The sequence below is a fragment of the Paraburkholderia terricola genome, assembly GCF_003330825.1.
In the GTDB taxonomy this organism is placed as follows: Bacteria; Pseudomonadota; Gammaproteobacteria; order Burkholderiales; family Burkholderiaceae; genus Paraburkholderia; species Paraburkholderia terricola.
Genome location: NZ_CP024942.1, coordinates 2755967 through 2871309 on the forward strand (window position 1 = coordinate 2755967; position 115343 = coordinate 2871309).

The window sequence follows — 115343 nt, forward strand, 5'->3', positions numbered from 1 at the left end:
ATTCAGTCGCTGACCGTGCTCGGCGTGTGTTCGGTGCGGCTCTTCGTGATCCTGTATCTGTTCCCGCCGACCGCTGACGGCATCCTGCAAGGGGTGGTGCGCAACGGCATCGTCATGCTGTTCAGTTCGTTCATCGCGTATGGACAGCCGGCGTCGCTGTTCACGTCGCTCTCCGGCACGACGCTGGTGGTGATCGGTCTGCGCGAGGCGGGCATCGGCTTGCTGCTCGGTTTCGCGGCCTCGACCGTGTTCTGGGTCGCGGAGAGCGCGGGAACCTACGTCGACGACCTGACCGGCTACAACAACGTGCAGATCACGAACCCGATGCGCGAGGAGCAGTCGACGCCGACCGGCACGCTGCTCGCCCAGGTGGCGAGCGTCGCGTTCTGGACCTTCGGCGGCATGACCTTTCTGCTCGGCGCGCTGTACGAGTCGTATCACTGGTGGCCGTTGACGGCGAGCACGCCGGTGCCGGCCAACGTGCTGGAAAGCTTCGCCTTGCAGCAGACCGACTCGTTGATGCAGACCACCGCGAAGCTCGCGGCGCCGATGATGCTGATGCTGCTGCTGGTCGATTTCGCGTTCGGTTTCGCGGCGAAGTCCGCGCAAAAGCTCGATCTGATGACGCTGAGCCAGCCGGTGAAGGGCGCGCTGACGGTGCTGATGCTCGCGCTGTTCGTCGGCATTTTCGTCGATCAGGTGCGCGATCAGCTCGTGCTGTCGAACCTCGGCGACCAGTTGCGCACGATCGCCGGCGTCACGAAGAAGTAGCCTGCCGCCGCTGCCGTCGCCGCGGGTGCGCCGGCCAGGCCGGTAAAAAGCCGCGTCCGTTGAAAACAGCCGGCCCGAAACCTCAACACTTCTCAAATGACGGCCAACCGTCAGATTTGTTGAGAATGTGCGGCATGCGCCTGGATACATTTGGCATCGCCGGCACCGGTTGCATGGCGTTCGGCGCGCGCCGCGCCGTCTGTGAAACGCGGCGCCGGGCCCGCACCGCTCCGTATCGTTTCGCGGCCTCCCGAGCCGCGGCTAACCCTTGACCAACGTGAAACCCATGAAGAAGAAACGGCTCATGCGCGCTGTCCGGCTGGCGGCGTCTCTCGCGATCGCATTGCCCGCTTTGTTGGGCGTGCGCGCCGAAGCGGCGGCGATTCACTGGCGCAGTTCCGTCGTTCATGTCTCGGCCGAAGGGCAGGACGTGAAGGACGTGCTGCGCGACTTCACGGCGGGGCAGGGCGTGCCGGCGACCATTTCCGGCGACGTGCACGGCACCGTGAGCGGCCGCTTCGACATGCCGCCGCAACGCTTTCTCGATACGCTTGCGTCGACCTTCGGCTTCGTGTGGTTCTACGACGGCAGCGTGCTGTCGATCAGCGATGTCAACACCGTGACGCGGCGCGTGATCAAGCTCGATCACGCGAGCGCGGCGGATCTGCGCTCGGCGCTCAGCCAGTTGCGCGTCGAGAATCCGCGCTTTCCGGTGACCTGGGACGAGAGCCAGGGCACCGCGCTCGTCAGCGGACCGCAGCCGTATGTGCAACTGGTCGCGGAAATCGCGCGCCGTCTCGACGAGAACGCGGCGCAGCGCTCGGGCTCGTCGATTCGCGTGTTCCAGTTGCGCCACGCGTGGGCCGCCGATCACAACGTGGAGATCGACGGCAAGACCGTCACGGTCTCGGGCGTGGCGAACGTGCTGTCGAGCATGTATCACCCGCGCAGCCAGTCGCGCGACAACGCGTCCGGCTACGACGCGGCGACCAGCCGGATCGCGAAGGAGCCGACGATGCGCCGCCTGCAGCCGATGCGCGACGTCACCGGCAGCATGGACGGCGGCGGCTTCCAGAACAGCGGCGTGAATCCGCCGTTGCCCGCGGGCATGACGGCGAGCGGCGGCGTCACGCCGGGCATCGGCGGGCTGTTGAACGGCATGGCGGCGGGCGGCGCGTCGGGCATGCAGAACGTCGGCAACTCAGCCGGCAATTCGGGCGGCAATGACGACTCCGCCGACACGACCGTTTCCGGCAGCCAGTCGCTGCCGGTGATCGAAGCCGATCCGCGCACGAACTCCGTGCTGATCCGCGACCTGCCGCAGCGGCTGCCGCAGTACCAGACCCTGATCGACCAGCTCGACGTCAGGCCGCGTCTGATCGAGATCGAAGCACACATCATCGAAATCGACGACAACGCGCTCAAGCAGATCGGCGTCGACTGGCGCGCGCACAACAGCCACGTCGATTTTCAGACCGGCAACGGCACGACGCAGCAGAACGGCTACAACGGCAACATCGATCCGATCTTCGGCACGCAGACGCTCGCCGACGGCACGACCGTAATCAGCACCACGCCGGTCGGCGGCTCGCTGACGGCGGTGCTCGGCAGCGCGGGCCGCTATCTGCTCGCGCGCGTGAACGCGTTGCAGCAGAGCAACCTCGCGAAGATCGACGCGAGCCCGAAGGTCGCGACGCTCAACAACGTCGAAGCGGTGATGGACCAGAAAACGCGCTTCTTCGTGCGCGTGTCGGGCTACACGTCGGCGGATCTGTATAGCGTGTCGACCGGCGTATCGCTGCGCGTGCTGCCGCTCGTCGTCGAGGACAACGGCAAGACGAGCATCAAGCTGAACGTGCACATCGAGGACGGCTCGGTGACCTCGCAGCAGGTCGACAACATTCCGGTGATCACGACGAGCACGATCAACACCGAGTCGTTCGTGGGCCAGGGCGAGAGCCTGCTGATCGCGGGCTACCGGGTCGATACGGCGACCAACGGCGAAACCGGCGTACCGGGTCTGTCGAAGATTCCGCTGCTCGGCGCGTTGTTCCGTTATCGCGCCGACGAGCGCAGCCACATGGAACGCCTGTTCCTGCTGTCGCCGCGCATCATCGAGTTTTGAGCGGTGTGGTGGCGTGGCGGTGTGCAAGCGCGGCGCGGTTTTTTCGTGTCGCGCTTGCATGTCGCCTGGTTGCGCGTGTGCCGCGGCGGTGTGCCGGGGCGCAGGTCGGATTGCAAGCCGCGCGATCGCAGGCTCAAGTCGCCGGTGTCGCGCGGCTGTATGCCGGGGCGCGGGCCGGACTTTTCATGCTCGATCGCAAGCTCAGGTGCCGCCACGCGTGCGCATGCCGGGGAACGCGTCCCACAGCGTGTAGGGCACCTTCGTGACCACGCTCGACGAGGCAGAGAAGACGCCCGCCGAATCGCTCCACGACGGCGCATTGCGTGCGACGACGCTGTCCGCGGCATGCACCTCCGCGCGCGGTGGCGGCGCATCGGCGGCGCGGGTGGTGCAGGGCATCGATTCGAGGCAGGCTAGCGCCGCCTCCGCGCGTTCGGCTGTCGCCATCCGTTCGAATGCGGGGCCTGCGTGAGCGGCTGTCGTCATCGGTTCGAATGGGGGGCCCGCGTGAGCGGCTGTCGCCATCGGTTCGAATGCGGTGTCCGCGTGAGCAACTTCAGTTTCAGTTTCGGTTTCGGCTTCAGTTTCTTCCAGCGGCGCATCCGTCATCTCGGCGATCTCGATCCGGTATCCGTGCGCATACAGCGTGCGCAAATGCACGCCCCACGGACCATTGAGTTCGAGCTTCTTGCGCAGCTTGTAGATGTGCTGCTCCAGCGTGCGTCCAATGATGTCCTCCGAACTGCTCCAGACCGCGCCGGCGATCTGGCGGCGGCTCACATACTCGCCGGGATGCGAGAACAGCAACCATGCGATCGCGAATTCGCGCGACGTGAGCCGCACCGCCTTGCCGTTCACGTGCACCGTGCACGTGCGGCGATCGAGCCGGTAGAGGCCGCATTCCAGCCGGTCGCCGCTGTCCGCGGCCTGTAGCTGCACGCGCAGCAGCGCCAGATGCACGCGCAGCGTCAACTCGCGCGAATCGACCGGCGACAGGACGACGTCGTCGGCGCCGGCGTCGAACAAACGCGCGATGCCGGCACGGTCGTGGCCGCCGCCGACCACGATCAAGGGCGCACGGCGATCCGAGTAGCACGCGCGTCGCGCGAGCACCGGCCGCAGCGGACTGATACCGGTATCCGCGTCGATCAGGATCGCGCTGTATTCGTCGCGATAGATGGCGCGTGCGAAGGCGACGTCGTCGGCGAAACGGTGACAGACGGCGCCATCGGCTTCAAAACAGCGGCAGATCAACCCGAACAGTGTTGCGCTTCTGGTCATCACTGCAAGTTTCATTTTTCCTCCGTGCGATACGATGCGCCCGGGCGACTCGTGAGCGGCGGGCGGACGTTCTTCATGGAACCGGTCTTCGACGCGATGCGCACCGCTCGTTATGCGTTACGCAATGCGAGTGATTCGACAGTAGAGGGAGCCGCGCATCAAGGATGTAACGTATTGTTTCTCTTGAGCGGCCCCATTTGCCGGCGGCAAAGATCAATCACGAAAAGGCGATTTTGCGTTCGCCTGTTTTTCGTAGTTCGGCACTCGCCAGGGGCGGATATTTTCGAGTGTCAGTAAAGCCGATCGCCTGCCAGGGATGCGAACCTTACAAACAAGAAGGTTGGTCATTGCCGGGAAAGGCCGTGTTTACAAGGCATCGGCGCCCAACCTTACAGTCGTGTAATTTAAACGTAAGTTTTAAGCCGCATTTCCGGGCACCCGTTCGCGTCTATTTTTCATGGCCCGTTGCCGATCGGCGAAAGCCTGTCGCAATTCAGTATCGCGCCTTGCGTTTTATCCGTCGTCGTCCAATGCGAAGCAATAGACAATTCGGCGCTATTTGCCGATGTGAGTATTGTTGAGCGTATTGCCGGGCGGATTTCCTTAGTATCGGCACGGAATGCGGCTGCGTACCGAATGGACAACCGCGCGCGCATTCGCGTGGAGATTCCCGATGCCGTATCTGCTCAATGCCTGGTATGTCGCCGCGCTGTCCAGCGAGGTCACGACGCAAGCGCCGTTCGCGCGCACACTGCTGGACCAGCCGGTCGTGTTATATCGCGACGCCAGCGGCGAGGCCGTCGCGCTCGACGATCGCTGCCCGCATCGTTTCGCGCCGCTCTCGCGCGGGCAAATCGTCGATGGCGCGCTGGCTTGCCCGTATCACGGTCTGCGTTTCGGATCGAACGGTCATTGCGTGTTCAATCCGCACGGCGACGGCCGCGTACCCGCGCATGCGCGCACGCGGTGCTATCCGACCCGCGAGCGTTACGGCGCGGTGTGGTTCTGGCCGGGCGATCCCGAGCGCGCGCAAACAGCGCCGTTGCCGGCCTTCGACTTTCTCGACCCGCTGCGCAACTTCACCAGCGAAAACTATCTGCCTACGCGGGCGAACTACCAGTTGAGCGCCGACAACCTGCTCGATCTCAGTCACTTCCAGTACTTGCATGCCGGTACGCTCGGCAGCGACGAAATGGCTCGCAGCACGGTGCGCGCGGCGGTCGACGGCGAGACGGTATCGGTGCATCGCGAGGCCACGGACGAGCACTTGCAGCCGATGCTGATGCGCGCTTTCAATCTGGCGCATGGCACGCGCGCGGACCGTCAGCTCGATGTGCGATGGATGCCGCCGGGTCTCCTGAGCATCGCCGTCGCGGTGTGCGAGAGCGGTGTGCCGGAACTGACGCGCGTGAGCCTCTCCGCACACTGGCTGACGCCCGAGTCCGTCGCGAGCACCCATTATTTTTTCGCGTTCGGACTGCCTCGCGACATGGGCGAGCAAGGCGCGGAACTCGTGCGGCAGGCGGCGCGCAATCTGATCGCGCCGTTTCGCGACGAGGACTTGCCGATGCTCGAGGCACAGCAGCGGACGATCGGCGAGCGCGACTTCTGGTCGCTGCGTCCGGCGATGCTGCCGATCGACGCCGGCGCGGTGCACGCGCGCCGCATCATGCAACGCTTGATCGCGGAGGAACAGCGGCAGGCGGAAGAAGAACGCGGGTCGCCGCAGCGAAAGGCGGCGCACGCGGCGTGCGAATGACGCCGAGGCGTTGCGGGTCACGGAAAAAGAAGCCGCGATAGCTACGTCGTTCGAACCGTGGGCTTCGACGGGCCTCGGCGTGCTTCGACGTGTGATGCGCCGCGGTTGCGCACTACTCCACGGCGGACGCGGCGTTCAGCGGTGGCGCGGCAGCGGCGTCGGCGGGCGACGGCGCCACCGCTGACGGATCTGCTGCCCGATAGAAAAGATAGGTCGCCGAATACGGCACGAAAAGCGACAGGCCTTCCTGGCCGCACACGGGGTCCGGCGGCAGACCGCCCGAGGTCAACACGCGCTGGATCGAGGTCGTTCGCGCAAAGCGTCCCTCGCCAGTGCGTTCGCCGGTATTGAAGCGCGTCGCGAGACGTTGCCACGGCAGCGCGCCGGGCGTGACGGGCTCATCGCCGACGAGGCGGCCGATCACGTAGCTGCCGTCGTACGCGTTGAACATCCGGTTCGGCATGACCGTGCCGACGCTGTTGCGGGCCTGATCGACGAGCGTCGCTTCCGCGCCGGTGGGCGTCCATGAGAGCGTCGGGCCGCTTCTGCGGCAACTGTAGGTTTCATCGCCGACCGCGCTCAGCACATCCTGTAGCACTTCCTCGCGCTCGACGCGCAACGAGACGGGCAGCGTGTCGTTCGCGGGCGGCACGAGTTGCTGTTGTTGCGTCACTTTGAGCTGCATCGGCCCCGGTGTCGGAGCGGCGCATGCGGCCACGAGTCCCGCGAGCGCGAGAACGGCGAAAATGGCGCGGCCGGAGACGGCGCGAGCGGCGCCTGGCGGACGCGCGACAACACGAACGGTGACGAGTGAACGGTTCAGCACGGCGGTCTCAAGGCAATGCAATGGCGCGAGTAGACACGAAACTTGCGTGTGCGAGGGCGCGCGATGCGAACCCGCGGATGATTCCGCGCAACGGCCTGAGATCCGGCATGCCATGCGGCATGAAATTCGCCATGAGATTCGGCACGCGATTCGCGCCTGGCTTCGGCGGTTCGTCGTGCTCGCGTCGGATCGGTGCCGGGGTTGGCCCTGGATTCGCCTTGGCGTCACATCGGCCGCTTCGCTTTATCGCGCATTCGTGCGCATCGCTCACGGCTCCCCGCAAGGCTTGCTTCTACATTCGAGCTTGCATCCAGAAGACCATGCCGCATCGGGCGAGCGGTCTTCGGTGCGATTCGCGCGAGTGGCTTCGCCATGCCAAAGGAGTCGTGATGTCCTATACCGCATTTCCGGCGCTGTCTTTTCCGACGCAGGGTCTGTTGGGTACGTCCTATCCTTCGGGTTCGTTCGGAAAGCCCTTGAACCTGCGCGACGCGTTCTCGAATCTGCCGGCGGGAAACTGGAACGCGGCGGGCAATAGCGGGGGCATGGGCGATCCGCAAATGGAGCAACTGTTCCTGCAATTTCTGCTCGCGCTGACGAGTGCGTCGTCGCCAACGGATTCGTACAGCCCGCCGCAAATGCCCAGCGGCGGCGGTATCACGCAAGCCAGCTACCGCGGATCGAATGGTTCCAGCGGCTCGGAGGGCGCGGTCCAGCGCGGCGATGCGAACGTCGCGCCCGCGGGCAACGGCAACGCGGCGGGTGTGGCGCAGACCCAGTTGCACAAGTCGGCGGCGAGCATCATGCAGAACCAGGGCGTGCCGATGGAGAAGGGCGTCGACACGACGGTGTGCTGCGCGAACTTCGTGTCGGCCTGTCTGGTGAAAGCCGGCGATATACCGCAATCGCAGCACACCAACCTCGTGTCGACCCTCGACAGCGAACTCAAGCGCGATGGCTGGCACAACGTGAGCCGCAGCGAAGCGAAGCCCGGCGATGTCTGCATCGTCGGCGCGGACGAACACGTCGAGATCGTCGCGAGCAACGACCACGGCAAGATCACGCTGATTGGCTCGAACAACACGCAGGGCGGCAGCGGCCCGCAAGTGGTGTCCTACGACACCTACACCGGCAATACCGGCAACGTGAAATTCCTCTCCGATTGAGCGACGCCGATGCAACGCGGTGTTGATCGGTGTTTGTGTTGCTTGTATTAACCGCCGGCGCGCTCCAGCACCAGCCGGTCATAGCCATGAAACGAGCCGTGCTGCTGCCGTACCTGCGGACCAGGCGCGAGCCGCAGATCGGGCATGTGAGCTAGCAGCGAGCGCAGCAGCGATTCGAGCTGCATGCGCGCGAGCGCGAGTCCCATGCAGCTATGCGGACCCGCGCCGAATGTCAGCGAACGCCCGGCTTCGCGCTCGAAGCGGATCTCGTCGGGCGCATCGAACGCGGCCGGATCACGGTTCGCCGCGCCGAGCAGCGGCACCACCAGTTCGCCTCGCCGAATCCGCTGGCCGTCGATCTCGACGTCTTCCCACGCATAGCGGAACACCGCCTGCACGGCTGCGTCGTGGCGATACAGTTCGCGCACCGCTTGCGGCACGAGCGCCGGATCGGCTCGCAGCGCTTGCCATGCCCGCGGCGCGCGCAGCAGGGCGGCGAGACCGTTGCCGATCGACAGCAACGTCGTGCCGTAACCGGCAATGAAGAGAAACAGGATGTTGACGAGCATCTCGCGGCGCCCGATTCCGCCTTCCCGTTCGAGATGCAGAAAACGCGACGCCGCATGATCCGGCATCGCGTCGGGATCGATGTCGGCGATGAACGACTCGACTTGCGCGAGAAAGGCTTCGGTCTGCGTGATCGCGCTCATGCGTTCGGCGGGCGCGAGCGGCGCGCCGCTGATCAGTTGCCACGCGCCGGTCGACGCTTCGAGGTAGCGCGCGCCGTGCGCGTCCGGAAAGCCTAGCAACCGGCAGATCGTGCGCACCGGCAGCACGCTCGCGATGTCGGCCACGAGATCGAAGCGCGGCGTGTCGCGCAGGCGCTCGACGAGCCGCGCGATTTCGTCGTCGATGAACGCTTGCAGCGCCGCCAGCGCCTTGCGCGAAAAGAGCGGCGCGAGGAACCGCCGCAAGCGGTCGTGTTCCGCGCCGTTCTGGAACACGATCATGTCGGTGTAGCCGAGCGCGTCGTCGAATGGCGTGGCCGAAGGCGGCATGCGCGCGGAGAAGCGCGCGTCCTCGAGAATGCGCGTGACGAGCGCGTGCGACGAAGCGAGCCATACGCCGCTCGCGTCGCGGCACAGCGGCCGGTTCGCGCGCAGCCAGGCATAGACCGGGTACGGATCGGCGGAGCCCGTGCCGATGATCGAGGGCAGGGCGCTGTAAAAGTCCGGGTCGGCAAGCGTGACGGTCATGGCCGGCTTCGGCTGAGGGGAAGGCGCGGGCGTGCCCGCGAGACGGCGCCGATGGTGCGCAACTCGCGTGCGACTGGCACGCCAGTCATGCGCAACCGGTGTGCAGCCAGCGTGTCGATCATGCGCAGTTCGTGCGCAGCCGGCGCGCGATCATCCGCGACCCGCGCGCCGATCAGGCGCAACTCGCGCGCGCGAATGCCGCGGAAATCGGCGCGAACCCCATGCGAACCCCACACGAATCGGCGCGCGTCAGATCGTGATCGTGCCGGGCTGTTGCATGAGCGGCTGCACCTGCGGAGTCGTCGTCGTGTTGCCGCTGAGGTTCAGGTCGCCGGCGCCGATGTTGACATCCTCGGCCGAGAACTTGACGTTGCCGTTGGACTGCTCGTCGGGCTTCACGAAGTCGCCGCGAATCAACATACCGAAATCGAGGTGGTTGTTGGTCGCCAGCGTCTGGACCTCCTTCTCGCCATCGGGCGTGAAGCTGACGCTGCCGTCGGCGCCGATCGAACCCACCGACTTGCCCTTCTTGTCGTACAGGTTGCCCGATGGGTCCGCGAGCAGATCGACTTCGCCGCCGGAGCGCGACGTGAGCTTGACGGAGCGCAGCGGCGGGTTGCCGCTCGTCGACTGGCCGGGGTAGCCCGGCACCTGGCCGGTGCCGGGGAATTGACCCGAGCCCGGAAACTGGCCCGACGAGCCGGGCGTCTGGCTGAATGCGCCGAGGTCGTTGAGAAGCTGCTGGATGTCAGCGTTGATCCGGCTCGGATCCGCGCCGCCGTACGACTGGGTGTTGGGCGAGTATTCGAGCGTCTGCGCCTGGAACGACGGCTGGACTGTGTTGAAGGTCATGGTTCCTCTCACAAGGTTGATCATGCGGGTAATCGAAAACTGATGAGGCGGCAGAACGCGCCGACTTCAACAGACACAGGCTAGGGGAAGCGGATGCGCCCGCGTCGGCGAATGCGAAGCGGCGTGTGAGCGCACGAAACGTTGGCGACTTCGCGGCGCGTCGCCGCGCGCGGCGCTTCGAGGTGGCCAATGCGCTTCGCGATCTTGTGCCGCGCTTCGTGTGCTCGCGGTCATGGCGAAGGGTACGCATCGACAATGCTGCCTGTTTCCCGATGCCTTTTCGTTTGCGCAGGTACATGCAATGAAAAACGATCAATGCAGTTTGTCGGTGCTGGGTGTGCTGCTGTCGGTGTTTTCGGTCGGCTTGCGGCTCGGCGCGCATGCCGAACTCGAAGAGCTGCTGCTCGTGCTGCGGCTGCTGCATCCCAATCCGTCCGTCGTCGATATCTGCGAAGTGCGTCTGCTCGTCAACTCGCAGCGCTGGATGGATGCGTTGCGCCTGTTGCGGCAACTCGACGAGCAGGGGCAGGGTTCGCCCGTCGTCATCGCGCTGCAGGGCTGGTGTCTTTACATGCTGGGCGATCGCGACTGGCGCCGCTGCGTGGGCGCCATCCTGCACAGCGGCGACCCCACCGCGCTCGCGATCGCCGCGAAGTTCATGGGCGTCGAGGGCGACGCGGTGCCCGCGCGCATCGCGGAGGCGCTCGGCAACGAGTACAGCTGAGACGCGTGAGCATTCCCGCGCGACACGCGGCATCCATCACTCTCGAAAGGACTTCCTGTTGGACGACAAAATCAGCAGCGGCGGCGCGGGCGAACCGCGGCCGTGGCCGGAGCACGACCCTGGAGCGCGGCCTGCGAGGCCGCCGCCCGCATCGAGGCGCCCGCCCGGGTCGCCGCAGCTGGACGGTCTGCCGCCATCGCGCGCCAGTGCGGCGGAGTCGCGACCGATGGCGGAGCCGGGCAGCGAGATCGTGTTGCGCGACGCCGGGGTATCTCACGCGCACGACGATCACGCGATCCGCAATGCGCAGACCGAAGGGCGCATCCGGCGTGCGAAGGACATGCTGCGGATTCTCGTCGACGAAAGCAGCAACGACAAGCCGGTAACCGGGCCCGGCGACGAATGGCTCGTCGATCTGCTTGCGCGGATGAAGACCGGCAATTTCATCACGCAGAACGCACACGAATACGTGCATCGCGCGTGCGTCGGCGCGGGGCGAACCGACCGCATCCATACCGGCTGGAGCGAACTGTCGGGCGATACGGCCGCGGCGGCGCTCGACGTCAAGCGCCGCTTCGCTGACAGGCAGGTCGTGGTGAGCGGCTTTCGCGGGCGCAAGCCGGATGATCCGCGGCGCCTCGATCAATTCGACGCCGCCGATGCGATCGTGCTGACACGCGGCGATTTTCATGCGCCGTACCAGTTCATCGAGGCGATCGACTATCTGCGTTCCGCGCGCGCGGCGGCGAGTGCGGTCGGACAGCCGCGCGAACGGGCGCTGGTGGTTGCCGACTTCGGTTTCTACCGGCCGTTGCTGCGGGGCATGTTCGGCGCCGCGCCGCGCGGTGTCGACGAAAAGGATCACTACCGGAAGGCGCTCGACAGTACCTTGCGGCAAGGGCAGCGGCCGGGCGTGCCGCACGCCGCGACGACCGTGCAGATCGTCGACTCGCTCGACGACGTCGCCCGCACCGGCGCACTGACCCGCCGTGGCCCGACGGCCTTGGGCGCAACACCGGCGACACCGGCGTTACCGGCGTTACCTGCATCCGACACCGCCACGCGCAATGTGGCGCAACTCTTCGTCGGCACCACCAAGCAGCTGAAGATCGAGCATTGGCGCTCCGGTTTCGGCAGCGCCACGCTCAGGATCAGTTCGCTGATCGAGCTGATCGACGATCTTGGAGAACCCGAGGAGCGTCACGGCAGCTACGTCGCGAACGTGCGCGGCTTGCGGCCCGACGCCGGCGTGGAAAATTCCGGCAAGGCGGAATCGTTCGTGCGGGTGATCCGGCGCGTGCTCGACGGCGAGCATCCGACGATCTCGCGCGAAGCGTTGCTGCAGCGGCTGGCATCGTTCGGCGTCGATGCGGAGCGCGGCGACCGGCTGCACTTCATCGCCGACGATCGCGGACTCGAATTTCCCGACTGGCCGCTGCTGGAGCCGTATTTCCCGGCGCACATCAAGGAGGAGGCGCTCGCGGAAGTTGAGCGCCGGGTCGGCGGACAGGACCCGGCGATTCAGGCCGTGCCCGGCGTCGAGACCACCTGGTGGATCAATACGGCGGGCGGCACCACGCAGCTTCTCGAACACTTCATGCAAGCCTACGAGCGGCGCGCGGCCGCCACCGGCGAGCGGCTCGAACCGAGCGTGGTGAGCGTGTGCGTCGCGAGCCTCGTCGACATGGATCTTTCGACGGGCGCGGCAGACGTGCGCAATTTTTCCGGCGCCACCACCTTCGAGTTCCGCCGTCCGCCGGCGGGCGCCGTCAATGCCGCCGACAGCGAGGCGTGGTTCGTGCCCGCCGCGGCCATCAACCCGGAGTCGCGCTCCGTGCAGGAACTGATGGACCGGTCACACGAAGGCGCCTACACCGCGTCGCTGCCGTGGGTGAAAGCGATCGACGCCATGCGCGCGGACGGCGTCACGTTCGAGAACACGGCGCGCAGATCGCGCGTGCCGGATTATCGCGTGTCCTTGATCGGTCAGCCGGGCAGCACGCGTGGCGCCGCATGGCAGGAGCGTATCCGCGCGCTCGCGCCGGCGAACGCAACGCGGCCCGATCCGGCAGGCGAGCATGCGCAGCCTGTTGTCATCGGCCAGGCATCGGCTGCGCGAGCGTTCGATCCGTATGCGATCGGCCAGCGCGTGCAGCACGCCGATGCCGTGGTGTTCGATGCCGTGCCCGGCACGCTCGGCGCGCAGGCTACCGTCCTTTACGAATACTTTTCGGCGCTCGTGCTGACGAGCCTGCATCCCGACTACAAGAACGTGCGTGTGCTCGTCAATGAAGGCGATCCGCATCTCGCCATCCTGCAGGAACTCGTCAGGACCCAGCATCACTACGGGTTGAGCGAAAACCCGCTGACGCTGTCGCGGCGTTACGACGAGGAAAGCCAGGCGACCGCCGAACTCGAACGGCACTGGGCGCAGTATGAGCGGATCGAGGTCCCGCAAGACGGCGCGGCGGCCCCGCCCAACCAGTTCGACGTGCGCCGCGAACTGGATGCGGGCCGCGCGGCGCGGCGTCCCGCGGTGGTGGTGCTGGCGTCGGGCAAGGCGGTCGAGCCTTCGCTCGTGGCCGAGACGACATCGGTGGCGCGATGGATCGCCGGACGCGGCGACGATGCGATCTATGGCGGCGGCGCCAAAGGTCTGATGGGCGAGTTCTATCAACACTATCAGCGCCATGCCGCGTCGAGCCGCACCGGCGGCAAGGTGGCCGGCATCAGCACGACGATGGTCATCGGCAAGGAAACGACGACCAGCGAACTGCCCGCCGCGCTCGACGTCGGCCACGTCAGCCCGGACATCATCACGCGGATGCATCAACTGTTCGAGGCGGACATGGCGGTCTTTCTCGCGGGCGGCGTCGGCACGGCCGAGGAAATCGGCTTCGCGCTCGCCTTGAAGGCGGCCGGCGTGCAGCCGATGCGCGACAAACCGATGATCCTGGTCAACTCGCTGATGCCGGACGGCAAGCGGCTCTGCGACGGTTATCTGGAATACTTCGGCGCCGGCGATCCGGCGCTCGACCGCCAACGCCGCATCGAAGCAGGCGCGAGCAGGCTCAAGGCGCTGAACGTGCACGTGGTGCAGGCGGGCCGCGACGACTTCGATCGGACGTTCGGCGATGAATTCATGCGTATACGGAAGCTGTATGGGATCGGCTCGACGCCGCGGGCATAGTGCCGCCCGCGCGCCGGGCGTTCACCGCTCCGTTGCGTTGCCCGCGACGCCCGGCGCGTCGGCCGCGTCATCGGGGCGATACGTCGGCGGCGCACTGCCCGCTTGGATCATCCCTTCATGCACGGCCTTCAGTTCCGCGGCGCGGCCCGCATCGCCCGCCTCGTTGCAGCACGCGATCAGAGCGATGATCGCCCGCTCGCGAAACGCGCTGTCCGCACAGGCGTTGGCCAGTTGATAGACCTCGTTCCACGCGGCGATCACCTGGTCGGCGGGCGTCTCCACGAGCGGCAGCGCCTCTGCGATGACCGCATGCAGACGCATCTCGTCGCGCCGGCGCGGCGTCGCGCTCGCCGTCAACTGGGCAAGCACGGCGCGCGCGCGCCGCAGATGTTCGTGCACGAGCGAGAGCAGGCGCCACAGCGGCGCGGAGCATTCGAGCAGCGTGACCGCGAGTTCGAAACGCCCGGCCTTCACCGCCCACGCGAGCGCGGCGCGCAGATCGTCGAGATCGCTGAGATCGAGCACGTCGATCACCTTGTGCTCGCCGCGCTTGCGGTGCGCCGCGATGCGTATCGGCAAGCCGCCCGCATGAGCGAGCGCCGCGCGATCGAATTCGCCGCTGTCGGTGAGCATGTCGCGCGCGAGTTCGCGGATCGGCCGGCGCATCTGCAGCATCCATTGCCCGTCGCTGTCGATCTCCTCGATCAGGCCGGCTTCGACAAACTCGTCGAGACGGCGGTCGGCAAGCGCCTCGCCGCGCACGCCGCCGCCTTCGCTGGCGGACATCGGCAGCTCGCAGGCCGTCAGCAGGCCGATTGCCGCGCAACGCGGAAACTCGCCCGCGAACAGGCTGAGCAGCAGGAAGTGCTTGCGCGCGAAAGGATCGAGCCGCGCGATATGCAGATCGAGCGCCACCGGCACCGGCGCCGAGAGGGACCGCGGCACGCCCGGCGCGTCGATGCGCGCGTCGATCAAGCCGGCAAGGCGGCGTGCGTAGCCGGTCATCGCGGTATCGAGCGTCTCGCCCGCGTTCATGCTGTCGTCGATCGACGCGGCGGCGAGTTCGAGCGCGAGCGGCACGCCGTCCAACTGCTGCGCGATGCGCACGGCGGCATCGATCACGTCCTGGCTGATCTCGCCGGCATCGAGTGCGGCGAGAAGGGCCGCGCTTCCGGTCCAACGCGCAAGCGCGCGCGGCTTTTCGCGCAGCCGCGCGCGCCGCGCGAACAGCGTGCCGAGCCGTGCGAACAGCAGCCGCAGCGCGTCGTGCTCCGCGGCGAGCGCGGTGCTGACCTGCGTGTCGTCAGGCGTGCGCAACGGGTAGAGCGTCACCACTTCTTCGCCGTCGAGACCGAGCGGCGCGGCGGCGGTGACGATCGCGCGCACCTCGGGCGCCTCCGCGAGCAAGGCGGCGATCATGCGGGCAGCGGGCTCGCCGCCCGTCGCGCCGCAATCGACGACGAACAGCACGCGCCGCGTGCGCACGCCATCCAGCAGACGCTCGAAGGAAGCGCGCGCGAGCGGCGGCGCAAGGTTCAGCGCGAGCGCGAAGGCGTCCGCGAAACCCTCACGCGGCGTTTGCGCCGCGAGCGACACCGGCACCACGCCGTCGGGGAATTGCGCGGCAAGCCGGCGAGCGGCCTCGTGCGCAATGCGCGACTTGCCGGTTCCAGTCGCGCCGACCAGAGTGATGACGCGCGCGATCGAAGCGAGGCCGAGCACCTCCGACAACTCCGCATGGCGGCCGATAAACGGCGTGAGATGCAGCGGCGTGCGCAAGCGCATCGTGCGCGGCGACGTCTGCGCGGTGCGCGGTGGAATGTGAATGGGCGGTTCGGTCGGCGGCTGCAACGCCGGGCCGGTGGCCTCCGATGGCCGGGGCGCGCTGCCCGTGTGGACTTCGGCGGCGAAACGATAGCCGAAGCCCGGCACGGTGACGATCAGGTCGCGATCGTCGCCGAGCGCGCGTCGCAGCGTGGAAATCTGCGCCTGAACCGTGTTCGCGTCGACCGCCAGATCGGGCCAGCCCCGGCGGCACAGTTCGGCTCGCGCCACCGGCCGGCCGCCGGCCTCCACGAGCGCCAGCAGCAATTCGAGCGCGCGCGCGCCGAGTTCGACCGGCGAGTCGTCGGCGACGAGACGCGGCGGATTCTGCGTGAGCGTGTAGCGACTGAACGCAATGACCATTTCACCCGGTCGTGGTGACGACATCCTGAATCTCCAGCGAATCCGGCGAGCCGATTTTCCCGGCATGCCGGCATGCAGCGGTTGCGCGCGGTGGGGTGCCGCGGTTGGGTGTGCCTGGGTGTGCCTGGGTGCCAAGCGAAAGGTTACACGGAACAGGCCCGCTCCGCGCAGGGTCGCCGCATGCGTCGCGGAGGGGCCATTCGGTTCGACATGCCCCGGAAATCTCAACAGTTCTCAAATCCGCCGAAAAGCTCAGATTTATTGAAGATGTTCTTTCGCATACGCGGATAGATTGAGCGGTGCGAACGATGGCGACATTCCCAACCATCGTGTTCGCCAAGAGCGTGCGTGCCGGCGGCGGTGACAGCCGTGCGCGTGTCAACGAGGAGTAGCGCAATGTTCCTGACGCTTTATTTTCCACTCGCGGCGTCGTTGTCCGTGCAAGATTTACCGGACGGTTTCATCAACAAGGTTCGTGAAGGCAATGTCCAGGCGGCGGGCGCGCAGGCGGCCCGCTGGTCGGATCTCGCGCGCAACGGCGCGGGCGCCGCCACGGGCTCGCCCGGACTGCTTCAGCTTCATGCCGACATGCAGATGACCCTCGGCATTTGTGACGAAGCCGAAGAACAGTATCGGCGCGCGCAGAAGGCGATCCGCTCGCCGCGCCAGGCAATCCGCGCGGCGTCGTGCCGCAATGCCGGCTGGCAGGCGCTGTTTCGCCATCGGCTTGCCACGGCGTTGTCATGCTTTGCACGCTTGATCGACGAGCCCGACGTCGAGGTGTCGCGGCAACTCGAAGCCCGCCTGGCGATTACCGGCACGTTGCACGAACTCGGCCGCTCGCGCGACGCCACCGATGCGCTCGACGAACTCGCCGCCGCGGCATCCGAACACGGCTCGGATAGCTGGCGCGACATCGTCGCCACCTTGCGCTTCGACGTCGCCGTGCAGCGCGAACTGCGCGGCGCGGCGCAACTGAACGATCACGTGTACTGGCAATCGGGGCTCGGCGGGCAGGGGCTGCGCAGTGTCGGCGCGGTCGGCACGGTCGGCACGGTCGGCACGGCAAGCGACGAAGCCGATCTGCACGAAGTGGGCGTATTGAGCGTTCGCACCCCGCTGCTCTGCGAGCGGATCGGTTATCTGCGCCAGTTGCGCGCGCTCGCGAGCGGCGAGCGCGGCGCGATGGACCGCATCACCGCGCATCTGAACTGGGCGCAGCAGCATGGCCTCGGCGATTATTTGCGCACGACGCGGCTCGAAGTCGTGCTCGCCGCGCTAGCGTGCGACGCGCCGCAGCTCGCGGAGTCGCTGCTCGAGCCGCTGCATCGCACCGACCATGCGGCATCGACCGGGCACCGTCAACTCGAGTATCTGTATTGCGTCGCCAAGACGCACCAGGCGCTCGGCCGGAGCCGCGAAGGGATGGTCTTCTTCGGACGCTACGCGCTGATCGCCACCCAGTGTCTGCGCGACGACTCGCAGGTGCTGACCTCGTACAGCGCGCGTGCCGCGCGCCAGGCGCCGCAACTCGACGACGTCGCGGCGCGCTTGCCCGCACGTTATCGGCGCGCGTATCGCTATTTGCAGGAAAATCTCGACCGGCGCGACCTGTCGGTGCGCGAGGTGGCGGCCGAGGTCGGCGTGACCGAACGTGCGTTGCAAAGCGCGTTCAAGCATTCACTCGGACTGTCGCCCTCGGAGCTGATCCGTCGGCTGCGCATGGAGCGGATTCGCGCCGATCTGCTGGACGACTCGTTCTCCGGAGACCGCACCGTGTTGCTGACGGCGAACAAGTGGGGCGTGCAAAACCGCTCGACGCTGGTGAGCGGATATCGCAAGCAGTTTCACGAGGTGCCTTCGGAGACGCTGGAGCGATAGCGTGCCGGCGCGGGCGGACGCCGCATCCGGTTGCGATGCCAGTGTCCGCTTCTGTGGCGCGCATGGGCGGTTCGGAGCGCGATGCGCGCCGGTGCTAGACGCGCGGCAGATTTTTTTCGGCGAACTCGCGCAAGTCCTCGATATCGGCGGGGCTTTCGATCCCGAAGGCCCGCGCGGCCTCTTCCAGTGAATGACCCTGGCGCATCATGAAGTACGCGTCGGCAAGTTGCCTCGGCGTCGCCGGTGCAGGTTCGCGGCCGTGCTGCGCCTCGTGCAGACGCTGCTTCTGGATCTGCGCGGTGAACCGATCGTGATAAAGATCCGCGGCCTGCCGGTACGGGTCCACGCTTGAAGCCTCCTCCGGGGATGCTTGCGATTCACGCGCCGCCTGCCGTCCTTGGGGCAGGCCGGCAAGCGGGCCCGATACCTGCCGCGCGTGCGGATCGATCCTCCTCAAGGGCTGCGTTCTTTCATCGGAGCCTTCGAAATCAGGCTGAGCCGGCGCTTCTCCGCCGCCGACCGGCGGCAACTTGTCTGAACTCATCGAGGCAATCCCCGGCTGGTTGTATCAACCCGGCATGGCGGGACACACGCGCGTCCGCTGTCCGCCATCACGCGGACAGCACGTACTGAAGATCCGCGAGGCGGCTCGACATCTGCGGATCGCCGGGACGTTCGAACGTATTGCAGAACACGACGGTCGCGTCCTGCGCGGTCTGCGTCTGCTTGACCGCGTCGATCGCGCCCGATTGCGAGGTTTCGAGTTCATGCTTGAGGAAACCGTAGTTCGCCTGTTCGCTGGATGGGTCCAGCTTATGTTGCGAGCAGTAGTCGAGGTAATCCTGCTTGCGCGAGCCGGTCCATTGCGCGACGCCATAGCCGGATTGCAGGTTGGAATTGGGTGCGCCGACCGCGCCGCCCTGATTGATGCCGGTGTTCATGCCGCCGCTTTCGTGCCACAGGTTGGCGACGATTCCCGCCGCCTGATTTCTCGTCAGGCCGAAGTCCCGTTGCAGGTTCGTCATGAAATGCTCCGCCGTCTCTTTGCCCTCAGCCGTGCTCGCGGGCGTCCCCTGGCCCGAGCCGTCGCCGGCCGGAACCGCGCCCGAGTACGAGGCGGGCGAGGCCGACGAGGTGGACGCGTAGCTCGCCCGCGCGGGCGCCGCGGAAAAGGAGGGCATCGACGGCATCTGGAATGACGGGCCGTTACTGTTGTCGAACAGCCCCGAAAGGATCTGCTGGATCTGCAGAAGGATGCTCTGATCGTTCTCGCTGCTCGCGCCGGGACCGCCGGCTCCAAGCTGATGCAGAAGTTCGTCTACGCGCTGTAACTGGGCGGATTCGATCATGGTTGTCTCGCGCGGGTAGGTCCGTGGAAATTCGTTTGCACGCAGAGCGGCCAGTCTGACGTTCGATATGCGCAACACACGCCGCCACGCCCATTCTCACAGCCGCGTTGCGCTTGGCCTCGGCGTTTCGGAAGTTGAAGCCGGCGGCGCGAAACGACGCGCGGAGGCGCATCTCCGATGACGCTTCGCCGTCTTCGAGCGCGCCTCGCGCTGTCAGCGCGTTGCCGGAAAGTTCGATGCGGCGGGCGCGCTCCGCCCGAGCGGTTGCGCCGACAGAACCGTGCTTTCCTCCAGGATTTGCCACTGATAGCCCCACGGCAGAGGCCCCGAGGTCTTTTGCGAATGCTCCCTCTGCTGCGCCAGCACTTCGGGCGCCTCCCAGTTTCCTTCGTCCATCAGGAGCTGGCCGATGTTGTCGCCGATTTCGCCCACTTCCTGCTCGTCACCGGTGCTCGCGACGATATGGGCCGCGAGCGTTTGAAGTTCTTCGAGCCGCTTCGTGGCCTGCGGTTTCATGTACTGCCGCACGACCATTTCCTGCTGTCCACGCGCCGCACGCGCCGACGCGAGCATGTCGGGCGGTGTTTCCGCCAAACCGGCGGGCGGCGCCGGCGTCGATGCGCCGTCGCGGTTCGCCAGCCACTCGCGGCAGGTCTCGACGTCCGTGGTCCATTGCCGTGTCGGCGTGGAGCCGCTGACGTCCGGCGCGGGAATATGGATGCTGCCGTTCTTCAGCATGATCACGTTCGTCGTGCGTTTGCTGTTGAGGGCCGTGAACATTGCTCCGTGCCCGCCCGCCAGATTCACGCCCGCGACCGTCGGCAAGACGACCGACGGCGGCGGATAAGCCAGTCCGGCCGGCACCTTGGTGACATGCTCGTATGCGCCGTCGACCAGTGTCGTGCCGGCCGAATTGACGTGAACCTCGCCGCCGTGCATGACCGAGCGATGTCGCTGCACGGCGCCCGCGAGCCACGGACCGAACTGGATCGAGGCCAACGGCAACGTTAGTTGCGGCAGGTGAAGGAAGGGCATGGTGGCGCCGGCGAGCGCCGTGTGCTGCTTGACGTCGGTCGGCGCACTGGTGTGACCTTCGTCGTATCGAACCGAGACGGAAGGGTGCTTCGCAGCCGCCGTCACCCATCGATTCCAGAGTCCTTGCGTCGCGCCGGTGCGGGTATCCGACAATCCGTCGAAGAGCCCGGCGGCGATTTCCTTGCATTTGTCGAGTCCATCGGGCGCCTTGACCTCGATGCGGATGACCGGCCCTCTGAAGGTTTGATTGACTTCATGCGTGCCCCATTCGCGGATCAGCCATGCAAAGGCGATCGGAATGTTCGACATCAGGACCACGCCGCGCTGGCGAATGCGCGTGTCGCGTTCGAACGTGCCGGCGTGGATTTCGAGGCAAGCGCCGTCGGGCCCCTCGCTGCCGTTCATCGCGATGCGTCCGCCCCGGCCCCTGGTATGGGCGCGCGTCGGCAAGGCCATGACGGCGGGGATCGCATGGCTGATCACGCCCGTCAGCGCGAGTGCCCCGCTGAACCAGAGCGTGGTGTTGAAGCCTTTGACTCTTGACGATCTGACATCGATGCTCGCTCCTTCTTCCACGATGGTCACGAGTTCCTTGAGTCCCGCGATGCGAGGCGCGACGCCGTGGTCGATGTCGCTCAGCAGGTTCAGGCGATTTTCCAGTGCGGAGCCTTCGAAGCCGGGCTGCGCATCCGTTGCCCATTCCCGCAGCATGGCGAGGTCGAGTTGCTGCAATCGCGCCGAGAAGTCGGCCCAGGTGGCATCCTTCGCCAGTTCCTTTTCCTTCACGCCGAGCAGGCGCGCCGTTTGTTCCCTGATCTTGCGCCGCGCGAGCGTGCCGATCGGCATCTCGTCGCGCCATCCCTTGCGGGCAATGCGATCGCCCATCACCATCAGCGTGGCCAGGCGGGCTGCATCTTGCACCCGCGTTTCAGGCTGTTCGGCAAGCGCGGCGCTGCCGACCGGCGCATTGGCGGGCGTGCCGCCATGCGGCTCCGTCACGAGCGGTTCGAGGTCGGCGCAGACGTTGCCGACGATGTTCAAGACGAGCAGTTTGAGGATCTGCGGCTCGTCGAGCGCGGACAGATCGTCCGACGAGCGCATGCGTTTCAGGAACGACCCGCGATGGCCGCTCGCGCCCACGATCCGGTTAAAGCGCGTGGACGTTTCCGTGACATGGTCGGGGTCGATCGTGCCGCCTCGCAGGAACACGATCGCCTCGCACTGGCTCAGTGTCGGGTCCGGCGAGACGGCGCCGAGCAGCGCGTCCGCCGCGATCCGGTGATATCTGAACACGTTCGCCGGAATGCCCGTGAGTGCGGCTTGTTGCTCCGGCGCGCTTGCCTGGCCGGCGATGTGGCGGGCAAGTCCGATGGATTCGTCGAGCGTGGCGGGCCTCGGCAGGCCCAGTCCGTCGACGTAATTCCTGAGCAGATGGTCGCTCGCCCGGAATGCGAGACGTGCGTCCGCGCGCGCCGTTTCAGTTTCGAGTCGGGCGAGGCGGCCGGCGGGACTCATCGCCGCCAACATGTCCGGCTTTTCGAGCAGCAGTTGCCAGCCCTGGTCGGACTGGCTGAGCGCGCACTGGGTCGCCAGCATGTCGGCGCCCAATTGCCCGCCGGTGGGCGCCGTGTCGCCTCTCCACGCGTTGACGACCGCCAGCGCGCGGGACGCATCGCCGCCGGTCGCTTGCCTGAGCACATAGGCGAGGGTCATCGCATTGCCGTAGCGCGACGCGCTGCCGCCCTTGAATTGCATCAGGCGCTGCGCTAACAGCGTCGTCTCGTTCGATTCCGCTTCCGACGTGTTGGGGAACAGCGAAACGATCTTCTTGCGTGCGCGCTGCGCGTCGTGGAGCGCGCCGCCTTCCGCAAAGTCGCCATCGGCGCACGGATCGCCACCGAACTCCGCCTCGACGAGCGGTGCGATGGTGCTGCGAAAATTCGTCCGGTTCGTCCGATCGGCGTGCCTGGTGCTTGCCGCGGTGTGTCGGCTCTCACTGCGAAGGAACTCGAGCGCGCTCGATGTCTCGGCTCGCGCGAGCGGCCTGCCCACGGGAGCATGCGTGGGTTCGTGCCCCGTGCCACCGGCGCTCTGCGCGTCGAATGGTTGCGGGTGCCCGAGCAGGCGGCCGATCAGTCGCATAGTGTCCTCCCCTGGTTGCTGTTCGCGCTCCCGCGCGGCGCGCGGACTCGGCCAGCGTGACCGAAGGTAGCCGGTTGCGAGAAACGCGGAAGGCCGGTCGCGAAGCGTCGTGCGAGCAGGCGAACGGACGCGGGGAGGGGGGCCGCGACAGGGGCAGCGGCGGTGTTTCGCTCGCGAAGAAGCCGGTCCTCGCGGGAAAGCAAGCGTTGCAGCACTCATTGCTCGCCTACCGTGTTCGGTTCGGGTATCAGTTCTTCTATGAACCGGCATGCAAACGGATCCGCCACTTCCGCCGACGCCATGTCCTTGTAACAGTGCATGGTTGCGCTCAAGGACGCGGTCACGAGCGGGTCTTGCGAAACCAGCCACCGGTTGTTCCCGGGTGCGGGCGACGTGCGCTGCTTATAGACGCCGGGATTGGCATCAGGTCGCCTTTCCTCGTAGCGCGGATTGAGTTGAAATGGGGGCGTTTGTTCCGAACGGTAGACTCTCACCGCCTGGATCTGGCTTCCCTCTATCTTGTTGACTGCCACCCACTCGGACTGCTTCCGTGCATCGGGAATGCCGGCCTCGTAACCTATCGCCGCCAACGATCGTTCCATGTTGTAAAAGTTTTCTGTTGGACGGATCTTGTAGACGTAAATCGGAGGCCCATGCCGAGTGATCAATCGGCGCGCATAATTGCCGGCGTACTCCGGGTCCGAACTCGTCGAAATGAAATTACTATTGGCATCTCTCTGTGTGCAACTTGTTCCTCTCGCGTGATCTCGAAGGTTGTCGTTCTGGCCGAAAGCGGTAAAGCCATTCTTGAAAATAGCATCCGGTTCACGTGTGTCGACCCTGAACATCCAGTTGGGGCCTGCATTGACAACGGTCAATGTGGTTTTCTCCATTTCAATATCCTCGTAAAGTTGAGATGCCGTGCGTCACTCAAGCGCTCACGCGGCTCATGACGTCGCGCCAGAAAGCCTCCCGACGACGCTGCAAACCACGCGACACGTTGCGCGGAAGGAAGGCCGCACCGAGATTGGGCTGGTCGATTGCGCCGATATAAAAGATCTCCCGAAGTATTACCGGAACGAACTCGGTGTCAACGCTGAAGCCGAAGATAATGCACCCGAGATCGAAGTCGTAAAACCTGCTCCTCGTCCACATGTTCAGGGTGCTCAGCATGCGTCCCGGCACGCTGACCTCTTTCACTCCTGTACTGCTTCTATACCAAAGCTGTAGCTCGCTGCCGTCATCGAGTACGAGTGAAACGCCGCTCGGAATACTGTCACCTGTCACGCGGGCCTTTGCGACATTGAATCTTTTACTGTCAGCGGGGGGCGGAATCGTTATCGTCTTCTTCTCAACGCCGCCCTTTTCATACGAAATGATTCCATAGCGATCAATGCGGCGCCCGTCCGCCCGTCGCTCAGGTCCTTTCCCGGTTGGATACTGAACGTCGACGACGCGTGGGGTGAAATTGAAATACTCTATATAGATGCTTGAGAACGACTTGAGAGGGCGCGAGTATTGCGGGGCAACGCCATTGCTCGAAAGAGACGCGCACACCGGGTCCCAGTCGTCGGCCGTGCCGTAGGCCGCACTGTATACGTCCTTGAATGGGATATCCGGCACTTTGTGCGGGTACCCGACAGGGTCGAGATAGGTCAGGAGAGTGCGGAAGTCGTCCACGAGCAATGTCTCTTTCAGATGGAACGGCTGATAATGATCATGGAGGGCCGTTTGATGACCGCCCGGCCCCGGGGGCGCAGTCTTGTCGTAGCGGGATTTTTCATCAGCGCTCACTTGGTCCAGGTACTTCGTGTACGAGGCGAGACGGTCGCCGGATTGCCTGACGATGTCGTCATAGGTGGCACGTGACCACCCCCAGTTCTTTCCGTTCAACACGCAGTCGCGCAGAAGCATCATATGCATCGTTGAGAACATCCCGAATAGAGGAGCCAGCACCCATTCGTAATCGGGGTTCCGGAATTCCGCCGCCGCGGCGACAAACTCCGTATTGCTTGCCAGGAACTGGCTCCGGATCGCCTCGTTGTCTCGCGTTGCAATTGCCCGCAAATAGAGCTTCGTCACTCCGCCCAATCCGTTGAGCCTCGCCCTCAGCAAGCTGAATACCGCATCGTCGATCTTCCGGTCCACCAGTTCCTCTACCTGTTTGCGTACCTGCGGCCAGACGTCCTCCTTGTCGGACGGCCAGAGCAATTTAACAGCGGCTGAGACAAGCCAGCCGACCTCCGGAATCTGGGCGAGTCCGACGGTTAAAACCGTTTTGAACATCTGGAGCGGGTCGTAGTACGGCGCGGCCACATCGCTCCTGGACGGGTTAGCCGAAGCGGCCAGAACGAATGATGGGGCGCCGAGCGCGATACCAGCGGCCGGGATAGCACGGATCATGGTGCGCCGTGTAGTCATCTTTGCTTCTCCTTTAAAAAAGCCATCACGATCGACTCGCTCTCCACTTTCACCGGCGGACAAGCTGCGCGATGCAATCGCTTCATATCGCTCTGGGAGCAAGGTCGCCTTAGTTCATCCGCGCGATGCGGCACAGTGAAACTCGTGCGTAAAAGGTGCAAGTCAAGGTGCAAGTCGTGTTGAGATTCAGATTAGCAGCGCAACTTGCGATGCGGTCCCGACGCTGTGCGTAATCCGTCCGTTTGGGTAGTGGTCTGCGTCAAAAGACGTACAGGTGTCCCGCGCGCGTTGTCCTCGGTGAACATAGTCCAGTCAGTCACCACTTGTTCACGTTCTTGCACACCATAAAAAGATCTTTCTCCGTGCAGGAGATGTGGGTGCATTCATTTCCGCGCCTTATTCAAGGGAACCTGCTCAATGTAATTGAGACGCGATTCGAGCGCAATGCGCTTCCTCTCGCATATCGCCGCGTGCTTATAGAACAGTCGATTTCTGTACGCACGGGCTTTAATTTCGGCAGTTCCATATTCAAATGTTCAGGTTCCCGGATAGCTATTCGGCTGCACGGTGTACCATTTTTCTTTGCCCAAATGTCATGGCTGTATTCCGTGACCGGGGCACATAAGATTCGCGAATTTGATGAGTTTGGAATGAAGAAGAAACGGGAGGAGTTCAGGGCGCGCCTGCGTCGGGTGCGCAACGAATTGCATGATTCGCAGAAGGCATTCGCGATCAAGGGCGGCGTGACAGAAAAGACTCAGTCGAACTATGAGAAGGGTGCTCGCGAGCCCGGTCTGCTCTACCTGTTGAAGCTTGCCGCGGCAGGCGTGAACGTAGGGTACCTGCTGACGGGGCAAGAATTCGAACAACAACTTGCCCCGGCGGAGCAGGAACTGCTGCGCGAACTGAGGAAAATAAATCCTCAAGATCGGGACGAATTCATCATCGCGCTTTGCGTGCTTGTGAAGAAATTGCCTCGCTCGACGTAGCACGAACCGTGGTGCCGGTCGTCGTGCCGGTTGTCGTGCTGTTTCACCGCCGATTGCCGCACTGCCTTACAGTAACCTGCGCAAGACATGTCCGAGATTGACCGCACTAGCAGGCTGCTGAAATACAGTCCGACAGAAGCAGCCTTTCTGCACTTACGCGGCTCTCGCCACAAGGTTTATCGCATTGTGCAATTTCAACGTGAATTCCACGCTTGTTCGGCAGTTTGAGGCCAATTTCTGGCTTCATTGCCGCGTTTTTCGCTGCTACAGACGGACTTGTGTCAGTGAGCGCATGCGCACGAGGTTGTAGGCAGCCATGTTCAACACGAACATCTGGTCCACTTTCTTCAACCCGCGCACCACCACCTGGCGCATGCGCCCCACGGTCTTGGCCCACCCGAAGCCTTGTTCGATCAACTTGCGCTTTTGCTGCGAAATGGCGTAGCCCACGCTCGAGGCAATGGTATCGGGCACGGATGAACGCCGCCCCGAGGTGTTTTGCGCAACGTGCGGTGTGACCTTCATCTGCTGGCACGCCTCGATGAATTCCTGTGCGTCGTAACCCTTGTCTGCGCCCAGCGTGATTTCTGCGCTCGCATCTTCTGCCGCTTGCCGCGCGTCGTTGATCATGACCTTGGCCGCTTCGCGCTCGGCGTGCCCGTCAGCGCGCGTCACGCACGCGTTGACCACCAGACCATGTCGATTGTCGGTCAGCGTGTGGCCCATGTAACGCAATTCGCTGGCCGTATTGCCTTTGCGATAGAGCCGTGCATCGGGATCGGTCCGGGACTCATGCGTCTCGTTGCTGCGCTTCTCGCCTTTAAAGTCGCCTGCGTTGCCGCCGTCGCTGTCCTGATCGTCACTGTCCTTGGGCACGAAGCTCTTGTGCCCCGCCCACGCCTGGATCAGCGTGCCGTCCACGCTGAAGTGCTCTCCCGAGAGCAGGCACTTCTTCTCAGCGATCGCCACCACTTCGTTGAAGAATTCGATCACCGCATCATGCTTGATCAGGCGTTCGCGGTTCTTCGTGAAGACCGTCGGTACCCAAACCTCGTCATCCATCGCCAGGCCGATGAACCAGCGAAACAGCAGGTTGTATTGCACCTGATCCATCAATTGGCGCTCCGAGCGGATGCTGTAGAGCACCTGGATCAGCATGGCTCGCAGCAACTTCTCCGGCGCGATGCTCGGCCGCCCACCCTTGAGGTCGGCCTCGTACATCCCGGCAAACAACCGATCCATCTTCACCAGTGCTTCGTTCGCCATCACCCGGATCGAACGCAACGGATGCGACTTCGGAACGAAGTCGTCCAGCTTGCGCATGGAAAACAAACTCTCGGTGAATGTGTCGGCGCCGCGCATGATCTCCAAGGGGCAAGTGGGGGTCTTCCATCAACGCTTCAGGGGCCTTCAGCGATGACATTACCGCCGATACTTCAGCAGCCTGCTAAGCCGGGAAACAGTAAATGATCGCTCATCCGCTTCTCGGTGTTTCTTCATGGCCTGCGGCAGGCATCGACAAAACTGTGCAACGGCACCCCGCCGGTTAGGGGCCACCAAGGTGAGTGACACGAGCGATCGTATCGTGTGACCTGCTCGCCGCTAACGCACGAGGTAAAGATTGAGCGAAAGCTGTTCATATGTGCCAGTGTGGCGCCCGAAGATCGACCATAAGCCGGGACTGTTTCGGCAATGCCTTCAATGCAACCGGCAGCCCGGACATAGCGTGAGGGGTTAATCCGCATAAATGCCGGATGAATATTCCCGGCTGGAGCAGGTAACTAGCCGGCGCTGGGGAATGGGCAACCGCGGCGTATCGATCACATCGAAATATAAAGCGCCACCTTTTTTGGAAAGCCATTATTCTTTTGCTGTATCGATCGTTGCCATTCGCTCGGGCACGGTTCTGTAATTCCCAATGTCAGTGCGTCAGTCCGAAAACGTCCGTTTGCGAATGTCCGGCATAAAACAGGTTCACTCAGGGGGGCGCTGTAATGAATCGTTTAAAACGACGCAAACAAGAACTCACACAGTATTTTGTGGACCCCGATATCGGGCGGCACCGAATCAGGCAATTCACGTCGTATTCGGTGATGGGCGCGATGCTGGCGGGTTTGGCTTTATCCGCCAATGAAGTTCGTGCGCAAAGCAGCGTGCAGCTTTATGGCATCGTGGACGACGCGCTCACCTATACGACCAACGTTCGGGGCGGCCACGCGTGGGCGCAGTTCAGCGGCGTCGGTCGCAATGACCGCTGGGGTTTTCGCGGCACGGAGGACCTCGGCGGCGGATACCGGGCGATATTCCGGCTCGAAAACGGTTTCGGCATCAACAACGGCACGCTGGGTCAAGGCGGACTGGAATTCGGCCGGCAAGCGTTCGTCGGTCTCGCCAGCGACCGGCTGGGCACGATTTCGCTGGGCCGTCAGTACGATTTCATGACGACGAACCTGTCGTCGTTCTCCGCCGGCTCGACGATTCCCAGCGTTTTTGCGTTCCATCTCGGCGATTACGACAGGCTGGGCGGCGAGCGCATCAACAATTCGGTCAAGTACGTGACGCCGACGTTCGCCGGCCTGCAATTCGGCGCGCTGTATGCGTTCGGCGGCCAGGCGGGGGACTTCGCGCGCAACAGCGCGATGGGTTTCGGCGCCGGTTACACGCAAGGCCCGCTGCGCCTCGCGGCCGCCTACACCGCCATTCGCAATTACCAGGCCGTCTTTGGCATCGGCACGCCGGTACTCGGCACGCCCTTATCCGGCTCGGGGGCATTGGGCACCCTGGCAAGGCCGGTGGTTTTCGACAAACTCGTCGTGGCGGGCGCGGCGGCGGGCTATCAGCTCGGCCCCGTGCTGATGCAAGGCGTGTTCACGCTGGTGGACTTCCAGAACAACGGTCGATCCAGCGTCCTGCGCACCGCGGAAGGCAACACCCAGTACAAGGTCAGCCCCGCCTTTTTCGTGGCCGCCAGTTATGCGTATTCGAAGCTCGATAACGACCATTGGAATCAGATCGGGCTCGGCGCGGATTATTTCCTGTCCACTCGCACCGACGTGTATCTCAACGCCGTCTATTTGCGTGCCAGTTCCGGTGTGACGGCCGAAATGTTTTTGCTGTCTCCTTCGAGCAGCAATACCCAGATGATCGTATCGCTCGGCCTGCGACATTCGTTTTAGCGCGATATCGGAATGTATTACCGCTGCATGATCGGGGCGATGCCGAAATGGATGAGGTATTTTTCGCGTGATATATGAATAAGGGTTCGTGATAACTAGCCAAAAAACGGCTTTCGTCTAAGCTACTTAGACTTGAACCGGAATGACTCAAGCGAGCTTTCCAATCTATTCGGTCGAATTTACCAATATGGCCGAATTAGACCAGCATTGCTTTAATCCGCAATAACGGGCGCACTTGCGCTATTCAATGCCAACTGCACGATTGGCGTGCGTTAATTGACCGGGCGGTAATGAATCAATAGCGGCGAGCCTGTCGGACGGGTTCGTGTCGTGTGTGCGGGGTTACTCCGGGGGCGGATGTGCGCGAGACGTGGGGGCGATTGCTACGCCCGGCTCATCGTGGTTACGCAATCGGCCTGGCCGTCGCCATGCTGCTGCTCGGGCTCGCGGTAACGGCCGTGGTGCATACGGTCAGCGCGGACCTGATCCAGAGCGAGGCGAGACTTCGTTTCGACAACGACACCCGCGATGTCGAACAGCGAATCGACACGCGTATCCGGCTGTATTCCGACGTACTGGTGACGATGCAAGCGCTGTTCAGCGCGGGCGACGATGTATCGCGCAGCGAGTTTCGCGACTTCGTGAACGGCCTGAACCTGCCGGAGCGTTACCCCGGTTTTCAGACGCTGAACTATGCGCCGTATATCCGCGGCGCGGACGTGGAGCAGTTCATCGCCACGCAGCGCAGCGACCCGGTTCTGCAAAAAGCCGGCGTCGACTTCGCGATTCGACCGCCGGGCGCGCGTCCCGCTTATTTCGTGCTGTCCTATGTCGAACCGCTGGAACCGAATGTGCCGTCGCTCGGCATCGATCTCGGTGTGCCGTCCCGGCGACTGGCTGCGCTCGAACGATCGCGCGACACAGGGCAACCGGTCAGCAGCGGGCGCCTGATTCTCGCCGAGGGCAACAATCCGCATATCGGCATCGCATTGCGCCTGCCGGTCTACCGCAAGGGCATGCCGCACGATGCCGTGGATGCGCGGCGTCGCGCGTATATCGGCTCGGTCGGCGCGGGCATCCGTGTCAAGGACCTGATGGCGGGTCTGCTCAGCGAGGAAACACTGCGCGTGATCCGCTTTCGCATCTACGACGCCGGCGCGTTCGATACGCCGGCGGTGCCGCCGTCGCCCTCCACGATGCTGTTCGACAGCGTCGCGGGCATCGGCGACATGGCGCGCGACGCGGTCAGGCGTAACCCGACATCCGGTGCGGGCGTGTCCGCGGCGCACCCGTCGTTGTCGTCCGGCGATGAATTCGGCACGTCGGCGCACGACGCGCGGCACTTCACGAGAAGTCTCGTGCAACCGTTCGGCGGCCGGCGCTGGCTGATCGAGTTCGCCGCCGATCCGGCAACGCTGAGCGGCTCGCAACGCCGTCTGCCGATGTTCGCGACGGTCGCCGGCGTGGTCATCAGTGTGTTGCTGGGCGGCCTGGGGTATGCGCTGTCGAGTTCGCGCGTGCGCGCCGTCAAATTGGCCGAACGGATCACGCATACGCTGCGGGACAGCGAAATCGCGCGTGCCGAGGCGCAGCGCATTGCGCACCTGGGTGACTGGCGCATCAGTCCCGATGGTGAGACGGTCCGCCTGTCGAACGAGATGGCCCGCCTCATCGGCGCGCGCAGCGGCACGCTGCCGCTGGCGGCGCTGATGAACGTGATCGAACGGGAGGATCGCGCGGCGTTGGTGGCGCACGGCAAGAGAACGCTTCGCGCGGGCACGCCGTTCCAGTTCGAATGCCGTTACCGGTCCGCGCGCGGTCGAAGAGGCTGGCTGCATCTGATCGGCCACGCATATGGACCGCCGGAGCAGCGAGCGCTGCGCGGCACCGCGCTGGAAATCACGCAGCGCAAGTCGGCGGAGCGCGCGCAGCAGCAGGAACATGCGATCACGCTGCAACTCGCGACCGCGACGAGCGAGTTCGATGTTTTCCGGCAACTGGTGGACGTGCTGGCGGACGGCATGGGTTGGGACGCGGGCGCGTTCTGGCCCACGGAACCCGGTCAGCGGCAATCGCTTTACGCCATTTACCGCGCGCGGATACCCGAACTCGAGCCCTGGTTGCAGTCGCGCTCGAACAGCGCATCGGCGGCGGCCGCGGAGGTCTTCATGGAGCCTTGCTGGAGCGCCGGAAAGAGCGCCGTGGCACGGCTCGCGCACGCCGAATGGCTCGGCGCGGCGGGCATCACCACCGTGTTCGCCTTTCCGCTGCGTGCCGGTTCCACGACGCTCGGCATGGCGGAATTCTACGCACGGGACAGGCGTCAGACGGAGCCCCAGGCGCTGGCGATGGCGCGCTCCATCGCGATCCAGGCGAGTCACTTTCTGTTGCGGCGTCAAGCCGAGGAGAATCTGCGCTTCATCGCGAATCACGATGCGCTGACCGGCCTGCCGAATCGGCTGATGTTCAGGGACCGGCTGGAAGAGGCGCTCCTGACCGCGCACATCGAGAACACCGCGCTCCATGTTCTGTTCATCGATCTGGATCAGTTCAAGGACGTCAACGACTCGCTCGGGCACAACGCCGGCGACCAGCTGCTGCGCGCGGTGGCCGACCGGCTGCGTCAGCAGGTCGCGCAGACCGGAATGATCGCCCGTCTGGGCGGCGACGAATTCATCGTGCTCGTCGCGGGGCACGGGGACGCGCAGGACGACGTGAAGTGGTCGGTCGAGGCGATCCAAAGCGCGCTTTCCGAACCGTTCGTCGTGAGCGGAAGGCAAATGCAGGTTACCGCCAGTATCGGCATCAGTTCCTTCCCCGGCGACGGCGACGATGCCCAGACCTTGCTCAAGCATGCCGATATCGCCATGTATGGCGCCAAGCAACGCGGCAAGAACACGTATCAGCTCTATGTCCGCGAGATGAGCGCGACCTTGCAGCGTCGCATCGATATGGAATCGCATTTGCGGCACGCGGTCGACAACGACGAGTTCGTTCTGTACTACCAGCCGCGCGTGTCGCTGCAATCGGATCGTTGTACCGGGGTCGAGGCGCTGATCCGCTGGCGTCACCCGACACTCGGACTGGTGATGCCATTGGATTTCATCCCGCTAGCCGAGGAAACCGGGGCGATCGTGCAGATCGGCGCGTGGGTGCTGCGCGAGGCATGCCGGCAGAACGCGGAATGGCTCGATCGTGGGCTGGGACCGCTGCGCGTGTCCGTCAATCTGTCGGCGCGGCAATTCGCCGACCCGCATCTGCACCACGACATCGTCGACGCGCTCGCGCAGGCGCAGTTGCCCGGCGACATGCTGGAACTGGAACTGACCGAGAGCATGGTCATGCGCCACCCCGAACAGGCGGCCGCGTGGCTCGCGAGCTTGAAGCGGACCGGCGTGCGCCTGTCGATCGACGATTTCGGCACCGGCTATTCGTCGCTCGCGTATCTGAATCACTTCCCGATCGACCTGATCAAGATCGACCGTTCGTTCATTCGCGACGTGCCCGACAGTGAGAGCGACGCGCAGATCGCCAGCGCCGTCATTGCGCTCGGTCACAGCCTCGGCCTGGAAGTGGTCGCCGAAGGCGCCGAAACTCAGGCGCACATCGATTTTCTGCGTAATGAAGGCTGCGATGAAGTCCAGGGGTACTTCTACAGCCAACCTCTTCCTGCCGGCGACATGACGTCGTTTCTGAGTCGCCGGCCGGAGCGCGGTCTTGCCGAAGAGCAGAGCCCGCAAGTCGTGCGTGCATGAGGCTGACACCTCGGGCGCGCCCATCACATGTGAAAGGAGCATCACCATGCAACAAGAAAGAGATGTAGAGGGGACCTGGCTGGCCATCGACGAACTCCAGTTTGACCAGATGAAGGCAAAGCTGCTTCACCGGAAGGAGAGCGGATGGACGCCCGCGACGCTGATGCGAGCCGAGCAGGGCTACCGGCAATTTTTGAAGCTGTCGGCGAAATACCCGAGCGTCGCCGTCGTGCCGGGCGAGGAGGTGGATCAGTTCTGGCACGCGCACATTCTCGACACGCGGCGCTATGCCGCCGATTGCGAGCGTCTGTTTGGCTATGTGCTGCACCACAATCCTTATGTGGGCATCGATGGCGCGGAGGATGAAGCGCATCTGCTGGAACTGGCGGGGGCGACGAGCGAACTGATGGCGCGCGAGTTCGGCACGGCGCTGGCGGTGCAAGCGCCTGCTTATTGTGCGGTCACGCCGGGGGCGGAAGCGAAGCCTGCTTACTGTGCGATCACGCCGGGGGCGGAAGCCAAACCTGCCTACTGTGCGGTCACGCCAGGCGCAGAAGCGAAGCCTGCGTACTGTGCAGTCACGCCGGGTGCGGAAGCCAAACCTGCGTACTGCGCGATCACGCCTAGTGCAGAAGCCAAACCTGCGTACTGCGCAATCACGCCGAGTGCAGAAGCCAAACCTGCGTACTGTGCGGTCACGCCAGGCGCGGAAGCGAAACCTGCGTATTGCGCAATCACGCCAGGCGCAGAAGCGAAGCCTGCCTACTGTGCAGTCACGCCGGGTGCGGAAGCCAAACCTGCGTACTGCGCGATCACGCCGAGTGCGGAAGCCAAACCCGCCTACTGTGCAATCACGCCTGGTGCGGAGGCGAAACCTGCGTACTGCGCAATCACGCCAGGCGCAGAAGCCAAACCTGCGTATTGTGCGGTCACGCCAGGCGCGGAAGCGAAGCCTGCGTACTGCGCGATCACGCCAGGCGCAGAAGCGAAGCCTGCGTACTGCGCGATCACGCCAAGCGCGGAAGCGAAGCCTGCGTACTGCGCGGTCACGCCGGGTGCGGAAGCCAAACCCGCCTACTGTGCGATCACGCCAAGCGCAGAAGCCAAACCCGCCTACTGTGCGATCACGCCAGGCGCAGAAGCGAAACCTGCTTACTGTGCGATCACGCCAGGCGCGGAGGCGAAGCCTGCTTACTGCGCAATCACGCCAGGCGCGGAAGCCAAACCCGCCTACTGCGCGGTCACGCCAGGCGCGGAAGCCAACCCCGCCTACTGTGCCGTCACCCCGACGCATCTTGCGCGCCCAGCACGCGCTTCGGATCTCGCAAGACGCGCATGACAGCTTGCGCTGCGGGCATGCGATCGCCCGTGTCACGACGACACGGGCGATCGATCCAATGTACAAGCCATTCAGAACAAACCGTGAACGAGCCGGTAGCGCACGCGCCCCATGTACTCGCGATACGTGATGTCGTTCGAAAGCAATTGCTCTTCCTTCACGATCCTCACGACTTGAAGCGTCCATTGCGCGATAACGACGAGAAGATTGCGAACGCCGAAGTTCGCGGCAAGAAAGCCGATGTCCGTGATCAGATACCCCAGATACATCGGATGGCGAACGAGGCGATACGGTCCATTGATAATGACGCCCCGATTGGCGGGCAAAAGACCAAACGAACGTCGTAGCGACCACTTCGCATAGATCTGGACGAGAACGCCCACCACCTGCAAGGCGGCGGCCAGCGCTTCAGGAACCAGCCGGATGCCAGGCGTTATCTGAAAGGCGAGAAAGTAAAAAGTCGCGCACAGGGTCGCGCCGAGACTGAGCGGCCTCCAGTCACGCTCGCGCGGCACGCGGGCAAACACGGCGAGGCCGACCGTCAACACCTCCGCGAAGGCGAACACCAGCAGCGTGACCCTCGACGTGTCCATCACGTATTGGTGAACGGTCATGGCGACGAACAGACCGAGCAGCGGTACGGTCAGAATTCGCACGCCGACCTCGATCGCGAGTTGCGCGCGTGTCAGACCAGGGCGGTTGGAAAGCGCTTGCGTCATCGCGCGAGACGCGGCGCGACATACGCCCCGTAGAGACTGTTTTGTGGCGAGCCGGAAGACACGTTGACCCTCGTGATGAGATGACCCTGAATGTAGTTGTTGCCGCCCGCGCTGACCGCGGAATCGATATGAAAAGCGGCGAAGCCGAGGATCGTGGCGTTCGACGTCGCCACTTGCTGAACGACCGGAAGCAGCACGTCGATGTTGGGCAGCACCGAACTGTAAATCGTCGTCTTGACGCCGGGCTGAATCCAGATGGACGCACCGATGCTCAATTGCGCGGGGTTCCCGTTGGCCATGAATCCACGCACCGTCGGCACGTCGTTCGCGTTGGTCTGGAACGAGGTCCATTGCCCAGGAAGGCAACCTCCGTAGGACGTGCCGTTGGTGATCTGAAACGTATAGGCCTGCCCGGTCGACGGGTCGATCTTCGGCGATCCGGTCTGCGTGTTCCAGTACTGGTCGAAAATACATTTGGCGAGGGCCACCGGGTACAACGCGCCGGTGGCGACAAAACCCGGTGCGGATACCACGGCCACCGCGGTTGCCGTCACGGGGGTATCGTTCACGCCGAAAAGCGGCGCGAACAGAAAGACCAGTGAGCCGCCGTTCAATCCTGTCGCGCGCGAAACAGTGACTTGCACGCCGGGGCTATCGTAGGCGCCGGGCGTGATTGCCGCCGATTGCATACTGGCCGGAGAGCCCGTCAAATTCCAGAAACCGCTTTGCACCGTCGCGGCTGTCAAGGTCGATCCCCCCGAGGCATTGAGCTGAACGGCGCTTGCAGCGCTCGCGTTCGCGGCGCTCCAATTAGCGGTCGAATTCAGGTTCCCGGTAAACAACGAACGCGCGCCCGCGATGGCGGCGGCATCCGCCGCGGTCTGCAACTCACTGGAGGCGAGATAGTAGCGGCCGATATCCACCGAAAATGCCGAGAACGCCAGCGCCATCAGCACGAAGGAAACGAAGACGAAGCTCATCGTCCCGCGCTGGCGTCGATAGCGTGCACGCGTGCCGACCCAACGCGTGTTGACCACGTCGTGTTTCAGGCGGAGTTCCTCGCGCTCGGCAAGCATGGGCGCCGTCATGGTCTACTCGTAAATCATGACGGCGGTGGCGTTCAGAACGACGGGGCTAGCCAACGCGCTAAACGCCGAGCCGAGCAGCAGCCCCTGGTACGTGTATGAAACCGCGACCTGGAGCGAGCCGCCGGGGGTCGTGCCGTTCGACTGCGTCACCGTGACGGTCGGCGCAGTCGCGGCTCCGCCGGTGACGAGGTTGTTCTGCGCGTAGGTGGTCGTGATGGCCGCGATCTGCGTGGTGGTCAGCGGCGGCACCTGGAGCACCGTGCCGGCTCTCGCGCCCGCGCGAGCCGCGTTCGTCAGGATCGCGTCGTTATAGAAGATCAGATTGACGTCAATGATCCCCACCAGAATCATGATCAGAAACGGCAGCAGAATCGCGAACTCGATCGCCGCCGATCCCCGGCTCGCGCGTGGTCCATGGCTTGCACGGTTGACGTGAAGCGTCGGCATTGCGGTTTTCATCGAGCAGTGATGGCGGGCGTCGTGCCTGACGTGGTGTCGCCCGAGGTCGTGGCCGATCTCTTCGACGCCGGCAGCATCGACGCAGGCGGCGGCGTCATCCGGTTGCGTTGAATTTCATAGAAGCGAAGGTTGTCCTGCACGGAGGCCTTCGGCAGATCCTGTCCGAGGATCGCCGCCGCCGCTTCCGAATTGCCGAGCAGGCCGTAGGCGAGCGCGAGGTCCTGGCGCGCCTGGGGCGGCGCACCGGGATAGCGCGTCACGTCGAGCAACACGTTCGCGCCGTCGCGCGGATTGCCGTTGAGCGTCAGCGACAATCCCAGGTTGATGCTCAGGCCCGGATCGCCGGGATTGGCCTTGAGCGCCTGCCTCAGCACGGCCTGCGCCGCGACGTGATCGCCCTTCAGATCGAGCGCCGCGCCGAGGCCCGCGGACGCGAGCGGTGCATCGGGGGTCAGCGCCAGCACCTGGCGATAGAGGGAGATCGCATCGTCGAAGCGCCGCTGATGAATCGCCACGCGCGCAATGCCGATCATCGGCGCAATCGCGTTGGCGTCGACCTGCCTGGCCCGCTCGTAGTGGACCGCCGCGCGCGTGAAGTCGCCGACCGCGTAGAGCGTGTCGCCCAGGCCCGTCAGACCCGCAACCGAGCGAGGATCGGCGGCCACGACCTTTTCGTAGAGCGTCGTGGCCAGTTCCACGTTGCCCGAGTCGAGCGCCGTCTCGGCGATGCGAAGCTCGCTCATCCTGTCGGGCATCGTATTGCGGGGCAGCGTGTGCGCTTCCGAGACACGATACGTCGTCGTGCAAGCGCCTGTCGCGAGCAGCGCGGCGGCGCAGCAGCAAGCGAGGCCAACGAGGCCGACGCGCCGTGCAAAGCGCGGCATCGCGAAGCGATGCGTCGGAACGGCACGCAGGCCAGGAAGGGCACGAGGGGCACCAACGGCAATTCGCAATTCGACGGTTTTCATTGTTTGGCGAAGAATTCGAGAATTTGAATGATTGCCGGGCCGGCTGCGATGACGACGACCGCCGGCAGAATGAACAGCATCATCGGCAGCACCATTTTCGGCGCGAGCTTGGCGGCTTTTTCCTCCAGCGAAACGATATGAGCCAGCCGCTCGGTGCGCGACAAGGTTCGCAGCGCCTGCGTGATCGGCGTGCCATAGCGCATGGATTGCGTGAGCGTGGAAATCAGCGCGCGAATGGCGGGCAGGTCGATCCGCTGCGCGAGCCCATTCAGCGCACGCGTGCTGTCGCCGGATAATTTCAGCTCGTCGGCGGTCAGCGAAAACTCGTCCGAAAGCGGCGGGCAGATGGAAGCGAGTTCGTCCGCGACCCGGCGAATGCTCACCGCCAAACTGTTCCCCGCGTTCGTGCAGATGACCAGCAGGTCGAGCGCGTCGGGCAAGCACGCCGCCATGGCGAGGCGGCGCCGCTGCGCGCGCAACGCAAGCACGTATTCCGGAACGATCATCCCGACGATGAACACGAACACCATCAGAATGCCGCGAGCGGCAGGGTAGCGGCCGACGAACGCGATATGCGAGCCCAGCATGACCGCCAGCGTCGCACACACAATGCCGAACAGGAACTTGATCGCGACCAGAATGGGAACCGCATGTTTGCCGCGGTAACCGCCGCGCACCATCTGCCGCCCGAGTTCCGCGCGATACTTCGCGTCGAACAGCGGCAGCCGGTCCCCCAGCGTCGCGAGGCGCCGCAGCAGACGCGCGCGCAGACCGGCACCGTCGTCATCCATGCCGGCGGGCGAACTGTGCGGGCGCAGGCTGACAGCCGCCTCGCGCACCCGTTCGGCGATCCTGCCGCGCCTGCCGCCGCGCTTGGCGGCCCACCATAACGCGAGCGTGCCGAACAACGCCACGAGCATCAGAAGGTCGAGCAGTGTCTCTATGCTGGCGTCGCTCATCGGGAGGTATTGAGTTTGGACATCCTGTTGATCACCGCGATGCCGAGCACCACCGAGATCGACGCGAACGTCAGCAGCTTCTGCCCGGCGGGTCTGTCGAACAGCACCATGACGTAAGAGCGATTCAGACCGTACAAGGCAAGCACGATGACCACCGGAATGGCGGCCAGAATCCTCGTCGTGATACGCGCTTCCGCGGTCAGCGCCTTCGTTTTCAGACGGACCTCGCCGCGCGTGCGAACAATGGCGGCCAGGTTTTCGAGCGTTTCCCCGAGTTGGCCGCCGGTTTCACGCTGCAGCAGCAGGCATACGCAAAAGAAAGAGAAATCGGTGACTTCGATTCGGCGCATTGCCACGGCCAGCACTTCCTCGAGGTCGATCCCAAGCTGCAACGCGTCGCCCATCAAGCGGAATTCATGACGCAGCGGCTCGGGACATTCGTCGGCGGCCGCCCGGATGACGTGGGTAACGGGTACGCCCGCGCGCACCGCGCGCACGATCATGTCGAGCAGGTCCGGGAAGCCATTGAGGAAGCGTCGCCGGAAGCGGGCGACGAGGAAACGATAGGCTTGCACCGCGGCAAAGAGAGGGAGCGCCGGCAGCAGAAGCACTTTGACGACGCCGGGAAGCGGCATGAAACGCGTCATGGCGAGCGCAAGGAGTGCGCCCGCGATCGCCGCGCCGATCACGACGCGAAGACCGTTCGCGCCGGCCACCGTTCTCAGGCGGGCGATCCTCGGCCTGAGCCAGCGGCTGATCGCGTTGCCGTGCCGGTTCAGCTTGAAGAGGTTCGCGTCGACACCGCTTTGAGCGGGCGCGCGTACGCCGTCCTCGATCGAGAAAGACCGCAGCATGCGCGATCTGATCCTGGCGCCGGGCTGCTTGCTTCGCAGATCCTGCGCGGTCAGCGCCATCAGTCCGAGCACCAGCGCGCAAGCGAACGAGGCGAGCGTGACGAGGTCGATCGTCGTCATGGGCGCATGGCCTCCAGCAGTGCTTCTTCCACGCCGTAATAGGCGGCGCGTTCGGAAAACGCGGGTCTGAGCGCGGCCGTTTCGAAGACGCCCTTGACCTCTTCGTTATAAGCGCTCGCGTCGTAACGGAAGGTGAAGAGATCCTGGGTGATGATGACGTCGCCTTCCATGCCGACGAGTTCAGTGATGCGCGTCACGCGCCGCACGCCGTCGCGCATCCGCTCGATCTGCACGAACAGATGAACCGCGCTCGCGATTTGCCGGCGAATCGACATGAGCGGCAGATTAGCGTTCGCCATCATGACCATGCTCTCCAGCCGGGTGATCGCGTCGCGCGGCGTGTTCGCGTGAATCGTCGTCATCGAGCCGTCGTGACCGGTGTTCATCGCCTGAAGCACGTCGAACGCTTCGGGACCGCGCGTTTCGCCGAGGATGATGCGATCCGGCCGCATCCGCAGCGCGTTGCGCACCAGATCGCGCTGGGCGACGCCGCCGAGACCCTCGGCGTTTTCAGGGCGCGTTTCGAGGCTGACGACATGCGGCTGCTGAAGCTGAAGTTCGGCCGCATCTTCGATCGTGATGACGCGTTCGCCATTGCCGATGAAATGGGATAGCGCATTCAGCAAGGTGGTCTTGCCGGAGCCGGTGCCGCCCGACACGATGACGTTGAGGCGGCACGTGCTGGCGAGCTTGAGCACGTTGCTCATCTGCGCCGACATGTTGCCTTGCTGCGCCATCCGGTGCAGCGTGATGTTGCGCTTCGAAAACTTGCGGATCGCGATACAGGCGCCATGAATCGCGAGCGGCGGCAGGATGACGTTGACCCGGCTGCCGTCGGCGAGACGCGCATCCACCATCGGACTGCTTTCGTCGACCCGCCGGCCCACGCCGGCCGCGATGCGCTGCGCGACGCTGACGACGTGCGCGTTGTCGCGGAACTTGTACGGCGTCAGTTCGAGCCGGCCATGACGCTCGACGTAGATCTGATCGGGACCGTTGACGAGCACGTCGGTCACACTGTCGTCCGCGAGCAGCGGCTCGATCGGACCCACGCCGAACATGTCGTTCAGCAGTTCGCTGACGATCTGGATCTGCTCCGAGATCGTGACGTTCAGCCGCTCGTGCGCCGCGATCTCCAGCACGAGCTGTTCGACGCCGGGCTTCATCTGCTCGCGAGTCTTGCCGACCGCGGCCGACGCATTCATCGAATTGAACACGCCGCTGCGGATGGTCTTGAACAGTTCCGAGCGGACCAAGGCTTCGTTGCCCTGCGGTAACGCGGCGCGTCCCGGCAAAGCGGTGACCGTTCCGCCGGCCGCGGCGGGAGGCGACGCGGCGGCTGTCGCCGCCGGATTGTCGTGCGGCGCGGCGACGTCTGGGGAAGGAGGCTGCTTTTGCCCGAACATCAGCGTTTCCTTATTCCGAGCTTCTGGAGGAACGTGCGCTCGACGGCGATGTGCTGGCCGGTGAGGTCGCTGCCGATACGCGTGATCGCCTGACTGAAACCGTTGGACGTTTTTTCGTCGGGCGCCTCGCCGAGGTTCTCGGCCAGCGAGATCGCCCTGGTTTCGAACGGGACTTCATGCAGCGCGGGGCGACCCACCGCCGCCGCGAAATCGACGGGCTGCACTTTGCCCGCGGTCGCGGCATTGGGATTATTGAGCAGCAGCGAAGCGGCGGGATTGTTGTCGCGATCCTCGATGTAGCGCAACAGGCGCAGCGTCTCGCGCGCGGAATGCACCGAGCGGTCCGCCACCAGATAGGCGCGCGATGCGTGGTCGAACGCTTCACCCGCCAGCGGATCGGCCCGGTTGCCAGCGTCGAGCATGACGTAGTGGAAACTGTCGCGTAGCACTTCGAGCACGCGCTTGAGCGCTCCCGCCTGGAACGGCTTCGGCGCGCCGTAGTCGAGTTCGGAGGAGAGAACGAACAGGCGGCTTCCCTTCGCGACGAGCGTCCTTTCCACATACTGCGGATCGAGCCGGTGCACGTTCTGCAGCACGTCGGTCAGGCCGTTGTTGCTCTGCAAGCCCAGCATGCTGTTGGCCGCGCCGCCATACACGTTGAGGTCGACATAAGCGACCCGGCGATGCGTGTCCTCGGCAAGATGGCGGGCGAGATTCAGGGCGATGGTCGTGACGCCGACGCCGCCCCGCGAGCCGACGAACGCGATCGTCTTGCCGGCGCGAGTCTGCACGACGGGATTGATCTTGCCCTCGGTTGCGCTGACGGTCCGGTTGAGCAGTTCGACGGTCAGCGGCTTGACGAGATAGTCACGCACGCCGAGCTTGAGCAAACTGCGAAAGAGCCCGACGTCGTTGCGCTCACCGAGCGCGACGACTTGCACCGACGGTTCGCACACTTCGGCGAGCCGTGCCAGGTCCGACAGCGGCATCGCGGAGCCATGCAGATCGATCAGCAGAAAGAGGGGCGAGCGTTCGATCTTCGAGAGATAGGCAATCGCGTCGTGAATGTCGCCGATCGCCACGTGCGCATGCGGCATCGCCTGCTCGAGCACATAGTCTTTCAGCACCTGTTCCGTGGCGTGATCCGCGACGAACGCGATGAAGTCGACGAGCCGAGCCGCCGTCGCGCTTTTCCGAAAACTGAAGTCTGTGCTCATGGTCGCCTTCGGTGAATGACTCGCGCATCAACGCGGATCGCGCGTCGTCGTCTTGTCGAGCGGTGTCACGCGTTCAGTCTGATAGCGATGCACCGCGCTCGCCGCGACGGCGGCATCGGCGGGTCCGAGCGATTCCGGTTTGACGATGTCCCGAGGATGGGCGAGCTGCGCCGCGAGATTCGTGTAGGTCGCGCAGCCCCATGCCATGTCGGGACGCCTCCAGCCGGCGTCGGTCAGCACCGATGGGCGAGCCAGGCTGGCGCAATCGGGCGGCAAGGCGAGATGGCCGTCGAACGGGATGATCGACGCGTCGGGCATCGTTCTCGGCGGCTTGACGCAGCCACCGACGCCGGCCGCCGTGATGCAGGCAAGCGTGAGCGCGACAAGGCGGGGGAGGCGAAGAAGGCGGCTAATGCGTGCGGAAATCATGGCGGCTCCGCTCAGTAGACATACCCGGCCGCGCCGACGAGGCGCGGTTGTCCGGATGGGGTGGACGCGTCGCCGGACTCGCGCCTGAAGCTGTACTCGATGTCGCTGCTCGGCGACATCAGCGCGTCGAGCGGCGTGCGAAGCTTGGCGGGATCGGTCGGCTCGACCAGATAGGGCGTCACGATGATGACGAGTTCGGTCTTGTTGTTCTGGTAATTGGTCGACGAGAACAGCTTGCCCAGAATCGGAATCGATCCGAGGCCCGGCACCTGCGAAATGATGTCGGTGGTGTTGGTCTGCAACAGGCCGCCGATCGCGAAGCTTTGGCCGCTCGCGAGTTCGACGGTGGTGTCGGCGCGGCGCACGCTCAACCCCGGCACCGTAATGCCATTGGTGGTGACGCTCGCGGTCGCGTCGATCTGGCTGACTTCGGGGCGCACTTTCAGGCTGATGCGGCGTTCGTGCATGACGGTCGGCGTGAAATCGAGTTTGACGCCGAACTGCTTGTAGTCCACGGTGACCGCGCCGTTGATCTGCGCCACCGGAATGGGAAACTCGCCTCCGGCGAGGAAACTGGCGGTCTGTCCCGACATCGCCACGAGATTGGGCTCGGCAAGAACCGTCAGCAAGCCTTCCTGATTCAGTGCGTCGACGAGTACCTGGATGTTGGCGTTGCCAGTCCTGAACTGGCCAAAGATCGAGTAGGCGTTGTTCGAAGGCAGATTGATCGGATAAGACGTACCGGACGGGCCGACGATCGGCTGGGCCAGGTTAAAGATCTGGCGGCCGCCGAAGATACCGCCCGTGAAATTTCCCACCACCGAGCCGAGTGCCGCCCAATTGATCCCCAACTGCTGCGTAACGTTCCGATCCACTTCCGTGATGCGAACCCGCAACTGCACCTGGAGCGGCCGGTCGATCGTGATGCGGTTGACGAGCACTTCCTTGTCCGCCAGATAGGGCGTAAGGGTCTGCACCACGGCGTCGGCGTCGGAAGCCGATGCCGCCTGGCCTGACACCAGCAGCGAGCCGGGACCGGCTGTCAGTTGCAGGCGCATGGCCGGAAAGCGCGCCGCGACGGCGCGTCGGAGCGCATCCGTGTCGCGGCTGACGACCACCGTCTGTTGAAGCAAGGTCCGGTTGTCCGCGCCGAGCACATACAGCGTCGTCGAGCCGGCCTTCTTGCCCAGCACGAAGACCGCTTTCGGCGACGGCGCGTGAACGTCCGCGATCGTGGGATCGGCGACGAACACCGAACTCGCGTTCTCGTTCAGACGCACGAGGGTGCCCTTGCCGGCATCGATGGCCAACGTTCCCGGTGAACGGCCAGGCGCGCTCGCGAGCGGCGCGTCAGGCCCGGGCAGCGCCGCGCGAGCCGGCGCCGCCTGCGCGTGGACCGCGAGCGCCGTGGCCCAGCTAATCACCGCGCAAGCCGTGAGCTTCGAACCGATGCGACCCGGACTGAACTGCTTCGTCATGGCGTTCCATCCCCGCGACTGGACGCTGTTTGGGCCCTCCGCGCGCGTCAAAGCGGCGCGCGCAGAGACGGCACTGGCGGTACGTTGTTTCCTGCGCTACCGCTTGACTGGGCGACGCTCGATAGCGCGTCGCTCCTCTCGGAACCTCGGTATATCGTCACGGTGGGCGGCGCAGCCGGTCCGGAACTCGTGCTCGCACTGGTGCTGGTGCCTTGCGGGGCGTGCGCTCGCGGCAGATCGCGCACGGCGCGTGAAATGTCGCCGGCCCAGACGGGCGGCGGTGGCGAGTCGGCCGACGCCGACGCGGCGGGATTGCGGGTCACGGTTGCGAAGCTGCGCAAGGCAAGCGACAGACTGCCGAGGCGCGCGGCGACGGCAACGACTTCGCCCATGCGCGGCGTGACTTCCAGCGTGACGGTGCGGGCGCGATTGGTGGCGTCGGCGGCCTCGCCGTTCTTCGGACGCTGTATCTCCGAACCGACCGCGAGCACCCGAACGCGCTCGACGACGGTTTCGCTCGACACCGCGAGTTCGGGCGAGTCGGTTCGACGGTCCATCTGCTGCGTGAGCAGCAGGTCGACGTAATCGCCTGGCTGGATCAGTCCGGCGTTACCGGAGACATCGTCGACGGCGACCGACACCGCGCGCATTTCCGGTTTGAGCGTGGCGGCGAGAAAGCCGGGGGCGCCCGGCAGGATGACGTCGTCGGCGACGATCAGCGCGCCGCTCGCTATACCGTGACGCAAAAGCGCGCCCTTCAGTTCGACCGCGCCGGATGCGCCCTGGACGATCGCATTCAGCGGAACGTCGGCGACGGGTATCGGCTTCCAGATCATGTCCTCGTCACGCAGAAGCAGACCCTGCGGAAGGTCCGCCGCGCTGATACGAACTTTTTCGGTGCTGGCCTCGGGCGCGGACGGACGCGACAAGCCGGCGACCACGGCCCGAACGATCAGGGCGATCAGAATGGCGCCGAGGACCAGCAAACCGATTTTGATGACGTTGGACATGAGGGCGCTGTCCTACCGCATCGCAAGCAAAGGCAACGCGATGACCGACCCGCCGCCGAGCGCCAGCGCGACACCGTAGGGCACACCGCGCGTTCCAGAAAACATCGCGAGGGCACGCAGCGGGGGAAAACGCTGTTCGGCAGCCATGTGACGTGTGGCGAGACTGACGAGGGAAACGCCCAGTCCGAGCACCGAGACGATGGCGAGGGCAGGCAAGGCGAGACTCGGGCCCGTCCACAGGAAAACGGCGCAGGCCAGTTTTGCATCGCCTCCGCCCAGCATTTTTGCGGCGAACAAGGCCGCGCAGATCACCAGAACGGCAAGCGCCAGCAGCAGATGCGCAAGCACGTCGTGAATGGGCAGGCGGATGACGAGAGCGTCGATGAAAAACAGCGCGGCGATCAGGAGGGTCGCCCTGGTTGGCAGGCGCCGCCAACGCACGTCGAAAACGGCGAGCCGCAGCAGCGCGCAAAGTACGGTGACGCGGATGATGGCAGAGAGTAGCGACACAATCAGCGCTCCGTGGAACGTTCGATAAAGGAGGTTCGATAAACGGCGGTATCGAACCTCCCGGCCGCGCAACATCACGCTTTGTTCTGCGAGGTCGTGACTTGCGTGAAGAGGTTGGTGAACATCGCGCCGATGTTGGTGTTGAAGCCCACGGCCATCGCACCCAATGCGATCACGACGATGCCGGCCAGAACCGCGTATTCCATGGCGCTGACACCACGCTCGTCGCGAACGAATGCTTTCAGAAAGGTTTGCATTTTTGGCTCCCGTAACAAAGTGGCGAAGGGTGGACCCAATGAATGAATAACCAACCCGGCACCGAATATCATTTCCGCATCGAAATTACCGATTACTTTCGGTAAATAGCGATATGGCTGTGGTGTTAAAAGAGAAAAGGGCGGTTGTCGGATCGGGGGAAACCCTGCGACATAGATTTAGCAGGCTGCTGAAATACAGTCCGACAGAAGCAGCCTTTCTGCACTTACGCGGCTCTCGCCACAAGGTTTATCGCATTGTGCAATTTCAACGTGAATTCCACGCTTGTTCGGCAGTTTGAGGCCAATTTCTGGCTTCATTGCCGCGTTTTTCGCTGCTACAGACGGACTTGTGTCAGTGAGCGCATGCGCACGAGGTTGTAGGCAGCCATGTTCAACACGAACATCTGGTCCACTTTCTTCAACCCGCGCACCACCACCTGGCGCATGCGCCCCACGGTCTTGGCCCACCCGAAGCCTTGTTCGATCAACTTGCGCTTTTGCTGCGAAATGGCGTAGCCCACGCTCGAGGCAATGGTATCGGGCACGGATGAACGCCGCCCCGAGGTGTTTTGCGCAACGTGCGGTGTGACCTTCATCTGCTGGCACGCCTCGATGAATTCCTGTGCGTCGTAACCCTTGTCTGCGCCCAGCGTGATTTCTGCGCTCGCATCTTCTGCCGCTTGCCGCGCGTCGTTGATCATGACCTTGGCCGCTTCGCGCTCGGCGTGCCCGTCAGCGCGCGTCACGCACGCGTTGACCACCAGACCATGTCGATTGTCGGTCAGCGTGTGGCCCATGTAACGCAATTCGCTGGCCGTATTGCCTTTGCGATAGAGCCGTGCATCGGGATCGGTCCGGGACTCATGCGTCTCGTTGCTGCGCTTCTCGCCTTTAAAGTCGCCTGCGTTGCCGCCGTCGCTGTCCTGATCGTCACTGTCCTTGGGCACGAAGCTCTTGTGCCCCGCCCACGCCTGGATCAGCGTGCCGTCCACGCTGAAGTGCTCTCCCGAGAGCAGGCACTTCTTCTCAGCGATCGCCACCACTTCGTTGAAGAATTCGATCACCGCATCATGCTTGATCAGGCGTTCGCGGTTCTTCGTGAAGACCGTCGGTACCCAAACCTCGTCATCCATCGCCAGGCCGATGAACCAGCGAAACAGCAGGTTGTATTGCACCTGATCCATCAATTGGCGCTCCGAGCGGATGCTGTAGAGCACCTGGATCAGCATGGCTCGCAGCAACTTCTCCGGCGCGATGCTCGGCCGCCCACCCTTGAGGTCGGCCTCGTACATCCCGGCAAACAACCGATCCATCTTCACCAGTGCTTCGTTCGCCATCACCCGGATCGAACGCAACGGATGCGACTTCGGAACGAAGTCGTCCAGCTTGCGCATGGAAAACAAACTCTCGGTGAATGTGTCGGCGCCGCGCATGATCTCCAAGGGGCAAGTGGGGGTCTTCCATCAACGCTTCAGGGGCCTTCAGCGATGACATTACCGCCGATACTTCAGCAGCCTGTTAGCCTCCTGGTTTGTCATGGGTTGAAGGTCCTTGCAGGTTGCATCCCTCGGTAACCGCTATAAAAGACCGCATGCCTCGCTGCATTGTCAATGGCGGATCCAGCCACGACGACTCCGCACCGGCTTGTTGTTTTTCTTATGGTAAGACAATTCATGTAAAAACCAATAGGGAAAACGCATAACATTCTTTCAAGGCGGTACGGAATACCCTTAAGCCCGCCATTCGCTGCAAGGCGATTGAATGCTGGAAAAACAAATGGCGGAATTGGCCACAATGCATGGCTGAACCGGTAGAATCTCCGGCGTTTTACGATGCCCGGATCTCCAGCAAGCTGAGATCCGCATAACCGGATTTCCTGGCTATCTCAAGGCATGGTGCGGACCGTAACAAGCAACAACGGGGGAAGTGTGGGCCTGGGCAACCGACTCTGGCGCGGCCATCTGGCGCCGCATGCGATTATCGCGGGCGGCATCTTCATTACGCTGGTCATGATCTCGCTGTGCGCGACGGTGCTGTACGACGCGCGCCTCGATGCGATGGACCGCGCCCGTGACACGTCGCGAAACCTCGCGCTCATCGCCCAGCGCGATATCGAGCGGAATTTCGAACTGTGCGCGTTGTCGCTGCAGGCGGTCGTCGACGGCATGCGCGACCCGGCGGTGCTGGCACTGCCGCCGCGTCTGCGCAGACAAGTGTTGTTCGACCGCGCCGCGACCGCGAAATACCTGGGCTCGATGCTGGTGCTGGACGCGTCGGGCAACATCGTCGTCGACTCCGCCGGCGATGTGCCGCGCCAGGGTAATTTCTCGGACCGGAAGTATTTCATCGTCCAGCGTGACAACCCGAACGCGGGTCTCTATATCAGCGATCCGTTTAGCTCGCGGCTGCGCAACGGCTCGCCGAGCATTGCGCTGAGCCGGCGGCTTTCACATCCCGACGGCTCGTTCGCGGGAATCGTGCTGATCGCGATGAACCTCGAGTATTTCCATACGCTGTTTGCCGGGCTGTCGCTCGGGCCGCATGGCGCCGTGTCCCTGATCGGTCGCAACGGCATCATGATCATGCGACAGCCGTACGACGTGCGCACGATCGGGCGCGACATCGGCAAGGCGGCCACGTTCCGGCGCTTCCGCACCGCCGCGGAAGGCAGTTTTTCCGAAACCGCGTCGATCGACGGCGTGCGCCGCCTGTACTACTTCAGGAATTTCCCCGATCTGCCGCTGATCATCATGGTGGCCGAGGCCGAGCAGGACATCTATGCGGGCTGGCGGCGGCGCGCAACCACCATCGGCTCGCTGATGATCGCCTTCGCGCTGGCGTTCGTCGCGCTCGCGTTTCTGCTTGGCGCGCAACTGCGCCGCCGGATGCGCGCTGAATCGGAACTCGAACTGCTCGCGAGAACGGACGGCCTCACCGGACTGAACAACCGCCGCACGCTGGGCGAGATTCTCGATCAGGAGTGGCGTCGGGCGCGCCGTACACACAGCATGTTTTCGCTGCTGTTCGTCGACATCGACCGCTTCAAGGCTTACAACGACACCTACGGGCACCAGGCGGGCGACGACGCGCTGGCCGCCGTCGCGCGGTGCATCGGCAACAATATTCGACGACCCGCGGACAGTGCGGCCCGCTATGGCGGGGAGGAATTCGTCGTGGTGCTGCCCGATACGCCGCCCGCGGGCGCAGCGCTGATCGCGGAGCAGATCCGCGCGGCGATCAGCGAACTCGCCATCGAGCACGCCGGCAGCGAGTACGGACGCGTGACGGCCAGCATCGGTGCGGCGAGCTGGGCGCCGGAACAGGATAGCGACGTAACCGCGGTGATCAAGGCCGCTGACGAGGCGCTGTATAACGCCAAGGCGACTGGTCGTAATAAGGTTTCGCCGTTCTGGCTGGATAAGAAGGGTTGATGCTGGTTGATAGGTTTGGCGGAACAGGTGCGCGAGCAGGTTGGGCGTTGGCGTTGGATGATGGGAGAGTGGGGAGGTTTATTGCGGTAAAGACCAGGAGAATATTGTCTCGATGGTGTTCGGCTGCGCTACAAGCGTTCGCTGCGGAGTTGGGTTCCAACGCGTGGCAAGTCAAACCATTCGAGAGGTTTCTTGCAACCGGCTATTAAGCGTTGGTGACGGGCAAGCAGTCGCGCGGGAGACCGCGAACCTCGTCGGAGTGGACTGCTCGTGGCAGAGGTGGAGCAGTGGAAATAGGACAAGCTCGCCTCGATTTGCTCGCCAAGGCGAATCTTTATTTCTTCGTGTTCGGAGATAGGAACAGCCGGGAATTCAGCGGATAACGTCCGCAGCCCCATCTCCCGTCTTCCTCAGGCGACCGGCGCCGCGGAGCTTGCCGCAGCGGGCAGCCCATGATCGACGAAGTCGATCGTCAGGTTGCCTTCGGCCGAACTGGACAGAACAATCCTCGCGGGCGGGGTTCCGCCTGCCATGCGCGTGAGCAGTTCGCGGGAAACCGCCGGCAGGATGCGCTGGTTCAGGAACGCATCCACGTTGCGCGCGCCGGATTCGCGGGCAAGACACAGCCCGGCCATGGCCCCGACGAATTCCTTGTATTCGGACCAGGTGGTCGCGGCGATCGTGCGCAGCTCGCCGCGCGCGAGTGCGGGTTTGAGGAGGTTGGCCGCATCAGCGCCGCCGGCGGCATTGCCCGCGCCGATCAGCGTGTGGGCTTCGTCGATGAAAAGCAGGATTGGCACGGTGGATGCCTGCACTTCATCGATCACATTCCCGAGGCGCTGCTCGAATTCGCCCTTCACGCCCACACCCGCCTGCAGCAGGCCGAGATCGAGCGTGAGAATACGCACGTCACGGATCACGTTCGGCACGGTGCCAGCGGCGACGCGTAGCGCGAGGCCCTCGACGAGCGCGGTCTTGCCGACACCCGGCTCGCCGACGAGGATCGGGTTGTTCTTGCGCTGGCGCGCGAGCACGTCGACCATCTGCTGGATTTCGCGCTCGCGCCCGAATACGGGGTCGATCCTGCCGTCACGCGCTTTCGCCGTGATGTCGATGGCAAAGCGGGCGAGTGCGTCGCCTTCCACGGTGCGCGTGGCTGCCCGTGCGGCGGGTCCCTGCCGCGCGTGTTCAACGGCGCCGGTTACCGGCGGGGCGCCGGTCGGTTCTTCGGGGGCTTCCGGCTCTTCCAGCGGGTTCTCGCAGGTGCGCGGCCCAAGGCGCGGCAGCAGCCGTTCAATCTGTGCACTGCTCACCGACAGCAGTTGCCAGGCATTGGCTGTGCGAAGGACATGTGGCGCTTCCACGATGGCCTGCAGGACATGGCCGGAACGGATGGCCGGGGCGCCGCCATCGGCGTGCGTCAACGCATGCAACCAGGCGTCCTGGAGGACGACGGCCAACTGCGCGGACAGACTGGGGCGGCCGCGCAGGTTACGGGGCGTGTGGTCGATGGCCCTGAGCAGCGTATCCCAGACGGCATCGATATCCAGTTCATAGTGGTTCATGATGGCCGGGATATCGCCGTCCCTGGCCTCGATCAGCTTGAGCAGCCAGTGCTCGACTGAAATCTCGTCCGCAAGCCGTGTCTGGCACAGGCTTGCCGCAGCCTCGAGCGTTTTCGCGCAATGTGGATTGAGCCGCTGCAGGAGCTGGCTGGCGTCGCGGAAGGATGCATTTCGGTCGTTATGCACGGTCATGGTCGGGCTTGTCGCACATGGAATGGGGGCGTGCCGGCGCTGGGAGCGCTCGCCCCACGCAGGAAAAAGGCCAGTCCGCACAGGCGGACTGGCAAAGGAAGGCCGATATCCCGGAGACTACCGGTGAGGCGGACCGGCCTTCAGACCAGCGGTCATTCAGGAACGCTCGTTCCAGGTGTCCTTGTGAATGATGTTGCCGTCCTTGTACGAACAGGTGATCGTCTCGTAGCGCAGCTCGACCTCCTCCAGGTGGTTGTGCTTCTCGTAGTCCGGATCCTTGATGTCGAGCATCTTCGGACGCACGGCGACCACCTTCACGTTATCGAGCTTCGTGTTGAAGTACTCCTTCTCCTTGCCCGCGTCGTCGATCTTGTACCACCTGATTTCAGCGGACTTGAGGGTCTGGCCGCTCGTGACTGCCTTGTAGAGGTACGGATCCCATCCGGTTCCGTTCGCGCGCGCAGCTGGGCTTTCCCGGGCGCGAAATCGATGCGGTCCGGTACGACACCGACGATCTGTCAGCGCGACCATCGGTGGTGACGACGTTTCTCGGACTTTATGGCGTCGACGCGCGCATGCCCGCGTATTTCGTCGATGTGGTAGCCCAGAACCGCGACGGGGCAGAGCGCCTGTCGGCGTTTCTCGACCTGTTCCACCACCGCGTCATCACACAGTACTACCGTGTCGCGCGCAAATACCGGTACCCGGTCGGCTTCAGGCGCGATGGCACGGACCCGGTGTCGCGCTATCTGCTCAGCTTCGCCGGCTTCGGATTCAGTACATCCCCGCGCCTCATCACGTCGGTGCCCAGGCTACCCGCGGCGGATGAAAAGCCGCAGCCTTCCACCGCGCGTCAGCGACTGCTCGAGGTGGCCGACAAGCGCCGGCTGCTATCGATGCTCGCGCTCACCATGCAGAAAACACGCACGGCTGAAGGGCTGGCAGGCGTGCTGCGGTATGCCGTGCCGGACGCCTCGATCGCGGTCTCGCACTTCATTCCCTGCGGAGTGTGAGAGGCAATCCATCTTCTCGACGGCCCTGACAAAAAACGACTCTGACATCCAATCCATCTCGAGACGCGTCGAATCTTCAACGCGCGCATTTGCTCCGTACAGCAAAATTTAAGGTTGACGCTGTCCTGAGCGTCTGCTTACAATCCGTCCGTCTTCACAAACAGGGGCTAGTGCCTTGGACAGTTGCAGTAGTCAATTCTCGAACAGTTTGATTGCCTGACCGGCAGAACATCCGCTAGCCTCATTCAGCCACCGTTCTGCCCGCAGGCAGATGGTGCGCGTCGCAGTAGTTTTCAGTACCGCTCCCGTTCACTCCATTTCAGCGCCGCTTCGGCACGCCAGATTGCGTCCGTCCGTACGGCCGGTTTCCTGAGCCCGACTCGGGACCATGCTCGCGTGCGCCCGCTGGTTTATCCCTGCGGGCGCATGAACTGACACGCCCGTGCACAACGCATCGGAAAGGAGACGTCATGCCCGACAGTGACATATGGCCTTTACGCCGCTTACGTTTTTTCATTGCCTGATGGATGCCCACACGCGTTCGCCGTCACTTGCCTGACTGTTTGAGCGTTGCCGTGCAGGCGTCCCGGCGACCTCAACAATCAGTCGGGCTTCGACCCGAACGGAGAAATCGCATGTATTTCGCCCTTCTCGTATCGCAACTGCCACAGGTCCGCGAGTCGCACCACTATTACGAAGCAGCGCCAGCGCTCGTATCGCCAACGCCCACCAAACCGTCACACCGGTGGTGGGCGGCAGTCAGGGCCCTGCTGGGCCAGAAGCACGGTCTCTCCTGAGCATGGCGTCGACAGCACGCGTCCGCCGTATCGAGGCAACGCGCGCTGTCGCTGAGCGCCTCGGGCCTCATGGAACGACACATCTCCAATATTCAAAAGCCGCGGGCCGTTCGCCGCGTGCATAGCAGCAGGAACAGCCGATGCAACACGAATCCACAAAAAAACCGCATACATCCAGGCGAAAGCAGAAAGGCTTTGTGTCTGGCTCCGCTGGCCGCGACCAGAGATCCTTCGCGCACGTAGTAAGCGAAGCCAACGAATCCGTCGACGCCACGCTCAAGCAGACGAACAGCTCGCTCGACGGTCTTCTCACGGCAGACGCACTGGAGCGTCTGCAACGTGCGGGTCCCAATGAAGTCGCCCATGACAGAGCCCCACACGCACTGGTACAGCTGCTGCGAGCCTTCAAAAACCCGTTCGTGCTGGTGCTGCTCGGTCTGTCGGTCATTACCTTCTTCACGGACGTGTACCTTGCTGCGCCGGACGATCGCAACTGGACCGGGGTCGGCATCCTGCTCACGATGGTGACCGCCAGCGGTCTGTTGCGCTTCTTTCAGGAATACCGCTCAAACAGGGCAGCAGAGCGGCTCAAGTCCATGGTTCGCACAACGGCGACCGTGATTCGCAGGGCAACCGTATTCGCGGATCAAGAGAGGCAGGAAATCGCGATGCGTGATCTGGTCGTCGGCGATATCGTCAGTCTGCAGGCGGGTGACATGATCCCCGCCGACATCCGTCTGATCGAGTCGCGCGATCTGTTCATCAGTCAGGCGGCGTTGACCGGCGAGGCACTGCCCGTCGAGAAATACGACACGCTCGGCGCGGTGACGGAGAAATCGGCCCATGCCGCTTCCGATGACCGGACCGATCTCCTCGATCTCGCCCATATCTGCTTCATGGGAACCAACGTGGTCAGCGGGACGGCAACGGCAATCGTCATCGCCACCGGCGTCGATACCTATTTCGGCTCACTGGCAAAAAACGTGGTCAGTCACAAGCGCGTCGAAACCAGCTTCGATCGCGGCGTCAACAGTGTGTCATGGCTGCTGATCCGCTTCATGCTGGTCATGGTGCCGGTGGTGTTCCTGATCAATGGCCTGACCAAGGGCGACTGGCTGTCCGCGGTGACGTTCGCGCTTGCAGTCGCGGTCGGTCTGACGCCGGAGATGCTGCCGATGATCGTGTCGGCGAATCTGGCGAGGGGCGCCATTGCGATGGCGCGACGCAAGGTGGTCGTGAAGCGGCTCAATTCGGTGCAGAACTTCGGCGCAATGGACGTCCTGTGTACGGACAAGACCGGCACGCTCACGCAGGACAAGATCATCCTTGAACGTCACCTCGACATCCACGGCAAGCGGGATGAGCGGATTCTGCAACTTGCCTGGCTGAACAGCTTCCACCAGAGCGGGCAGAAGAATCTCATGGACATCGCCGTCGTGGACCATGCCAATGAACGTGTCGCGCCGGTGAAACTGACGCAGTACGCCAAGGTCGACGAACTGCCGTTCGATTTTGTACGCCGCAGACTTTCGGTGGTGGTCGAGGGGTTGGACGGCAACCAACTGATGGTGTCGAAGGGCGCTGTCGAAGAAATGCTGATGGTGTCGACACACATTCAGAACGGTGACACGGTCCACGCGTTGACGGCGCACGAGCGCGACATGCTGCTTGCACGAGCCGAGGCGTACAACGAGGAGGGCTACCGTGTGCTGGTGGTCGCCACGCGCGAGATCCCGCGCGCCGAAGCGAAGTCCCAGTACAAGACCCTTGACGAGGCAGACCTCGTGGTACGCGGTTTCCTCACTTTCCTCGATCCGCCGAAGGATTCGGCCGCGCCCGCCATTCGTGCGCTGCGTGAGCATGGCGTGGCGGTCAAGGTCTTGACGGGCGACAACCCGATTGTCACGGTGAAGGTTTGCCGCGACGTGGGACTGGACCCGGGCGCTGCGCTGCTCGGGCGCGACATCGAGGCGATGAACGATGTCCAGCTTGCACAGGTGGTTGAACACACGACGGTCTTTGCGAAACTCACCCCGCTGCAGAAAGCGCGTGTCGTGAAGGCGCTTCAGGCAAACGGCCACACGGTCGGTTTCCTCGGTGACGGGATCAACGACGCGCCGGCGCTTCGTGATGCGGACGTCGGCATTTCGGTGGACACAGGGGCCGATATCGCGAAGGAAACCGCCGACATCATCTTGCTCGAAAAGAGCCTGATGGTGCTGGAAGAGGGCGTAATCAAGGGCCGCGAGACGTTCGGCAATATCCTGAAGTACCTGAACATGACGGCGAGCTCGAATTTCGGCAACGTGTTCTCGGTGCTGATCGCCTCTGCATTCCTGCCCTGGGAACCGATGCTGGCGATGCAATTGCTGATCCAGAACCTGATCTACGACCTCTCGCAGATGTTCCTGCCGTGGGACCGGATGGATCCCGATTTCGTGAAGAAGCCGCGCAAGTGGGATGCGGGCAATATCGGACGTTTCATGGTGTGGCTGGGACCGACGTCGTCGGTGTTCGATATCGTGACCTACGTGCTGATGTGGACAGTGTTCGGCGCCGGCGCGGCGTTCCACCTGCACGGCGGCGGTCAGAGCATCATGAATTCCGGCTGGTTCATCGAAGGTCTCGTCTCCCAGACGCTCGTCGTCCACATGCTGCGCACGCGCAAGATTCCGTTTGTCCAGAGTACCGCGTCGCTGCCGGTGCTGCTGTCGACCTCGATCGCTATCCTCGTGGGCTGCTGGTTGCCGTTTTCTCCACTGGCCGGGGCATTGGGTTTTACTTCGCTGGATCACAGCTACTGGCTCTGGCTCGTCGCAACAATCCTCGGCTACATGATGCTGACGCAGGTTGTGAAGACGCTGTATATCCGCCGTTACGGGCAGTGGTATTGAAGCCGACCGCAACTGCGCAGCGGGATGGGGTTCAAGCCCGTGCGCAATGGCTTCGACCAGCCTTGAATCATGGTGCGTGAGCGTCGTCTGTTGATGGCGCTCACGATCACCGCAGACCTCACGATGCATATATCGTGCGCACACGTTCCTCGCCACGCACCGTTGCGTGCAGCGCCGGATGCGCACGACCTGTTCATTTTTTCAACCGGTTCACGACATGTCCGCAAAACAGAACAAGCTTTTCACCATTCCGTCCGCCACCGCCGCCACGCTCGCGTTCCTCGGCGCGAACGCCCACGCGCAGAGCAGCGTAACGCTGTATGGCGAACTTGATACGGGGCTCGCGTATGTGAGTAACGTCGGCGGCCACGCGCAGTACAAGGCCACCTCGGGGCTGATCGATGGCAGCTTCTGGGGCCTCGCGGGCACCGAGGATCTCGGTGGCGGCAACAAGGCGATCTTTCAACTGGAGCGCGGGTTTTCGGTGACGACGGGCGACGGCTTCATCGATCACCCGTACTACGTCGGCTTTGGCAACGAGACGTACGGGACGGTCAGGGTAGGTCACCAGTACGATTCGGTCCACGACTACTTCGCACCGTTCACGCTGACGGGCAGTGCGGGGGGCACGGCGTTCGCGCATCCGTTCGACAACGACAACGCCAACAACGCGTACCTCGCGCGCAATTCGGTCACGTATGCGAGCCCGTCGTTCGGCGGCTTCAGCTTCGGCGGCATGTACGCGTTTTCGAACGGTGCCGGTCAGTTCGCCAACAATCGCGCGTACAGCGTCGGCGCGAACTACCAGAGCGGGCCGTTCAACGCGGGCGCCGCTTACCTGCACGTGAACGGCCGCGGCAACACCGCGGGAGGCGCATATGACACCGTGAATCTGCCCGGCTCGAATCGCGACGTATTCGACGCGAGCGTGCAGACGCAGAGCACGTATGGCGTCGGCGCAAGCTATGCGATCGGCGATTTTACGGTGGGTGCCGCGTGGTCCCGCTCGACCTATAGCGGTGTGACCGATGCCGGTTCCGGTTCAGCGGAGCCTTCGGTAGGCTTCAGCAACTATGAGATCAATGGCGTGTACCAGTGGGCGCCGAAAGTGTCGCTCGCCAGCATGTACACCTATACGAAGGGCTCGGGTGCACACTGGCATCAGGGCGCGTTGCAGGCTGGCTACCAGCTTTCGAAGCGCACCGATACCTATCTGGAGACGGTGTATCAGCGCGCTTCATCTCGCGTCCCCGCCGTGATCAATACGTCCGATCCGTCGGCGGGCCGCAGCCAGTTGCTGGTCGCGGCCGGTATCCGTCATCGGTTCTGAGCGCCCGTTCGTTTCGCGGGATGCGGCTGACGCGGGCGGGATGGAGCGAACGGGAGTGCAGGCTCCATCACGCCCGGCCTTCAGCAATGCCGTATGCCTGACCATTTGATCTTGAAAGACTTCAAAGGCGGGAGGCGACCATTCCATCTATCTAGCTAAAAGCGGACATTACCGTCTAGCCACTGCATTGTTTGTCGAGGCCATTTCAAGATGTCGTGGCGGCGGCTAAATACAAATGTCGTGTTTTCAGGGTTAAAAGGTCGGTCTTTCATCGGTTACTGATCACCCAGTGTCGAAGGATCCGCCGTGAATGGGCAGGGCGCCGACGTCTGTTTCGACTGACCCTGCAGACCACCGGCCAGGTTTACGGGTTGCGGGTTATCTGTCTTTGCTGGGCAAGATCCACGATCACATGCTCGATGTCAGTCTGCGTGAATTCGCGTTCTTTCTTCTTGCCCGGCGAGCTGCCCTCAGCCCTGGTTGCAACTCCCAGATGCGTTCGTGAAGGCGCCTTGCCGATCCGGCTGTTATCGCGTTGAGCCTGAATCACCTGCGCGACCTGCAGCACGTGGCTCAAACGTTTATGCTCGACGATCGCGCCCTGATCGATTTCTGTCAGCCGGTCATACTGCCTGCACGACAATGCACCGCCATCTGCCCGAAGTTCGATTCGCCCATCCGGATACTCCCAGACCTCGATATACCGGTCGATCAGCTTGCGATGCGCCGGCGTATCGTCCAGCAGATACATGACGCGGTCGTACTGCACGGTCAGCGCCTTCGTCACCTTGCGCGGCTCGCGCCACGTGAGCACGAGTTCAAGGTTCTCGTCAGCCCTCGGCGGACGGTGTGCGTCAAACTCGCTCTTCGGAGGCTTTGCGAAACGCGCGTTGTAGGCCGCCATGAAGGAGGGCACCCAGGCATTGGCCGCAGCGAGCGTGCGGATGTCGCGCAAGCGCATTTCCTTCACCATCCGGTCCTGCAGCGTCAGGTGCGCGCGCTCGACACGGCCCTTGGCCGCGCTACTGTTTGCACAGATCGTGTCGATGTTCAGCTCGTACATCGCGCGACCAAACTGCGTCACGCTATTGCCGGTCCTGCTTGCGGCCGTGTTCCGGAACACGCTCGCCTTGTCGCTGTAGAACGCCACCGGCTTGCCGTGACGCTCGATGTACGCACGCGTCGCCTCGAAGTAGCTGAAGGTCGATTCCGTGGCCGTGAAAAGCACGTGCATCAGCCGGCTCGTTGCGTCGTCGACGTACACCAGCAGCGTGCACTGCGGCGCCCGGTCCTCGAACCAGGGATGCTCGCTGCCGTCGATCTGGATCAGCTCGCCCAGGCACGACCGCCGCGCGCGCGGCTGGTAGACCTTCGGCGGCCGCTGCCGGCGCGGCACCCATAGGCCCGCGTCCGTCATCAGCCTGCGGACCGTTTCCTTCGCCAGACGTATGCCGTGGCATTCGTGCAGCTTCTCGCAGGCCAGCGTTGGGCCGAAATCGGCGTAGTACTCGCGGATAATCGCCAGGGCGCGCTGGGCCTCGTCGTCGTCCAGCCGCCGGTTACCCGGTCGGCTGCGTTTGCGTGAGACCAGGCCCGCTGCGCCTGATTCACGATACCGGATTACCAGCCGCTCGATCTGCCGCACCGTCAGGCCCAGCCGGTCGGCAGCACGTCCAGGTTTCAGACCGGTGTCCACCACAGCCTGGATCACCTTCAGTCGGTCGAGTTCGCGCATGTTCAATGTCACCAGTGTCGCTGGATGCATGGCCGGCTCCGTAATCCCGCGGGGAACCGGCAAGCATACCCAGAGCAGAACACGACATTTCTTATATGGTCGCCTCCCATTTGCAAGGTAATTGTTCGTAGCGAGAAGGGTGGTTGCGGACTTATATCCGGACTCGATTGCGGAACGTACCCGCCGGCCCCGATGGATTTCGCCGCAAAGGTCCTAATCTAAATAACGGACTCGAAGTCCGAGAAATGTCTCAGGCTTGCCTTCACGCGGTCCAACCTGTCTTGCCATCGTTCAATACACCTGTGCAACCGTGGATGGGTTAAAGGCTACGGTTCGTGCTTACTGCGCTGGTGCTGCCTGATACGTTCGACCATACGCGAGCAGCGCCCAGATTGTTCGCGCCATCTTGTTGGCGAGCGCAACGGCAACGACATTCGTTGGACGCCGGGTCAGCATCTGGCGCAAGCGCTCCGGCAAATACCTTGAACTTGAGATGACCGATCGCGCGCCGTGGATCAGTAGCGTTCGCAAGTACACGTCCCCGCGTTTGCTGATCCCGCCAAGCTTTACCTTGCCCCCAGAGCCGTTCTGTCGCGGCACGAGGCCCAAATAGGCAGCGAACTCCCGGCCGGAGCGAAAGGTCTTCGCCTGTCCAATTACCGATACTGCAGCAGTGGCCGTGAGTACTCCCACGCCGGGGATTTCGGAAATGCGTCTGCATGCATCGTTGTTGCGTCGCCACTCGAGAATGCGCTGTTCGATCCGGGCAATCTGCTCGTCGAGTCCACGTAGCCGCGAGATCTGGTCCTGCAGGCTGTCTGCCAGCATAGTGGGCAACTGCTCAGCCATCGACGCCAGCGCGACTTTGGCTGCCTCTATCGATGCACGGCGACCTGCCGGCAGTATCACGCCAAATTCGTAGAGCAATCCGCGAAGCTGGTTGACCTGCATGACACGGATCCTGACAAGTTGCTGGCGTATGCGGTGCATCGCAAGCATGGCCTGCTGGTCTTCCGTCTTGACAGCTACGAAACGCATGCCGGGACGTTGGGCCGCTTCCCAGATCGCCGCGGCATCCGCGGCATCGTTCTTGTTCGACTTCACGAACGGTCGGACGAACTGGGCTGCGATGAGCCGCACGTCGTGGCCAAGCCGCGCCAGGACACGGGCCCAGTGATGGGCGCTGCCGCAGGCCTCCATAACGACACAAGTCGCAGGCCGGTTGGCGAAGAACGGCACGAGCTGGGCGCGTTTGAGCACCTTGCTGCGAATCGCGCCGGTCACAGGCTCGACGTAGTGAATCTGGAAAACGCGCTTGGCCAGGTCGATGGCAATAGTCGTGGGTTCCATCAGCTTTCTCCTTAACGGGATATCCCAACGGAGACGATACTCGGGCTCGACATCGTCGCCGGGGTTGCTGCGGCGTCGGTTGGCCCGTTAAGGCGGGAGGCGACCATTCCATCTATAAAGCTACTACACTGTTTGTCGGTGATAATTTGTCTTATGTCAAATGTAGAAATGGGTGCCAAGGATTGGGTGGTCGTCCCGTTTGTTTGCATAAGCTTGTTTCCGTCTTTTGCAGAAATTTGTTCTTGGCGTATCGGGCCAACGGCCTGCCCTGTCCGCGCTTCGGCCATGGTCACGACTTCGTTGGCTGCGGGAACAATATTATGCAACTGCGATTTGTACAATATTGTTCCCAGCTGGCTCATGGCTCCCGACTGCCCGCTGGCGGACGCGAACAACTTTACGCAAACCAACGGCAACAGCCCCGTACCAAAGGCTCAGCTTCTCCCACTTTGCACCGGCAAACTTAGGCGCGAGCGCTGTCATCGGCATTCAATTCGGCGCTTCACTTGGGGGCGACACACTTCAAACGTTGGTACGGGGAACAACTTTCTGAAAGACCTCTTGAAGCAAACTTGTTCTCGAAGTCAGCCCCAAATCGACTATCCACTCGCGGGAACAAAATTACGCGCACCAACGGCATTGGCTTCGGCCTTTCCACGATGGCAGATAGCGGAGCGGTCGAAGAAATGATCGTCATGACCGGCAACACCGACTTGATTCCGGCGCTCAGACTTGTTCGCTCCCGTGGTTTTCAAGTGTCACGCGTAGCATTGCCAAATTACGCCATCATTGGCGAGCGGAGACGCATCTCGACCTCTTCCGCTCCGTGGCCGCCTGGTAACCCTCACTCTCTGGCCGCTCCCACCAAAGATATAGGCCAAAGGGCGGCCAGCAAGCACATGCATCGTCCAGCAACATGCGAAATGGTGGGCACGACGCTCGCCGCCCTCATCACGCAAACTCGCCCGATATCGCAGAACCGTCTCGTGCCTAAGCCAGAGCGGGCGACCAATAGACGCCACACTACCCGGATTGGTTTGGAAGGTTCTTCGAAGTGGAAACTATCTGAATTCACTATGCCGCCACTGGCGGTTTGAATTCACCGAATGCAATAAATATGGCCGATTCCCCTCGAAGCGTTGCATTTTTTCCGACTCGGATCGAACATGCACCTCGAAGGAGATTTTCTGGCCGACCCCTGCCGGATGCGGGCGGCCGTAGCCGATCCGGCCCGGTGCTTCGAACTTCTCCGAAGCGGACGCACGTGCGTTCGAGGCAACTTCATCGAAGATCAATCGCAGGAAACTGAATGCAGAGTCGTTCTGTCTCATCTGGCGTTCGCCGATGCAAAGGCGAATGCTCCTCGCGGATATGACTCGAATGGTGACCCGTCGGCACAGCACCCGAACTTGCCCACGACAGATTTATCATCGCCGTAGATTCTGGAAATTACTTCGCACATTCTTTTGGGGTGAAGATTGACGATTCCAAACGGCGGAGCATTACTCTGGACGAGGCGTTGCATTAGTGCGAGTCGTCCTTTCTAGCGGCCCTTGAACTCGGGCGTTTTTTTCTCGACGAAAGCGCGCATGCCCTCCTTCTGGTCTTCCGTTGCGAACAGTGCGTGAAATGTTCGCCGCTCAAACAGGAGCCCTTCGCGCAAACCCAGTTCGAGGGCGCGATCGACCGCCTCGCGGGCGACCATGGCAGTCACCTTGCCGTACCCGGCGATCGTCGCGGCAGCGGCGAGCGTTTCTTCCATCAACCGATCGGCGGGAATCACGCGGGCGACGAGCCCCGCGCGCTCGGCCTCGTCGGCCGCCATCGTGCGTCCCGTCAGGATCATGTCCATCGCCTTCGCCTTGCCGATCAGTTTCGTCAGGCGTTGCGAGCCACCCATGCCCGGGATCACACCGAGCCTGATTTCAGGCTGGCCGAAGACTGCGGTTTCGGCGGCGAATATCATGTCGCACATCATCGCCAGTTCGCAGCCGCCACCGAGCGCAAAGCCCGATACGGCGGCAATCTTCGGCGTGCGTAGCGCCGCAAAGTTATCCCAGCCAGCGAAAAAATCCTCGTTGAACATGTCCATGTAGGATTTGCCCTGCATCTCCTTGATGTCCGCGCCTGCCGCAAAGACCTTCTCGGAACCGGTTAGCACGAAACAGCCCACCTGCGGATCGCGATCGAGCGTTTGCATCGCGCAGACAATCTCCTCCATCACTTCGGAACTCAATGCGTTCATCGCTTTGGGGCGGTTCAGCCGGATAACGGCGACCCGATCCCGGCGTTCGATCAGAATGGTCATGCGAACCTCTCAAGAAAAAAATGGATGATCTGCGTTGCACCAGACACGCCGTCACGATCAGGAGTCCCAGATCGCGCCGTAAGCGGGAATCCCCCGGCTTTCCATGCCGTAGACGACTGCATTCGTGAGTTTCTGGTTTGCAATGCAGATCACGGCCTCTGCATTGAACTGCGTGTAGGCAGCGTAGGCGAGCCGAACCATGTCGGGCTTGCCTTGCGTATCGGTATCCCAGATGATTGCGCCCGGCTCTGCCTGAAGAATCTCATCTAACAGTGCGTCGCCATATGTCTCGCGAGGGCTTCTGGTCGACCAGACAAGCCGGGCTGGCACCCGTTTCGCCAGCAGATGGGGGAGCACCGGTCCAATGCCGCTGCCGGTCGCGACATAGACCACGCGGGTGAAAAGGGTTTCGATGTTGGCCACCCCGGCAGTGGGGATTCCTTTGACCCAGACGTGCGACGGCGCGTCGTCGATGAACGATCCGCTCCAGTCTCCGGCGCGGGAAACGATGAGGCGAAAGCCGTTCTCCCGAGGCGCGGGGATGTTGGCGAACGAATGCCATTCGAACAGAGGATGACGACTCACGGCGGTCGACGATCCGGGGAAAGGCGTGACGCCGTGGTCAAAGCGGACTATGGCGGCATGAGACGATGGCGTGTCGATCCTGACCGGCACCTTGCGCAGCCGCGTCCACGGAAGCGCAATGCTAGTCGTGAGGACAACAAGCATCCACCATCCGGGCGACGAGAGCAGCGCGCGCGCGAGACCCGCGCCGCCTCGCTGGTCGTCGATGAACATGACGCTCTGCGTCCAGAACAGTAGTAGTGCGGCCCATCCACCGAAGCGGTGCGTCTTTTCAAAGCTGTTGTGGAAGCGGGCGCGAATGGCCGGCAGCGCCATCAGTACGATGACGAGCAGAATCGCGAGCAACGCGTACGTCACCCAGACGATGCCGACTGACACGCCAGGCAATCCGTTCGCCAGATGGAACGTCAGGGAACCCGCGAAAACTGCGAACCAGACCGTTGCGGCCGCAGCACAGCCGCTGTGCAAGCCCCCGAAGTGATAGACCTTCGCGAGCGTCCACCGGATCGACAGCGGCCAGTGCGTCGGCGCCCGCGTCGCCAGCCAGAACAACAGATTGATCACGTACTGTTGACGGATCAGAATCGCGATCGAGAAATTCACCAGAACCAGATTTGAAATCGGGCCGAGCGCAATCCCGTTCCTCGTCCACCACGTTCCGCGCGTCACGCCAAACGCGAGAAACGCCAGGTTGATCGCTCCCACCAGACAGACGAGGCGGTGATAGTGCATCAGAGCCGGATGCCGCGCGAAGCGGCGCATGACGCCCTGTGGCATCGGCAGTTCAGCATCGAGAGAACTTGCCGTCATGCTCTCACCTCGCAAAGCAGTGACTCCTCGACTGGACTGGCTTGCCGCTGCTGTTCTTCCAGTCGCTCGATGGCAAGGTTCAGAAGTACGCGTTTGTCCACCTTGCCCCGACTGGTTAGTGGAAATGCGTCCATTGCGATGATCAGCGAAGGTGTGCAGTAGTACGGCAGCGCCGCTGCGACCATCTGACGCGCAACGTGAGTGTCGACAGAGCGGGGACAGACGAATGCGGCGAGATTGCGGCTGTCGAGCTTCAAGGCCACCGCATGCGTACACGACGGCACCGATTCGAGAACCGCGGACACAGAATCCAGCTCGACCCGAAAGCCGCGTATCTTGACTTGATCGTCCACCCTGCCCAGGTGCTCAAGCTCACCGTCCGGCGTCCAGCGGCCAAGGTCCCGGGTGCGGAACATCCGCCGTCCGTTGCCAAGAAATGGATCGGCTGCGTAGCGCTCGGTGGTCAACCGGGCGTTGTGCAGATAGCCTGCAGTGACACAATCGCCGCCTGCCCACATTTCGCCCACTTCGCCGATCGCACAGGGCTTGCGATGCTCGTCGAGGATATAGACCGTGTTGTTGGGTGTCGGCGTACCGATAGTGAGTCGCCCGGCCGACGGGTCATAACGCTGCACCGTATTGACGATGGTGGTCTCGGTCGGGCCGCAGGAATTGTGGAACGCGCAAAAGGCGGCCCATTTGTCCGCGAGCGGCTTCGGGCAGGGTTCGCCCGCGACCGCGACGACCTTGACGGTACGGCACTGGTCGGCGTCCAGGGTGGCGAGGATTGACGGAGTCGAAATGATGACATCGACTTCCCTGGCTACCTGCGCGAAGCCTTCTCCGCGAATCACAAGCGTTGCGCCGTTTGCCAGTGAACCCAGGATTTCCCAGGCCGCCATGTCAAACCCGATGTTGAGCATCTGCGCCACCTTGACGCCGGGGCGCATCCCGAGAGATCCGGGTTCGGTCAGCAGGATGTTCGATACATTGCGATGTGTGACCTGCACCCCGTTCGGAACACCGGTCGTCCCGGACGTGAATAGAATGAAACACCGGTTGTCGGCATTGACATCAGTCGCGACGGAGAGAGGAGCCGCGATATCCAGGTTGTCAGCTGCAGGTTCGTCGACATATTCGTCGATTGCGATGCACACGTGTCCGTCAGGCACAGGGACCAGGTGCTTTAGCCGGCCGAGCGTCAGGATCACCTTCGCCGAAGTAACATTGATGATGTGGCGAAGCTGAGTCTGCGGAGCCACGCCAGCATCCTGTGGCACGTATGCAGCGCCAGCCTTCAGCACGGCAAGAATGCCGATTACCATCGATATCGAACGCTGCAGAAAGAGTGCGACCGCGTCGCCCGTCGATACGCCGTGACTGACCAATGTGGCAGCCAGACGATTCGCCTGATGGTTCAATTCGCCATATGTGATCCTGTTTCCAAGATGCTGCACGGCAATGGCGTCGGGCTGCGCCGCAGCGTATTGCTCGAAAGCGTGATGCACGCAAGCGTATCTGGCCTCGACGTGCGGACCCTTCCCGAACCATTCAAATAGCAATTGATCGGCTAGCGACAGGTTGCGTATTGCTTCCCTGTTAAACACTCGCGATGCTTCATACGCCGATACGTCAACAGACTCGGGGCGGTGTCCGGTTGCATTGGCAAAGCTGTCTGGCGTCGTATGCATAGTCAGGTTTCCATGGTTGCATTCGTGGAGGTCTTCGTTCCGGCGGCACACCGATCAATGAGAACTGTCCGTAGGTGCTAACCAGCGATCCAGATGTTGCTGCAATGACAATTGTTGAGTATTCCGGGGACGGCTTTGGCGAGTCGATAGGAGCTGATGCAGGGCCTGTTTAGCCGCTGCCTGAAATTCAGCTTCCCTAGATTCCGCTCGATGAATGGACACATTTTCATACCCGGGCTCGCTCCATTGCTTAGCTCACACGATGGTTAGCCGCACGGCGGCGGACGGCAGTGCGATGGTCGATAAAGTCGGTCCATTTCTTCAGTGTTGGTGCGTGAATCAGACGATCCGCCGGCGCAACAGCCATGCTGCCTAGGCGAGAACGAAAGGGTTTGTTGCGGGCACGTCGCTGTGACCGGCACCGGTGCGTGCGCCAGCGGACCGGCATGGTGTGAGACCCTGGGCGCGTCTGCCAGCAACAGCGCAAGGCGACCGTAGCGCTGGAGGACGGTTTCGCGGTGCCGGTCACCCAACGATGGTCCATGAGGCGATGCTCGCGCTGGGCGTTGATCTGCAGCAGCCTTATCGCGGGATCGTGGGGATCGTGCGCGAGGTGCTCGTTCGGCCGATCCCTGTGGGCGCGTGCACGAGGTGCTGCAACGGGACGTGCAGCAGACCGGCGCGATCCATCGCAACCAAAACGCTGATCATCTGGTACGGACAGGTGGAGACGTCTTGCCAGAAGAGGACGCAGCACATCAAGCGCGGTTGGTGCACTCCGCAGGCGCTGCGCAGACGCAGGCCGCTACTTCATATGCTCTTCGTCGTCGCCCTGTGCTGGTGACTGTGCGGCGGCCGCTGCGCGTACTGCGTCCGCGAAGCGCTGCAACGACGACAGCGAACCGCATACGCTGTGATATGTCTCCCGGCCGATCTTTGCATCGAGCAGCAACTGCATACCGGCGTTCTTCGCGATTTCGATAATATCCATTGTCATCCCCTTCCCGTTTCGCGGCTTGGGCTAAAGCGACGTTCAGGCATCGGCGACGTCAGCGCCCTGTTCGCGGGCATCGGACTGCATTGCGCATGAAGGTCGTGCCGCGCCAGGTTTCGGCGCGCCCGTCCGCCCATCAGGTGGGCTGACGGACAGGACGGAATCCAGCCTGTAGCCGAGCGCATAGACGGTCTTCAGATTCAGTCCGGATCCGAGCGATAGGCGAAGCTTCTTGCGCAGTTTGTAGACGTGCTGCTCAATGGAGCGCGAGGCGACGTGCTCGCGTGAACCCCAGACGCTGCCGGCAATCTGCGCCCGGCTCAGGAACCTGCCTGGATTCGAGAAAAACAGCCAGGCTATCGTAAATTCGCGCGGCGTCAGCGGTATCTCCACGCCATCGAGAGCCACCAGGCCGACATCTTTTCGCAACACGTAGCTGCCCAGTTCAATGGTGTCGGCACCTGCCGCCCGATGTGTCTCGCGCTGGAGCACGACATGCGCGCGCAGACGCACCTGTTCCAGGTCGTAGCGGTAGGCCACATCCGTGGCGCCGGCGTTGATCCAGCCTAGCATTGCCGCCCAGTCCGGGAACGGCGTGAGGACGACCACCGGCGTGCCCACAGTCGCATCGCTGTTGCGCGATGACTGAAGCACGTCGAGTAACAGTGAACTGTTCTGTGCATCGATCAGCACGAGGTCATACACGGTCGCACGCGCTGCGCGCAGGAAATCCTGTCCAGCGCTGAATGGCTCGATCACAATCGGGTCGCTGGCAAAACATCCGGTCAGATCGCGGATCAATACAGGGTCTTCGGTCACGAGGGCAAATCGCACTACATTGTCTCCAGTCGGCCTGGTCCTTGAGAAGTCTTAGACGCAGGCCGGTTCAATTGTTGGCCGACGGCGCAGTCTTCGCCGCTCCAGCATTCCCGGTCGGTTGGGGCGCTCATTGATGTTCCCTGGACTTTTTCGTGCGACCAGCCGTTGTCGGCTGTCTGCCCCGTCGATCGCGCTTGCCGCGTGACCCTGCCTCGCATCGAGTCTCTGCTCCGTAGGTGCCATCCTGATCGATGCGGGATGCATTCCGGTAGAGAATAATTGAGCCTCCTGCTGGCGTCCCTTGCTGCACGCCGGGCATGCCATCGCGTCGGATCCATGAGGCGCGGCGCATCGCGCCGGAGATGTCAGCACATCCCTACCGGGGGTTGAGGGCGTACTGACAGTAGAAACCGCCTTTCCTGATCTGATATTTTTTGCCCGCAACAAGCAACTGTGCGATCTTTGCATTGCGTCGACCAGCGTGACGGCGCTCACGGGTTTTTCGCGTCGTTTGCGACCTTCTTCGCGCCCGACGTCACTTGCGGTCATCTTTCCAATTTCACGCACGACCTCATGTCACCTGCGCTGGCCGCGGTATCACCGCCGACTGCGCGCTTTCTCTGCCGCTTCACGCGGCGCGGCGAGTTCATGACACCACTGACGTTTGCTCCGGAATTCTTCCGTTTGCGTTTATCGGTTAGGATTGCACGACCCGATGGGATGCACTATGCATCGCACCGGGTCGTGCAGATGGCTGGACGCCCAGTCGGTCAGCGTCCCAATCCACCGGAACTGTGAACCAACGATATGGAGTTGCGGCGTGCTTTGCTCCTGACTTGCCGCAAGGCGGCCGGTTTGTCCGTAGGCCGGGTTCGATGGTGCCCGCTGTTCGTCACCTTCGCCGTGTTATCGTCGCCCGCCGCGGCTGCGAGCGATGACTGGCAGTTCGAGGCAGGTGTCACCACTAACAAGGTCACGCGCGGCATGGACATCGGCAACAGGCAGCCGTCCGTCAGCGCAGGGGCCAACTGGTATCCGGGCAACGGTTTCTTTGCGGGCGCGTCGGCTGCGTCGCTGCGCTCCGCCCGCCGCCCCACCAACGGCGCGGAAGTCGTCGTCAACGGCGGATATGGTTGGCGCCTGGCCGGCGACTGGAGCGCCCAGGCCATGCTCTCGCACTACCAGTTCCTCCAGGGATCGCAGTCCTCGCGCTTCAACTACGACGAACTGGTGCTGACCGCGGGCTGGCGCGACTCCCTGTTCGCCTCGGTCGCGCTCTCGCCGAACACGGGCTTCGGGCCGTCGCCGAGTTCGCACGCCGTCGCCTACGATCTGGTCGGCCGCCTGCCGCTCGTGCACGGCTGGACCGCGACGGCCGGCATCGGTTACTACGATCTGCACTCGGTGCTCGGCATCGGCTACGTCTACGGCAACGTCGGACTGACTTACCAGTATCGCGCGTGGCAATTCGACGTGTCGTATATCGCCACCAACAACGAAGCCAAGGCGCACCTCGGACCGGGCGCATCCAATCGCTGGATCGCCGATGCAATCTGGCATTTCTGAGCGGCGGCGTAACTTTTTACACGGCGACGCGCACCTACGGCTATTTCCATCATGAATCGAGTTGCCATGACGTCCAAGGACCGCTCCGCCCCGCACCCGCCGTACGACGCGAGCCCGGCAGCGAACGGCGGCGAACGCGGCACGTGGGCCGCCCTGGCGCGGCGCACGCTGCTCTGCTGGCTCTCCCTGTGCGCCGCCTTCGCGATGTCCGCCTGCGCGCTCGTGCCCGCGACGCCCGACCCCGCTGTCGCGACGCAGCAGATGAAGGCGCGCCCCGAACGAATGATCGTGCTGGCCGTCGCCAATCCGCCCGAAACGCTGATGCTGCGCGCCGGCTCGACCGCGGCCGGATACGGCGCGGCCGGCGGCTATTCGCCGGGCGGCAGCGCGCGGGCGCAAGTCGCGGCGCTCGCACGGCAATACGGCTTGCGTGAGGTGTCGGCCTGGCCGATCCCGTCGCTGAAGGTGCATTGCGCGATGCTGGAGATCATCGGCGATACGCCGCGCGAGGAAGTCGTCGCGCGGCTCGCCGCCGATTCCCGCGTCAGCCTCGCGCAGCCGTTGCAGACCTTCGACTTGCTCGCCGACGCGCCAGCCGGCAACAACGACTACACCGACTTGCAGCAGGGCTTCCGCGAAATCGGCGCGGGCGCGGCGCAAAAGGTCACGCGCGGCGATTCGGTGCGGGTCGCGGTGATCGACACCGGCGTCGACACCACCCATCCCGATCTGCGCGACCGCATTGTCTCGACGCGCAATTTCGTCGACGAGGACTGGACGCAATTCAATCGCGACCTGCATGGCACCGCGGTCGCGGGCGTCATCGCGGCGGATCGCGCGGGCGGCGCGGACGGCAAGGCCGGCATCGAAGGCGTCGCGCCGCACGCGAAACTGATCGCAGTCAAGGCCTGCTGGCAAGCGGACAATCGCAGCGGACCTTCGCGCTGCAATTCGTTCACGCTCGCGGAGGCGATCCAGTCGGCGCTCGAAGCGCATGCACAGATCATCAATCTGAGCCTGGGCGGGCCGAAGGATCCGCTGCTCACTCAACTGATCGAACTGTCGGTGAGAAAAGGCGTGATCGTGGTGGGCGCGGTGCTGCCGGACGGCAACCTCAAGGCGTTTCCGGTCGGCGTGCCGGGCGTGATCGCGGTGGACTCCGCACGCGCGTCGGCACGCGCGGCGAATGGCCCCGGCTCCGATTCCGCCGCGCGCGTGCTCTACGCGCCCGGCCACGACATCCTGACGCTCACACCCGGCGGACATTACGACTTTGTCTCGGGCTCGTCGTTCGCGACAGCGAACGTGACGGGCACCATCGCGTTGCTGCTCGGCTTGCAGCCCAACCTCGACGCGCGCTCGATCGAAACGTTGCTCGACCAGACGAGTGGTCCGAGCCGGCAGCATGTCCGGGTCATCAATGCATGCCGGGCGGTCGAGGCACTTCATCACACGTGCGTCGAGGCGGCTCGTTGAACGGAGATGCGGCAACGCGGCGTCGGTTAACTCTCACGAAGGTGTTCTTCCAGCAGGCGTTCTGCATGCCCGGTTCTACGCATCAAAGCACGACGCGGCCCAAAGAAAACCATCCTCGCCGTTGCCGCTTCCATGCTAACCGCCGTGTGGCACATGCTCTCCGACGGGGCGGCGCTCATCGGCGTGCAAATGGCGACCCGCATCGACGAAGCGGCCACGGCGGCCACGGATGCCGCGCGTGCGAGCCCGACTTATGCCGTGCTCGCCATCGTCCGCGAATTCCTGCAAATGCCGAACGACAAGCGCACCTCGTGCGCCACCCTCGCCCAGATACGCGACGAGCTTGTGTCCGCATCGACGCGAGCAGGACGCGAAACGCACAACGGCATGCGCGGGTCCGCAGCGCAAGTACGACGGCGAAACCAGCGACGGCATCTTTCCGGCCGGCCCGCCCTCGACACCTGAGCAGCGGTGAAGCGACCCCACCTTGCCGGCAGGGGCAGGTCAGTCAACTCTCGTTGTGACGGGAGCGGGCCAGGGCGAAAGCGACCGCCGACTCTCGCGTCGTTTACGGCATCCTCAATGAGGCTACTCGGGACTCCGTGGGCTCGGCGCTCGGATATGCCACCGGATCCCACTGATGTGCCGCCAGCGCGACAGCAGGATTACTGAGGTCGGGCTCGTAGGGAGACTCTCGTCGAGGGGTGGTCGGGATCTTGCTGGGATCGCCGGTGACCGTAAATGCCGGCCTGTGACCAAGGGCTGTGCTCAATCTGCTGCTCGCTGTGTCCAGCACCCGGGAAGCCAAGGATCCAGGCTTGAATCGCCGGCCGGACGACGAGCTACTCTGCAGGGACGGCGATGGCGACTCCGATCCAGACGTCTCTGTCCGCCGCCGATTCTCTTGCATCGCTTTCCATTCGGCATACGTGCCACCGCTCGCCTGCGATGAACCCCGGCCGGTACGACCCAATTCGTCGCGATGAGAGCCCAGCCCAAGGCTCGCCGCCGGCGCATGCAGCGCGGTGCTGCTCCGAGTCGAATGGTTCGACGCATTCGAGCGGCCGGTCGCCGCGCTCGCGTCGCTTAACACCGACACGGTGTCCGCTGCTCCTCGGCTGATCGCGGTCCGGCCCGACGGGGCCTGTGAGCGGGCTTGGCTGCTCTGGCTGGCGCCGCCCAGCACCGACGCATTCGAGCGGCCCGTCGCCACGCTCCTGTCGCTCAGCACCGACGCGGTGTCCATCGGCTCGCGGCTGATTACAGTCCGCTCCGACGGAGCATTCGAGCGGGGTTGTTGGCTCTGGCGTGAGCCCGGCTTCCGCGACCGCAATGACAGTTGTGCAAGAGCGCTCGACATTGCGCTACGGGTACTCTGCCTGGATTCCTGTACGCTCTGCGCGACTGATGGCGTGACAGATGGACCGCTCAACGACATGTCGCTACGTTCACTACTGCTGCGATTAATCCTGCTCACTGCATTCACTCCTATTAGCTGGCTTCTACTAGGGAAACACTGTTCCAGACGCTTGCCGCCGGCATTGCCGCCGAGTCAGCTGCATTTTTAGAACATGAAGGAATTCGACCGTAATCGAGCGGACTTCCACTCGCATGCGGATCGCGCTCCTCGCGCTTTTCATCTCTCGACCCGGCTACGGTGACGCGTTTTCATTGCGCCGGATCGCCGTTCACCATCCTCATGAAACGTTCGAGCGTGGTGAGGATATCCGGCTGCTCGGGCTCCGTTTGCAACACCAGTTGCGCGGTAATCGTCGCTTTCGGGGGACTCGTCCATGCGTAGCCGTCAAACTCATGTGTCCAACTACTGTATGCGCCGTTCATTTCCGGCTCGTCGGCTTTTTGCTGCGCGGCCGGCGCGACCCATTGCGGCCGAGCCCACCGATCGGCATCATTTTGCGGCACGCCCGATCGGGTTGTGCGAGCGCTTGCCCATGGTGGCACGGCATCATCTGACCAAGGCTGTTTCAAGCTGCCCCACGCATCGGATGTGCCGACGGGCGGCGGTCGAACGCCGGACGACTCGGACTGTGCGGCGACCGGTGGCGCGAATTGCTGAGCGGGCCGCGTGCCGAGCGGCGGCACAAAATGCTGACCGGGTTGCGCGCCAAACGGTGGAACCGTCTGCGTCGGAAACCGCGGTGCCGCAGGCAAGGGCCACGGCATGGCCGCGCCGCCTTGCCATCCGGTTTGCATACGCGCAAGTTCAGCCTCGAGGACTGCCGGCGGTACGGCTGCCAGCTGAGTCAGCACTGCGGCCCGCTGGGATTCCGGCAGGCTCTGCAGTTCCGCAGCCAACACGTTCATGAAACCCGCGCCGGCCTTCCCCGCCCGAGGCGCTCCAAGGGCCGCGAACAGGTCTGCGACTTCGCCCGGTCCACACATGCCCCCCGGCTTCGTCCATTCCGGCTGTTTGCCGAGTTCGCCGCGTTCCGGTTCCGCCACCGCGTGAGGCGGCCTCTCGAAGCGGGCAGCCTGCCCCGGTTCGCCGTGCCGCCGGACATAGTCGCCGAACGAACCGAGCGACGCGTCGTCTTCCTCGATCGGTGCGTTCCCGCGTGCCGACATGCGGCTTTGGCGTGCAAACATCTGCGCTTCGTGAGCCGACACGCCGCGCCCTGGGGCAAGACGCCCCGTCGCCACGAGGCCCTCGCGGATACGCGTATTTGCCGTGCGCACGACGATCGTACGCGCCGCATTGACGAGCATGTGATCGCTGAATTGGCCGTGATACCGGAACGAGCCGTAGCTTATCGGCAGCGTCGCGATCTCGTTGTTCGATAGATCAAGATCGAGTGTCTTGCCCCGAACGTCGTCACGCGCACCGGCACCGTCATTGCCGGGCAGTTCCGGCAATTGCTTCAGCTGGTTGTCGGAAAGGTCGAGCCTGCGCAGTCGGGTGAGGAGCTCGACCCATTTGGGCGGCAGCGTCCATATCTGATTCGACTTCAGATCGACGGAACTCAGACGCTCCAGCTTGTGCATCGACTCCGGCACCTGCGACAACCGGTTTCCCGCTGCCGAGAAACGCTTGAGGTGACTAAGGTTCTGCATCTCGTCTGGAAGGCTTTCCAGCTCGTTGGAATCCACGAACAGACGGGTCAGCCTCTCCAGTTCTCCTATCGACGCGGGCAGCCTGGTCAGTTTGTTGTTGCTCAAATCAAGCAGTTGCAGCTTCTTCAGCGCGCCGATCTGCGAAGGTAGTCGCGTCAATCCAAGCTGCGAGAGAGCCAACACTTCTTTCCCGTCTGCCTGCGCGTTCTCCATGAGTTCGGCCGCTTTCGCACGCTGTTGCCCGGGCTCCGTGGCTCGCCCTTTCCACTCGTCGAGCCCTTCCTTGAAGCCGGCGGGGCGGCGCGGACCCAACGCGCTGAGCGGACCGCCCTCGCGCAGTTGCGAGAGGGATGGGCGGCGTCCGCCGGGCACGCCCGGCCGTGACCCACGCGCATTGCGCGCCTGCGGCGCGTGCGGCATGCAATCGGCCGGGTTCGCACCGCACAGCAGACCTGACAGCTTCACGTTTTTCATATTGCGTTTCCTTTAGCGTGCGCGGATCAGAAGTGGTTCTCTGACATCCACGCCATTTCCGCTTCGAGCTGTTGCTCGCGCAGAAACGTTTGCCAGAATTCCTGCTTTCCCGCGAACGCGGCCAGATCGCGGCCGCCCTCGCGCTGTTCTGCCTCGTTCACTTCCTTCATGATGTGGTGCCGGAAAAAGTCGTGTTGCTCAGGGGCCGCCATGTGCCCGAACATCGTTTGTAAAGCCGGGGTTTCGTCCAGCCTCCTGCGCAGATCGTCGAAGCCGAGAATCTCAAGCTCGTTGGGGCGACTGACGAGCACCTGGTACATCAGTGCGATCGGCAACGGCTCTATCTGGAGGTGGGTCTTGCTGGGATCCTCGGCCAGCTTTTTCGCGTTCTCTTTCGCAACCTTTTCGGCCAGGTCGCAAATGACGTGCTGACGGAACATCATGACGACGAGATTCCACAGATCGCGCGGCGCACTTTGGCCCGCCTTCGCTTGCATCACGCAGTATTCGAGCCACCGGCCCTGGGGATAGATCCGTTCGGTATACCGGGTGGCGAGGCCCGCGAGCTTCGCGTGTTGCATCTGCCGGACGCCCACCATGTCGGTTGCGAATCGATCGGCTCGGGCGGGCGCCGCAGTCGAATAGTCGAACAACGATTTGCGAAGCTGCGGCGTGTGCAACGGTGCCGCCAGCGGCTGCGGCGGCTGCGGCCCGCTCGACGAAACCGCCAAAGCACGGAACAGCTCGGCGAGCGCCGGGTTCTGAGCGGCCTGGACGGGCGCCGGCTGTGCGTATATTGACGGTGCGTACGGCGGCTGCATATATGCGGCCTGGGTGTAGGGCGGCTGCAACGGGTACGGTTGCGAGAGGTACGGCTGCCCCAGATGGTGCGCCATGTAGGCTTCGGCGTACGGCACTTGCGTCTGAGCCTGCTGCGCCGGCGGGTTTGTGGCCGCATGCCCTGCGTCGTTGCGCGGCGCCCTCGTCGGATGGCCGCCCGGCGCGCGAGACGATCCGCGGGACGATGCACGTGACGAGGTGCTCGACGAGGTCCGGGACAACGGCCGCGTATTGTCTGGCCCCGAAGATGGGCCTGCGGCAGCACCGCTCGACGGGCGGTCGATCCCCCGCGCGGCGAACGTCACGTTCTGCCCGCCTTGCCCAACGCGTTGCAAGGGCTCGCCCGCATATCCGCCCCTGTCCGTTTGCGGGCGAACAGGCGGCATTCCCGCATGACCGCTGGCCGCCGCCTGGCCGCTCGCGGCGAGCGAACGCAGCAATTCGTTGAGCACCGATTGGCCGCCACCGGCCAGTGCCGTTTGCGCGGCGAGGACTTCAGGCATCGCTCGAGCCATTCTGGAGATCGGATTCTCCTCGAATGCGTCGAGCGGCGGTTCGAGGTCGTCCTCGTCCACTACGCTTCGCTTACCCACATGGGGCGGTTGATAGAGCTCCTTGTATTGGACAGCGGGAGCCGTGGTAAGGAGCGGCAGGCGGCCGTCCTTTGAAAGTTCGACGGGTAACGGGGTATTCCTGATGTGGATTTCCAGGTCCGAGAAAACCGACGGCCGGTCGGTGAATTTCCTGACCGTCATCCTGCCTGTCGATGCGTATGCCAACGGTCCAAAGTCGCTCGGCAGGAACGTCAGCGGGTTACCCGATACGTCGAGTTCCCTGAGGTTCTTCAGACGGCCGACAGACTCCGGGATCGCCCTGTCTATCGCCAGGCCCGGCTCCGTTTCCCCCTCCGCTTCCACGTCGTCAACCTCGAAGACCTTGTCGGTCAGATCGTTGTCGCCAATGCGGAGCTTGCGCAGTTGCATGAGCGAGCCGACCGCTTCCGGCAACTTCTCGAAGTGGTTTCGCGAAATATCGAGCTCCTCGAGACTGGAGCATCCCTTGATTTGCAACGGCAGATTCGTCAGCAGGTTTTCGCCGAGCGACAGTTTCCGGAGATTGGTAAGGTTGCCGATCGATGCCGGCAGGTATTCGAGCGCATTGTTCCCCGCACGGAGGGTCTTGAGCTTCGTGAGCTGGCCGACGGCTGCCGGAAGCTCGGCAAGCCGGTTATGCGACACGTCCAGCTTGCGCACGCTCGTCAGCTGTGCAATTTCTGAAGGCAGCGCATCAAGCTTGTTGCGCGAGAGATCCAGGCTCTGGAGCTTCGCGAACGTCAACATCCTGCGCGGCACTTCATTCAGGCTGTTGCCCTTCAGCGTGATCTTGCGCGAGTCGGCAACGCGAGCCAGCAGGTGATCCGGCAGGTCCGTCAGCCCCATCTGCTCGAGGTCGACTTCGCCGCCCGGTCTGGCTGCAGTGAGCCTATCCGCCGCATTGCTGCGAAGCTCGTTGCTCTCCCGATATTTGTCGTTGATCCACTTCAGTGTTTCGAAGTCGTGCTCGCTTCGGCGGCCAGATTTCGACCTGGCCGGCGCATTGTTCGACGAGGAGCCGGGCAGGCTAACCGATGTCGAGATACTTGACGCGATTTTCTTCAACATGTTTCTTCCTGAGTGCGTTTGTTTGTCGCGGCCTTCAGCGCGTGTAGCGCGTGAGGTCGTCCAGCGTTGCCGAGCTTCTGTCGATGGCGCGCCCATCCGACGGCGTGACGGCATTCCACGTTTCCCCTCGCAGGCGTGCAACGACCTGCGAATCGCTTTCACGCGACGAGCCCGACGACACGGACGCCATGGAGTTCTCGCGCTCGGCGCGGGCCGATCGGATTTCCGTCCGTCGCTGCTGGTACGACGCTTCCTGACGCAGACGTGACGTCGCCTCGCTCGCGCCCGAAAGGACTCGCTGTCGGAGGTCACGGCTGAGGCGGCTCAGTCCACTCTGCAGGTGTGACCACTCATCGCCTTCTATATCATCCTGGATGGTGGTCAGGTTCGGCGCCTGTGAACGGGGCGGAATCCAGCGCACATGCCGCTGTGCTCTCGCCAGGATGCTTGCGGTATTCGCGGAACTGCGCTGCGTGCGGTCAGAATGGCCGGACGCAGCCGAGGGGACCCTGGTCGAGTTCGCCGTCCGTGCCGTCGTCTGCGATTGCCGCGAGGTACGCGATCGCGCCTGTTCGGTCGAGTTGGACGGGGTACTGATCAACGACGCGACGTCGGCGGAAAGCTGTGATCGGGCAAACCGTCGCAATCGCCGATTGGACGTCGCATCCGATTCGTCGCTGCCGGTGGATCTCCGCTCCGATCCGGCGGCAAGAGCGCGAGCCGTCTCCATCAGGCTCGGCGTCGCCCGCTGCCTGTCCGAATGCACGGGTCTCGACGACCCACCGCTCGCATCGGACAGGTGTGTCCGCGCAGTATGGTAGGTCCGCTGGGACGCATCCGACAGGACCGAAGCCGTGTCGCTTCTCGTCGACTCGTCTTCCATAGACGGCATGCCCTCCTCGCGTTGAACGGCCTCGTACTCGGCCCTGTCGATCCCCCAAATGGTGTCTGCATCGCCTGTGCGGTAACTCGGGGAAGCGGCCGCGTATGTCGGGCCGTGATTCGAGTACAAAGAGGCATGGGACTGTTGGTCGTCGTCATCCGCGAAGAGGTAGGACACGAAACTTTTGAGTGAAGCGTTTTCCTCGTCCGCCTTTCCGGAAGACTCGCGGTCGGGGCGAGCGTCGACAGCTACGGAATGATCCGAAAACGCATTCGACACGTAGCTCTGGAGAGAGGCGAGATCGTAGTCCTGGCCCATGTCTCGTTCGGCGCGCGCCTGTTGCGTCGAACGAAACGAGGCGAGCGAATCGGTGTGTCCGCCTAAGGACCGGGACCGCCGGCTGCTTCCGCCAGACTCTCCCGAGCCCGACTTCCGGCTTGCCCGATCCGACATGTCCTCGTCGAGTCCTGCATACTTGCCGCTGCCACTGATTCTGCTTTTCATTGCATTTCATCCAGTCGATTAATTAGTGAGACTACCGATACGGCGGCGAACATCAGACGATGCCGCCACCCCTTTTCGAATCAAACCGGTCCGAAAGGCTGCTGCACTTCAAACCACGGTGCCGCCGCGTCATTCAAGCGCGCCGTTGCTGCCGCCGCACCGGGCATCGGCATTGTTCCTGCCATGTCACCCTGCATGCGCCCCCCCGGACCGTTGCGCAGTTGCGCAAGCGCGAAGGCCAGCCTGTGTTGCGGGACACTGCTGAGGTAGGAGGCGACGGCACTCGCCTGGGGCTGCGGCAATCGCTCCAGTTCGGCATGGAGCGCCGTGAGGAAGTCGGACCGCCGTTGCGGCGCGGGCGGCGGCGAAGGCAACACGGATGGAGCGCCGCCGGCCCCCTCGATATCAAACATATCAACGCGTGCCGCTGTCCACAGGTCCGGTTCCGGTTCCGGTTCCTGCTGTGGCGCAAGCGCCGAAGTGCTCTGCGCCGGGAAATGACGGGAGGCATACTGCTCGGCCAGCCCCTCCGCCCACGCCTGAAGGCGGCGCTCGCCCCAGGTCTCGTCCGCCTCCGCCTCCTGCCCCACGTGCTGCAGGCCTTCGATTTCCCCGGGTTCCTCGTGGTCCCGCATGAAGCTCAGCTCCGAACTCGTCGAGTTCCAGTCGCTGCCTTCCAGCGGCACGAGGCGCGGCCGGCGCCGCCCCGGGACGGCACGACCTTTCTCGATGCCCCGCCCCGCGGCGAGGCGAGCTTCGTTCACTAGACCCTGCCGAATGTTCGTCCCCCTGGTATTCACCTTCAGCCTGCCGCCGGCGTTCTTCAACTGGTGGTCGTCCGCGGCGGTCAGCCTCAGCTTCGCTGCATAGCCGAACCCGCCAAAGACAGTCGGCAAGCTCGCCATCGAAGCGTTCTCCGAGACATTCAGGTTCAGCTTCCGCACAGGCATCTCGCACGTCGACGGAAGCTGCTGAAGCTGGTTGTGCGACAGATCGAGGCGCTCCAGCAATCCGAGCAACGGGCCCCAGGTGCCCGGAATGTCACCAAGCTGGTTTTGCGCGAGATCGAGCTCTCTCAGTTTCTTCAGCGCACCCATTCGTGGCGGAACGAGTCTCAACCGATTGGAACGGGCGGAAAGCGCCTCGAGTTGTGCGAGATCCGCAAGCTCGTGCGGAAGCGATTCGAGCCGGTTCGAATCGACATTGAGATGCTTCAACGATGGCAGCCGGCCGATGTTGGACGGCAGTTCGGTCATTCGGTTGTCTCGCGCGTCGAGCGTTTGCAGCTGCTTCAGTCGAGTCACCGCGGAGGGCAGATGATCCAGCTGATTTCCGCCGATCCGGAGCGCCCGGAGTTGCGCGAACTGCCCGACCTTCGCTGGAATCCGCCCGAGCGAGAGCCCGTCGAGCTTCAGAGCGTGCTCCTGCTCAAGCTCCGCATACTCGATGCGCGCCGCGGCATCTGCCCGTTGAGTAGTGGGGGCGCCGCCCGTCAGCCAGCGCTCGAAATCCTGTTGGACCCGCTCCTCGAACGGGGCCTCCGGCTGCTTCGTCTTCGCGACTGGCCGGGAAGTCCCCCCTTCTGCGGGGCTCTTTTGAGCCGGGCGTGGCGGCCGGGGCTTTGCCGCGTCGCCGGGGCGCAGATTCTGAAGGGCCTGGAGTTCGCCGGCCACCGCCCGCCGGCGCGGTTGCGCCGCCTGATCGCCGGCCTGCGGTGACATGCCGTTCGCCTGCGCACCTTCGTTTGCCGGATGCGAGAGGCGGTTGTAAGCCTCGGCAAACTGTGCGTGATTGAATACGTCGCCGTATTTGAAGTAGTCCATGCGATAGCCCTGCGTTACCAGATTTCGCCCACTTACATTGCCCAATTTCGTCGCGGCATGCGTCATGCATGCCATGGACGTCAGGCTGCGGCGAAAAGCGCAGGACATCGGTCATGACCGTCCGTTGTCGCCGGCCGCGTGAGCGGACAGCGAACGGAGTTTCGGTTGCGGCGAAAATGAGAAATAGCGCTTCGGTTTCGGGGCGCGAGGCGCTATCTTCCACCACACCGGCGCCGACCCCATGTGGCGCAAGAGAAAAAACGGCGAACCAAACGAAACTCAGGAAACGTTTGCATCGGGCGAATGTGACTTAATGCCGTCGAGGCCGGCATGCACCTCTCATGCCATCGAAGTGTGCGGCGCCGGGCCTGCCTTAGGCCGTTTTACGGCTGAGTTTCGAGTTTGGAAGCGGTATTTCGCCGCCCCTGCATACACCGACAATGGCCGGCCGCGTAGATTTCGACGTACCGTGCCGGAAGCCTGCTCGGGCAATCAGTTCGCGACAAGTCAGAACCCACAGGTCCGCGCTATGATCCAAGGGCCTTCAGCAAGACTCCCTCTCATTTCCGTCCATGAATCAATGAAAACGACAAGGGTCGCCCCCACTCCTGCAGGCGATGCGCTCGTAACGGGACCGGCGCAGACCCCGATGCGAGATCAGGAACGTCCGTCGGGCAGCCGCCGAAGACAGCCTGGCGGCGAACTCGACGGCCTAGCGGGCGTGCGAGCCATCAAGCCGCGCCCCACGGGGAATCTGGGAAACGCACCGCGGCGTCTCATCACACTGGCTGGCCATTTTCCCGCTGGCGACACCGCTGCAGGGCACCGCTCTCCGGACGCTGACCATGCCGGACACACGCGGGGTAACGGCCTGGACGCGCGGCGAACGGCAAACGTGGAGCAAGACTCGGCACAGCGGCCGCGACTCGGCCTCAGGCCGCTTGCCGACGTAAGCAGCCATTCGGGGGAAACGCGCGCGGCCATTCAGGTCGCTCCTCAAGCCGTTCCCGGAGCAGACGGCACCGGCACCGCACCTGGGTTACCGCGGCGCAGGACATCCAACATCCGGCCGGCTGGGCCCAACGAGGCCGACAATCGCTCGAACGATTCGATAATCGCGCAGTACAAGGCCGGCAGGCGCGCGCCGGACGAAGTGCTGAAGGTGACAGCCTCGCTTTTGAAAATGAGCGGCAACTTCTCGACGACGATGAAGCTGTTCCGCGCCGTGCAGCAAGCAGGCATTCAGCCGAGCGTCATCACCTACAACGCGGCGATTTCCGCGTGCGACAAAGCCGGGCGATCCGACGAAGCACTCGGGCTGTTCACCGAACTGAGCGATCTCGCCAGACGCGATCCGTCGATAAAGCCGGACGTCGTCACCTACAACGCCACGATTTCAATGCTCGGAAAAGCCGGTCGCCCCGACGACGCGCTGCGACTGCTCAACGAACTGAAGCATCTCGCCGTCGACGACCCGTCCATGCGCCCAACTCTCATCAGCTATACCGCGGCAATCTCGGCGTGCGGGAGGAGCGGCCGTGCCACCGAAGCGCTGTCGCTCCTAGCGGAACTCAAGCAGCAGGCCACGGGAGATCGGTCGATGCGCCCGAACAACATTACCTATAACGCGGCGATTGCGGCATGCGCGAAAGCCGGCCGGGCGGATTCAGCCTTGGACCTGCTGGAGGAAATGAAAGCGCTCGCTTTCCGCGACCGCTCGATGCGTCCGAACGCGATCAGCTACAACTCGACGATCTCCGCTTGCGGAAACGCGGGCCGGCCGCGCGAAGCCCTGAGGCTGCTAGGCGAACTGAAGCGGCTGTCGGCCACGGATGCCTCGATGCGCCCGGATACGATCACTTACAACGCGACATTGACCGCGTGCGGCAAAGGGGGGCTCCCGCGCGAAGCCTTGGCTTTGCTTGATGAGCTCAAGCATCTTGGCGGCCAGGACGCGTCGATGCGTCCGAACGTGGTCACTTACAATGCGGCCATCTCGACCTGTGAAAGCGCCGGCTGGATCGACCGCGCTCTCGAGTTGCTGCAGGAAATCAAACGGTTGCCGATGGGACCGGACGTCGTCACATATACTGCGGCGATCTCCGCGTGTGGCAAAGGCGGTCGACCGGATGAGGCGATCCGGCTCTTCGCCGAGTTGAAGGATCTGGCTCGGCACGACTCGTCGATGCGTCCCACTGTCATCGCCTACGGCGCGGCCATTTCCGCCCATGGCGAGGCGGGCCGCGCACGCGAAAGCCTCGCGCTGTTAGACGAAATCGAAACGTTGGCGCGTCACGATCCGGCGATGCGCCCTACCGTCGCAACCTATGGCGCTGTGATCTCCGCACTGGAGACGAATGCCTGCGCTGACGAAGCGCTCGATGTTTTCAACCGGCTCAAAGGAGTGGGCCGGAAAGACCCCGCGATGGGTCCGACCGTGGCGATTTACAGCGCGACGATCTCGGCGTGCGGTAGGGCTGGCCGCGTAGACGATGCACTGCGCTTGCTGAATGAAATGAAAGATGCGGCGAGGCAGGATCCTTCGATAGCGCCGGACCTCGGCGCCTATAACGCGGCCATCATCGCATGCAGCAGGGCAGGCCGCCTCGACGACGCCCAGGCACTCTTCGAAGAGGTGGGACATCTCGGGCGTAGCGACGCCTCGCGGCGAGCCGATCTCGTCACGTACAGCGCGGTGATCTCAGCGTACGGCGACGCGAATCGTGCGGCGCCGGCCCGAGCCTTGATCGAACAAGCCATCGAGGAACGGATCTTTCAACCCTATGCTGGGTACAACCCGTCGACCAACACGATGGACTTCCACGCGAACCGCATCTGCGTCAACCCGCCCTCGTCAGACCGACCCAAAGGCGTCGCGGCCGGGCTGGCCGTGTCCTTGCTCAGATATCACCGCGATGCCGGCAATCTGAACAACCGCACGAAATACGTCGTGGGCCATCAAGGAAACAACGCGGTGAAGATCGCGGTGCTGGAGGAACTCAATCGCGCGCAGCCGGGGGCCTATTGCATCGCGCCGAATAACCCCGGCCTCGTGGTGGCGGCATAGCCCGCTTCATACGCCGCTACCAGATCTGTTCACGGCAAGCCACGCTTCTTTGCCTATCGCGTTCACCATTTCAGGATCGAGTCCGGCCCAGACATCATGTATGGACGTGCCGCGGTTCTGTCGCGATAAGGCCATACTGACAATCATGAACTAGATTAGAAGGACCCTGCTTACATCATCAAGGAGTAAAACTGCTCGGCGGTAGATTGATGAGTTCCATGCTCCTTTTCAACTGTCCTTTCCGGATCATATGCATCGTTTCGATGCCCAGACAGGATGAGGCGGGCACAACGAAAATCCTTGAAGCCCTTCATCGGTTTGACCGTCTCCGGCGCGCCATTCTGGTCAATGGCTTTCTCGAAGTAGCGACGCGCCGCAGCCTTGTCTCGATGCGCTCGCAACAGAAAATCAACCGTCCGGCCGGCCTTGTCCACTGCACGATAGAGGTATTTCCAGTCGCCACTGATCTTCATATACGTCTCGGCCATCCGCCAGCGCTTACCGACCGGACGCTTGTGCTTGCGGAATGCTTTTTCGAACAGCGGCACAAGCTTGATCACCCAGCGATGCACGGTTGAATGATCAACCTCGAAGCCGCGCTTAGCCATCATCTCTTCGAGATTGCGCAGGCTCAGCGAGTACGCCACATACCAGCGCACGCACAATAGAATCACCTCCGGCGGATAGTGCAGTCGTATCAGAACCTTCATCAATTCCGCCGGCATGGACTTTCGCAGCATCTTCTTCATCCCAGGCTTCAGAAATTTTGTCCATCGAACTTTATCGCAACGCCTTAGCGCGACAGAACCGTTCTGTATCACGACCAGAAAAGGTTCGTTTATGTCCAAAGCAATTCGCGTACTGACCGATTCCGTGCCGGCTCTCAGATAGAGTTGCGTACAGCAACAATTTTATTGGCACTGGGCCTGTTGATCAGCGATGGAGCGACTAAATATTCAGTTGGCAACGAGCGGAGCACGCTGTCCGTCCGATCTGCAACTGATCGAGTCGATGCTGACGGCTCATCACGAAGGGAGAGGAGACGACGTCGAACGAGCGAACAAGCGACGGCGGCAAAAAACTCGCCGACCTGCTCGGCAACACTACCTCCGAGTGAGGATGACCAAAACGTACGAAGCGTGACCAACAAACTGAGCGACGTGCCTGCCGATGTGCCGCAAGCCGTGGCGCAGCCTCCCCAGTCCGGGCGGCATTCGCGAACTGGCGGACGCACTTGATACGGCGGCCAACGCCGCGGCGTCGCGCTCGACCGTTACCGGCAGCACTGAAGCTCCGGGCCGGCGTGGAGGGACTTCGCGCCGTGGCGCAATTACGCGGCACCTTGATGTAGCAGTGCGCATGTAGCGCGGCGCGCCCTTTTACGAGTGGTGCGCTGCACGCGAGCAGTCGTGTTCAACCCGACGGGCACGCACTTTTTCCCCGACGTTCCGCATGGGGCGGAACGTTTAAATGTTGTACCAATTGTCTTTTTCAAGGATATTAACCATGAGTGCACCTGTTTCCAGCGCAGCAGCCACTAACAGTTCAACCGCCGAAATCTACCAGGCGATGGCTGAAGAGAACGAAATCAATAAGGCCAACACGCTCGCGAAGATTGCGACGATGGGCCTGAAGGCCGCGAAGGACATCGTCGGCTAAGTGCATCGGCGCGCCATCCGGCCGCGCATGGTGCGCCGGTCGGGAATCGTCCGCGATTCCTGACCGAATCCTTAACATGGCTTGATCTCGGACACCTCTCGATCCGGCTCATCGTTGCGAGAAGTTCGCGTTGAAAAAGGACCGGGAGAGCCTGCTGGCCTTCTACGACTTCCGGCCGAGCACTGGCAGCATTTGCGGACGACGAATGCGATTGAGTCGACGTTCGCGACCGTGCGCCACCGCACTACGCGCACGCACAACTGCGTGTCGCGACCAACCTTCCTGGGTCTGGCATTCAAACTGATCGAGGAAACCGAGAAAACCTGGGCCTGCATCAACGGCCCCCGAACAGATCAAGGTGTTACTGGAGGGCATTGCCTTCAGGGGACGGCGAACCGCTGCAAGGCGATCAACCGGTTCAGCAGAAACTCGCCGCCTGATGTCACCGGCCATCAACCGCCCTACACCGGCCTTGACGTTATCTCTCGTCGGACGCGGCCACGCCGGCAACGTGATAACCGGTGAGCGCCGCTATATGGGCGACAACGCGGGCACTCGGCTCGACTTCCTCTGCACGTTGCGCGGCCACCATGAGACGCAGCCCGCGTCGCCGGCACGCACGGCCGAGTTGGCAAAGATCGACGCCGAGATCACCCAGACGTTCGGCGACGACAGCATTTGGCGGCGATCGACGCTGTATGTACTGGAGGCGCTCGCCGCCCAGCGCACGGCCGCCCTGTCGTTCATGCTCAACGCACAGAATACGCAGTCGGTGTCGGGAGTGCGAGAGCTGTCAGTACTAGTTCCGACGTCATCCTGATCGTCGCGATCAGTGCGGCGATATCCACGGGTGCCGGTGCGTGATACGAGCGCGGTGCCCCGGCACTCAGCCGCTCGCGTGCTGGCCCTTCAACGAGGCGACGATTCAACGCTGCCATACTCACGATTATGGCCTCGAGGCCATAATCACGAGTATGGCGCGGTAAAAAATATGTGCTGCTCGATAACGAACTAGGCCAAGGCAGTACCTTTGTGGAAAGCGAACAGCACATATTATTCGGTTACAAGGTGCGGAGGAAGGTCATCAGGTCGGGCTGATCCCGCCATTGCTTTTGTCCTTCGGCACCGCCTTCCACTTCGCATGTCGCCAGCGCCCGCGCCTTTGTTTCCAGATTGATCTCGGCGTAGATATTGGTCGTCTCCAACGAAACGTGCCCAAGCCAGCCGCGTATCGTATTGATGTCGACACCGGCCTGGAGCAGTAGCGAGGCGGTCGTATGCCGAATCACATGTGGGTGCACATTCTTGCCGGCAAGCGACGGCGCGTTGGCTGCAGCACGGATAGCGCAGCGCTTGACCAATGCATGAATGCCGGAGCGCGTCATCGTCTGGTGGAATCGATTGAGGAACACCGGCGCGTCTGCGGCCCTCCCCTCGGACTGTGAGCGCAACGCATCGAGCGTGGATTTCCAGAGCGGGCAGCGGCGATGTCTGTTCCCCTTGCCGACGATGCTGACCGAGCGCGTGTGCCAGTCAACGTCGCCAATCTTGAGCTGCGCAGCTTCGCTTGCACGCGCTCCTGAGTTAAACATGAAGAGCAGTAACGCATGTTCGCGCTGCCCCTGCGCTGTATTGACGTCAGAGGCAGCGAGCAGGGCGTCCATTTCCTGCCTGCTAAGGTAGCTGATCTCCGGCCGACTGGCTCTCTTAACAGGAATCAGATGAATCTGTGCCCACCAGTCGACGTATTCAGGCGCATGTTCGCCGATGAAACGAGCCAGCGCATGGATGCCGCCAAGCCGCTGATTTCGTGTGCTGACCGTACAGTGGCGTTGTTCTTCCATGTGCGTCAGGAACAGACGGACCATTTGCGCGGAGAGATCATCAACGGTCAGGCGATCGATCCGCTTGTCGACCTTGGCGGCCAAATACGGAAGCAACAGCATGAGCATGTCGCGGTAACTTCTTTGCGTATTGACGGCAAGGTTACGTTCGCCCACCAGATACTCAATCAGGAAACGTCGGATCCACGGACCCAGCAGGGATGAGTTATTCATGTTGCACCTCAAGGACGTACGTTTCAAAGCGCGTGCTCGCTGCATTCAGCAACTCGGGCGTCAAGGTAAGGTAGCGTTGGGTGCCCGCGAGATCGATGTGGCCGAGATAGGTCGCGAGCTGCGGCAACAACAGTTGCAAATCCGCGCCGCAGCGATACCAGGCGATTAGCCGGTGCACTGCGCCTGAGTGTCGCAAATCATGCAGCCTCGGCTGGCAGGACGCACCGCCTTCGCGTTGGATATTTGCCAGAGTACGCTGTCGCTGAAAGGCCTTGCGCACAGCTTTCTGGCTCAGGGGGCGACCATCGCGTAAGCAGAAGAACGGCGCATCCGGTGCCTGCCCAAATCTCTGGTTGCGTAGCCGGGCATAAGTTTGCATCGCTCTATTCAGATCTGCGCCTAGCGGAACCAGCCTCGATCTATAGAATTTGCTCTCGCTCACGTGCAGGACGGCTTCGTCGAGATCGACGTCCTGCATGGTTAGCCGCAAGGCTTCGCCATGGCGGAGGCAACCGCCGTACAGAATCAGAATGAGTGCACGCAAAACATATGCATCCAGCAGACCGCGTGGACTGCATGCCGCCGACGCCACGTCGAGCAGGCGCTTTAATTCCTGCTGCGAATAAATATAGGGTGTCAGCGGTGGCGGCAATCTCGGACTGTAGCGAGGAAGCGGCGAGGCCTTGACATATCCACGCGAGAGGGCAAAACGAAACAGGCAGTCAAGTACAGACCTTCTCTTCCGGCAATGGTTAGTCAGCGGCCTGTTGCCAGTCAGAAAGTCCTGTACCTGCTCGACCGTGACCGATTCCACATCAATGTTGCCATCAACCCGGTGGCAGAATGAGGCAAGCGTGGCCGCCTCGGAATTGAAGCGCATGCCCAACGCCCGTTTGTGGCTCACGTATTGGGCGACGAGTTCGGAGAGCTTCATAGCAGACTCCCCAGATCGATTTCGGCCACACACCGCAGTCCGGTCAGGTCGACCTTTGCATAGATTCTCGTCGACGACGCGCTGCGATGGCCGAGGTGATCACCGATCTCCTTCAGCGCAAAACCAGCGTCGAGTAAATGCCGGGCGTTGGCGTGCCTCAGGCAATGTGCGCCACGCCGCGGAATGTCGATGCCAAGCGTCGCGAGACGCGAGCGGACAATGCCGCTTACGCGTCCGGGTGACAGCGGTCGGATCGGCGCCTCGACCGACAGGAAGAGCTCTCGATGGGCGCTTCGTGGACGCGCTTCCTTCAGGTAGCGCAGAATGGCGTTTCCAACGGTTGCCACCAGCGGGTATTGCTGTGTGCAGCGTTGCTTCGGACGATTGACATGAAGGATCTCGCCGCACCAGTCGATGTCCTCCAGACGGAGCCGTACCACCTCGCCGCGCCTCAGTCCGTAAACAACCAGCAGCATGATCATCGCACGGTTGCGTAGATCGATCGTGCTCTCGCCGACAAAGCTGGCGACAAACCTTTGCACGTCATCCCAGTTCAGCCCGAGCGGCAACCCCTCCTCTCTATACACCACAGGTGCTTCAATGCCCGACGCAACGTTGGTAGCCCACCCTTGTCCTTCTGCGTACCGGAAGAAATTGCGCAGCGTGCTCGCAAGCGCGTGCAATGAGAGTCTGCTCCAGCCGCGGTTGCCTTGATAGGCGAGGTAGGTGTCGACATCGTGGATAGTGAGAGCATCGAGTGCCTTGTCAGGGCGACAGACCATTGCCAGAAAATGGCCGATCTCATCACGACAGGTTGAAATAGTGGCAGAGGAAAGTCCTCGCTGGTCGCGCATGAAATCGACGTAGTGCTCGACATAGCGAACAAATGGTTTCTATAGGATGCCGTTCCTCCAGACGCCCCAGGAAGCGCAGCCAGGCCGTGGCGGTATGGATGAACAGAAGCCGCGAGCTGCGGGACTCGTTCGTGCGCTCACTTCGGAGAAGTCGAATCCGATGGTCAACCGCAAACGCGATTTCCTCGTGCGTTATTAACCGCGGGCGGGACAGATCAATGCTCTGTGAAAAAACCAGCAGGATCCACGCGATCTTCCGAATCGACCTGAGCGGATAACCCTGTTCCTGACAATGTACGAGGAAGCGCTTCCTGGATTCCACGCAGGGCGCGAGATTGTGGGCAGCAAGAACATGCGGACGCGTAAAGAGAGTCTCGAACATGATATTCCCCCATCATTGATCAGTGGAATATCAGTATCAGCCTGAAAATTATGTCGTCGTGGAAACGTCAACGCGATAGACGATGCGGGGTTGTTGAGAACCACTGTGACATATTTTTTACCGCGCCATACTCACGACCCCGACCCCGGTCGTTGCAGGTGCCTTCCGGCCATGCTCTTCAATCGGGCCCACAACGACTCGTTAAGCTTTCCACGATGGACACTGGCGTCCAGATTGCCGAGTTTCCGCTGAATTTCCTCCCAGCGCGGGCCCATCGTCCTTTGCCGGTCGGTCTTCACGTGGATCGCGCCATATGCTTCAAAGGGCAGCGACAGGCTCGCTCTCTCGCTCACGGGCTGCCTGGTATGAACATGGACAAACAAGGGTTCGGCCATGCTACCGTCCGAGAGCGGTCGCGGCTCGACACGCAACTCGAACAGCCTGCCCTGCGTGCCGTCATCGCCTTCGGACGGCAGCATGACCGGCGCCCTCACGGCAGCGATCTCGTGCATGTCGATCAGACGATCGATGTGCTTCGCTTTCGGATAGGCGTTGCGCTTGAGCGAATCCGATTCGTCCGCGTTCATGCGGGCCTCTATCGGTTGGAGCACGACTATCCGTTCGTTCAGGCGAGCGAGGCGCTCGCCCGTTTCTCCATCCTGCGGCAAGGATTCGATTTTGCGGCACATATTATGCAATGCATCGACGCTGCCGAACCACGACTGCGCCGAATTGCGAATGATGTGCGCGATGCTTCTCGGATCCTCACCGTTCCCGGTCATCGCATCAATGACGCTCGTGTCTTTTCCAAATTTGCGCGCGAGCGCGAGCGGGTCGGCATGCACCTCGTCCACCGCATCCAGAGTCAACCGTTTTTCCTTGTTGAATTGCGCATCCGCGAGCTTGAGCACCTCGGCCCGCACCGCAGCCTCGAAAGAGGTGGTGACGTCAGGCGTCGCTGAGAGGCCTTTCGCGCGCGCACGGCGCTGCGATCGCTTCGAGCTTTTTTCCATGCCTGACGATGCCGCTTTGGCGCGCGTCGGCTCAGACTTGTCCGGAACCGCGGGCTCGGCGGAGGACGACGATGCCACCGTGCCAGCCTCGTCGCGTATCGCCGCAAGGAACGGCGACGCGAAAGCGGCGAGCGCGTCCATGTAGTTGAGTGCGCCCTGCCATCGCTGTGGCCCTTCGCCGTCCGGCGACCAATGCTCGGCGGCCTGCTGCGCGAATTGATCCGCGGCGCGCTCGAGTCTGCCGAGCCCAAACCGCATATCCTGTAACAGCTTCGTTCTGGCCTCGGCTGTGCTGGGATCCTTGCTCATGCTCGTTACCGCAGCCGACAGCAAATGGATGTTGCTGAAGATCGGATCCATTGCATCAAGCGATTGCACGACTTCATCCGGCCACTCGTAGGTTCGCAGCCGCGCGCCGTGGGCCGCGGCGGCAAACGCGGCAAAGGCGCCGCGCATGTACCGCAAGGCGATCTCGATGCGCCCACAATTGTCTCGCGTCACCTCGTCGTGTTCCGGGTTGTGGGCGAGCCCGCAGTCAAGGTCATGCAGCGTGGCTTTGGCAAACTGCTCGTGATCGGCGAACTCCGCGATCGAGTCGGCATACTGCTTGAGTTGCAAGTCCATGCGATGCCGAAGGGCTAGCCGTGCCGCCTGGTCGCCGGCGGTGCCGCCGGTTCGGGGCAAGATCGGTCCCCCTTCGAACGATGTCCCCTGCATAAGCCTGGCCACCACCGCGTGAAGCCCTGAAGCGGCGCGTACGCCGATTCCTTCCAGCGTCGTTCTTTGGCTGCCCAGCATGGGGTCGGTGCAAAGCGCCTGCGCTTTTTTGGCATCGTTGAATGCGACCCTGTAGAGGCGGCATTTCTGTTCATCGTCCACGCTTGCTTCGGCGAGATCAAAGGAAATTGCGAGCCGCTTCGATAGTGCCTGCAGTTGCTCGAGCTGTTGCCGGGTCATGGAGGGTGAAGCCGTGGCACCGATTTGCGATGCGCGGGACAGCACGCCTGCGCGGGGCTGCGGACGGGCGGCGGCACTCGCCGCGGTCCGACTGACTGCGCGCTGCGGCATGCCGGAAATTCCCGGCGATCTGCGTGTGCCGCTACGTGCGGCGCCGGCGGACGGCTCCCGCGAGTCGCTCGATGAGGGGGTTGCGGGTGTGGGCGGAACATTTCCGCCGGACGAGATTCTTCCGACTCCCTTGTTCGACATCTACTTTCTCCAAAACGCCGGACGGTGGATTTCCGGCGAGTATTGCGTTGCCGATCAGCTTAGGGACCAACGCACCGGCCGCGCTGCGCAGGAAAGCGAATCGACGGCGATTGCGACGAAACTTCGACGGGCAGGCGAGGACGGCGATGCCACACGTTAAAAATCTCCAGCACTGTCGCGAGCTTCCGCGACAAAAAACCTGGTCAATGCAGCGTCCTGATCCGGATTTCTTCCAACGTTTCATCTAGAAGCTGTCGTGCCTCCTCGGCTGACTCTATGCCAAGCATCACGGCTCCAAACGTGCCGTCGTTGTGCATCATCAGCACGTGCGCCTTGGCGGTCTCGCCCTCCTTGAATCGGTGCACCAGTTTCCGATAACCTTTCAATGCCGCACTGGAGGAAAACAGCGCTTCGTCCGGCTTCCAGTTGTCGACATGCCCGCCCCACCAGCGGGTATCTGCCCGGTCGATTAGCGCGACCAGTGCGCGCCGATTCAGTTTTGTTTGTTGTGCACTGGAAAGTGCGTCTTCAAAGGAAAATGTCATGGGCGTTTCTTTGGTCTTTGATCGGACGATGTCGATGGACTCGGGCACGTTAGCATGCCAATGACAGACGGTTCGGGGCCGGAAACGAATTTTCGTATCGCAAACGCGAACGATTGCGTGGGTCGCAGCGTAAGATCGCGTACTCGATGTATACGGCGCGCCGCTTGTACAGTATGTCGGTGAACTGCGCACCCAGCCAAGGCGAGCGAATGCGAATGTGGTGCGCCTCGACTCAGGCGGTTTCCTGTCGAATGCAACGCTGCAGCAGCGGCTCGCTGCCGTGGATTCCAATGGAGGCGCGATCAAGGGGTTACAACGTGGCAGTTACTCCGCCATCTACGTAAAGAATGTGGCCGTTCACAAAGTTCGAAGCGTCGCTCGCCAGAAACACAGCAGCGCCGACGAGATCTTCCACATCGCCCCAGCGTCGCGATGGCGTGCGTCCAATCAGCCAGTTGCTGAACGTTTCATCCTTGACGAGCGCTTCCGTTAGCTCCGTCTTGAAGTAGCCTGGCCCAAGGCCATTGACCTGGATGCCATGTTGCCCCCAGTCGATGGCCATGCCTTTCGTCAGCATCTTCACCGCGCCTTTACTCGCGGTGTAGGCCGCGATGTTGGGACGGCCCAGTTCGCTTTGTACCGAACAGATGTTGACGATCTTCCCGCGCTTGCGAGCAATCATGTGCCGCGCGACCGCCTGGCCAACCAGGAACACGCTGTCGACATTGGTCTTCATCAGCTCTTCCCATTGGGCATGGGAAAACTGTTCGAGCGGCGCACGGCGTTGCATGCCGGCGTTGTTGAAGAGAATGTCGATCGCACCGATTTCGCGCTCGATATCGGCGATCGCCGCGTCGACGTCAGTGGCCGACGTCACATCGAAACTCGCGGCGTGAACGGTCGCCCCCTCATCGCGCAACCGGCTGACAGCCTCAGCCAGCCTGGCCGCATTGCGACCATTCAGAATCACTTCGGCGCCGGCACCTGCCAATCCTTTGGCCAGCGCATAACCGATACCCGTACTCGACCCGGTAACCAGAGCACGACGCCCCGACAGATCGAACATCTTCAGATTGTTGTTCAACTCGACTCCTCTTCGACTCTATGATTCGTCCGACTTCCATCCAGTACCGTTTGGCGCGTCCAGCCATTGCATGACCTCTGCCCGACCGCGCGCGCTGTGCAGCGAAGCGGAAAGGTGGAGCACACCATCTTCACCAACCGGTGACTCCAGCGTTGCGAATTGATCCGCCGCATGCGCTCCCGATAGCAACGTCTCAACGCGGAACAGGACAGCGCGGCCGTCCCATGCATATCATCCACCCGATCGGCGAGGCGGTTCAGCCACGGCTCGCGGTCACTATCGCACAACGCGACCCCGCGACACATCTTGTCGCGGCTTTGCGCACCGCTGCATCACACACTTTCTGCCTCAGGATACCGGCGTGAACTTGAGCTGATCGATCGGCGTGACCTTGTCGGTCCGGGTCAGGCCATAAGGCGTCTTCGGTCCTAGCCACTTGTCGAAAATACCGCTCATCTCGCCGCTCTGCTCCATCAAAGCCAGGGCCTTGTTGACCGCGCTCAGCATGGCCGGCTCGTTCTGGCGCAAGCCCACCGCGATCGGCTCGATCAGCATCGGCTCCGACGCAATCGCCACCGCGCCGTCCGTGCCGTCCACCTGCTTCGCGATCTTCGTGGCCGTCATCTGATTGGTCACGAAGCCTTTGACCTTGTTCTGCTCGAGTGCGAGAAACGCCGAGCTAGTATCGTGAAACGTCACCGCCTGGCCATCCTTGATCGAAATTGGAATCGACTGAGCGGATGTCGAGCCGTCGGCAGCGCTGATTTTCTGGCCCGCGAAATCGATCAGTTTCTTGGCGGCATCGGCCTTCTTCACAACAAGGACTTCCTTGGTGGAGTAGTACGAGTCGCTAAAGGCGATCTGCGTAGCGCGGGTTTTGGTGTAGGCCAGGTTGGCGACTACAATGTCGACACGCCCCAGCTTCAGTTGCGGAATCCGCGCCTCGACAGCCAACGGTTCGAGCTTCGCCTTCACGCCCAACTGTTTCGCCACCGCGTTGCACAGGTCCACGTCCATGCCTTCGAGCTGACGCGTCTGCGCGTTCGGATACGAGAACGGCTCAACGTTCGAATACACACCGCAGCGCAACTCGCCGCGGCCCTTGATATCGGCCAATTGATCAGCATGTGCCGGGGCAATCGACGCAACCGCACCGCCAACGACCAGCATCCCCGCGAAAATCTTCTTTACCTGCATCGTGACGCTCCTGAAGTTTATGTGTAAAGCAATCGACTGCTGATCAACGGTGGTCAAACCGAATCTGAATCTGTATCTGCGCCGAGAAAGCCATACCGCCCTGCTTGCCTCAATGTGAGCGAAGATCGGACAGGAATCGCTGTGCCCGCTCGTGTTTCGGGCGCAAGAAGAATTCTGCCGGCTCCGCCGTTTCGAGAATCTTCCCTGCATCCATAAACCAGACGCGATCGGCAACCTCGCGTGCAAACCCCATCTCATGCGTGACGCACATCATCGTCATGCCTTCCTGCGCGAGGCGCTTCATCACGTTCAACACTTCGCCGACCATCTCCGGGTCGAGCGCACTGGTGGGCTCGTCGAACAACATTGCCGGCGGATCCATCGCCAGTGCTCTCGCAATAGCGACGCGCTGCTGCTGACCACCGGACAATTGCGGCGGAAACGCACTGGCCTTGTTCGACAGACCGACGCGCGCGAGTAAATCCGCCGCTTTACGTTCCGCATCCGCGCGCTTGAGGCCGTGCACTCGCATTGGCGAAAGCGTGATGTTGTCCAGCACCGACAAGTGCGGAAACAGGTTGAATTGCTGAAACACGAAGCCGACACGGCTGCGGTAAGCATTCAGACCCAGCTTCTTGTCGTAAATATTTTGACTGTCGAAGAAGATCTGCCCACGGTTGATCTCCTCGAGCCGGTTGACGGTGCGAATCAGTGTCGACTTACCCGATCCGGACGGTCCGCAGACCACCACGACTTCGCCTTTGCGAACTTCGGCGTTCACGTCCACGAGAGCGTGATATTCGCCGTACCATTTGTTGACGCCGGAAAACTTGATCATGCGAAATACCTCGAAGTGATTGAGCGCCTAGTTCTCGGTGGGTAGCGGATCGGTCAGCGCAACGTTGGCCGCCTTCCGGGTCCTCGATGCGACACCGGCCCGCTTGCGCGTTACGCGCCGCTCCAGATACTGCGCAAGCTGTGTGAGCGCATAGCACAGCGCGAAGTAACTCAAGGCGAGAATCAGGTACACGGAAAAGGGCTTCGTCAGCAGCCGGTTGTTGATCTGGTCCGCTGCGAAGGAGATTTCCTGGACGTTGATGATGTAGCCCAGCGAGGTTTCCTTGATCGTCGATACGAACTGCGTGACCATGCTCGGCACGACGTTGTAAAGCGCCTGCGGCAGGATGACTGCGCGCATGGTCTTCATGTAACTCATGCCGAGCGCTCTCGAAGCTTCCGTCTGTCCTTTCGGCAGCCCCTCGATGCCCGCACGGATGATTTCCCCGAGATAGGCCGAGTCATAGATGACGAGTGCGCACAGCATCGTGACAAACCCTGTAACCGGATAGCCGGTCAGCACAGGCACGAGAAAGTACACCCAGAAAATCACCATCAGGAGTGGGATGCCCCGCACCATGTAGACGAGACCTGTGGCCGGCGCCCGCAGAACCCGGAAAGGACTGATGCGTGCCAAGGCGACCAGGATACCCAGGGGAAATGCGATGACGAGTGCTGAAAGCGACAGCAGGATCGTCAGTACGATGCCGCCGAGCGGGCCATGCGGATACTGCCCGATGAGCAGCAGTGTCCAGTTGTCGCGCAGGATATCGAGCATGTCACTTCACTCCCGGAATGCGGTAGTGCATCGCGATCCTGGCGCCGCACAGCATGATGACGAGCGAGAGCCCGAGATACACCGCCGTGGCGATGAAATACGACTCGAACGAGAGGAAGGTTTCGTTCTCGATCTGCCGGGTGACATAGGTCAGCTCCGCCGCACCGACCGCCATCGCGAGACTGGTGTTCTTGAACAGCAGGACTGCGTGATTGACCATCGGCGGAATTGCATTGCGCAGCGCTTGCGGAAGCACGACGAAACGCATGCCGTTCAGGAAGTTCAGACCCAGTGCACGCGAGGCTTCGTACTGACCATAAGGAATTGCGCGCAATCCGCTGCGGATATCTTCGGAGAGATAGGCCGCGCTGCACAAGCCAATCGCCACGACCGCAAAAATGAACTGGCCGTTGTAGTGGTTCAGCACAGTCTGCAACGATTCCGGCAGAATGTTCGAAATGCCGAAGTACCAGAACAGGATCTGGACCAGCATCGGCACATTGCGATGGTAGGCCACGAATGACGCGACAAACGCCTTCGCGAGGCGATTGTTGGTCAGGCGGATCAGCGTGAGAAGAATGCCCACCACCAGCGAGAGTAGCCACGCCAGCGCGGCCATCGCGAGGGTGAGCTCGATCCCATGGAGAAACAGCGCCCCATAGTCGCCTCGCAGCACCGTCGCCAGGTCAAAGTGAAGTTTCATGTTGCACACGTCCCATGATTCGGATCGAAGCGACGATGCCGGTCTGACTCGACCCACGGCACCATCGTCATCCCCCCGGAAGCCGTCATTGACTCCCGTGTTGAATTGATACTAGCCCGCGAAAAAAGACCGTTTCAGAGGCCTTTCTTCTGGTGCAATAAGTTTCGGGAATGATGAATCGGAACGGCGTCCGGCAGTGCGACAGGCGTGGTTCTGCATGGTGTTTGTCTCCAGCATGTGGCGCCTCTGCGGGTGCCTCATCGGTCGGCGCGCTCCTTTATCGGAGCGCTCGCGCTTGAGAAACGACGGCGGCGGAATTACGCCGGCGCAGCATGCTGCGCTGGTCATCGTTCAGACTGCGGCTGTCGGGCGTGTCAGTACCTGTGGGTTCACCGGTGTCGGCGGCTTGCCGGCCGCTGCGCCGTGCCCTAGAGCGGCAATCAAATTGTCTGCGCAAAGCGCGGCCATCGCGCGCCGCGTGCTGACAGACGCGCTGCCGATATGCGGGGTGAGCACCACATTCTTTTGCGCAAGAAGCGCCGGGCAGATAACCGGTTCGCCTTCGAACACATCCAGACCGGCCGCCGCGATGCTGCCTTCGTTCAGCGCTACCGCCAAAGCGGTATCGTCCACCACGCCGCCGCGTGCGATGTTGGTCAGCGTGGCCGACGATTTCATCTGCTTGAACTCCGCCGCACCGATCGCGTGGTGCGAGCTAGCCGAGTAAGGCACCACGACGATCAGGTGATCCGACTCGCGCAACAGCGTTTCCTTGTCGACATAGCGCGCCCGGCAGTTCTCCTCGACATCCGGCGCCAGTTGCGAGCGATTGTGATAGATCACGCGCATGCCGAAACCGAATGCACCACGTCGCGCAATGGCCTGCCCGATACGTCCCATACCGAGAATGCCGAGCGTCGCCCCATGCACATCGTTGCCGACGAACATGTCGTAGCGTCCGGTTTTGGTCCATTCGCCGGCGCGCAGGAAGTGTTCCGACTCGGTGATGCGCCGCGCCGTTGCCATCATCAGCGCGAAGCCGAAGTCGGCGGTGGTATCCGTCAGGACGTCCGGCGTATTCGTCACCAGCACGCCACGCGCGGTACAGGCTTCCACGTCGACGTTGTTGTAGCCCACGCCGATGTTGCATATCGCCTTCAACTGCGGGCAAGCGTCGAGCAAGGTTGCGTCGATCCGGTCGCTGCCGGCCGTCATGGCCCCCACCTTGCCCTGCAGCCTGGCAATCAGCTCTGGTTGCGTCCAGATCGTGTCGTCCGGGTTGTCGGTCACGTCGAAGTTCGCGCGCAGGCGGTCGACGATATCCGGAAATGACGCACGGGTAACCAGTACCGATGCACGCATGGAAAACCTCCTTGTTGAACTCTGAATTGCACTTACTCGTTCTGGTCGGCGGAATCGCGTTTGATCGTCGTCAACCCGCCCGGCACCTGCAGCGTAGGCAGAATTTCCATGCTGCTGATGTTGACCGCGAGCGGCGCGGCGATCGCAAAGGCGATGGCGTCGGCAATATCGGACGGCAACGGCAGCTCGAAACCGTCGATGAACTGCTTGCGCGCCGCCTCGATGTCGCCATGCACGTGGCCAAAAATATCGGTGGCGACGCGGCCCGGACAGATCTCCGTCACACGTACGCGCCTGCCGGTCGCATCCACTCGCAACTGACGCGACAACGCATGGATGCCGGCCTTCGTCGCGGAGTATATGGAGTTGCCGTTGAAGTTGTAGATCCCCGCGATCGAGCTGATGTTGACGATGTGACCGCGATCGCGGGCAACCATACCCGGCATGGTGAGCCGCACGATATGCAGAACGGCCTGCAGGTTGACTTCCACCTGAAGGTCGATGTCCGCGGCAGCGGCGTCCAGAATCGAGCCTTTGGTCGATACGCCGGCGTTGTTCACGACGATATCGAACTGCACGTCCTGCGTCAGCTTCGTGACGGCCGGCAAATCGCACACGTCGATCGCGTGCGGGATGCAACCAGTTCGCTCCGCCAGCTCGTTCAGACGTTCCGCGTTGCGAGCTAGCGCATGCACTTCGAGTCCTTCACGGCAGAAGCGCTCGACAATCGCAGCGCCCATTCCGGTCGAAGCGCCCGTCACCAGCGCGATCTTGTAGTCTGAAAACGGCATGAATGACCTCCATTTGTAGTTCTGGACTGTCGCTCTTTGAGGCGTGCGATAAGCCTGTTTAGCAATGTATACGTCGTGAAAACGTGGGGCAAAGACGGATTGGCTTTGTGGCTATAAGGCCGGCTTATGGTTGGCCGATGCAGCTTGGTCGATGCAGGTTGACCGACGCGCGCCTAGCGTACGAGCTTCGACACCGGCACGACGCGCCCGCCCGCGGATTCGATCACGCCGCGCACCGTGCGCGCGAGTTCGACGGCGCCAGGCGTATCGCCGTGCAGCAGAATCGATTGGACCGCGACTTTGAGCTTGTTGCCCGTGATCGTCGTGATCGTGCCGTCTTCGAGCAACTCCTTGACGCGTGCCAGGACGGCCGCGCGATCCTTGATGACCGCATCTTCCAGCTTGCGCGACACGAGCGCGCCCTGATCGTCGTAGGCACGATCGGCGAGAAACGTGTTGGCCGTGCGCATCCCGATGTGATCCGCAGCGCGCTCGATTTCCGTGTTCGTCGAAACGCTGATGATCAGGTCGCGATCGAATTCGGCGAGCGCCCGCACCAGCGGCTCGGCCAGCTCATACGATGCCGCGGCCATGTTGCCCAACGCGCCGTGAAAGCTCATGTGCGTGACGCGATGTCCGGCCCGCTTCGCGATGCCCGCAAGCGCGCCCATCTGATACACCACGTAATTCGCCAGTTCAAGCGGGTCCGCCTGAATCTGCCGCCGGCCGAAGCCCATCAGGTCGGGAAAGCCCACATGCGCGCCAACGTCGATCTGGCGCGCCAGCGCCATCCGCACCGTCTTGTCCATGATGACGGGGTCGCCCGCGTGATAGCCGCATGCGACGTTGGCGGACGAGACAATATCGAGCATCGCTTCGTCTTCGCCCATTTGATAGGGTCCAAAGCCTTCGCCCAGGTCAGCGTTCAGGTCGATTTCCACTCTCCACTCTCCATTCTTTAAGCGGTCTGTGCCGGGCTATCCGCAGCGGACCACACCGGCTCAGTGTCTATCTATCGATATGCGTCTACGCCGACGGCGAGAGTTCGAGCAAGGGCGTTCCGTAACCGACCGTTGTGCCATGCGTGACGCACAACCGCATGACCACGCCATCCGCCGACGCGACCACGGGCACGCACAATTGCGCGATCTGCAGCAAGCCGACGATGTCGCCCGGTTTGACGTGATCGCCCGCGCTGACCAATGGCGTGGAACGCGCCGGATGCGTCGACAGAAAGATGCCGGCCGACTTCGCGGTGATGCTGGCGGCGTGCGTCTGCGTAGTTTCCGCTGCGCGCGCGAGTCCGCCGGGAACCACAGCCGAAACCGCCTGCGCCGGCGCATCCGCACCGGCAGAGCCAGGCGCCTGCTCCATCGTCAACCGAACCGTCGCCCCGGGCTTGCTGATTTCGATGAACTCGATATCGACTTCTGCAAGCCACGACGTGATCTGCCGAAGCTCGCCGATATCCACTTCGATTTTTTGTGTCATGTGTCAGTGTCGGGAAGGGCAAAACAGTGCAACGAGATTGCGCACCCTGACGAGATAACTGTCCAGTTCTTCCAGCGCCGTAACGGCTTCCGCGTACGTCGTCTGAACAAAGCGAATCTTCGTACCAATGCGCGCCTGCGCGAGCCGCCATAAATCGGCTTCGATCACGGTGCCGATCTTCGGATAGCCACCCGACGGCTGCGCATCCCGAAGCTGAATGATCGGCTGTCCGCTATGCGGCACCTGGATCACGCCCGGCACGATGCCATGCGAGCGCTTTTCAATCGAATGCGTCGCGACCAGGATCGGACCGGCGAGACGATATCCGTAGCGATCGCTCTGCGGCGTCACTTTCCACCCGTCGCGCCAGAACGCTTCGAGCGACTCCGGCTTATAGCAATCGTATTCCGCGGCGGGCAGCACGCGCACCACGGTTTCGCCCGCGTCGGCTGCGGGCAGGGATAACGGTGCCGGCAACGAATACTCAGGCGGCACCGTGCCGAAACCCGCGGCGAGCACCGCATCTTGCTGCACGATGCGCCCGGCGAGACCCACTGCCTTTACCACATCCCCCTTCCGCAACTGACGACCGTTGTAGCCGCCGAACTGGCCGCGCAATTGCGTACTGCGCGAACCGAGCACTACCGGTACGTCCACGCCGCCCGCGAGCGACAGGTAGCAGCGCGTGCCGCGGGTCGGCACGCCGATCGTCAGCACGTCGCCCTGTTTCGCCTGCACGGTCCACCACGGCAGCACCGGCCGGTCGCCTAAGCGCGCCGAACAATCGGCACCGGTGATGGCGAACGAAAGATCTTCAAGGAAGCGGATGCGGAACGGAAACATCGGAATTTCGATGCCGGCCGCGTCGTCCGGATTGCCGAGCAACAGATTGCCGACCGCAAGCGCCAAGCGGTCCATCGCGCCGGCCGTTCCGACGCCGTAACGCAGATAGCCTTCACGCCCCTGGTCCTGCACCGTCGCGAGCGCGGACGACGACAAGATCTCGATCATGGAACAATCCTCTCGACCCGAAAACGGATCATGTCGCCAGGTGCGAGCGTGGCCGGGTTATCGCGCGTGGGGTCGAAGAACGACATCGATGTATGACCGATCGTGTTCCAGCCGCTCGGTCCCGTCGATGCCGACACGCCGGTCTGCACCCCGCCGATCGACACCGCGCCGCCAGGCAAGCCCAGAACCGGCACCTTGCGCCGCGGCGTGGCGATACGCGGGTCCATACCGCCCAGATAGCAGTACCCTGGATGGCTGCCGAGCGCATAGACCGTGTAGAGCGGCGCGCAGTGCAATTGAACGACTTCGTCGATGGACAAGCCAGTGTGATTCACCACGTCCTGCAGATGTGGCCCGAACTCGCCGCCATATTCCACCGGCAAGTCCACCACCCTCCCTTCGATCTGCAACTCGCCCGCCGCCGCCCAAGCGTCGCGCAACGCGGCGCCGAGCGAGTCCGGATCCGCGGGCGGCGTAGAAAATGTCACCATCAGATTGGTCACGCCCGGCACCGCCTCACGCACGCCCGGCCATGATTCGACCTCGCGGGCGAGCGTCCAGATGCGGCGCTGGGCATGCAGATCGAGCGCGCCCGGCGCTTCGAACAGCATGGCCGTGGTACCCAGCATGCTGATGCAAAGCGCCTGCTCCGATTCATCCTGTTTCATTGCAAGGACAGTCCTCTGTGAATCCGGACGCAGCCGTTCGACTACATCCCCGTGCGCAATCGACGCATGCTCAACAGTCGGCGTCATGTCTGTTTCCTCTTTGCGAGCCAACGCTCCAGATGATGAATATCGACGCCGCCCTCACCGAACCCTTCGTCCTCGAGCATGGCCTGATGCAATGGCACGTTGGTGCGAATGCCTTCGATGCGCATCTCCGAGAGCGCGATGCGCATACGCACCAGCGCCTCTTGACGGGTTGCACCATGGGTGATCACCTTGGCGATCAGCGAGTCGTAATACGGCGGCACGACCGCACCGCTGCTCATATGCGAGTCCACCCGCACGCCGTTGCCGCCCGGCAGTTCCCAAACGGAAATCTTCCCCGGACACGGAGCGAAGGTGAACGGGTCCTCGGCGTTGATCCGGCATTCCAGCGAATGACCAAGCGTGCAAATGTCCGACTGACGGATCGTCAACGCGTGTCCTTGGGCGATCCGGATCTGTTCCCGCACGATGTCGATGCCCGAGGTCATTTCCGTCACCGGATGCTCGACCTGCAGCCGCGTATTCATTTCGATGAAGTAGAACTGGCCGTTCTCGAACAGAAATTCGAAGGTACCCGCGCCACGGTAATTCGTCTGCCGGCAGGCTTCGGCGCAGCGCTCGCCAACTTGCCGGATCAGTTCCGGGTCGATGCCGGGTGCGGGCGCCTCTTCCAGGACCTTCTGATGACGCCGTTGCAGCGAACAGTCGCGCGAACCGAGCCACACGGCATTGCCGTACGTATCGCACAAGACCTGAATTTCGACGTGACGCGGATGCTCGAGAAACTTCTCGACATAGAGCTCGGGCTTGCCGAAGGCGCGGCGTGCTTCCTCACGCGTCACCGACACGGCTTCGAGCAACTGCTCCGGGCCCGGCGCGACGCGCATGCCTCGTCCGCCACCACCACCCGCCGCCTTGACGATCACCGGATAGCCGATCTCCTGCGCGACTCGCAGAATTTCCGTGGGGTCGTCCGGCAGACCGCCGTCCGGGCCCGGCACGCAGGGCACGCCGGCCGCACGCATGGCCCGTTTGGCAGCGACCTTGTCGCCCATCGTGCGGATGGAGTCGGGCTCGGGGCCGATGAAGGCCATGCCGGCGGCTTCGACCTGCGCCGCAAAATCCGCGTTTTCCGACAGGAAGCCATAACCGGGATGAATCGCCTGCGCGCCGCTCACATGCGCCGCGAACAGGATCGCGGCCCGGTTCAGATAACTCTGCCCCGGCGCGGCAGGACCGATGCACAGCGCCTCGTCGGCGAGCCTCACATACCGTGCATCGGCGTCGGCCTCGGAATGGACGGCGACGGTTTTCAGACCGAGTTCACGGCAGGCGCGCTGGACTCGAAGCGCGATCTCGCCGCGGTTGGCAATCAGTACTTTGTTGAACATGGTCGATCAACCGATTCGGAACAGCGGCTGCCCGGACTCCACTTCGCTGCCGGGAGCCACAAGAATCTCCAGAACGGCGCCGCTGAGTTCGGACTCGATCGCGTTGAACATCTTCATTGCCTCGATCGTGCAGAGCACCTGCCCTTCCTTGATCTTGTCGCCGGGATTCACGAAGGGCGCCTCGCCCGGCGCCGGCGTCAGATGAACGACGCCGAACATGGGCGCACGAACGAGTTGCGCCACACTGGCGGTTGTGGGGGCTGCCTTGGGAGTGTCGATGGATTGCGAAGGCCCGGCGTGCGGTGATTGAGCCCCTTGGCTTCCCTGGGTGCCCGGGGGGGATCTCACGGGTACACGTTCATCGCCCGAAGGCGCGTCAGCCCGCTTGCCGCGCCGTTTCGCCTTCACAAGTTTGACCCGTTCCTCGCCCTCTATGACTTCGAGCTTGGCCAGCGGAGAATCCGCCAACAGGTCGATAAGCGCCTTAATCTTCTGGAGATCCATCTTTGAGTCCGTAGCCGGTTGGACGCGCGCCGGTCGATTGGCGTGCGCGAAGCACCGCTGGGGCTGTACGGCAACCAGATTCAATCTCCCGTTGCCTCGCCCGCGTGACGGCTAGCCTCGTCGCGCCGGCTCACTGCGAACCGGGGCGATCGACGATGGACTCAATGTATCCGGCGCATAAAAAATGCGCCAAGACGGTTTGGCTTTGTAGCGATAAGGCGCGCTTATGTATCGGCGCTATCGGCACCGGACTCGAAGCGCACGTCGAGCGCAAGGTCGCCGGCCAGTTCCAACAGGATGTCCTTGACGGCCGCGGCGGGCTCGGAAAGCGGCAAGTGGTCGGACAGACACACCGAAAGCGGGATCTTGATGACGGGTGAAACGATCCGGCATTGCACGACGTCGCCCGCCGCGGCCACGACCCGTGCGGTGGAATCTGGCAGGATGGTCGCACCGATCCCCGCGCTCACCGCGGCTGACAAGGTCGACGCGGATTCGATTTCGGCCACGACCTTGGGGATCATCTGCACGCGCGCGAAACCTTCGTCGACGTACTTGCGCAGATAGTTGTACGGACGCGGCAGGAGCAAAGGCACGTCGCGCAACTCCGTCACGGCGATCTGTTCCTGCGTGATCCCCATGCTGCGCGGCGCCACGAGAAACAGTTCCTCGTTCATCAGAAGCTGGAACGACAGGCCGTGGACGGGCTTGTCGCCATACAGCACGGCCATGTCCATACGCCCGTTCATGATCAGCTCGCTCAACGTCGTGCCGAAGTTCTCGTTGATGTAGAGAAGAATGTCCGGATGCCTGGCGCGCACGGTCCGCAACAGCGGCAGCGAGAGCGCCGACGCGCCCGTGCCGGGCGCGAGCCCCACAGAAACCTGGCCTGACAGCGTCTGGCCGGCGCTCTTCACGTCGGCCTGAGCCTGTTCGTACTGGCGCAGGATCAACTGGGCGTGGCGATACAGCGTGGCGCCCGCCTCAGTGGCCGTGACGCCCCGCTTGGTGCGCACGAGCAGCTGTTGCTGGAACTCGTCTTCGAGCGTGATCAACTGCTGGCTCAGCGCCGGCTGGGCGATATGAAGCACTTCGGCGGCCTGCGTCAGGCTGCCGATATCGACGATCTTCACGAAATACTTCAAACGCCGCAGGTTCACGGTAGTCGCGTCTCAACGTTCAGTGATGGCGACAATGATAGGGCAAGCGCCACGCCGCGCACAGTGCCTAAAAAAAACTTCGCTCCCGCTCCTGCAACGCTAAAAGCGTGGCCTGTCAGCGTATTCCCGCATGGCCCCCGATCGGTAAATGCCGGACGCGCACGCGTATCGCCCTGTCATAAGTGGATGTTATTGCGCCAGCGGAAAGACGTCTTGGCTTGAAGTTTTTCGCGCGCTTAAGGTGAGGCGTCATCAAATGCCGTTGAGGAGTCAAGTGTGAGTGCATCGCGAATTGCCGCCCGCGTCCAGCGAATCAAGCCTTCGCCGAGCAGTGCCGCCGCGGACCGGGCCGCGGAACTGCGGCGGCAGGGGAAAACCATCGTCAACCTCGTGGTCGGCGAACCTGATTTCGACACACCCGCGCATATTCGCCAGGCCGCTTTCGACGCGATGGAGCGCGGCGAAACACGCTATACGCAAACCGCGGGCACGCCGGCGCTGCGCGCCGCCATCGCGGCAAAACTGCAACGCGAGAACGGTCTTTCGTACGATCCCAAACACATCATCGTGACGTGCGGCGCCAAACACGCGATTTTCAACGCGCTCGCCATCACCGTTGAAGCACGCGATGAAGTCCTGATTCCCGCGCCCTACTGGGTGTCCTACCCGGACATGGTGCTCGCCTGTGACGGCGTGCCGGTCGTCGTGCCCTGCACCGAGGAAGACAGTTTCAAGCTCACGCCCGCCACCCTCGAAGCGGCGATCACGCCCCGCACGCGCTGGCTGATCATCAATTCGCCGACCAATCCCACCGGCGCAACCTATAGCGTCGCCGAACTGCGCGCATTGGCGGATGTGCTGTTGCGTCACCCGCAGATGCTGGTGATGATGGACGACATCTACGAACACATCCGGTTCGACGGCGAGGCATCACAGCACCTCTTGTCGATTGAACCCGAACTCAGCTCACGTACCCTGGTCGTCAACGGCGTGTCCAAGACCTACGCGATGACCGGCTGGCGCATCGGCTACGCCGCCGGCCCCGCCGACCTGATCGCGGCCATGGACACGCTCCAGTCCCAATCCACCAGCAACGCCAGTTCGATCAGCCAGGCCGCAGCGCTCGCAGCGCTGAACGGCGACCAGACATTCGTGCAGCAATCGGTGCGGACCTATAAGGAACGCCGCGACCACGCACTCGAAGCGCTTAACGCGATTCCCGGCATCAGTTGCAAAACACCGGGCGGCGCGTTCTATCTGTACGTCAATTGCGGCGGCATGATCGGCCGCACCACGCCGCAAGGCAAGCGCATCGAGGGCGACGTAGATGTCGTTCTGTACCTGCTCGAACACGCCGGCGTCGCACTGGTTGCCGGATCGGCCTATGGCGTTTCACCTTTCTTCCGGATGTCGATCGCGACAAGCATCGACAATATCGATGAGGGCTGCAGGAAGATTGCCGCCGCGGTCGCCGCACTGAACTGAGAGTACGGCGATGAAGCGAATATGTCGCGTCGTCGCTTTATAAAAAAGACATGCCGCGCTGAGAGGACGTGGCAGTCGGTTTGGAGTTTTCCATTTTTCGTCAATCTGCAAGGGGATCTACTCGTGAAAAAGCATGCATTAGGCACACTAACTGGACTTGGACTGGCAATTTCTGGGATCGCACACGCGCAGTCGAGCGTCACCCTGTACGGCATCATCGACGAAGCGGTGCGCTACGACACCCATCAGAACAAATCCGGCGGGAAGCTTTTCACGATGGGTAGCGGCGGCGAGATTCAGGGTAGCCGCTGGGGTCTGCAGGGAACCGAGGATCTCGGTGGCGGGTTGGCCGCCATCTTCCAGCTCGAAGGCGGCTTTACACCGAATACCGGCGTGACACAGCAATCTACGCCGTCCGGCACCGCCCGCCTGTTCGGCCGCACCGCGATGGTGGGGCTACGCAGTACCGACTACGGCACGTTGACGATGGGCCGGCAATACACGCTGGTGCATGAAATGGGCTGGACGCACGATATCTATGCGTTCGCCAATTACACCGGCACGGTCGGCTTTCAGGGCGCCGGTCTGACTGGCGGCGGCCGTCTGGACAATTCCGTGCGATATACCTCGCCGGCGCTTGCCGGTTTCACCCTCAAGGGCTCGTATACCTTTGGCGGGGCAGCGGGGAATACTCACCAGAACTCGTCGCCGGCCGTCAGCCTTTCTTACGACCACGGCCCCTTGAGCGTTGGCGCGGCCTATCAGATCGTCAACGACATCGGCGGCCTGACGCCTGCGACCAGCACCTATGGCAGCACGTACTTCGGCGTGACGATCCCGGACAGCTCGCAAAAGATCTTCACCGCGGGCGCAACGTATAAGTTCGGCGCGGCGAAGGTGTTCGGCTCGTATATCTACAGCCACGTCTACCCGGCCGACTATCGCAACGACTCCTTCTCCACGGCGGTCCAGTACTTCATCACGCCGTCACTCGTGCTCGACCTGCCGTTCTACATCGACTTCGTCCATCACGCCGGCCGGAGCGGCACGCGTATCACGACCGGTCCGACGTTCGACTATTTCCTCAGCAAGCGCACCGACGTCTATGTCGGCGTGGACTACAACCACCTCACCGGCGCATGGACGACCCTCGCCGCCGCCTCCGGCTCGAACCAGCCGTTCTATGGCTTCAACTCGCTGTTCGAAGCCACGATCGGTCTGCGTCACAAGTTCTAATTTGCGGTATTGACGGTCTGTTGGGCGTCGCCCGACGCCCAACAGAACGCGCCGAAAGCCAAACAGCATCGAAACGCCCAATCCTGTCCCGATCGTCCATGCACGGTCCCGGCATCAAAAGGCGGGCCTCGATCCGCCAATTCCGTCTATCGATTCCTGGAGGAACACTCATGAGAATCGGCATCCCTGCCGAAAGCCGCGCCGGCGAGACGCGTGTCGCCGGCACACCGGAAAACAGTCAAAAAACTCACCGCGCAGGAGCATACCGTTCAGGTGCAAAGCACTGCAGGCGAGCGTGCCCATTTCCCCGATAGCGGCTACGCACAGGCCGGCGGGACATTGGTCGAATTAGCCGAAGTCCGCGTCGAGATGACCAAGATGCCCGACCTCATTGCAGCCATGCACTCGTTGACCGGTCTTGCCGCCAGTTGTATTGCCTATGCGGTAGTCTCCGAGCCGTCCGCTTTCGGACTGGCGACAACCGGCAGCGAACTGCCTTATGGCAATCGCGTCGAGTTGTTCATCGGCACCTTCATCGGCGCGATTACGTTCTCTGGATCCGTGATCGCGTTCGGCAAGCTGTCCGGCAAGTATAAGTTCCACCTGTTTCAGGGCGCACCCGTCGTCTATCCCGCGCGTGGTGATCGTTCCTGGCTACGGCCTCGCGGTCGCGCGCACAGCATGCGCCGAAGGAATTGACCGATAAGCTTACAAACAAGGGCATCGAGGTGCGTTATGCGATTCATCCAGTGGCCGGCCGGATGCCGGGACATATGAACGTGCTGCTCGCCGAAGCGGAAGTGCCGTACGACCAGGTTTACGAAATGGACGACATCAACGCGGAATTCGGCCAGATGGCCGGCATGCCGATTCTGGAAGCCTATAAGGCGCGCACCGTGATCGTCAACGAACGGTCGATGGCGTCCGGTTACGCCGGTCTCGACAATGATCTGTTCTATATTGACAAAACGATGATGGTGTTCTCGGATGCCAAGAAGGTCATCGAGAATATGACCAAGGCGCTCGAATGAGCATCCATAAGCGTCGACTATCGGCCCAGACAACTTTGATCTTTGTCGGCTAGGCCCTGAGACGCTACCGTATAGCGTGCTGATCCCGCATTCACCGTTATAGGCCCTCACCATGCATGCACTTGTCATTCACGCCCCACTCGATCTGCGCATCGAGGACGTTCCCACGCCTGAACCGAAAGCCAACCAGTTGCTCGTACGGGTTCGGGCCGGCGGTATCTGCGGTTCGGATCTTCACTACTTCAACCATGGCGGTTTCGGCACGATTCGCATCAAGGAGCCCATGGTGCTGGGCCATGAAGTCTCGGGCGCCGTTGCGCGCGTTGGATCCGACGTGACGGATATGCCGGTCGGCACACGGATTTCCATCAGCCCGAGCCGGCCGTGTGGCCTGTGTCAATACTGTCAGCAAGGGCTGCAGAACCACTGCCTGGATATGCGCTACTACGGCAGCGCAATGCGTACGCCGCACGTGCAGGGCGCATTCCGGCAGGAGATCGTAATCGACCGTTCACAGGCGCATGTCGTGGCGGACTCGTTGAGCGATGCCGAAGCTGCAATGGCCGAGCCGCTCTCGGTCGCGCTTCACGCCGTTCGGCGCGCGGGTCCGCTGCTCGGCAAGCGGGTGCTCGTCACAGGATGTGGGCCGATCGGCGCGTTGATCGTGGCGGCCGCGCGCAGAGCCGGTGCGGCGATGATCGTGGCAACTGATGTGAATGCGCTGCCGCTCGACAGCGCGAAAAAGGTGGGCGCCGACCTCGCGTTTAACATCGCGGAGACGCCGGACGCGCTTCAGCAATTCGCCATCGACAAGGGCAGCTTCGACGTTCTGTGCGAAGCGAGCGGCAACGCAGCAGCATTGCGCGGTGCGTTCGACGTGCTCAAACCGCGCGGCGTGATCGTCCAGGTCGGCCTGGGTGGCGACATCTCGTTGCCGATCAACGTGATTGTTGCCAAGGAATTCGATCTGCGCGGCGCATTCCGCTTCCACGAAGAATTCGCCATTGCCGTCGAACTGCTGAACAAGGGATTGATCGACGTGAAGCCCTTGATCTCGGGCATTTTCCCGTATCAGGATTCGGTCAAGGCGTTCCAGACAGCGGCCGATCGCTCAAAATCGATGAAGGTGCTGGTGAGCTTCGATTGATCGCACACGTGTAGCGACGATGGCGCGGCAAGCCGCGTTCGTCGCCATACATAAAAGAAAGCGCCCATAAAAAAGCCGACGTTGCGATGCAGACGTCGGCTCTTTCCTTTTCCCCACGCGGGGCTCAGTTATTACATCGCGCTTCAAGCGCATCGATAAACGCGCGGTTCCAGCGGCCTTCCTTCATCGCCCGCATCGTCTCAGCCTCGGCTTCCAGAACGGCCAGCGCTTTTTCGATGACAAGCTCGGCGGCGTCCTGTGGAATGGCCAGCAAGCCATCCTGATCGCCGACGACGATATCGCCCGGATTGACCACCATTCCGCCGACCGATACCGGCACATTGATTTCACCCGGACCGTCTTTATACGGCCCCCGGTGTGTGACCGCACGGGCGTAAACCGGGAAATCCCGGTCGCGGATTTCCGCGACATCACGGATCGCGCCATCGATGACCAAACCGACAACGCCGATGTTTGCTGCGTAGAACGACAGGATGCCGCCAACCACGGCGTTGTTGAGATCGCCGCCCGCGTCCACGACCAGGACATCACCTGCACGGCAAAACTCCAGCGCGCGCAGGTAAGTGAGGTTATCCCCGCCACGCGAGCGCACCGTGACCGCGGTGCCGGCCATCGTCTTCTTGCCAGGCCGTTGGTACGGGTGCAGGCCCACGCTGCCGACGTTGCGATGCATGTTGTCGCTGAGCGCAGACACGGGGATGTCTCGCAATGCGCTAAGGATCGCTTCGGCAGCCTGAGCCGCCGACGGGTTCTTCCTGATGGCTTTGTACATGGTCGATCTTCGCTTCCGGATGTAAGGGGAGCGGCTCATGCAGATCAGGAACGAGTAGGCACGACACCGCTGCAACACGGCTATAACGGTATATCGTTCCTGCAAATCGCGCCAAGACGGGTTCGTTCTTGCGCAATAGGAAACGCTTATGAAACGCTATTGTCGGAGGAGGTGGCGCCGAGATATGTCTCTGACGGAAGAACAGCCGCGGGGCTTCGGTCCGAAAAGGCGTTTCCAGCGAACGGGCCATGCTCTTCGATAAGGAATTGCAATCGCAGGAGAATATAGGCTCCGTCGGCGACATCATGTATGCATCGATCATGATCTGGACGCGGCGCGACAATGTGTTCCAGCTGGCAAGCGAGTCGGCGTGGTGAGCGCAAGCGCATCGGCGTTCGACAATGCCGCGACCGCGCTCGAAGCCGGCGCGGCGCAAGTCGATCTGTTCGTGCGCCGCGATGCTTTGCCTCGCGTCAACAAGCTGACAGGTATAGCCGGTTCGTCCTTTCTGCCCATCTCGCCCGGCGCCATGCCGGGCAGACCTCACCGGTGACGACGTGACAGCGTCCGGACTGTTGTCGCCCGTCAACTGGCATCCGAGGAAGCCGAAGGGCGTCAGCGGCATCGGACCAGGTTTTGGCGAAGGAATCAAGCTGCCGGTGCTGGCGAAGTTGATGTTCGCTGAGCGGTTTCTATCTAGTCTGTTCGATCAGATTGCTACTGTTGCGGTGACAGATTCGAAGGAGCACTGCGCGGATCTGGCGATGTTGGAAAAGGTCGACACGCCCGAGAGCTCCAAATCACCCGCAAAGACCAAATAGGCGGATGCGACTGAGGCCAATAGTGGCGTGGTGCAGGCCAAATCAGAAAGCGCGTTACTCGCGGAATGGAAGTCGTCAGACGCCATCCTTGCTTGGGCTCGGGTGCTGCCTCCCGTGGCGGACATCGATCTACGGCCGTAGGCATAAGACTGTGTACATGACTAGTAACAAGCAAGAAGTGATGGAAGTATTGAGGGGGCCGCAGCGTCAGCGGCGCTGGTTGATGGACGAGAAACTGGCATGGTGCGGGAGAGCTTCGAGGCAGGAAAAGCCGCGTATCACACGCTATCTGTCGCCCGAGCGGTGGCTTGAGGTCAAAACCTGGATTCAGGCGGTGCCGAAAGAAACGGACCGCGAGCGCGAGCATTACTCGCGCACGTGTTGGCTATTCGCCCTGCTCTATCTGGGTGGCTTACGGATCACTGAAGTGGGTGAAAACACGATGGGCCGATTCTTCCGCCGCCGGGTCGTAAACGGCGAAGATCTCTGGTGGCTGGACGTGCTGGGCAAAGGCGGCAAGGGAGCCGCTGGCGCCAGCCACCTTGGAGATGATGGCGGACCTCTCGACATACCGTCGCGAACGGGGACTACCGGCACTTCCATCTCAGGACGAAGACACGCCCCTGTTACTGCCGATCGGGCAGTCGCTCAAACCGTTGACGCGCGCCGCACTGCACCGCATCGTCAAGCAGGTTTTCGGCGGCACAGCCGACGCACTGCGTGCCCGTGGCGAAACGCATGCGCCACGAGCCGATCAACTGGAGCAGGCGTCAGCGCATTAGCTGAGGCACAGCGCAGGGTCGCATATCGCGGGCCAACAGGTCGACTTGCGGCTCGTGCGTGACAATCTCGGCCATGCGTCGCTCACGACCACCGGTCAGTATCTTCACATGGACGGCGATCGTCGTCATCGTGAAACCGATGAAAAGCACCGCATTAACTAGTAGGCCAGACGGCTGAAGTTCGGCATTTGCCGACGTTCGTTGTTACCTGGATTGCGGATGAATGTCCGCTTGCGGCCTGTTCCGCGTCAGGCAACAACCGGCCAATTCCGGACGGTCGACGTTCGTGCTGAATCGGCGACAATCCGCTGTCCCGGTGCGGGCAGCGACATAGAGCATGAAACTGTTGCGTGTCGACAATAACATCGTCAACTAGCAGTCCCGCCGGGATCCAACGTCACCGCTGCTTGTGAGGCAAGGGTTATAAGGACGTGAACAATTGTGTCAGTTCGGGGGACGTTGCGCGCCACCCGCCCGAGCGTCAGCGTCGGACGAGTGAACGGTGCCGCCCGTCGAGCACAGGTCGGCCATGACGCGTCCCGCCCCTCAACCAGCGCTTCGCAAAGTTTTACCCGCGCTCGTTGGTCGAATTACCGAATGCCAATGGTTCGTGTTCCCTTTTCAGGGGAAAGGTCGCCCTGAGGCCAGCGACCTGGTCTGCTACCCACCTCGACAATCAGAGCCCGCTACTTTTTCCTGATCGTGCGGCTGGCCCAATCCAATCTTGAGTGCCGGTCACCGCCTACTTAACCATCCCTTCCTAACGCTCCAACTCCGACGGCATCCCGTCGACCCATCTTCCTCAATCGACGGAGTTAACCCTGAGTTAGTCAATAGCGAACTCATTTGCTATTGACAATTTCTCGCAGCGCAGCGACCATGGACTTCCCAACGCGAATTGCGTGGAGGCTCGCCGGTCCAGCACCGTCGTCTGGCCGCCTTTCTCGAAAGGTCGCACCACCCCCTTCTATTGTTCATCGGTGTTGGCGTGAGTCGTCGAACTGCGGATCTGAATAATGTTCACCTAAAGAAGGAATAAACAGCTGGTTTATAGATAGGACGCCTAACTAGGTGGCTATGGTAATAGCGAACGACAGCGCAGCCATGCTTCGAATCACAACTAGACGGAGACAGATATGCGACCGCAAACGATAGGTAACCAGCTGAAGGGCATTGCCCTTGCGATCGGAACCACCATCGTTCTATTTCACTTGAGCGGCTGCGGCGGTAGCGGCAGCTCCATACAAGCGACAACGCCGCCACCTGCTGGATCGGGCGGAGCCACCGTTGCCGAATTGACCACTAAGTGCGAGTCTCTGAGAGGACAAATGATTGCCGGCGTAACGGTGACTGCAACCAGTCGGGTGGGGCCGATCTCAGGCGTTAGCACTGCAGGGATTTGCAAGGTTTCTGGTACGAGAGCGCCATTCCTCGACATTGAGGTTGACGTGCCCGACAACTGGTCGGGGAGGTATTTTCAGAATGGCGGTGGCGGTTTCGACGGAACGATCTACACCGCGTACACGTTTGACACGTCCAATACCATTACCGCGATTAATCCAACCATCACAAAGTACGGTGCCGTCTACGCTGCTTCGAATGGTGGAAATCGGGCTGCAGTGGCGGCCGAGGCCGCACCGGCCGTTTGGCTGACTGGAACAACACAGGCTCAGGCCTCGATCACCGACTACGCATATCTGTCGATCGGGACAACAACATCGTTCGCGAAAGCCGTGATTAACGCGTTCTACGGAAAAGCGCCAACGAAGTCGTACTTTAACGGGTGCTCAAACGGTGGCCGCGAAGGCTATATTGCGGCGCAACGGTGGCCGGATCAATTTGACGGTATCGTGGCGGGATGCGAAACCGAAGACATGGCCGGACAAACAGCGAAATGGCTTCAGATCGGTGGGACGGCTGGTACCGCTGCGGCGCTGACAAACGCCCAATACACAGCTTCCTATCAGGCTGCGGTAGCAGCATGCGACTCTTCAGACGGGCTTGCCGACGGCTATCTGACGAATGCAGCAGCTTGCCACTTCAGTCCGGCGCTACTGCAATGTGGGTTGTCTACTGCCAACCCGAATCCCGCCCTCTGCCTGTCTTCGACACAGGTGACCACGTTGCAGAAGTATTCGTCGCCAATGGCGCTCTCCGACGGTACCGTCATCTATAGCGGATTCAACTGGTCAGACTACTCAGCGTTTGGAGGGGCCTTCGGGTCGCTTGGTGGTGTCTATGCGTTCCTGGCGACAGGCGATCAGTCGTGGCTCACACCCGCGAGGCAGGCAACCTTTAACCCCGACACCGATTACGGCATTATCGGCCTGGGCCTGAAGCAAATCGGCATCGACAACGACGTGCAATCGATCGCACAGTTCGTTGCTTCCGGGAAGAAGCTGATCTCATGGCACGACATTGGCGATAACCTGCTGTCGCCAAACGAGCACGCGAGAAATGACGCGAGGACGACTGCAATCGCTCGAACGATGGGATTGTCCGATCCGACGACTAATACCAGGCTTTTCCTGGTACCTTCGAACACGCATGGCGCAGGGCAAGACGTCACGCAGATCGATTGGCCGGGTGCAATTATCAAGTGGGTAGAACAGGGCGAGGCGCCCACGCAACTGACTTACACTTTCCGAACGAGCGCAACTGCTTCACGCAGTCTGCCTGTCTGCCTTTATCCCAAGGCACCGCATTACAATGGCAGCGGCGATATAACTTCCACGACTAACTACACTTGCACATGACTTAACGCTTCAATAAGGATAACTAGCAAGAACAGTTGCGCAAACATGGAAGGCCCGCGATCAGGGGCCTTCTTCTCGTCTTTGTCGGCGCATTGGGTAGTCGACGCGAAGAGCATCATGTGAGAGAAACGCCGACAATGCATTCGATCGACATTGACGACGCTCTCAATCCGAGGCCTTCCATGCGGAAAGCATCTCAAGGGAGTTGTCGTAGTTGCCGGTAGCCTGGGCAGTGCGGAAAAATTTGGCGCGTTCTACGATGATTTCCTTCGGCGTGGGCTCTGCATGCAAAAGGGCGAGCGTCTCGTCAAGGAAGTCTTCCAGGGGCATGGCCTGTTCGTCACTTTCCTGACCGAACAACGTGGTGCGCACGCCAGGAGGCGCCAACTCGATCACGCGCACGGGAGTGCTGGCGAGTTGGACGCGCAAGCCTTCGGTAAACGCATGAACGGCCGCCTTGGTGGCGCTGTAGGTCATGGCGATAGGGAACGGAACAAACGCCAATGACGAACTGACATTAATGATGACGCCATCGTTTTTCCGGACAAGTTGCGGCAAGAACGCATAGGTCATGCGAATGGTGCCCAGAAGATTGATCGCGATCGACTCTTCCGCACGCCTCAGCGAGTCCGGCTCCAGAACATTTTCGCTCAACATGATGCCGGCATTGTTGATGACGACATTCAAGTCGGGGTAACGCGCGGCTGCCAGTTCGCTCGCCTGGACGATGGACTTGGCGTCGGCCACGTCGAGTTCGATGGCCTCGATACCCGGGTGATCGGTGGTGATCTGCTCAAGCAGCGCCTTGCGTCGGCCTGCGACGATAACCTTGTTGCCCGCCTCATGAAAACGCACCGCCAGACCGAGCCCTATGCCCGAAGTCGATCCTGTGATGAGGATTGTATTGCCCGAAGCCTTCATGTGTTTCTCCAGAGTGATAAATCGATACAATGTCAAACGGACAGGTGTCCGCTAAGGCGTAGGGTACCGGACAATTGTCCGTTTGGCAAAATACTTCGGGGGGACAAATGGCACAGCC

The 115343-nt window shown here is 62.5% G+C and carries 88 protein-coding genes and 9 pseudogenes (2 of these 97 running past the window's edge); 34 read left to right on the top strand and 63 right to left on the bottom strand.

What is annotated here, in order from left to right; translation table 11 throughout:
• Together sctT and sctC are read left to right on the top strand one after the other, a co-directional pair.
• Window positions 1–771 carry the 3' portion of a type III secretion system export apparatus subunit SctT gene (sctT, locus tag CUJ90_RS30985; protein ID WP_073428333.1) on the top strand. Its footprint begins 45 nt before the window's first position, so the window shows 771 of its 816 coding nt (coding positions 46–816); its start codon lies beyond the left edge, outside the window; the stop codon is at window positions 769–771.
• Window positions 772–1057: 286 nt separating this feature from the next.
• Window positions 1058–2896: a type III secretion system outer membrane ring subunit SctC gene (gene sctC / locus CUJ90_RS30990; RefSeq protein ID WP_073428332.1), complete on the top strand. Its 1839-nt coding sequence runs from the start codon at window positions 1058–1060 to the stop codon at window positions 2894–2896.
• Window positions 2897–3097: 201 nt separating this feature from the next.
• Here the strand turns inward: sctC and CUJ90_RS30995 are convergent, their stop codons facing one another.
• Window positions 3098–4192, bottom strand: a complete 1095-nt coding sequence (locus CUJ90_RS30995; protein WP_073428331.1) for a response regulator transcription factor — start codon at window positions 4190–4192, stop codon at window positions 3098–3100.
• A gap of 658 nt (window positions 4193–4850) precedes the next feature.
• On the opposite strand from CUJ90_RS30995, the gene CUJ90_RS31000 reads away from it, so the two are divergent.
• Window positions 4851–5936: an aromatic ring-hydroxylating dioxygenase subunit alpha gene (locus tag CUJ90_RS31000; RefSeq protein ID WP_073428477.1), complete on the top strand. Its 1086-nt coding sequence runs from the start codon at window positions 4851–4853 to the stop codon at window positions 5934–5936.
• A 112-nt stretch (window positions 5937–6048) separates the two neighbouring features.
• On the opposite strand, the gene CUJ90_RS31005 is transcribed toward CUJ90_RS31000, so the two are convergent.
• Window positions 6049–6762 (bottom strand): DUF3455 domain-containing protein, encoded by a 714-nt coding sequence (locus CUJ90_RS31005; protein WP_235004841.1) that lies wholly within the window; start codon window positions 6760–6762, stop codon window positions 6049–6051.
• Between the two features lie 389 nt (window positions 6763–7151).
• On the opposite strand from CUJ90_RS31005, the gene CUJ90_RS31010 reads away from it, so the two are divergent.
• Window positions 7152–7928 (top strand): CHAP domain-containing protein, encoded by a 777-nt coding sequence (locus tag CUJ90_RS31010; protein ID WP_073428330.1) that lies wholly within the window; start codon window positions 7152–7154, stop codon window positions 7926–7928.
• Between the two features lie 47 nt (window positions 7929–7975).
• On the opposite strand, the gene CUJ90_RS31015 is transcribed toward CUJ90_RS31010, so the two are convergent.
• Window positions 7976–9184, bottom strand: a complete 1209-nt coding sequence (locus CUJ90_RS31015; RefSeq protein WP_073428329.1) for a cytochrome P450 — start codon at window positions 9182–9184, stop codon at window positions 7976–7978.
• 249 nt (window positions 9185–9433) lie between these two features.
• Window positions 9434–10036, bottom strand: coding sequence for a hypothetical protein (locus CUJ90_RS31020; RefSeq protein ID WP_073428327.1), 603 nt, complete (start codon window positions 10034–10036; stop codon window positions 9434–9436).
• Window positions 10037–10337: 301 nt separating this feature from the next.
• Here CUJ90_RS31020 and CUJ90_RS31025 point away from each other — a divergent pair, with 301 nt between their 5' ends.
• Window positions 10338–10760: an HrpB1 family type III secretion system apparatus protein gene (locus tag CUJ90_RS31025; RefSeq protein WP_208645269.1), complete on the top strand. Its 423-nt coding sequence runs from the start codon at window positions 10338–10340 to the stop codon at window positions 10758–10760.
• Between the two features lie 226 nt (window positions 10761–10986).
• Window positions 10987–13950 carry an LOG family protein gene (locus CUJ90_RS31030; RefSeq protein ID WP_083082318.1) on the top strand — a complete coding sequence of 988 codons (2964 nt, stop codon included), beginning with the start codon at window positions 10987–10989 and terminating at the stop codon, window positions 13948–13950.
• 21 nt (window positions 13951–13971) lie between these two features.
• On the opposite strand, the gene CUJ90_RS31035 is transcribed toward CUJ90_RS31030, so the two are convergent.
• A complete protein-coding gene (locus tag CUJ90_RS31035; protein WP_114164554.1) occupies window positions 13972–16161 on the bottom strand; it encodes a winged helix-turn-helix domain-containing protein in 2190 nt (729 codons plus the stop codon).
• 372 nt (window positions 16162–16533) lie between these two features.
• Here CUJ90_RS31035 and CUJ90_RS31040 point away from each other — a divergent pair, with 372 nt between their 5' ends.
• Window positions 16534–18018, top strand: a complete 1485-nt coding sequence (locus tag CUJ90_RS31040; RefSeq protein ID WP_114164555.1) for a helix-turn-helix transcriptional regulator — start codon at window positions 16534–16536, stop codon at window positions 18016–18018.
• Between the two features lie 94 nt (window positions 18019–18112).
• On the opposite strand, the gene CUJ90_RS32545 is transcribed toward CUJ90_RS31040, so the two are convergent.
• The 5 genes from CUJ90_RS32545 to CUJ90_RS31065 form a co-directional block, all read right to left on the bottom strand.
• Window positions 18113–18562 (bottom strand): hypothetical protein, encoded by a 450-nt coding sequence (locus CUJ90_RS32545; RefSeq protein WP_152035390.1) that lies wholly within the window; start codon window positions 18560–18562, stop codon window positions 18113–18115.
• A gap of 67 nt (window positions 18563–18629) precedes the next feature.
• The gene (locus CUJ90_RS31050; RefSeq protein WP_073428322.1) at window positions 18630–19367 is read right to left on the bottom strand and encodes a phage tail tip lysozyme; all 738 of its coding nucleotides are present in this window, start codon (window positions 19365–19367) and stop codon (window positions 18630–18632) included.
• Between the two features lie 213 nt (window positions 19368–19580).
• Window positions 19581–22544 carry a hypothetical protein gene (locus CUJ90_RS31055; RefSeq protein ID WP_114164556.1) on the bottom strand — a complete coding sequence of 988 codons (2964 nt, stop codon included), beginning with the start codon at window positions 22542–22544 and terminating at the stop codon, window positions 19581–19583.
• Window positions 22545–22759: 215 nt separating this feature from the next.
• Window positions 22760–23437, bottom strand: a complete 678-nt coding sequence (locus tag CUJ90_RS31060) for an enterotoxin A family protein (RefSeq protein WP_073428320.1) — start codon at window positions 23435–23437, stop codon at window positions 22760–22762.
• Between the two features lie 37 nt (window positions 23438–23474).
• On the bottom strand, window positions 23475–24965 hold the full coding sequence (locus CUJ90_RS31065; protein WP_073428319.1) for an insecticidal delta-endotoxin Cry8Ea1 family protein: 1491 nt from the start codon (window positions 24963–24965) through the stop codon (window positions 23475–23477).
• Window positions 24966–25342: 377 nt separating this feature from the next.
• Here CUJ90_RS31065 and CUJ90_RS32550 point away from each other — a divergent pair, with 377 nt between their 5' ends.
• Entirely contained in the window at window positions 25343–25954 is a 612-nt protein-coding gene (locus CUJ90_RS32550; protein ID WP_143031922.1) for a helix-turn-helix domain-containing protein, read from the top strand.
• A 264-nt stretch (window positions 25955–26218) separates the two neighbouring features.
• On the opposite strand, the gene CUJ90_RS31075 is transcribed toward CUJ90_RS32550, so the two are convergent.
• Entirely contained in the window at window positions 26219–27316 is a 1098-nt protein-coding gene (locus tag CUJ90_RS31075; RefSeq protein WP_073432981.1) for an IS5 family transposase, read from the bottom strand.
• A 677-nt stretch (window positions 27317–27993) separates the two neighbouring features.
• On the opposite strand from CUJ90_RS31075, the gene CUJ90_RS31080 reads away from it, so the two are divergent.
• The 3 genes from CUJ90_RS31080 to CUJ90_RS33530 all read left to right on the top strand — a co-directional run bounded on the left by CUJ90_RS31080 (window position 27994) and on the right by CUJ90_RS33530 (window position 34224).
• Window positions 27994–29130, top strand: a complete 1137-nt coding sequence (locus CUJ90_RS31080) for a porin (RefSeq protein WP_159442549.1) — start codon at window positions 27994–27996, stop codon at window positions 29128–29130.
• Window positions 29131–29510: 380 nt separating this feature from the next.
• A complete protein-coding gene (locus CUJ90_RS31085; RefSeq protein WP_318268135.1) occupies window positions 29511–32885 on the top strand; it encodes a bifunctional diguanylate cyclase/phosphodiesterase in 3375 nt (1124 codons plus the stop codon).
• Between the two features lie 46 nt (window positions 32886–32931).
• The gene (locus CUJ90_RS33530) at window positions 32932–34224 is read left to right on the top strand and encodes a hypothetical protein (RefSeq protein WP_235004840.1); all 1293 of its coding nucleotides are present in this window, start codon (window positions 32932–32934) and stop codon (window positions 34222–34224) included.
• Between the two features lie 71 nt (window positions 34225–34295).
• On the opposite strand, the gene CUJ90_RS31105 is transcribed toward CUJ90_RS33530, so the two are convergent.
• The 14 genes from CUJ90_RS31105 to CUJ90_RS31170 form a co-directional block, all read right to left on the bottom strand.
• Window positions 34296–34943 (bottom strand): methyltransferase family protein, encoded by a 648-nt coding sequence (locus tag CUJ90_RS31105; RefSeq protein WP_073428315.1) that lies wholly within the window; start codon window positions 34941–34943, stop codon window positions 34296–34298.
• On the bottom strand, window positions 34940–36031 hold the full coding sequence (locus tag CUJ90_RS31110) for a TadG family pilus assembly protein (RefSeq protein ID WP_235004838.1): 1092 nt from the start codon (window positions 36029–36031) through the stop codon (window positions 34940–34942). Before CUJ90_RS31110 ends, CUJ90_RS31105 begins: the two co-directional genes overlap by 4 nt.
• 3 nt (window positions 36032–36034) lie before the next feature.
• Window positions 36035–36478: a TadE/TadG family type IV pilus assembly protein gene (locus CUJ90_RS31115; protein WP_073428473.1), complete on the bottom strand. Its 444-nt coding sequence runs from the start codon at window positions 36476–36478 to the stop codon at window positions 36035–36037.
• 8 nt (window positions 36479–36486) lie between these two features.
• Entirely contained in the window at window positions 36487–37233 is a 747-nt protein-coding gene (locus CUJ90_RS31120) for a tetratricopeptide repeat protein (RefSeq protein WP_227470526.1), read from the bottom strand.
• 221 nt (window positions 37234–37454) lie between these two features.
• Window positions 37455–38417 (bottom strand): type II secretion system F family protein, encoded by a 963-nt coding sequence (locus CUJ90_RS31125; RefSeq protein ID WP_073428313.1) that lies wholly within the window; start codon window positions 38415–38417, stop codon window positions 37455–37457.
• A complete protein-coding gene (locus CUJ90_RS31130) occupies window positions 38414–39391 on the bottom strand; it encodes a type II secretion system F family protein (protein ID WP_073428312.1) in 978 nt (325 codons plus the stop codon). The genes CUJ90_RS31125 and CUJ90_RS31130 overlap by 4 nt, the downstream gene beginning before the upstream one ends.
• The gene (locus CUJ90_RS31135; RefSeq protein WP_073428311.1) at window positions 39388–40797 is read right to left on the bottom strand and encodes a TadA family conjugal transfer-associated ATPase; all 1410 of its coding nucleotides are present in this window, start codon (window positions 40795–40797) and stop codon (window positions 39388–39390) included. Before CUJ90_RS31135 ends, CUJ90_RS31130 begins: the two co-directional genes overlap by 4 nt.
• On the bottom strand, window positions 40797–42014 hold the full coding sequence (locus tag CUJ90_RS31140) for a CpaE/TadZ family protein (RefSeq protein ID WP_073428310.1): 1218 nt from the start codon (window positions 42012–42014) through the stop codon (window positions 40797–40799). Before CUJ90_RS31140 ends, CUJ90_RS31135 begins: the two co-directional genes overlap by 1 nt.
• 27 nt (window positions 42015–42041) lie before the next feature.
• The gene (locus CUJ90_RS31145) at window positions 42042–42443 is read right to left on the bottom strand and encodes a CpaD family pilus assembly lipoprotein (protein ID WP_083082297.1); all 402 of its coding nucleotides are present in this window, start codon (window positions 42441–42443) and stop codon (window positions 42042–42044) included.
• Between the two features lie 11 nt (window positions 42444–42454).
• Window positions 42455–43921, bottom strand: coding sequence for a type II and III secretion system protein family protein (locus tag CUJ90_RS31150; protein ID WP_084561380.1), 1467 nt, complete (start codon window positions 43919–43921; stop codon window positions 42455–42457).
• Between the two features lie 47 nt (window positions 43922–43968).
• On the bottom strand, window positions 43969–44931 hold the full coding sequence (gene cpaB, locus CUJ90_RS31155; RefSeq protein ID WP_073428308.1) for a Flp pilus assembly protein CpaB: 963 nt from the start codon (window positions 44929–44931) through the stop codon (window positions 43969–43971).
• A 12-nt stretch (window positions 44932–44943) separates the two neighbouring features.
• Window positions 44944–45516: an A24 family peptidase gene (locus CUJ90_RS31160; RefSeq protein ID WP_235004847.1), complete on the bottom strand. Its 573-nt coding sequence runs from the start codon at window positions 45514–45516 to the stop codon at window positions 44944–44946.
• A complete protein-coding gene (locus CUJ90_RS31165) occupies window positions 45516–45698 on the bottom strand; it encodes a Flp family type IVb pilin (RefSeq protein ID WP_073428306.1) in 183 nt (60 codons plus the stop codon). The genes CUJ90_RS31160 and CUJ90_RS31165 overlap by 1 nt, the downstream gene beginning before the upstream one ends.
• A gap of 335 nt (window positions 45699–46033) precedes the next feature.
• The gene (locus CUJ90_RS31170) at window positions 46034–47131 is read right to left on the bottom strand and encodes an IS5 family transposase (RefSeq protein WP_073432981.1); all 1098 of its coding nucleotides are present in this window, start codon (window positions 47129–47131) and stop codon (window positions 46034–46036) included.
• 459 nt (window positions 47132–47590) lie between these two features.
• Between CUJ90_RS31170 and CUJ90_RS31175 the strand changes: the two genes are divergently transcribed.
• A complete protein-coding gene (locus tag CUJ90_RS31175; protein WP_084561379.1) occupies window positions 47591–49129 on the top strand; it encodes a sensor domain-containing diguanylate cyclase in 1539 nt (512 codons plus the stop codon).
• Window positions 49130–49752: 623 nt separating this feature from the next.
• Here CUJ90_RS31175 and CUJ90_RS31180 read toward each other — a convergent pair.
• Both CUJ90_RS31180 and tssD read right to left on the bottom strand, forming a co-directional pair.
• Window positions 49753–50886: pseudogene (locus CUJ90_RS31180) on the bottom strand (Clp protease N-terminal domain-containing protein); the annotation flags it as partial.
• Between the two features lie 156 nt (window positions 50887–51042).
• Window positions 51043–51321 (bottom strand): annotated as a pseudogene (tssD, locus tag CUJ90_RS31185) (type VI secretion system tube protein TssD); the annotation flags it as partial.
• Here tssD and CUJ90_RS31190 point away from each other — a divergent pair.
• The 3 genes and pseudogenes from CUJ90_RS31190 to CUJ90_RS31200 form a co-directional block, all read left to right on the top strand.
• Window positions 51303–51887, top strand: a pseudogene (locus CUJ90_RS31190) (type VI secretion system baseplate subunit TssG); the annotation flags it as partial. The pseudogenes tssD and CUJ90_RS31190 overlap by 19 nt on opposite strands.
• A 949-nt stretch (window positions 51888–52836) precedes the next feature.
• Entirely contained in the window at window positions 52837–55590 is a 2754-nt protein-coding gene (gene mgtA, locus CUJ90_RS31195; RefSeq protein ID WP_073428305.1) for a magnesium-translocating P-type ATPase, read from the top strand.
• A 217-nt stretch (window positions 55591–55807) separates the two neighbouring features.
• Window positions 55808–56920, top strand: coding sequence for a porin (locus CUJ90_RS31200; RefSeq protein ID WP_073428470.1), 1113 nt, complete (start codon window positions 55808–55810; stop codon window positions 56918–56920).
• Window positions 56921–57284: 364 nt separating this feature from the next.
• Here CUJ90_RS31200 and CUJ90_RS31205 read toward each other — a convergent pair whose 3' ends face one another.
• The 9 genes from CUJ90_RS31205 to CUJ90_RS31235 all read right to left on the bottom strand — a co-directional run bounded on the left by CUJ90_RS31205 (window position 57285) and on the right by CUJ90_RS31235 (window position 67227).
• The gene (locus CUJ90_RS31205; protein ID WP_167449666.1) at window positions 57285–58685 is read right to left on the bottom strand and encodes an ISNCY family transposase; all 1401 of its coding nucleotides are present in this window, start codon (window positions 58683–58685) and stop codon (window positions 57285–57287) included.
• A 309-nt stretch (window positions 58686–58994) separates the two neighbouring features.
• Window positions 58995–60005, bottom strand: coding sequence for an IS110 family RNA-guided transposase (locus tag CUJ90_RS31210; RefSeq protein WP_073432975.1), 1011 nt, complete (start codon window positions 60003–60005; stop codon window positions 58995–58997).
• Window positions 60006–60016: 11 nt separating this feature from the next.
• Complete coding sequence (locus CUJ90_RS32555; protein WP_152035391.1) at window positions 60017–60367, bottom strand: hypothetical protein; 351 nt, start codon at window positions 60365–60367, stop codon at window positions 60017–60019.
• A 699-nt stretch (window positions 60368–61066) separates the two neighbouring features.
• A complete protein-coding gene (locus CUJ90_RS32560; RefSeq protein ID WP_152035392.1) occupies window positions 61067–61336 on the bottom strand; it encodes a hypothetical protein in 270 nt (89 codons plus the stop codon).
• Window positions 61337–61548: 212 nt separating this feature from the next.
• A complete protein-coding gene (locus CUJ90_RS31215) occupies window positions 61549–62313 on the bottom strand; it encodes an enoyl-CoA hydratase (protein WP_114164558.1) in 765 nt (254 codons plus the stop codon).
• 57 nt (window positions 62314–62370) lie between these two features.
• On the bottom strand, window positions 62371–63723 hold the full coding sequence (locus CUJ90_RS31220; RefSeq protein ID WP_208645270.1) for a ferredoxin reductase domain-containing protein: 1353 nt from the start codon (window positions 63721–63723) through the stop codon (window positions 62371–62373).
• Window positions 63705–65399, bottom strand: a complete 1695-nt coding sequence (locus CUJ90_RS31225) for an amino acid adenylation domain-containing protein (protein WP_114164560.1) — start codon at window positions 65397–65399, stop codon at window positions 63705–63707. The genes CUJ90_RS31220 and CUJ90_RS31225 overlap by 19 nt, the downstream gene beginning before the upstream one ends.
• A gap of 805 nt (window positions 65400–66204) precedes the next feature.
• Window positions 66205–66390 (bottom strand): hypothetical protein, encoded by a 186-nt coding sequence (locus CUJ90_RS31230; protein ID WP_073432932.1) that lies wholly within the window; start codon window positions 66388–66390, stop codon window positions 66205–66207.
• A 42-nt stretch (window positions 66391–66432) separates the two neighbouring features.
• The gene (locus tag CUJ90_RS31235; protein WP_161553740.1) at window positions 66433–67227 is read right to left on the bottom strand and encodes a response regulator transcription factor; all 795 of its coding nucleotides are present in this window, start codon (window positions 67225–67227) and stop codon (window positions 66433–66435) included.
• 840 nt (window positions 67228–68067) lie between these two features.
• Between CUJ90_RS31235 and CUJ90_RS31240 the strand changes: the two genes are divergently transcribed.
• From CUJ90_RS31240 to CUJ90_RS31255, 4 genes are all read left to right on the top strand, one after another.
• Window positions 68068–68778, top strand: coding sequence for a TorF family putative porin (locus tag CUJ90_RS31240; protein ID WP_159442618.1), 711 nt, complete (start codon window positions 68068–68070; stop codon window positions 68776–68778).
• Window positions 68779–68844: 66 nt separating this feature from the next.
• On the top strand, window positions 68845–70254 hold the full coding sequence (locus CUJ90_RS31245) for a S8 family peptidase (RefSeq protein ID WP_114164562.1): 1410 nt from the start codon (window positions 68845–68847) through the stop codon (window positions 70252–70254).
• Window positions 70255–70443: 189 nt separating this feature from the next.
• A complete protein-coding gene (locus CUJ90_RS31250; RefSeq protein ID WP_152035394.1) occupies window positions 70444–70719 on the top strand; it encodes a hypothetical protein in 276 nt (91 codons plus the stop codon).
• Window positions 70720–71279: 560 nt separating this feature from the next.
• Window positions 71280–71822 carry a hypothetical protein gene (locus CUJ90_RS31255; RefSeq protein ID WP_073430300.1) on the top strand — a complete coding sequence of 181 codons (543 nt, stop codon included), beginning with the start codon at window positions 71280–71282 and terminating at the stop codon, window positions 71820–71822.
• 100 nt (window positions 71823–71922) lie between these two features.
• Here CUJ90_RS31255 and CUJ90_RS31260 read toward each other — a convergent pair whose 3' ends face one another.
• From CUJ90_RS31260 to CUJ90_RS31275, 4 genes are all read right to left on the bottom strand, one after another.
• Window positions 71923–73746 carry a leucine-rich repeat domain-containing protein gene (locus CUJ90_RS31260; protein WP_208645271.1) on the bottom strand — a complete coding sequence of 608 codons (1824 nt, stop codon included), beginning with the start codon at window positions 73744–73746 and terminating at the stop codon, window positions 71923–71925.
• An 80-nt stretch (window positions 73747–73826) separates the two neighbouring features.
• Window positions 73827–76301, bottom strand: a complete 2475-nt coding sequence (locus CUJ90_RS31265) for a leucine-rich repeat domain-containing protein (protein ID WP_161553742.1) — start codon at window positions 76299–76301, stop codon at window positions 73827–73829.
• Window positions 76302–76335: 34 nt separating this feature from the next.
• Window positions 76336–77688 (bottom strand): hypothetical protein, encoded by a 1353-nt coding sequence (locus CUJ90_RS31270; protein WP_152035395.1) that lies wholly within the window; start codon window positions 77686–77688, stop codon window positions 76336–76338.
• Between the two features lie 80 nt (window positions 77689–77768).
• A complete protein-coding gene (locus CUJ90_RS31275) occupies window positions 77769–79511 on the bottom strand; it encodes a leucine-rich repeat domain-containing protein (RefSeq protein ID WP_114164567.1) in 1743 nt (580 codons plus the stop codon).
• A gap of 649 nt (window positions 79512–80160) precedes the next feature.
• Here CUJ90_RS31275 and CUJ90_RS31280 point away from each other — a divergent pair.
• Window positions 80161–82578 carry a hypothetical protein gene (locus CUJ90_RS31280; RefSeq protein WP_161553743.1) on the top strand — a complete coding sequence of 806 codons (2418 nt, stop codon included), beginning with the start codon at window positions 80161–80163 and terminating at the stop codon, window positions 82576–82578.
• A gap of 170 nt (window positions 82579–82748) precedes the next feature.
• Here CUJ90_RS31280 and CUJ90_RS31285 read toward each other — a convergent pair.
• A pseudogene (locus CUJ90_RS31285) lies at window positions 82749–83327 on the bottom strand (IS6 family transposase).
• 757 nt (window positions 83328–84084) lie between these two features.
• On the opposite strand from CUJ90_RS31285, the gene CUJ90_RS32970 reads away from it, so the two are divergent.
• The 3 genes and pseudogenes from CUJ90_RS32970 to CUJ90_RS31295 all read left to right on the top strand — a co-directional run bounded on the left by CUJ90_RS32970 (window position 84085) and on the right by CUJ90_RS31295 (window position 85057).
• Window positions 84085–84237 (top strand): hypothetical protein, encoded by a 153-nt coding sequence (locus CUJ90_RS32970; RefSeq protein WP_167363291.1) that lies wholly within the window; start codon window positions 84085–84087, stop codon window positions 84235–84237.
• Window positions 84238–84367: 130 nt separating this feature from the next.
• Window positions 84368–84677: pseudogene (locus CUJ90_RS31290) on the top strand (transposase); the annotation flags it as partial.
• Window positions 84677–85057 (top strand): hypothetical protein, encoded by a 381-nt coding sequence (locus CUJ90_RS31295; protein WP_073430294.1) that lies wholly within the window; start codon window positions 84677–84679, stop codon window positions 85055–85057. The pseudogene CUJ90_RS31290 and the gene CUJ90_RS31295, both read left to right, overlap by 1 nt.
• Before the next feature lie 241 nt (window positions 85058–85298).
• Here the strand turns inward: CUJ90_RS31295 and CUJ90_RS31300 are convergent, their stop codons facing one another.
• From CUJ90_RS31300 to CUJ90_RS31315, 5 genes and pseudogenes are all read right to left on the bottom strand, one after another.
• Window positions 85299–86294, bottom strand: a complete 996-nt coding sequence (locus tag CUJ90_RS31300) for a tyrosine-type recombinase/integrase (protein WP_114163793.1) — start codon at window positions 86292–86294, stop codon at window positions 85299–85301.
• Window positions 86287–87228: a tyrosine-type recombinase/integrase gene (locus CUJ90_RS31305; protein WP_114163794.1), complete on the bottom strand. Its 942-nt coding sequence runs from the start codon at window positions 87226–87228 to the stop codon at window positions 86287–86289. The genes CUJ90_RS31300 and CUJ90_RS31305 overlap by 8 nt, the downstream gene beginning before the upstream one ends.
• The gene (locus CUJ90_RS31310) at window positions 87225–87818 is read right to left on the bottom strand and encodes a tyrosine-type recombinase/integrase (protein ID WP_422879730.1); all 594 of its coding nucleotides are present in this window, start codon (window positions 87816–87818) and stop codon (window positions 87225–87227) included. Before CUJ90_RS31310 ends, CUJ90_RS31305 begins: the two co-directional genes overlap by 4 nt.
• Window positions 87819–87872: 54 nt before the next feature.
• Window positions 87873–88091 (bottom strand): annotated as a pseudogene (locus tag CUJ90_RS33800) (site-specific integrase); the annotation flags it as partial.
• Between the two features lie 504 nt (window positions 88092–88595).
• Window positions 88596–90434, bottom strand: a complete 1839-nt coding sequence (locus CUJ90_RS31315; RefSeq protein WP_114164570.1) for a hypothetical protein — start codon at window positions 90432–90434, stop codon at window positions 88596–88598.
• A 109-nt stretch (window positions 90435–90543) separates the two neighbouring features.
• On the opposite strand from CUJ90_RS31315, the gene CUJ90_RS31320 reads away from it, so the two are divergent.
• Window positions 90544–90846, top strand: coding sequence for a hypothetical protein (locus tag CUJ90_RS31320; RefSeq protein ID WP_152035396.1), 303 nt, complete (start codon window positions 90544–90546; stop codon window positions 90844–90846).
• A 43-nt stretch (window positions 90847–90889) separates the two neighbouring features.
• On the opposite strand, the gene CUJ90_RS31325 is transcribed toward CUJ90_RS31320, so the two are convergent.
• The 15 genes from CUJ90_RS31325 to nac form a co-directional block, all read right to left on the bottom strand.
• A complete protein-coding gene (locus CUJ90_RS31325) occupies window positions 90890–91231 on the bottom strand; it encodes a hypothetical protein (protein WP_090518799.1) in 342 nt (113 codons plus the stop codon).
• Window positions 91232–91541: 310 nt separating this feature from the next.
• Window positions 91542–92297: a glucose 1-dehydrogenase gene (locus CUJ90_RS31330; protein WP_073430310.1), complete on the bottom strand. Its 756-nt coding sequence runs from the start codon at window positions 92295–92297 to the stop codon at window positions 91542–91544.
• A gap of 366 nt (window positions 92298–92663) precedes the next feature.
• The gene (locus tag CUJ90_RS31335; RefSeq protein WP_073430290.1) at window positions 92664–93512 is read right to left on the bottom strand and encodes a transporter substrate-binding domain-containing protein; all 849 of its coding nucleotides are present in this window, start codon (window positions 93510–93512) and stop codon (window positions 92664–92666) included.
• A 109-nt stretch (window positions 93513–93621) separates the two neighbouring features.
• Window positions 93622–94350 (bottom strand): amino acid ABC transporter ATP-binding protein, encoded by a 729-nt coding sequence (locus CUJ90_RS31340; protein WP_073430289.1) that lies wholly within the window; start codon window positions 94348–94350, stop codon window positions 93622–93624.
• Between the two features lie 27 nt (window positions 94351–94377).
• Window positions 94378–95127, bottom strand: coding sequence for an amino acid ABC transporter permease (locus CUJ90_RS31345; RefSeq protein ID WP_073430288.1), 750 nt, complete (start codon window positions 95125–95127; stop codon window positions 94378–94380).
• A gap of 1 nt (window position 95128) precedes the next feature.
• Window positions 95129–95830: an amino acid ABC transporter permease gene (locus CUJ90_RS31350; RefSeq protein WP_073430287.1), complete on the bottom strand. Its 702-nt coding sequence runs from the start codon at window positions 95828–95830 to the stop codon at window positions 95129–95131.
• A 351-nt stretch (window positions 95831–96181) separates the two neighbouring features.
• Complete coding sequence (locus tag CUJ90_RS31355; protein ID WP_073430286.1) at window positions 96182–97192, bottom strand: 2-hydroxyacid dehydrogenase; 1011 nt, start codon at window positions 97190–97192, stop codon at window positions 96182–96184.
• Between the two features lie 32 nt (window positions 97193–97224).
• Window positions 97225–97983, bottom strand: coding sequence for an SDR family oxidoreductase (locus tag CUJ90_RS31360; RefSeq protein WP_073430285.1), 759 nt, complete (start codon window positions 97981–97983; stop codon window positions 97225–97227).
• Between the two features lie 173 nt (window positions 97984–98156).
• The gene (locus tag CUJ90_RS31365) at window positions 98157–98924 is read right to left on the bottom strand and encodes a LamB/YcsF family protein (RefSeq protein ID WP_073430284.1); all 768 of its coding nucleotides are present in this window, start codon (window positions 98922–98924) and stop codon (window positions 98157–98159) included.
• Between the two features lie 85 nt (window positions 98925–99009).
• Entirely contained in the window at window positions 99010–99474 is a 465-nt protein-coding gene (locus CUJ90_RS31370) for an acetyl-CoA carboxylase biotin carboxyl carrier protein (protein ID WP_083085669.1), read from the bottom strand.
• 3 nt (window positions 99475–99477) lie between these two features.
• Window positions 99478–100485, bottom strand: a complete 1008-nt coding sequence (locus CUJ90_RS31375; protein ID WP_114164572.1) for a 5-oxoprolinase subunit C family protein — start codon at window positions 100483–100485, stop codon at window positions 99478–99480.
• The gene (gene pxpB / locus CUJ90_RS31380; RefSeq protein WP_073430282.1) at window positions 100482–101153 is read right to left on the bottom strand and encodes a 5-oxoprolinase subunit PxpB; all 672 of its coding nucleotides are present in this window, start codon (window positions 101151–101153) and stop codon (window positions 100482–100484) included. Before pxpB ends, CUJ90_RS31375 begins: the two co-directional genes overlap by 4 nt.
• An 83-nt stretch (window positions 101154–101236) precedes the next feature.
• A complete protein-coding gene (accC, locus tag CUJ90_RS31385; protein ID WP_073430281.1) occupies window positions 101237–102589 on the bottom strand; it encodes an acetyl-CoA carboxylase biotin carboxylase subunit in 1353 nt (450 codons plus the stop codon).
• A gap of 6 nt (window positions 102590–102595) precedes the next feature.
• Complete coding sequence (locus CUJ90_RS31390) at window positions 102596–103093, bottom strand: acetyl-CoA carboxylase biotin carboxyl carrier protein (protein ID WP_073430280.1); 498 nt, start codon at window positions 103091–103093, stop codon at window positions 102596–102598.
• 224 nt (window positions 103094–103317) lie between these two features.
• A complete protein-coding gene (nac, locus tag CUJ90_RS31395; protein WP_073430279.1) occupies window positions 103318–104253 on the bottom strand; it encodes a nitrogen assimilation transcriptional regulator NAC in 936 nt (311 codons plus the stop codon).
• Window positions 104254–104529: 276 nt separating this feature from the next.
• Here nac and CUJ90_RS31400 point away from each other — a divergent pair, with 276 nt between their 5' ends.
• The 4 genes and pseudogenes from CUJ90_RS31400 (at window position 104530) to CUJ90_RS31420 (ending at window position 109152) form a co-directional block, all read left to right on the top strand.
• The gene (locus CUJ90_RS31400) at window positions 104530–105738 is read left to right on the top strand and encodes an aspartate transaminase (protein ID WP_114164573.1); all 1209 of its coding nucleotides are present in this window, start codon (window positions 104530–104532) and stop codon (window positions 105736–105738) included.
• A 123-nt stretch (window positions 105739–105861) separates the two neighbouring features.
• The gene (locus CUJ90_RS31405; protein WP_073430277.1) at window positions 105862–106974 is read left to right on the top strand and encodes a porin; all 1113 of its coding nucleotides are present in this window, start codon (window positions 105862–105864) and stop codon (window positions 106972–106974) included.
• Window positions 106975–107253: 279 nt separating this feature from the next.
• Window positions 107254–108005, top strand: a pseudogene (locus CUJ90_RS33085) (NAD(P)(+) transhydrogenase (Re/Si-specific) subunit beta); the annotation flags it as partial.
• Window positions 108006–108117: 112 nt separating this feature from the next.
• Window positions 108118–109152 carry an L-idonate 5-dehydrogenase gene (locus CUJ90_RS31420; protein ID WP_073430274.1) on the top strand — a complete coding sequence of 345 codons (1035 nt, stop codon included), beginning with the start codon at window positions 108118–108120 and terminating at the stop codon, window positions 109150–109152.
• A gap of 124 nt (window positions 109153–109276) precedes the next feature.
• Here the strand turns inward: CUJ90_RS31420 and CUJ90_RS31425 are convergent, their stop codons facing one another.
• Window positions 109277–109945: an RraA family protein gene (locus tag CUJ90_RS31425; protein ID WP_073430273.1), complete on the bottom strand. Its 669-nt coding sequence runs from the start codon at window positions 109943–109945 to the stop codon at window positions 109277–109279.
• A gap of 248 nt (window positions 109946–110193) precedes the next feature.
• On the opposite strand from CUJ90_RS31425, the gene CUJ90_RS33685 reads away from it, so the two are divergent.
• The 5 genes and pseudogenes from CUJ90_RS33685 (at window position 110194) to CUJ90_RS31440 (ending at window position 114304) form a co-directional block, all read left to right on the top strand.
• On the top strand, window positions 110194–110322 hold the full coding sequence (locus CUJ90_RS33685) for a hypothetical protein (RefSeq protein ID WP_268802000.1): 129 nt from the start codon (window positions 110194–110196) through the stop codon (window positions 110320–110322).
• Window positions 110298–110483, top strand: a pseudogene (locus tag CUJ90_RS31430) (hypothetical protein); the annotation flags it as partial. The gene CUJ90_RS33685 and the pseudogene CUJ90_RS31430, both read left to right, overlap by 25 nt.
• A gap of 19 nt (window positions 110484–110502) precedes the next feature.
• Window positions 110503–110766, top strand: a complete 264-nt coding sequence (locus CUJ90_RS32565) for a hypothetical protein (RefSeq protein WP_083085665.1) — start codon at window positions 110503–110505, stop codon at window positions 110764–110766.
• A 208-nt stretch (window positions 110767–110974) separates the two neighbouring features.
• A pseudogene (locus tag CUJ90_RS31435) lies at window positions 110975–111710 on the top strand (tyrosine-type recombinase/integrase); the annotation flags it as partial.
• Window positions 111711–112684: 974 nt separating this feature from the next.
• A complete protein-coding gene (locus CUJ90_RS31440; protein ID WP_083085662.1) occupies window positions 112685–114304 on the top strand; it encodes a tannase/feruloyl esterase family alpha/beta hydrolase in 1620 nt (539 codons plus the stop codon).
• A gap of 165 nt (window positions 114305–114469) precedes the next feature.
• On the opposite strand, the gene CUJ90_RS31445 is transcribed toward CUJ90_RS31440, so the two are convergent.
• Window positions 114470–115225 carry an SDR family oxidoreductase gene (locus tag CUJ90_RS31445; protein WP_073430270.1) on the bottom strand — a complete coding sequence of 252 codons (756 nt, stop codon included), beginning with the start codon at window positions 115223–115225 and terminating at the stop codon, window positions 114470–114472.
• 107 nt (window positions 115226–115332) lie between these two features.
• Between CUJ90_RS31445 and CUJ90_RS31450 the strand changes: the two genes are divergently transcribed.
• On the top strand, window positions 115333–115343 hold the 5' end (the start) of the coding sequence (locus tag CUJ90_RS31450) for a TetR/AcrR family transcriptional regulator (RefSeq protein WP_073430269.1). It continues 586 nt past the right edge of the window; only the first 11 of its 597 coding nucleotides appear in the window; the start codon lies at window positions 115333–115335; its stop codon lies beyond the right edge, outside the window.

Bases quoted from the DNA above. Each gene is read 5' to 3' on its own strand.
- sctC (WP_073428332.1), top strand. From the start codon at position 1,058: ATGAAGAAGAAACGGCTCATGCGCGCTGTCCGGCTGGCGGCGTCTCTC.
- CUJ90_RS30995 (WP_073428331.1), bottom strand. From the start codon at position 4,192: ATGAAACTTGCAGTGATGACCAGAAGCGCAACACTGTTCGGGTTGATC.
- CUJ90_RS31000 (WP_073428477.1), top strand. From the start codon at position 4,851: ATGCCGTATCTGCTCAATGCCTGGTATGTCGCCGCGCTGTCCAGCGAG.
- CUJ90_RS31010 (WP_073428330.1), top strand. From the start codon at position 7,152: ATGTCCTATACCGCATTTCCGGCGCTGTCTTTTCCGACGCAGGGTCTG.
- CUJ90_RS31015 (WP_073428329.1), bottom strand. From the start codon at position 9,184: ATGACCGTCACGCTTGCCGACCCGGACTTTTACAGCGCCCTGCCCTCG.
- CUJ90_RS31020 (WP_073428327.1), bottom strand. From the start codon at position 10,036: ATGACCTTCAACACAGTCCAGCCGTCGTTCCAGGCGCAGACGCTCGAA.
- CUJ90_RS31025 (WP_208645269.1), top strand. From the start codon at position 10,338: ATGAAAAACGATCAATGCAGTTTGTCGGTGCTGGGTGTGCTGCTGTCG.
- CUJ90_RS31030 (WP_083082318.1), top strand. From the start codon at position 10,987: ATGGCGGAGCCGGGCAGCGAGATCGTGTTGCGCGACGCCGGGGTATCT.
- CUJ90_RS31035 (WP_114164554.1), bottom strand. From the start codon at position 16,161: ATGTCGTCACCACGACCGGGTGAAATGGTCATTGCGTTCAGTCGCTAC.
- CUJ90_RS31040 (WP_114164555.1), top strand. From the start codon at position 16,534: ATGTTCCTGACGCTTTATTTTCCACTCGCGGCGTCGTTGTCCGTGCAA.
- CUJ90_RS32545 (WP_152035390.1), bottom strand. From the start codon at position 18,562: ATGAGTTCAGACAAGTTGCCGCCGGTCGGCGGCGGAGAAGCGCCGGCT.
- CUJ90_RS31050 (WP_073428322.1), bottom strand. From the start codon at position 19,367: ATGATCGAATCCGCCCAGTTACAGCGCGTAGACGAACTTCTGCATCAG.
- CUJ90_RS31055 (WP_114164556.1), bottom strand. From the start codon at position 22,544: ATGCGACTGATCGGCCGCCTGCTCGGGCACCCGCAACCATTCGACGCG.
- CUJ90_RS31060 (WP_073428320.1), bottom strand. From the start codon at position 23,437: ATGGAGAAAACCACATTGACCGTTGTCAATGCAGGCCCCAACTGGATG.
- CUJ90_RS31065 (WP_073428319.1), bottom strand. From the start codon at position 24,965: ATGACTACACGGCGCACCATGATCCGTGCTATCCCGGCCGCTGGTATC.
- CUJ90_RS31075 (WP_073432981.1), bottom strand. From the start codon at position 27,316: ATGCGCGGCGCCGACACATTCACCGAGAGTTTGTTTTCCATGCGCAAG.
- CUJ90_RS33530 (WP_235004840.1), top strand. From the start codon at position 32,932: ATGCAACAAGAAAGAGATGTAGAGGGGACCTGGCTGGCCATCGACGAA.
- CUJ90_RS31105 (WP_073428315.1), bottom strand. From the start codon at position 34,943: ATGACGCAAGCGCTTTCCAACCGCCCTGGTCTGACACGCGCGCAACTC.
- CUJ90_RS31110 (WP_235004838.1), bottom strand. From the start codon at position 36,031: ATGACGGCGCCCATGCTTGCCGAGCGCGAGGAACTCCGCCTGAAACAC.
- CUJ90_RS31115 (WP_073428473.1), bottom strand. From the start codon at position 36,478: ATGCCGACGCTTCACGTCAACCGTGCAAGCCATGGACCACGCGCGAGC.
- CUJ90_RS31120 (WP_227470526.1), bottom strand. From the start codon at position 37,233: ATGAGCGAGCTTCGCATCGCCGAGACGGCGCTCGACTCGGGCAACGTG.
- CUJ90_RS31125 (WP_073428313.1), bottom strand. From the start codon at position 38,417: ATGAGCGACGCCAGCATAGAGACACTGCTCGACCTTCTGATGCTCGTG.
- CUJ90_RS31130 (WP_073428312.1), bottom strand. From the start codon at position 39,391: ATGACGACGATCGACCTCGTCACGCTCGCCTCGTTCGCTTGCGCGCTG.
- CUJ90_RS31135 (WP_073428311.1), bottom strand. From the start codon at position 40,797: ATGTTCGGGCAAAAGCAGCCTCCTTCCCCAGACGTCGCCGCGCCGCAC.
- CUJ90_RS31140 (WP_073428310.1), bottom strand. From the start codon at position 42,014: ATGAGCACAGACTTCAGTTTTCGGAAAAGCGCGACGGCGGCTCGGCTC.
- CUJ90_RS31145 (WP_083082297.1), bottom strand. From the start codon at position 42,443: ATGATTTCCGCACGCATTAGCCGCCTTCTTCGCCTCCCCCGCCTTGTC.
- CUJ90_RS31150 (WP_084561380.1), bottom strand. From the start codon at position 43,921: ATGACGAAGCAGTTCAGTCCGGGTCGCATCGGTTCGAAGCTCACGGCT.
- cpaB (WP_073428308.1), bottom strand. From the start codon at position 44,931: ATGTCCAACGTCATCAAAATCGGTTTGCTGGTCCTCGGCGCCATTCTG.
- CUJ90_RS31160 (WP_235004847.1), bottom strand. From the start codon at position 45,516: ATGTTGCGCGGCCGGGAGGTTCGATACCGCCGTTTATCGAACCTCCTT.
- CUJ90_RS31165 (WP_073428306.1), bottom strand. From the start codon at position 45,698: ATGCAAACCTTTCTGAAAGCATTCGTTCGCGACGAGCGTGGTGTCAGC.
- CUJ90_RS31170 (WP_073432981.1), bottom strand. From the start codon at position 47,131: ATGCGCGGCGCCGACACATTCACCGAGAGTTTGTTTTCCATGCGCAAG.
- CUJ90_RS31175 (WP_084561379.1), top strand. From the start codon at position 47,591: ATGGTGCGGACCGTAACAAGCAACAACGGGGGAAGTGTGGGCCTGGGC.
- mgtA (WP_073428305.1), top strand. From the start codon at position 52,837: ATGCAACACGAATCCACAAAAAAACCGCATACATCCAGGCGAAAGCAG.
- CUJ90_RS31200 (WP_073428470.1), top strand. From the start codon at position 55,808: ATGTCCGCAAAACAGAACAAGCTTTTCACCATTCCGTCCGCCACCGCC.
- CUJ90_RS31205 (WP_167449666.1), bottom strand. From the start codon at position 58,685: ATGCATCCAGCGACACTGGTGACATTGAACATGCGCGAACTCGACCGA.
- CUJ90_RS31210 (WP_073432975.1), bottom strand. From the start codon at position 60,005: ATGGAACCCACGACTATTGCCATCGACCTGGCCAAGCGCGTTTTCCAG.
- CUJ90_RS32555 (WP_152035391.1), bottom strand. From the start codon at position 60,367: ATGAGCCAGCTGGGAACAATATTGTACAAATCGCAGTTGCATAATATT.
- CUJ90_RS32560 (WP_152035392.1), bottom strand. From the start codon at position 61,336: ATGAGACAGAACGACTCTGCATTCAGTTTCCTGCGATTGATCTTCGAT.
- CUJ90_RS31215 (WP_114164558.1), bottom strand. From the start codon at position 62,313: ATGACCATTCTGATCGAACGCCGGGATCGGGTCGCCGTTATCCGGCTG.
- CUJ90_RS31225 (WP_114164560.1), bottom strand. From the start codon at position 65,399: ATGCATACGACGCCAGACAGCTTTGCCAATGCAACCGGACACCGCCCC.
- CUJ90_RS31230 (WP_073432932.1), bottom strand. From the start codon at position 66,390: ATGGATATTATCGAAATCGCGAAGAACGCCGGTATGCAGTTGCTGCTC.
- CUJ90_RS31245 (WP_114164562.1), top strand. From the start codon at position 68,845: ATGACGTCCAAGGACCGCTCCGCCCCGCACCCGCCGTACGACGCGAGC.
- CUJ90_RS31250 (WP_152035394.1), top strand. From the start codon at position 70,444: ATGGCGACCCGCATCGACGAAGCGGCCACGGCGGCCACGGATGCCGCG.
- CUJ90_RS31260 (WP_208645271.1), bottom strand. From the start codon at position 73,746: ATGCCGCACGCGCCGCAGGCGCGCAATGCGCGTGGGTCACGGCCGGGC.
- CUJ90_RS31265 (WP_161553742.1), bottom strand. From the start codon at position 76,301: ATGTTGAAGAAAATCGCGTCAAGTATCTCGACATCGGTTAGCCTGCCC.
- CUJ90_RS31270 (WP_152035395.1), bottom strand. From the start codon at position 77,688: ATGAAAAGCAGAATCAGTGGCAGCGGCAAGTATGCAGGACTCGACGAG.
- CUJ90_RS31275 (WP_114164567.1), bottom strand. From the start codon at position 79,511: ATGGACTACTTCAAATACGGCGACGTATTCAATCACGCACAGTTTGCC.
- CUJ90_RS31280 (WP_161553743.1), top strand. From the start codon at position 80,161: ATGCGAGATCAGGAACGTCCGTCGGGCAGCCGCCGAAGACAGCCTGGC.
- CUJ90_RS32970 (WP_167363291.1), top strand. From the start codon at position 84,085: ATGAGTGCACCTGTTTCCAGCGCAGCAGCCACTAACAGTTCAACCGCC.
- CUJ90_RS31295 (WP_073430294.1), top strand. From the start codon at position 84,677: ATGTCACCGGCCATCAACCGCCCTACACCGGCCTTGACGTTATCTCTC.
- CUJ90_RS31300 (WP_114163793.1), bottom strand. From the start codon at position 86,294: ATGAATAACTCATCCCTGCTGGGTCCGTGGATCCGACGTTTCCTGATT.
- CUJ90_RS31305 (WP_114163794.1), bottom strand. From the start codon at position 87,228: ATGAAGCTCTCCGAACTCGTCGCCCAATACGTGAGCCACAAACGGGCG.
- CUJ90_RS31315 (WP_114164570.1), bottom strand. From the start codon at position 90,434: ATGACCCGGCAACAGCTCGAGCAACTGCAGGCACTATCGAAGCGGCTC.
- CUJ90_RS31320 (WP_152035396.1), top strand. From the start codon at position 90,544: ATGCCGGAAATTCCCGGCGATCTGCGTGTGCCGCTACGTGCGGCGCCG.
- CUJ90_RS31325 (WP_090518799.1), bottom strand. From the start codon at position 91,231: ATGACATTTTCCTTTGAAGACGCACTTTCCAGTGCACAACAAACAAAA.
- CUJ90_RS31330 (WP_073430310.1), bottom strand. From the start codon at position 92,297: ATGTTCGATCTGTCGGGGCGTCGTGCTCTGGTTACCGGGTCGAGTACG.
- CUJ90_RS31335 (WP_073430290.1), bottom strand. From the start codon at position 93,512: ATGCAGGTAAAGAAGATTTTCGCGGGGATGCTGGTCGTTGGCGGTGCG.
- CUJ90_RS31340 (WP_073430289.1), bottom strand. From the start codon at position 94,350: ATGATCAAGTTTTCCGGCGTCAACAAATGGTACGGCGAATATCACGCT.
- CUJ90_RS31345 (WP_073430288.1), bottom strand. From the start codon at position 95,127: ATGCTCGATATCCTGCGCGACAACTGGACACTGCTGCTCATCGGGCAG.
- CUJ90_RS31350 (WP_073430287.1), bottom strand. From the start codon at position 95,830: ATGAAACTTCACTTTGACCTGGCGACGGTGCTGCGAGGCGACTATGGG.
- CUJ90_RS31355 (WP_073430286.1), bottom strand. From the start codon at position 97,192: ATGCGTGCATCGGTACTGGTTACCCGTGCGTCATTTCCGGATATCGTC.
- CUJ90_RS31360 (WP_073430285.1), bottom strand. From the start codon at position 97,983: ATGCCGTTTTCAGACTACAAGATCGCGCTGGTGACGGGCGCTTCGACC.
- CUJ90_RS31370 (WP_083085669.1), bottom strand. From the start codon at position 99,474: ATGACACAAAAAATCGAAGTGGATATCGGCGAGCTTCGGCAGATCACG.
- CUJ90_RS31375 (WP_114164572.1), bottom strand. From the start codon at position 100,485: ATGATCGAGATCTTGTCGTCGTCCGCGCTCGCGACGGTGCAGGACCAG.
- pxpB (WP_073430282.1), bottom strand. From the start codon at position 101,153: ATGAAACAGGATGAATCGGAGCAGGCGCTTTGCATCAGCATGCTGGGT.
- accC (WP_073430281.1), bottom strand. From the start codon at position 102,589: ATGTTCAACAAAGTACTGATTGCCAACCGCGGCGAGATCGCGCTTCGA.
- CUJ90_RS31390 (WP_073430280.1), bottom strand. From the start codon at position 103,093: ATGGATCTCCAGAAGATTAAGGCGCTTATCGACCTGTTGGCGGATTCT.
- CUJ90_RS31420 (WP_073430274.1), top strand. From the start codon at position 108,118: ATGCATGCACTTGTCATTCACGCCCCACTCGATCTGCGCATCGAGGAC.
- CUJ90_RS31425 (WP_073430273.1), bottom strand. From the start codon at position 109,945: ATGTACAAAGCCATCAGGAAGAACCCGTCGGCGGCTCAGGCTGCCGAA.
- CUJ90_RS33685 (WP_268802000.1), top strand. From the start codon at position 110,194: ATGCTCTTCGATAAGGAATTGCAATCGCAGGAGAATATAGGCTCCGTC.
- CUJ90_RS31440 (WP_083085662.1), top strand. From the start codon at position 112,685: ATGCGACCGCAAACGATAGGTAACCAGCTGAAGGGCATTGCCCTTGCG.
- CUJ90_RS31445 (WP_073430270.1), bottom strand. From the start codon at position 115,225: ATGAAGGCTTCGGGCAATACAATCCTCATCACAGGATCGACTTCGGGC.